Below are 115,343 nucleotides of genomic sequence, written 5' to 3' on the forward strand. Positions count from 1 at the left end.
CGGCGGCCGGGCGGCCCGGCGTGAGGGTGCGTGTCATACGGAGATTCTTCGTCACCGCCGAGGGGCGGCACATCGGAGCACGGGTGGAATGGCCCGTGCCCTGTCATGCCACGGGTTGAGCCGGAGGACCGGAGGCTGGTGTGACGACCCGTGAACGGCCCGTTCCTAGCCTCGGATCCATGGCCACGACGACCCCTCTCATCCCTCCTGACCAGCACCGAAAGCCGCCCCCGCCTCCTTTTGCCGTCCTCTGGTGGGCGCTGTGCGCGGCGGCCGCCCTGGGGCTCGCCGTCTGCTCCTCGCTCGGCCCGCACCGCGTCTGGGGAACGGCCGCCGCGCTCGGCTACCTGGCCGCCGCGCTTCTCGCCCTACGCGGGCGGAGCCCCCGGACGGCCGGTGCGGTCGCCGTCACCGGGGCGGTGCTGCTGCCGCTGCTCTGGCTTCTCGCCGTGGAACGGGCCCAGTTGGAGGTGCGCGTGGTCGCGCGGTCGGCGGGGATGCTGCTCGCCGACGGGACGCCGTACCTCCAACGGCCTCTGGTGCCGGAGGACTTCAACCCGTATCTGCCGGGCATGGCCGTCTTCGGACTGCCGGAGGCCGTGGCCGGGACCGGACCGCTCACCGACCCCCGGCTGTGGATGGGCGCGGCGTTCCTCAGCGCGTTCGCCCTCGCCCTCCCGGCCGGGTCCCGGGCCGCCCCGCTGCGGTGGATCGCCGCCTGCCCGCTGGTCGCGCTGCCGCTCGCGGTGGGGGGCGTCGATCTGCCGGTGGCCGGGCTGATGTGCCTCGGGCTCGCCCTCGCCGGACGGGGCCGAGCGGGCGCGGCGGGGCTGGCGCTCGGTGCGGCCGCCGCCCTCAAGTGGACGGCCTGGCCCGCGATTCCCGTGGCCCTGGCCCTGCTCGCGGCGGCTTCCCGGGGCGCGGACCGCCGGGCGGATCGTGCCGTCCCGCGCTGCGGGCTCGTCGCCCTGCTCACCGCAGCCGCCCTCGTCCTGCCCGCAGCCCTGCGCGACCCGGTAGCCTTCCGCGCCCATGTCGTCGACTTCCCGCTCGGGCTGACCGACGCGGTCTCGTCCGCGGCGAGCCCGCTCCCCGGCCATCTGCTGGCCACCCATGTCCCCGGCGGCCGCACCCCGGCCCTCCTGCTGCTCGGGATGAGCGCCCTCCTCCTCGCCCTCTCCCTCCTCGTCCGGCCCCCTGCGACGGCGGCGGACGCGGCGGTGAGGCTCGCGCTCGGGCTGCTCCTGGCCATCGCGTTCATGCCCGCGAGCCGGTTCGGCTATCTGGTGCACCCGCTGGTGCTCGCGGCGTGGGCGGCGGCCCGGCAGCCACCCGACCAGCACCCCCTTCTCGTACGCGTACGGAAGCTGGTGTCCCGATGACCGGCCGTCGCACGCTCGTGGTGACCAACGACTTCCCGCCGCGCCAGGGCGGTATCGAGACCTTCGTCCGGGCGATGACCGACCGGTTCCCCGTGGACTCCGTCGTCGTCTACACCTCGGCCGAACCCGGGGCGGCCGCCCATGACGCGGCCCTGCCCTACCCGGTGTTCCGGGATCCGGCCCGGACGCTGCTGCCCGTCCCGCGTGTCGCCGCCCGCGCCGCCGAACTCGCCCGCCGCCACGGCTGCGACAGCGTCTGGTTCGGGGCCGCCGCCCCGCTCGGGCTCATGGCGGACCGGCTGCGCCGGGAGAGCGGGGTGCGGCGGACCGTCGCCACGACGCACGGGCACGAGGTGTGGTGGGCCCGGACCCCGGGGGCCCGCTCGCTGCTCCGGCGGATCGGGGAGCGTACGGACACGGTCACCCACCTGGGCGCGGCGACCCGCGCGCCCATCGCCGCCGCGCTCGGCCCGGCCGCCGCCCGCCGCATGGCGCGGCTGGCACCGGGCGTGGACGCGAAGGCCTTCGCGGTACGGCCGGGAGCGCGCGACGCCGCACGCGAACCGGCACACGACGGCGTACGGGAAGGGCCGCTCGATCCGGTCTGCGGCATCCGCGAGCGGTACGGGCTCGGCGGGCGGCCGGTGATCCTGTGCGCGGCGCGGCTCGTCCCGCGCAAGGGGCAGGACACCCTGATCCGCGCCCTCCCCGCCGTCCTGCGCTCGGTGCCCGACGCCGTACTCCTGCTGACCGGCGACGGACCGTACGCCCGGACCCTGCGCCGGCTCGCCACCGGCACCGGGGTCGCGGACGCGGTGGTCCTCGCCGGCGGACGCCCGCACCCGGAGATGCCCGAGCACTACGCCGCCGCCGACGTCTTCGCCATGCCCTGCCGCACCCGCAGGGGCGGCCTGGAGGTGGAGGGACTCGGGATCGTCTTCCTGGAGGCGGCGGCGGCCGGGCTGCCGGTCCTCGTCGGCGATTCGGGCGGCGCGCCGGACACCGTACGGGACGGGGAGACGGGGTACCTGGTCGACGGACGGGACACGGCCGCCGTCGCGTACCGGCTCGTCACGCTGCTGCGGGACCGGGCGGCGGCCGCGGCGATGGGGGAGAAGGGCCGGGCCTGGGTCCGCGAGGCGTGGGGGTGGGACGGCGCGTACGAGACCCTGGCCGGGCTGCTGCGGCCCTGACCGTGGGGCCGCAGCGCGTGCCGTACGCCGCGACAGCGCGCTCCGGGCCCGGCAAGCTGGAGGTCCGGACCGTGTACCCGTACGCCGTACCTCGTACGCCGCACGGCGCCGACAGCGACAGCGACAGCGACGAAGGACCGTGACCATGACCGGTGGCACCCGCGAGGGCATCGACCTCACCCGCGTCCTCGACGCCCCGCAGCAGCGGGTCTTCGCGGCCTGGACGTCACCGGAGGACTTCGCCGCCTGGTACGGAGGTGAGGCGGACGTCCCGCTGGACCGGGTGGCGATGGACGTACGGCCCGGGGGCTCGTGGAGCCTGGTCATCGTGATGCCGGGCGTCGAGATGCCCTTCCACGGGGTCTACCGCGAGGTCAGTGAACCCGACGGGCTCGTCCTCACGCTGAAGGACGGCTCCGCCCCCGAGGACACCGAAGGCGAGACCGTGACCGTCACCTTCAGCGACCTCGGGGGCGGCCGGACCGAACTGGCCTTCCAGCAGCGCGGCGGGAACCTCACCCCCGAGCAGTACGCGGCGGCCGAGGACGGCTGGGAGGCCTTCTTCGACGCCCTCGCCGCCCGACTCGCCGCCCGCCCCTGACGCGGTTCCCCTACGCCAGCGGAAGCGCCGCGAGCTGCGCGATCACCCAGGTCAGCGGGGCGAACAGGGCCAGCAGCGCGCCCGCCCGCAGCAGCGTCGCCCGGCGCAGCGTGGCCGCGGGGGCGCCCATCCTGAGCAGCGCCTGCGCCGTATGGGCCCGGGCGTGCTTGGCCTCCAGCGCCGAGGTCAGCAGCGTCGCCGTCGTGCAGCCGAGGACCAGCACCGCGCCGAGTGCGGTGAGCGGACCGTACGGGCGCTCATCGCCCCCGTACAGCGCCGAAGCGGCGACCGCGGCGGACACCACCGCGCAGACGATGCCGAGCGGGCGGCCGATCCGGCGCGCCTCGTCCATCAGGACCCGGCCCGCCAGCAGCCGTACGGCCCCGGGGCGCACCGCCTGCAAGGCCCGGCCGCACAGATACGTCAGGCTCGGTCCGGCCATCGCCAGCCCGACCGCGGTCAGCGTCCACCCGACCAGCACCGCCACCGGGGTGGAGTCGTACCGTCCGGGCAGCGGGAACGCGTTCCCCGACGCACCCCGTGAGGCGATCGCCTCGACCGCGAGTCCGGCCGCCGTCAGCGCCACGCCCCAGGGGAGCCCGGCCGGGGCCGGTGCGGGCTCCGGCAGCTCCTCGGAGCCGAAGGTGTCGCGCGCCGGGTCGGGCCGTGACCGCAGCGCCAGCGCGCTCGCCGTCGACGCGGCCACCGGCACGAGCGCCAGCAGCATCAGGGCGGCGGCCGGCGGCAGCGGGGTGCCCGCGCCGAGGAACTCCGCCGCGCCCCCGTCGAACGGCATCCCGGTCAGGTCGCCGCGCAGATGGAGGAAGAAGAGCAGCGCCACGACGGAGCCGAGCGTGGTCGACACGGCCGTGGAGACCGCGGCCAGGGCGGACAGCCGGACCGGGCCGAGGCCCAGCGAGGAGAGGCCCGGCCGGGGCCGGGTGCTCGGGTCGGTCCGGGCCACCGCCACGGCGAACTGCACGGTGGCGGCCAGCGGCACGAAGCACCACAGCAGCCGCAGCACCGAACCGGCGGACGCCGGGTGCGCGGCGGCGTACCCGAGGGCGCACAGGAGGAGGAATCCGACACCGGCCGACGCGGCGGCCACGAGCAGCCGCCGGACCTGGACGAGGGGATGGGAACCGCGGGCTAGACGGAGAGCGAGCACGCCGCGCGGCCCTCCGCTTCCGGTTTCGAAGGCAGGGTGACGGTGGCGACGCAGCGGCCGTCCAGCAGGGGCACGGTCCGGTCGGCGAGCGCCGCGACCTCCGCGTCATGGGTGGCCAGCACGACGGTGATGCCGTGCGAGCGGGCCGCCGTGGTGAAGGTGCGCAGCACCTGCGCGCGGTCCGCCCGGTGCAGGGTCGCGGTGGGCTCGTCCGCGAAGATCACGGTCGGGGCGCCGCACAGGGCGCGGGCCACGGAGATCCGCTGGCGCTGCGCCTGGAGCAGGGCGTGCGGCCGCTTCTTGGCGAACGGGGCGATGTCCAGGCGCTCCAGCCACTCCGTGGCGGCCTTCCTGGCGGCCCGGTGCGACACGCCGCGCAGCAGCAGGGGCAACGCGGTGTTCTCCCAGACGGTCAGCTCCGGGACCAGCTCGGGATCGGCGGAGATCCAGCCGAAACGCTCCCGGCGCAGCTGTTCGCGGACCCGGGGGGCCATGGTGTGGACGGGGACGCTGTTGAACCAGACCTCGCCCTCCTGGGGCACGAGCCGGCCCGAGAGGCAGTGCAGCAGCGTCGTCTTGCCGCTGCCGCGCGGGCCGGTGACGGCGAGGATCTCCGCGTCCCGGACGCCGATGGAGACACCGCCGAGACCGGGCGATCCATTGTGGGAGTGGTGCAGTGAACGCGCCCAGATCACGTCGTTGTCCGGCGGGGCCACCATGGCGTACACCTCGGTTCAGGTCAGATTTCCCGTCCCCCGTACGGGGGAACGAAGACGCGGCCGATCGGTCACTGGGCACCGTAGATAGTCGGACCGGTCCGGGAGCACAGCACGCGGCCCGGATGCGCCCCTTGTCACTCGAAGGGGCGCATCCGGGCCGCGTGGACCGATGAAATGACCGCTGGGCGGCTATCGGCCGGGGCACCTGGTGGCGGTCAGAGCTTCGTCCAGGCCTCCGTGAGGACGGTCCGCAGGATGCCCTCGATCTCGTCGAACGTGGACTGGTCGGAGATCAGCGGCGGGGCGAGCTGGATGACCGGGTCGCCTCGGTCGTCGGCCCGGCAGTAGAGACCGTTCTCGAACAGCGCCTTGGAGAGGAAGCCGTACAGGACGCGCTCGGTCTCCTCGTCGGTGAACGTCTCCTTGGTCGCCTTGTCCTTCACCAGCTCGATGCCGTAGAAGTACCCGTTGCCGCGGACGTCGCCGACGATCGGCAGGTCGTGCAGCTTCTGGAGCGTGGTGAGGAAGGCGTTCTCGTTGTCGAGGACGTGCTGGTTGAGGTTCTCGCGCTCGAAGATGTCGAGGTTGGCGAGGCCCACCGCGGCGGAGACCGGGTGGCCGCCGAAGGTGTAGCCGTGCAGGAAGGTGTTGCCGCCCTCGTAGAACGGCTCCGCGATCCGGTCCGAGACGATGCAGGCGCCGATCGGGGAGTAGCCCGAGGTCATGCCCTTCGCGCAGGTGATCATGTCCGGCACGTAGCCGAACTTGTCGCAGGCGAAGATCGTGCCGAGCCGGCCGAAGGCGCAGATGACCTCGTCGGAGACGAGCAGCACGTCGTACTTGTCGCAGATCTCGCGGACCCGCTGGAAGTAGCCGGGCGGCGGCGGGAAGCAGCCGCCCGCGTTCTGCACGGGCTCCAGGAAGACGGCCGCGACGGTCTCGGGGCCCTCGAAGAGGATCTCCTGCTCGATCTGGTCGGCGGCCCAGCGGCCGAAGGCCTCCGGGTCGTCGCCGAAGAGCGGGGCGCGGTAGATGTTGGTGTTCGGCACCTTGTGAGCGCCGGGGACCAGCGGCTCGAAGGGGGCCTTCAGAGCCGGGAGGCCGGTGATGGACAGCGCGCCCTGCGGGGTGCCGTGGTAGGCGACGGCCCGCGAGATCACCTTGTACTTGGTCGGCTGGCCCTTGAGCTTGAAGTACTGCTTGGCCAGCTTCCAGGCGGTCTCGACGGCCTCGCCGCCACCGGTGGTGAAGAAGACCTTGTTGAGGTCGCCCGGGGCGTAGTCGGCGAGCCGCTCGGCCAGCTCGACCGCCTTCGGGTGGGCGTAGGACCACACCGGGAAGAAGGCGAGCTCCTGGCCCTGCTTGTACGCCGTCTCGGCGAGCTCGTGACGACCGTGACCCGCGTTGACCACGAACAGGCCGGAGAGGCCGTCCAGGTAGCGCTTGCCCTTGTCGTCGAAGATGTACGTTCCCTCGCCACGCACGATGGTGGGAACGGGCGCGTTCTCGTAGTCCGACATGCGGGTGAAGTGCATCCACAGGTGGTCGTACGCGGTTCGGCTGAGGTCCTTGCTCACGGCTATCGGGTTCCCCACATATAGGTCTGCTTCTTGAGCTTCAGGTAAACGAAGCTCTCGGTGGAGCGCACGCCGGGAAGGGTCCGGATGCGTTTGTTGATCGTCTCCAGCAGGTGGTCGTCGTCCTCGCAGACGATCTCCACCATCAGGTCGAAGGAGCCCGCGGTCATGACCACGTACTCGCACTCGGCCATGGCCGACAGGGCTTCGGCCACCGGATCGAGGTCGCCCTCGACATTGATGCCGACCATCGCCTGGCGCCGGAGTCCCACGGTGAGGGGGTCCGTGACGGCGACGATCTGCATCACGCCCTGGTCGAGCAGCTTCTGGACGCGCTGGCGCACAGCCGCTTCGGAGAGGCCCACGGCCTTGCCGATCGCGGCGTACGGACGCCGTCCGTCCTCCTGGAGCTGCTCGATGATTGCGAGGGAGACGGCATCGACCGCCGACGGCGATCCGTTCCCTGTCCTGGAGTCTGCGCTGCGACTGGCCACGCACCCACCATGCACCGCTCCTCGTCTGTCTCGCAACCCCAGATCGATGAAATTCGTTGAGAGAGTGCTCGGAGTCGACTGAATCCGAAGTTGGAGGCGGTTGGGTATGTCGAAAGCGTCGCCGAAGCGATTAAGGTGGATGTCTCACCCATCGGACAGCCGACAGGAGGGGTGGTTGTGACCACCGAGGTGCGCCGTCTGCGCAACTACATCAACGGAGAGTTCCGGGACGCCGCGGACGGGCGGACCATCGATGTGGTCAGCCCGGTGACGGAAGAGGTCTACGCAACCTCGCCGCTCTCGGGCCAGGCCGACGTCGATGCCGCCATGGAGGCCGCAGCGGCGGCCTTCCCCGCCTGGCGCGACACCACGCCCGCCGAGCGCCAGAAGGCCCTGCTGAAGATCGCCGACGCCTTCGAGGAGCGGGCCGAGGACCTCATCGCCGCCGAGTCGGAGAACACCGGCAAGCCGATCGGCCTCACCCGCAGCGAAGAGATCCCGCCGATGGTGGACCAGATCCGCTTCTTCGCGGGGGCCGCCCGCCTCCTGGAGGGCCGCTCGGCCGGCGAGTACATGGAGGGCCTGACCTCCATCATCCGCCGTGAGCCGGTCGGCGTCTGCGCCCAGGTCGCGCCGTGGAACTACCCGATGATGATGGCCGTGTGGAAGTTCGCCCCGGCGCTCGCCGCGGGCAACACGGTCGTCATCAAGCCGTCCGACACCACCCCGGCGTCGACGGTCCTCATGGCCGAGATCATCGGGCAGATCCTGCCCAAGGGCGTCTTCAACGTCCTGTGCGGCGACCGGGACACCGGCCGCGCCATGGTCGAGCACCCGGTCCCGGCGATGGCCTCCATCACCGGCTCGGTACGGGCCGGCATGCAGGTCGCCGAGTCCGCCGCCAAGGACGTCAAGCGCGTCCACCTGGAGCTCGGCGGCAAGGCGCCCGTCGTGGTCTTCGAGGACGCCGACATCGCCAAGACGGTCTCGGGCGTCTCCGAGGCGGGCTTCTTCAACGCGGGCCAGGACTGCACGGCCGCCACCCGCGTCCTGGTCCACGAGTCGATCCACGACGAGTTCGTCAGCGCGCTCGCCAAGGCCGCCGCCGACACGAAGACCGGGCAGCCGGACGACGAGGACGTGGCGTACGGCCCGCTGAACAACGCCAACCAGCTGAAGCAGGTCAGCGGCTTCATCGAGCGGCTTCCCGCCCACGCCAAAGTCGAGGCGGGCGGCCACCGGGTCGGCGACAAGGGCTACTTCTACGCCCCGACCGTCGTCTCCGGCCTCAAGCAGGACGACGAGATCATCCAGAACGAGGTCTTCGGCCCCGTCATCACCGTCCAGTCCTTCACCGACGAGGACCAGGCCGTCACGTACGCCAACGGCGTCGAGTACGCGCTCGCCTCCTCGGTCTGGACGCAGAACCACGCCCGCGCCATGCGCATGTCCAAGAACCTCGACTTCGGCTGCGTGTGGATCAACACCCACATCCCGCTGGTCGCCGAGATGCCGCACGGCGGGTTCAAGAAGTCCGGCTACGGCAAGGACCTCTCCGCGTACGGCTTCGAGGACTACACCCGCATCAAGCACGTCATGACGTCCATCGAGGACTGATCCGCGAATCGTCGTCGCGGTCGTACGGCCCCGGGCTCAGGCCCGGGGCCGTACGCGTGTCTGGACAGGGTGTTCGGGGCGGACCGGCTCGGCTGGACGCTTGGTCCATTGTCCGCGCGGGCGCCGACCGGCATTCTGCGCGGGTGCGAGCGATCAGGAAGAACCCCATGTCCCGCCGTTCCCTGCTGCGCGCCTTCGGGGCGGGAGCGGCCGGCGCCACCCTGGCCGGCTGCGGGGTGCCCGCGGCGTTCGTCGAGCCGGGGGACCGCGCCGGGCACGACAGTTCGGCCACCGACCACACCCTGCACTTCGCCAACTGGCCGCTCTACATCGACACCGACGACGAGGACGAGTCCAGGCGCCCCACCCTGGACGCCTTCTCGCAGCGGACCGGGATCTCCGTGACGTACACCGAGGAGATCAATGACAACGACGAGTTCTTCGGGAAGATCAGCCCCGCGCTGATGAACCGCCAGCAGACCGGCCGGGACCTGATCGTCATCAGCGACTGGATGGCCGCCCGCTTCGTCCGGCTCGGCTGGGTCCAGGAGATGGACCGGGCGAAACAGCCCAACGTCGCCAAGTACCTCGACCCCCAACTGCGCACCCCCGCCTTCGACGAGGGGCGCCGTCACAGCGTCCCCTGGCAGTCCGGCATCACCGGCATCGCGTACAACCGCAAGAAGCTCGGCCGCGAGATCCGCTCCACGGGCGACCTCTGGGCGGACGACCTGCGCGGCCGGGTCACCCTGCTCTCCGGGCTCGACGAGTCGTTCGCGCTGCTGATGCAGGGCAACGGCGTCGACATCACCCGGTGGACGGCCGACGACTTCCACGAGATCTGCGAGCAGACCGAGAAGCGGGTCCGCGCGAGGCACATCCGGCGCTTCACCGGCAACGACTACATCAAGGACCTCGCCACCGGCGATGTGCTCGCCTGTCAGGCCTACTCCGGCGACGTCATCCAACTCCAGGCCGACAACCCGGACATCGAGTTCGTCGTGCCCGAGGAGGGCGCCGAACTGTGGGCGGAATCCCTGATGATCCCCAACCTCGCCCGCCACAAGCGCAACGCGGAGAGGCTGGTGGACCACTACTACGAACCCGAGGTCGCCGCCGAACTCGCCGCCTGGGTCAACTACGTCTGTCCGGTCCCCGCCGCCCGCGATGTCCTCGCCTCCTCCAAGGACGAGGAGACGGCCGCACTCGCCGAGGATCCCCTGATCTTCCCCGACGACGCGATGCGCGAACGGCTCGCCATCGCCCGCGACATCACCTCCGAGGAACGGATGGACTTCGCCAAGAAGTGGAACGGCATCGTCGGCTTGTGAAGCGGTAACAGGGGTGCCGTAAAGGGGCGGTAAACCCGGGCGTACGCTGCGCATATGAGCGAAAGACAGGCCCTCACACGGGGGATACGCAGGTGGCTGGTCTTCTTCATCGTCTGTCTGGTGCTGAGCGGGCTCACGGCCTTCCCGCTCGTCACCGAACTCCGCTGGACGGAGGAGCTGCTGAGCGCCTCCGCCTCCCCGGTCCCCGAGCACTTCCCCGGTCTGATGGAGTGGATCACCCGGGTCAGCGAAGGGCTCGACACCATCGACCGCGAGCAGCCCTTCATGCTGTACGGCACCGACTGGCTGGCCTTCGCCCACCTGGTCATCGCGGTCGCCTTCTACGGCCCCTACCGCGACCCGGTCCGCAACATCTGGGTCATCGAGTTCGGCATGATCGCCTGCGCCGGGATCATCCCGCTCGCCCTGATCTGCGGCCCGATCCGCGGCATCCCGTTCTGGTGGAGCCTCATCGACATGTCCTTCGGGGTCTTCGGCGTCATCCCGCTGCTGATCGTCCGCCGCATGATCAAGCGGCTGGAGGTGCTGGAGCGGACGGCCGCCGCGAACCCGGCGCCCGTTCCCGCGGGCGCCTGAGGTTCTCCCGATGACCGCCTGAGCCCCACGCCCCTCCCGGTGACGGCTCGGGTCAGGCCGCGGGCGGCGGGCCGAAGGCGGCCACCACGATACCCATCGCCGTGGCGTTGATGTCCCTCCCCTTCGCGTCCGTCGCGCCGACGCTGTAGACCAGCGTCCGGGAGAGGTCACGCGTGGCCGCCACGGCGGTGTTGTACCCCCAGCGGCCGCCGGTCTTGCCCCAGACCTGGCGGCCGCCCAGGGTGAGCACCGAAAGACCGGCGCTGAACTGCGCCGGTTTCCCGGATCCGTAGGTCCGTACCGAGGCATCGGGCAGCGTGAACATCTCCTCCAGCAGCGGCCCGCGCACCACCCGCCCGCCGAACAGGGCGGTGGTGAAGCGCTCCAGATCAGCGGTGGTGGAGATGATGTCCCCCGCTGCCCACCCGTCGGTCGGCCCCCAGACCGTGACATCCCGCAACTCCACATCCCCGTCCGGCGCCGCGAAGATCTGGTAGCCGCGGTTGTGTGGGCCGCGAATCCGGGGGTCGGAGCCGGGGAAGTACGTGGACCGCAGGCCGAGCGGGCGCAGGATGCGGTCCGCGACCTCCCGCTCGTAGGTGCGCCCGGTCACCCGCTCGATCAGCAGACCCAGCACCGTGTAGTTGATGTTGAGGTAGTGCTGGCTGGAGCCCGGCGCGAACTCCCGCATCTTCGCCGTAGCGGAGGCCACCATGGAGTGCGGTGTGTGGACGTCGAAGCGGTGCGCGTACCACTCCTCCAGGTTCGCGCCCGGCAGGTCCGCCGCGGGGATGCCGCTGGTGTGGTTGAGCAACTGGCGTACGGTCACCTGCCCGTACGAGGCCGGGATCAGGTCCGGCAAGTAGTGCCGGGCGCTGCGGTCCAGGGACAGCCTCCGCTCGCCCGCCAGTTGCAGTACCGCGGCTGCCGTGAACACCTTGGTCACCGAGCCCGCGCGGAAGCGGGCCGCAGGGTCCGCCGGCCGGCCCGAGGGCAGATCGTGCAGCCCGGCGCTGCCGCGCCACGCCCCGGAGGTACCGCCGACCCGGACGAGCGCCGCGACGGCGTCCTGGCGCGGCAGCCCGTCGATCGCGGCGCGCAGGGCCCGGGCGTCCGGAGCGTCCTGGGAGCAGGGTGCCCCGGACGCCGCCGGACGGGAGCCCGGAGCGCGGTCGGCGGGGGCGTCGGCGGAAACGGTGCCGGCGGTCCCGCCGGCGATGCCGAGGACCAGAGCGGTTGCCAGGAGCGTGCGGACAGATCTGCTCACCGGGTGCCTCCGAGAAAGAGAAGTCGTCAACGGCGTGTCGACTTCATCCTGTTGGAGTGGCCGCCCCGGCGGATCACCCGCCCGGGCGGTCCTGGGCGGGGGTGCGGCTCCCGCGTCCGGGGGAGGGCGCGACGGTGGCTCCCCCGTCCGAGGGAGCCACCAACCCGGTCTCGTAGGCGCAGATGACGGCCTGGATGCGGTCGCGCAGCCCCAGCTTGGCCAGCACATGGCCCACATGGGTTTTCACCGTGTGCTCGCTGACCACGAGGGCTGCCGCGATCTCCGCGTTGGACAGGCCCCGCGCCAGGTGCAGCAGGGTCTCCCGCTCCCGGGCGGTCAGGACCTCCAGCCGGCCGGCCGACGGCGCGGGCCTGCCCGCCGGGCGCGCGGTGTACTCGGCAATCAGCCGCCGGGCCACCGACGGGGCGACCAGCGACTCCCCGGCGGCCACCACCCTCACCGCGTGCACCAGATCGTCCCGCCGCACATCCTTGAGCAGAAAGCCGCTGGCGCCCGCGTGCAGCGCCTCGTACACGTACTCGTCCGCGTCGAACGTGGTCAGCATGATCGTCCGGCAGGCCCCCGAGGCGGCGATCTCCCGGCACGCCGCGATGCCGTCCAGTACCGGCATCCGGATGTCCAGCAACGCGATGTCCGCCCCGAACCGGCCCACCGCCGCCACGGCCTGCGCGCCGTCCCCCGCCTCCGCCACCACCTCGATGCCGGGCTGGGCGTCCAGGATCATCGCGAAGCCGCTGCGCACCAGCTCCTGGTCGTCGGCGACCACCACCCGGATCGTCATGCCCGCACCCCTTCCGGTCCGGGGGCGAGCGGTAGTCCGACGAGCAGCTCGAAGCCCCGGCCGCCGGGGCCGCCACCGGTCCGCACGGTGCCGCCGTGCGCGGCGGCCCGCTCCCGGATCCCGATCAGCCCGAGCCCCTGGGTGGCCCCGGGCCCCTGCCCGTCGTCCCGCACCGTGATCGTCAACTCTCGCTCCCCGTACTCCATTTCCACGTCCACGCGATCGGCCCGCGCATGCTTGACGACGTTCGTCAGCGCCTCCTGCACGATCCGGTACACCGTCGCCCCGGTGTCCTGCGGCAGCGCCCGGACCGTCCCGGTCGTCGTGAGGGCGACCTCCGGGCCGCCGCCGCTTACCCGCGCCAGCAGGGCCGGCAGCTCCGCGGGCCCCGGCTGCGGCGAACGGGGCGCGGCCACCTGCCCGGGGCCGTCCTCGCGCAGCACCCCGAGCATCCGGCGCAACTGCACCATCGCGTCCCGGCCCGTCTCCGAGATCGCGTCGAACGCGGCCTCCGCACGCTCGGGGGCGGTGCGGACCGCCACCGGACCGGCCTCCGCCTGCACGATCATCAGGCTCACCGCGTGCGAGAGTATGTCGTGCATCTCCCGCGCGATCCGGGCCCGTTCCCGCGCCGCGGCCCCCTCCGCTTCGATCCGCCGGCCCAGCTCCGCCTGGAGCGCCCGGTCCTCCACCGCCGCCACATAGGCCTTACGGGTGTGGCTCAGCCGCCCGAAGGCGTAGGCGGCGCCGAACACGAAGAGCGAGAACAGCAGCTCCCGGGCCTCGCCCGTGTTCCACGCCACCGACGGGAACACCGCCGCGCCGACCAGCACAGCGACGGCCAACCGGGCGCGTGGCGGCGACAGTTCGGCCACCGTGTAGAAGGTCACGAGACCGGCGTACGGCAGCGGCTGCCCCGGACCGTCGACAGCCAGCGTGTACAGCGCGCCGGCCGCGAGCGTCGCCAGCAGCACGGCGACCGGCGCGTGCCGCCGCGCGACCAGCGGCAGCACGGTCAGGGTCGTCAGACCGTACGCGCCCCAGGTGGCCTCCGGCAGCTCTGGTGCGCGCGGCACGACGAACGGCATGGTCACCGCCGCCTGCACCGCGAGGGTGATCCACAGATCGACGGCCCACGGCCCGCGCAGCCGAGCCGGCAGGCCCGCGCAGCGCATCACGGCTTCCGGGCCACCACACCGAACTGCGCGACCTCCGGCTCCCGCGGGTTCGTCCGCCAGCGGGAGCAGGAGACGATCCCCGGCTCCAGGATCTCCAGGCCGACCAGGAACGAGGCGAACTCCTCGCGGCTGCGGGCGGTGATCGGCGGAGTGGCGTTCTCGTTCCAGAAGCGCATCGCCGCCTCGTTGCCCTCGCCGCCCAGCTCCAGCGTCGGGTGGGTCAGCACCAGGTGGCTGCCCGACGGCACGGCCGCCATCAGCGTCCGCACGATGGACCGGGCCTCGTCCGTGTCCAGCACGAAGTTCAGGATGCCGAGCATCATCACCGCGACCGGTCGGCCCAGGTCCAGGGTGGGTTCGGCGGCCCGCAGGATCTGCGCCGGGCGGTGCGCGTCCGCGTCGATGTACTCGGTCGCGCCCTCCAGTGAACTGGTCAGCAGCGCGCGGGCATGGGCCAGCACGATCGGATCGTTGTCGACATAGACGATGCGGGCGTGCGGCGCGGTGTGCTGGGCGATCTCATGGGTGTTGTTCCCGGTCGGCAGCCCGGTGCCGATGTCGAGGAACTGGTCGACGCCCGCGTCGCCCGCCAGATGGCGCACCGCCCGGCCGAGGAACGCCCGGTCCGCGCGAGCCACTTCACCGATGCTCGGGTACATCCCGGTGACCCGGTCGCCCACCGCCCGGTCCACCGGGTAGTTGTCCTTGCCGCCCAGCCAGTAGTTCCACACCCGCGCGTTGTGCGCGACGTCGGAACGTATCCGGGCGGGGGCTGTCTGCGGGCGGGGGTCCATGAGGTCAACTCCTCGGTGACGGAGGGTTCCGCGTGCCGCGTGGGGTGGGTGCGGCGGCGGGCAGTGCGGGCTCTCGCGAGGCCCTGCGGGCCCTCCCATCATGCCGGACCGATCAAGAGCCCCCGCGCCCGGGTGAGTTGGCGAGGAGCCGATGGAGGGTGTCGATCCGGTTGGTGGTGATCGAGTCGACGCCCCGGTCGATCAGCCGGCGCATCGTGCGCTTCGTGTCGGCCGTCCACGCGGAGACGAGCAGCCCGTCCCGGTGCGCCCGGTCCGTCAGCTCCCGGCTGACCAGCCCGAAGCGGTAGTTCAGCCAGCGCGGCCTCACCGCGGCCAGCAGCTCCGGGCGCGGCGGGGCCAGGGTGTTCCAGGTCAGGGCGATCTCGGCGGACGGGTCGGCGGCGCGCACCCGCAACATCGCGTCCGAGTTCGCGCAGTAGTAGGCCCGCTCGCCCGCTCCGCACTCGCGGACCGTCCCCACGATCTTCCTCACCGAAGCGTCCGTGGAGCCGGGCAGGTCCACCATCACCCGGTGCGCCCCGGCGGCGAGCAGCGCCTCGCGGAGCGTGGGCACCCCGCCGCCGGTCAGCTCCGTCAGCTCCGCGTGGTCCAGCCGGTCCACGCGCCGGTCATGGCCCCACAGCCGCTCCAGCGTCGCGTCGTGCAGCAGGACCGGCACCCCGTCGCGGGTCACCCGTACGTCGATCTCGACCGCGTCCGCCCCCCGTTCGAAGGCGGAGCGGATCGAGGGCAGGGTGTTCTCGCGGGCGAGATACGGATCGCCGCGGTGGGCCACGGCGGTGACGCGGGTTACGGTGTCGGCCATGAGGCCATTGTGACGACCGGGGTCAGCGGCCGGGGGCCCGGAGCCAGTTCGCCGTGTACGTGTCGATCTCCTCGGCCAGCTTCCGCTTGCCCGCCGGGTCCAGGAACGAGGCCTCCACGGCGTTCTTCGCGAGGCCCGCGATACCGCGCTCGTCCAGCTCCAGCAACCGCGCGGCCACCGCGTACTCGTTGTTGAGATCCGTGCCGAACATCGGCGGGTCGTCGCTGTTGACCGTCACCAGCACGCCCGCCTGGACCATCTCGCGGATCGGGTGGCGCTCGATGTCGGTGACCGCGCGCGTGGCGATGTTCGACGTCGGGCAGACCTCCAGGGCGATCCGGTGCTCGGCCAGGTGCTCCAGCAGCTTCGGGTCCCGCACGGAGCTGGTGCCGTGGCCGATGCGCTCGGCGCGCAGCGCGGTCAGCGCGTCCCAGATCGTCTGCGGCCCGGTGGTCTCCCCGGCGTGCGGCACGGAGTGCAGGCCCTCGGCGATGGCCCGGTCGAAGTAGGGCTTGAACTGCGGGCGGTCCACCCCGATCTCGGGCCCGCCGAGCCCGAAGGAGACGAGCCCCTCGGGCCGGTGCTCCACCGCGAGCCGGACGGTCTCCTCGGCCGACTGGAGCCCGGCCTCGCCCGGGATGTCGAAGCACCAGCGCAGGACCACGCCCAGCTCGGCCTCCGCGGCCTTGCGGGCGTCCTCGATGGCCTCCATGAAACCGACCTCGGGGATACCCCGGCGGGTCGAGCTGAACGGGGTCACGGTCAGCTCCGCGTACCGGATGTTCTGCCGGGCCATGTCCCGCGCCACCTCGAAGGTGAGCAGCCGGACGTCCTCGGGGGTGCGGACCAGGTCCACCACCGACAGGTAGACCTCGATGAAGTGCGCGAAGTCGGTGAAGGTGAAGTAGTCGGCCAGCGCCTCCGGGTCCGTGGGGACCTTGGAGTCCGGGTGGCGGGCGGCCAGCTCCGCGACGATCCGGGGCGAGGCCGACCCGACGTGGTGGACATGGAGCTCGGCCTTGGGCAGCCCGGCGATGAAGGGGTGCGGATCGGTCATCGGAATTCTCCCGGTTCGGCGTGACATCGGCCGGGCGGGCCGGCCGCACCGATCATCGCAGGCGGGGTCCGGGCCCGTCAGGCCTGGCCGTAGCATGACGGGACCACGATGGGGGAGGCCCATGTCAGACAACAGAGAGCAGCCCGGGGCGGGGCCGCGCCGCGCGATCCGTGGGCACCGCCGGACAGCACCAGGGTGGATCTGGGCAAGCAGGGCGGACAGACGCCGCCGCCCGCCGCGCACACGCCGCCCGCGGTCCACGACCAGCCGACCGTGACGTCGATGCCGAGCGCCGGACCGGGGGACGGCACCGGCCCGACACCCCAGGCCGGCGGCTTCGGGCCGGCGTCGGACGTACCGCCGCCGCCGATCGGCCCGAACGGCCCCGGCCACGCGGCTCCACCGCCCGCCGCGCACTACGGCTACCCGGCCCCGCCCGCGCAGCCGTACGGCGGATACCCCGGCTACGGCGCCTACGGCGTCGGACCGGCCGCCTGGGGCCCGGCGCCCAACAACGGTCTGGGCACGGCCGCCATGGTGATCGGCATCGTCTCCGTGGTCGGCTTCTGCCTCTACGGCCTCAACATCATCCTCGGTATCCTCGCGCTGATCTTCGGCATCATCGGCCTCGGCCGTGCCAAGCGCGGCGAGGCCACCAACCGGGGCATGGCGCTGGCCGGAGTCATCCTCGGCTCCGTCGGCATCGTCGTCGGCGCCGCGATCCTCGGCCTGATCATCTGGGCCGCCACGAACGCGGACAGTGACGGCGACAGCGAATACGGCGGCACCTACGACGACCCGTTCGCCACGTCGCTGGTCGTGGAGAACCGCCGCTAGAGCGGACACCCAGGGACGTCGTGTCGATCCCGGCCGGGCAGGGAAGCACTCCCGGCCCGGCCGGACGTCGTAGCGGCGGCCCGTACGAGAGGCGTCGTGAGCGGCGCCCGTACGCAAGGGGCTCGGCCCCGCGCCGCACCGCAGAGGGCTCAGCCCGCCCGCAACCTCTCCCGGGCTTCCATCAGCGCGAAGCCCAGCAGATTCAGCCCCCGCCACTCCTGCGGCCGCTTCGCCCGCTCGTCGTCCGCCGCGAGCCCGATGCCCCAGATCCGGTCCAGCGGAGACGCCTCCACCAGCACCCGGTCCCCGGTGCCCAGCAGATAGCCGGCCAGCTCCGGGTCCTGCCCGAACCTGTGCACGCTGCCCGCCACCACCAGGGCGAACCGCTCCCGTATCCACACGTCCTCGTCGAAGCCGCGCACCAGCCGCCCGGCCTTCTTCGCCGCAGCCGGGCTCGTCGCGCTCACCGCCGCCGCCTCGGCCTCCGGATCGCCGAAGAGCCGCGCCTTGCCCGCCATCATCCAGTGCTCGGCGCTCGCATACGTCACCCCGTCCACCGTGAACGGCGACGGCCACCACTGGCTCAGGCAACTGGCTCCCAGCCGTCCGTCCGGGCGCGGGCGGTGCCCCCAGAACGGCAGATACTTCACCCGCCTGCCCCGCGCCACGTCCGCCAGAAGCTCATCGATCGGTCCCATGCATGTGAGTGTGGCATCCGCCACTGACACTCCGTACGGGGATTTCCGCACCGACACGACACATGGTCGACAGATTCCGTCGCGTAACCAAAAGGCAACAACGGAATCACTTGTTGGGGGCGGACCCCTCTGTCAGGATCGGCACTCAATTCACGAAGGAGCTACGCCGACCCCGCCCAGCGGGTACAGCGGCGGAGGAGAGCGTCATGAGCAACGGCTTCCAGGTTCAGGACCGCTTCGCGGAAGGTGCGCAGTACATCGGCGGCAAGCTGCTCCCCGGCACGTCCGGCCGCCACCACGACATCGTGAACCCCGCGACCGGCGAGAGCGTGCTCCGCTACGAGCTGGCGGGCACCGAGGACGTGGACGCGGCCGTCGCCGCCGCCCGCGCCGCCTTCCCCGGCTGGTCCGGCGCCACCCCCGGCGAACGCTCCGACGTCCTGCACCGCTTCGCCGCCGTCCTCGCCGAGCAGGCCGACGACTTCGCGTACGCCGAGTCCCTCCAGTGCGGCAAGCCGATCAAGCTCTCCACCGAGTTCGACGTCCCCGGCACCGTCGACAACGCCGCCTTCTTCGCGGGTGCGGCCCGCCATCTGGAGGGCAAGGCCGCCGCCGAGTACGACGGCGACCACACCTCCTACGTACGGCGCGAGGCGATCGGCGTCGTCGGCTCCATCGCCCCCTGGAACTACCCGCTCCAGATGGCCGCCTGGAAGATCCTCCCGGCCGTCGCGGCGGGCAACACCATCGTCCTCAAGCCCGCCGAACTCACCCCGCTCACCTCGCTGATGTTCGCCCAGGCCGCCACGGAGGCCGGCATCCCCGACGGGGTCATCAACATCGTCACCGGCGCGGGCAAGGAGGCGGGCGAGCACCTCGTCGGCCACCCCGACGTCGTGATGACCTCCTTCACCGGCTCCACCGCCGTCGGCAAGCGGGTCGCCGAGATCGCCACCGCCACCGTCAAGCGCCTCCACCTGGAGCTCGGCGGCAAGGCCCCCTTCGTGGTCTTCGACGACGCCGACCTGGAGGCCGCCGTCCACGGCGCGGTCGCCGGATCGCTCATCAACACCGGCCAGGACTGCACCGCCGCCACCCGCGCCTACGTCCAGCGCCCCCTCTACGACGCCTTCGTGCGGGACGTCGCCTCCCTCATGGAGACCGTCCGGCTCGGCTCACCCTTTGACGCGGCCACCGATCTCGGCCCCCTCATCAGCCACGCCCAGCGCGACCGCGTCGCCGCCTTCGTCGACCGGGCCCGCGGCTACGCCCGCGTCGTCACCGGCGGCGAAGCCCCGGGCGGCGACCTCGCCGACGGCGCGTACTACCGGCCGACCCTCATCGCGGACGCCGCCCAGGACAGCGAGGTCGTCCAGTCGGAGATCTTCGGCCCGGTCCTGGTCGTCCTCCCCTTCGACACCGACGACGAGGGCATCGCGCTCGCCAACGACACCCCGTACGGACTGGCCGCCTCCGCCTGGACCCGCGACCTGTACCGCGCGAACCGCGCCACCCGCGAGATCCAGGCGGGCTGTGTGTGGGTGAACGACCACATCCCGATCCTCTCCGAGATGCCGCACGGCGGATACAAGGCCAGCGGCTTCGGCAAGGACATGTCGGCGTACTCCTTCGAGGAGTACACGCAGGTCAAGCACGTCATGTACGACAACACGGCGGTCGCCCGCAAGGACTGGCACCGCACGATCTTCGGGGACCGATAGCAGCTGCCGCACCAGCGGGCCCCGTCCACGGCGACGGGCCCCGGCGGCCTCCCACCCGAAAGGGCACACAGCGTATGGAGAGTTACGAGCCCGAGCGCCTCACGCCGGCCCAACTGGCGGCCATGAGGCGATCCCTGACCAGCGGACGCGGCGCCCTCACGCGCCGCTCCCTGCTGCGCGCCTCCGGCATGGGGGCGCTGGCCGTCGGCGGCATAGCAACCCTCGGCGCGTGCGGCATCCCGCCCGCCAAGCGCGCCGAGACCGGTACGGCCTTTGACGACCACTCGGACAAGGAGAAGGAGGTCGCCTTCTCCAACTGGACCGAGTACATGGACGTCAGTGAGGACGAGAAGAGCCGTCCCACCCTCCAGGCGTTCACCAAGCGCACCGGGATCAGGGTCAAGTACACCGAGGACATCAACGACAACGTCGAGTTCTTCGGGAAGATCAAACCGCAGCTCGCGGCCGGCCAGAACACCGGGCGCGACCTCATATGCGTCACCGACTGGCTCGCCGCCCGCATCATCCGGCTCGGCTGGGCACAGAAGCTCGACCCCTCGAACCTCCCGCACGCCTTCGCCAACGTCTCCGCCCAGTTCCGCACCCCCGACTGGGACCCGGGCCGCGCCTACTCCTATCCCTGGACCGGCATCCCGACCGTCATCGCGTACAACGTGAAGGCGACCGGCGGCCGCAAGGTCGACTCCGTCACCCAGCTCCTCGACGACCCGAAGCTCAAGGGCCGCGTCTCCTTCCTCTCCGAGATGCGCGACTCCGTCGGGATGACCCTGCTCGACCAGGGCAAGGACCCGGGCAAGTTCACCGACGCCGACTTCGACGGCGCGATCGGCCGGCTCCAGAAGGCCGTCGACAAGAAGCAGATCCGCCGCTTCACCGGCAACGACTACACCGCCGACCTCAGCAAGGGCGACATCGCCGCCTGCGTCGGCTGGGCCGGTGACATCATCCAGCTCCAGGCCGACAACCCGGACATCAGGTTCGCGATCCCGGCCGCCGGTTACATCACCTCCAGCGACAACCTCCTGGTCCCCGCGCAGGCCCGGCACAAGACCAACGCCGAGAAGCTCATCGACTACTACTACGAGCCGCCGGTCGCCGCCCAGCTCGCCGCGTACATCAACTACGTCTGCCCGGTCGACGGCGTACGCGAGGAACTGGCGAAGATCGACGAGTCGATGGCCTCCAACACGCTGATCCTCCCCGACAGGGAGATGGCGGCGAAGTCCCGCTCCTTCCGCTCCCTGAGCACGGAGGAAGAGACGGCGTACGAGGAGAAGTTCGCCAAGCTCATCGGCGCCTGACCCGGCGGCCACCGGAACGCCACCGGCCCCGCCCACTCCGAACTCCCCCGAACACACTGGGACTGCGACCCATGACACAGCAGCAGCAGACCGCGGGCGGCGATGTCCGCCTCGCCGGGATCGGCAAGACCTACGGTTCCTTCACCGCCGTGCACCCGCTCGACCTGACCGTGCCCCAGGGCTCCTTCTTCGCCCTGCTCGGCGCGTCCGGCTGCGGCAAGACCACCACCCTGCGGATGATCGCTGGCCTGGAGGAGGCCACCACCGGCACGGTCTTCCTCGGCGACCGGGACATCACCGACCTGCCCCCGTACAAGCGGCCCGTCAACACCGTCTTCCAGAGCTACGCGCTCTTCCCGCACCTGGACATCACCGAGAACGTGGCCTTCGGGCTGCGCCGGCGCGGCATCAAGTCGGTCAAGAAGCAGGTCGACGAGATGCTGGAGCTCGTCCAGCTCGGCGACTTCGCCCGCCGCAAGCCGCACCAGCTCTCCGGCGGCCAGCAGCAGCGCGTCGCCGTCGCCCGCGCCCTCATCAACCACCCGCAGGTCCTGCTGCTCGACGAACCCCTCGGCGCCCTCGACCTCAAGCTCCGCCGCCAGATGCAGCTGGAGCTGAAGCGCATCCAGACCGAGGTCGGCATCACCTTCGTGCACGTCACCCACGACCAGGAGGAGGCCATGACCATGGCCGACACCGTCGCGGTGATGAACGGCGGCCGCGTCGAGCAGCTCGGCGCCCCCGCCGACCTCTACGAGAACCCGCGCACCACCTTCGTCGCCAACTTCCTCGGCACCTCCAACCTCATCGAGGGCGAGATCGTCTCCACCGCCGACGACCTGGTCGTGGCCGCGGGCGGCGGAAAGCTCACGCTGCCCCGCGAACGGTGTTCGGCCTCCTCCACCAGCAACGGCGCCCGTCTCCTGCTGGGCATCCGGCCCGAGAAGATATCGCTCGCCCACACGGACGACGCCGACACCATCGCCGCGGGCCGCAACCGCGTCACCGGCCGTATCACCGACTCCAGCTTCATCGGCGTCTCCACCCAGTACGTGGTCGAGAGCCCGGCCGGCACCGCCCTCCAGGTGTACGAGCAGAACATCGAACGCGACACCCGCCTGGTCCCCGGCGCCGAGGTCGTCCTGCACTGGAACCCCGCCCACACCTTCGGCCTCGACGCCGCCCAGGACATCGACGCGGGCGCCACCGGCGTGGAGGACGCGGAGTGAGCGCCACCGAGGCGCCGCCCGCGCCGACCCCGGACCCCGAGGCGCCCCGGGAGCTGACGCTCCGCAAGCCCTCCACCCGCAAACGGCTCGTCCCCTACTGGCTGCTGCTGCCCGGCATCCTCTGGCTGCTCGTCTTCTTCGCCCTGCCGCTCGTCTACCAGGCCTCCACCTCCGTACAGACCGGCTCGCTGGAGCAGGGCTTCGAGGTGACCTGGCACTTCCAGACGTACGTGGACGCGCTGCGCGAGTACTACCCGCAGTTCATCCGGTCCCTGCTCTACGCGGGCACCGCCACGATCCTGTGCCTGCTGCTGGGCTACCCGCTCGCCTACCTCATCGCGTTCAAGGCGGGCCGCTGGCGCAACCTCGTCCTGGTGCTGGTCATCGCCCCGTTCTTCACCAGCTTCCTCATCCGTACGCTGGCGTGGAAGACGATCCTCGCCGACGGCGGCGCGGTCGTGGACGTGCTCAACACCCTGCACGTCCTGGACGTCACCAGCTGGCTCGGCTGGACCGAGTCCAACCGGGTCCTGGCCACCCCGATGGCCGTCGTCTGCGGTCTGACGTACAACTTCCTGCCGTTCATGATCCTCCCGCTCTACACCTCGCTGGAGCGGATCGACGGCCGGTTGCACGAGGCGGCGGGCGACCTCTACGCCACCCCCGCCACCACCTTCCGCAAGGTGACGTTCCCGCTCTCCATGCCCGGCGTGGTCTCCGGAACCCTGTTGACGTTCATTCCGGCCAGCGGCGACTACGTCAACGCCGAACTGCTCGGATCCACCGACACCAAGATGGTCGGCAGCGTCATCCAGAGCCAGTTCCTGCGGGTCCTGGACTATCCGACGGCCGCCGCGCTCTCGTTCATCCTCATGGCGATCGTCCTGCTGATGGTCACCTTCTACATCCGCCGCTCCGGGACGGAGGACCTGGTCTGATGCCCGTACTGCGCTGGATACGCCGGAACCTGGTCGTCATCGCGGGTCTGCTGACCCTCGCGTACATGATCCTGCCGAACATCGTCGTGATGGTGTTCTCCTTCAACAAGCCCAAGGGGCGCTTCAACTACGCCTGGCAGCAGTTCTCACTGGACGCCTGGAAGGACCCCTGCGGCGTCGCCGACCTCTGCGGCTCGCTCTCCCTCTCGCTCCAGATCGCCTTCTGGGCGACGCTGGGGGCCACCGCGCTCGGCACCGCGGTCGCCTTCGCGCTCGTCCGCTACCGCTTCCGGGCGCGCGGCGCGATCAGCTCGCTGATCTTCCTGCCGATGGCGATGCCCGAGGTCGTCATGGCCGCTTCCCTGCTCACCCTCTTCCTGAACATGGGCGCCGAGCTCGGCTTCTGGACGGTCCTGATCGCCCACATCATGTTCTGCCTCAGCTTCGTGGTGACCGCCGTCAAGGCGCGCGTCATGTCGATGGACCCGAGACTGGAGGAAGCCGCCCGCGACCTGTACGCGGGCCCTGTGCAGACCTTCGTACGGGTGACCCTCCCCATCGCCGCCCCCGGCATCGCGGCGGGAGCGCTGCTCGCTTTCGCGCTCTCGTTCGACGATTTCATCATCACGAATTTCAACGCGGGCTCCACGGTCACGTTCCCCATGTTCGTCTGGGGATCGGCCCAGCGCGGCACGCCCGTGCAGATCAATGTCATCGGCACCGCCATGTTCGTGATTGCGGTACTGATGGTTCTTGTCGGTCAGCTCATCGCGAGCCGCCGCAAGAGCAGCGCTCAGAACTGAAATTCCTGAAGGAGTTGGAAACCATGGCCCCAGCTGCCATGCGTACTGCTGCACAATCGATCGCCGGCGCCAAGCCGGTCTCCTACTGGCTCGACGACCCGGCCAAACCCGACGCGCTCCCCGCCCTCACCGGCGACGAGCACACCGACCTCCTGGTCGTCGGCGGCGGCTACAGCGGACTGTGGACCGCGCTCATCGCCAAGGAGCGCGATCCGGAGCGGGACGTCGTCCTCATCGAGGGGCACGAGGTGGGCTGGGCCGCCTCGGGCCGCAACGGCGGCTTCTGCGCCGCCTCCCTCACCCACGGGCTGGCCAACGGCGTCGAGCGCTGGCCCGACGAGATCGCGAAGCTGGAGGAGCTGGGGGAGCGGAACCTCGACGCCATCGAGGCCGCCGTCGCCCGCTACGGCATCGACTGCGAGTTCGAGCGGACCGGTGAGATCGACGTCGCCACCGAGCCCCACCAGCTCGATGAGCTGCGGGAATGGCACGAGGAGATCGTCAAGCTCGGTATCACCGGCGTCGACTTCCTGGACCGGGACGCCCTGCGCGCCGAGGTCGACTCGCCCACCTTCCTCGGCGGGCTCTGGGACCGCCGCGGCGTCGCCATGCTGCACCCGGCGAAGCTCGCCTGGGGCCTGAAGCGGGCCTGTCAGGGACGGGGCGTCCGGATCTACGAGCACACGCGCGGCCTCGACCTCGTCCGCTCCGGTACGGGGATGGCGGTCCGCACCCCGTACGGCCGTGTCTTCGCCCGCCGGGTCGCGCTCGGGACCAATGTCTTCCCCTCGCTCGTCAAGCGCGTCCGGCCCTACACCGTGCCGGTCTACGACTACGCGCTGATGACCGAACCGCTCACCCCCGAGCAGCTCGCGTCCATCGGCTGGAAGGGCCGCCAGGGACTCGGCGACAGCGCCAACCAGTTCCATTACTTCCGGCTCTCCGCGGACAACCGGATCCTCTGGGGCGGATACGACGCCATCTATCCGTACGGGGGCCGGCTCAGCTCCGATCTCGACCAGCGTCCGGAGACGTTCCTGAAATTGGCGGAGCAGTTCTTCACCTGCTTCCCGCAGCTTTCCGGGCTGAATTTCACGCATGCCTGGGGCGGTGCGATCGACACCTGTTCCCGCTTCACGGCATTCTTCGGAACGGCCTATCAGGGGCGGGTCGCCTACGCCGCCGGATTCACCGGTCTCGGCGTCGGATCCACTCGCTTCGGGGCCGACGTGATGCTCGATCTGCTCTCCGGCGAAGAGACGGAACGGACCCGGCTGGAGATGGTCCGCTCCAAGCCGATGCCCTTCCCGCCGGAGCCGTTCGCCTGGGCCGGGATCGAGATCACCAAGCGGTCCCTGGCCCGCGCCGACAGCAACGGCGGCCACCGCAACCTGTGGCTGAGGGCCATGGACAAGCTGGGTCTCGGCTTCGACAGCTGACACCCCGCCCGGCATGTGACCCACTTCACTGCCGACTGGTAGCCCGAACCCGCGTCACAGTCGGGGCCGAGCGCTCTCTCGCACGTGTACGCACCGGCGGAACCCCGCCGGTGTTCACGTCAACGGGAGGCTGATCATGACGGGACCGGAAACGAAAGCCGCGATCGAGTGGCTCACATCGGTGGCACCGGATCCGGGCGCCTGCCGGTGGGAATGGGAACGCAACCCGCAGGGGATCGCGCTCCTTCCCGCCGGCAGGCGCTGGGACGTGCTGATCCTCCCCGGTGAGCTGGGCTGTCCCACGCTCGACGTCCTCACCCGCCTCGTCGACCGCCCGGGTCCTGTTCTGGCGGACTTCGGGGAGGCCCGTATGGGCTTCTTCGTCCCGCCGGGCACCGTCTCCCGCTGGATCGGCACGGGGGTCAGGGGCTGCGGCCAGGGCACCTGGATCGTCGTGCCGTATCCGGGGCGTGCCGCCGGGGGAGTGCGCTGGCTCATCCCGCCGGACGGCTCGGGAACCCTCACCGACGCCGCGCTCCTCGAACTCGCCATGCACGAGGCGGCGGGCGCCGCCGCCCGGGACGCCCGGGGTGCCCATGGAGGCTGGGACCCCCGTGAAGGGCGCCCGGAGGGCTGAGCGGGTTGCCAGAGGTCTTGACAACCCTATTGGTCTGGACCATGTTGTGCGCACGCCACACCCCGAATTCCCCCCTGCGCGGAGGCTGTTGTGGAACGCACCGGACCCATCGTCAGATTCTCCAGACTTCTGGCCGCCTGCTCGGCCGGCCTGCTCGCCGTCGGAGCCCTGGTCACCTCGGCTCCGGTGGCGGGCGCCGCCGACGTGGACCTGGTGCGCAACGGCGGCTTCGAGGCGGGCCTGGACGGCTGGAGCTGCGCGAACTCCAGCGGGGCTGCCGTCACCGCACCCAAGCGCACCGGCGCCCTCGCGCTCAAGGCGACGCCGGCCGGCAGCGACCACGCCAAGTGCTCCCAGACCATCACGGTCAAGCCCAACTCCTCGTACACCCTGAGCGCCTGGGTGCAGGGCAGTCACGTCTACCTCGGCGCCTCCGGCACCGGCACCACGGACGTCTCCACCTGGACCCAGTCCTCCGGAGCCTGGAAGCAGCTCACCACCACGTTCACCACCGGCCCGAACACCACGGCGGTGAGCGTCTACACCCACGGCTGGTACGGCACCCCCGCCCACTACGTCGACGACCTCACCCTCGTCGGCCCGGGCGGCGACCCCGTCGTGGTCCCGGCCGTCCCCGGCGGCCTGAAGACCACCGCGCTCACGTCCACCTCCGTGGCGCTCTCCTGGAACCCCGTGTCCGGCGCGAGCGGCTACCACGTCTACCGCGGTGGTACGAAGGTGGCCACGGCCACCGGCCCCTCCGCCACCGTGACGGGCCTGACGCCCTCGACCGCGTACAGCTTCCAGGTCACCGCCACCAACGCGGCCGGGGAATCCGCGAAGTCGGCGGCGATCACGGCGACCACCACGGCAGGCGGAGGCGGGGGCGGCGACACCAAGCTCCCCGCCCGCGCGCTCGTCGGCTATCTGCACTCCAGCTTCGCCAACGGCTCCGGCTACACGCGGATGGCGGACGTGCCCGACTCCTGGGACGTCATCAACCTCGCCTTCGGCGAGCCCACCTCCGTCACCTCCGGCGACATCCGCTTCTCGCTCTGCCCGGCCGCCGAGTGCCCGAACGTCGAGTCCGAGGCGGAGTTCAAGGCCGCGATCAAGGCCAAGCAGGCCGCGGGCAAGAAGGTGCTGATCTCGATCGGCGGCCAGAACGGACAGGTGCGGCTCGGCTCCACCGCCGCCCGGGACGCCTTCGTCACCTCGGTCTCGAAGATCATCGACACCTACGGTCTCGACGGCCTCGACATCGACTTCGAAGGCCACTCGCTCTCCCTGGACACCGGGGACACCGACTTCCGCAACCCGACATCACCGGTGATCGTCAACCTGATCGCCGCGGTGAAGTCCCTCAAGGCGAGGTACGGCTCCGACTTCGTCCTCACGATGGCGCCGGAGACCTTCTTCGTCCAGCTCGGCTACCAGTTCTACGGCTCGGGCCCCTGGGGCGGCCAGGACCCGCGCGCCGGCGCCTACCTGCCGGTCATCCACGCGCTGCGCGACGACCTGACCCTGCTGCACGTCCAGGACTACAACTCGGGCCCGATCATGGGCCTGGACAACCAGTACCACACCATGGGCGGCGCGGACTTCCACATCGCGATGACCGACATGCTGCTCGCGGGCTTCCCGGTGGCGGGCGACACCACCAAGGTCTTCCCCGGCCTGCGCCCCGGCCAGGTCGCCATCGGGCTTCCGGCCTCCACCCACGCGGGCAACGGCCACACCACCCCGGCCGAGGTCAACAAGGCGCTCAACTGCCTGATCAAGAAGACCGACTGCGGCTCCTACCAGACCCGCGGAACCTGGTCCGACCTGCGCGGCCTGATGACCTGGTCGATCAACTGGGACCGCTTCAACAGCTGGGAGTTCAGCCGGAACTTCGACGGATACTTCGGCAGCTGACCCACCCGAGGGGCGCCAGCACCAACGGCCCCAGGCACCAACTGGCCAGCACGTCCAGCGGCCAGTGGTAGCCGTGCAGCACCAGACCGATGCCCGTCGCCGTGGTCAGCAGGATCGCGGCGACGGGCATCATCCACGCCCGGGGCCAGGAAGCCTCCCGCAGCCACGCCGGTCGCCCCAGAGCCAGCAGCACCAGGGCCGAGGCCCCGTACGCCACGGCGGCCGTCGCCGTATGACCGGACGGGTAGTAGTTGACGGCCTCCGTCAGGGGCCCCTGCCGGGCGGTGGCCACCTTCAGCGGGATCACCAGCGCGGGCACCGCCGCCATGGTGAGGGCCGCGGACACGGCGAGCCGCAGGGCACGGCGCCCCAGGGCGTACGCGATCGCGCAGCTCAGCACCGGAAGCGCCACGGGCATCCCGCCGAGGTCGGACAGAACCTGGGTCAGCGGGGCCGGGCCCTGCCCGAAGAGTTCTCCGCCCACCCGCTCGTCGAGCCGGAACAGCGGACCCTCGACGACGACCTGCCAGGTGATCAGCGCGAAGAGAACCGCGAGCAGACCGAGAACACCCCAGACGTATCCGGAAACGAGGGGGGCCGGCCACCCGGGAACAGGGGGGGTTGTTCCGGGATGGCCGGCGGGATCGGTTCGCCGCGCGCCCCGGGGGGTGTGGGGCGGGCGGCCGTCCGATCGGTGAGGAGTCCCGGAGCCATCGGCTCCGGCGTGCGCGAACGCACGCTCCGGACGGTGCTGGGGGAGCCCCGGCCCGGAGTCGGCCGCGGTTTCCCGGGGCCGAGGTGTTTCTCTCATCTGCAGAAACCGTACGGCAGTGGAAGGGCGACCGACAGTCGGCACCGCCTCCCGCCATCGCCCCCGCACACCTTCTTCACAGGCCCTCACCCGGACGCCGTACGGCAGCGGCGCGGGACCGCCGCCGTACGCACCCGGGTTCGAGAGATTCAGAGCGTGCCGAACGCCCGCTCGATGATGTCGAGGCCCTCGTTGAGCAGGTCCTCGCCGATCACCAGCGGCGGCAGGAAGCGCAGGACGTTGCCGTACGTGCCGCAGGTCAGGACGAGCAGGCCCTCGGCGTGACAGGCCTTCGCGAGCGCGCCCGCCGCCTCCGGGTTCGGGTCCTTCGTGCCCGACTTCACCAGCTCGATCGCGATCATCGCGCCGCGGCCGCGGATGTCACCGATGATGTCGCCGTTCGGGAGCTTCGCCCGCATCTCGGCGAGGCGGCCCTTCATGACCTCCTCGATCCGCTTGGCCTTCCCGTTCAGGTCCAGCTCGCGCATCGTCTCGATGGCGCCGAGCGCACCCGCGCAGGCCACCGGGTTTCCGCCGTAGGTACCGCCCAGGCCACCCGCGTGCGCGGCGTCCATGATCTCGGCGCGGCCGGTCACGGCGGAGAGCGGCAGGCCGCCCGCGATGCCCTTGGCGGTGGTGATCAGGTCCGGGACGACGCCCTCGTCCTCGCAGGCGAACCACTGGCCGGTACGGCAGAAGCCGGACTGGATCTCGTCCGCGACGAACACGATGCCGTTGTCCTTGGCGAACTGCGCGATCGCCGGGAGGAAGCCCTTGGCCGGCTCGATGAAGCCGCCCTCGCCGAGCACCGGCTCGATGATGATCGCGGCGACGTTGTCGGCGCCGATCTGCTTGGTGATCGCGTCGATGGCCTGCGCGGACGCCTCGGCCCCGGCGTTCTCGGCCCCGGTCGGCCAGCGGTAGCCGTAGGCGACCGGGACGCGGTAGACCTCGGGCGCGAACGGGCCGAAGCCCTGCTTGTACGGCATGTTCTTCGCCGTCATGCCCATGGTGAGGTTGGTGCGGCCGTGGTAGCCGTGGTCGAAGACGACGACGGCGGTGCGCTTGGTGTAGGCGCGGGCGATCTTCACCGCGTTCTCGACGGCCTCGGCGCCCGAGTTGAACAGCGCGGACTTCTTCGCGTGGTCGCCCGGCGTCAGCTCGGCGAGCTGCTCGCAGACCTCGACGTACCCCTCGTACGGCGTGACCATGAAACAGGTGTGGGTGAAGTCCGCGAGCTGCGCGGAGGCCCGCCGCACGACGGCCTCGGCGGACGCGCCCACGGAGGTCACGGCGATCCCGGACCCGAAGTCGATCAGCCGGTTCCCGTCCACGTCCTCGATGATCCCGCCGCCGGCCCGGGCGGTGAACACCGGCAGGGTGGAGCCCACACCCGCGGCGACGGCCGCGGTACGACGAGCCTGCAGCTCGACGGATTTCGGGCCGGGGATGGCAGTGACGACGCGGCGCTCCTGCGGGATTGCGGTCATGCGGGGCTCCTGGGGGTGTTTCGGACGCTCTTCTTTTCTGCAGGCTAGGGGTGGGGGAGGGGTGCGGGCATGCTCCGATCGGGAGTGGTGGGGGGTGTGTCCTTGTCCTTGGCGGACAGGTGGGGGAGCTGCTGGCCGTGCGGGTGCGGGCCGGGTCCGCGGGGGGCCCGACGGTCACTATCCGGGCGCGTTGCTGAACTCACCGTGGGGGCGCACTAGATTGACCGGGGCAGCGGACGGACCGGCAGGTCAAGGGGGCAGTGGTTCATGGACGACGACGGCACGCGGGGTGTACGGGGACCGAGCGCGGACAAGGCCCCCGGACCGGCCGTTCCGCCACCGCCCGCGCACCCGCCGCGGGTACCGAACCCCGCCACCGGCGCGCATCCGGCCGACCGCCACCCGGGCGACCGGAACGAGGGCCTCCGGTACCCGGCAGACCGGCACCCGGGCCCGTCGGCGGAGCAGCGGCGCTCGGGGGCCGCGTCCGCCCCGTCGATGGAGCACCGCCCGGCCGGTCCCGCCCCGGCGGTCCCGCCCACCGCGCCCCCGCCCCCCGGATCCCCGGTCGACGCCTGGCTGCGCACACCCCGCCCCCAGCAGGAACCGGGTGTCTGGCGGTACGGATACACCCCGCCCCCGCCCGAGGAGTCCGAGCGGGTCTCCGACCGGTCGCTGCTCGTCGGCGCACTCATCGCCCTGCTCTCCGCGCTGCTGCTGTGGTCGCTGTGGCGCAACGGTTACCTCCCCTACCGCCTCGTCCCGCTGAAGCTCTTCACCCCGGGGGAGTGGTGGAACCCGGGCACGTCCGGCGGCCCCCGCACCATCGAGGGCAGCGACGCCCTCACGGTGTACGAGGCGATCCTCTTCGGCCTGCTGGCCTACGGCTGCGGCCGGATCGGCAACTTCTCCGAACTCTTCCGCCGCCATGTCGTGGAGCGCGGCCAGCCCTTCCTCGCCCTTGCTGCGGCCGCCGCGGCTGGCCTCACCCAGCTGCTCGTCTGGAAGGAGACGCTCCCGGTCGTCCGCCCGGTCCTGGTCCTCGTCGCCTCCGTGGCGGGCGGCGAGATCTACCAGAGCCAGACCGTCGTCAACGTGATCTACGGGCTGATCGCCGCCGCCGTCCTCTGGCCCTTCGCCCGGCTCGGCCGCTGGCACGATCTGATCGCCACCCGCTGGGGCAGCGGCTCCGCCCCCGCGCCGGCCGACACCTCGGCCCCCGCCACCACGACCTCCGCCGACCAGTGGCCCGAACTGCGCGCCGCGGGCTGGACCGACGCGGCGGAGACCCTCACCGCCGAGGTCCGCACCGGCCGCATGAACGACGTGGACGTGGCCCGGCTGCGCCACGCCTGGGCGCTTGCCACCCGGCGGCCCGACCGGCTCGGCCCCCTCGCGGAGTCCGTCCTGCGGACCGGCGGGGCCGCTGCCCTGCACCCCTCAGGCCACCGTGACCTCCCCCGGCGGACCGCCCGCCACGACGTGCTCACCGGCCAGGTCAGGATCGGCCGGTGCGCCGACGACCCGCACAACCCCTACATCCGCCGGGGTACGGGCCTCGCCCTGGACCCCGCGCTGCTCGGCACCTCCCTGCTCGCTGTCGGGCCACCCGGCGCCGGGAAGTCCGCTCGGCTGATCCGGCCGGTCGTCGAAGCGCTCGCCCTGCGTGCGCTGGCCGGACAGGCGGCGGTCCTCGCCGTCGGCGGGGCGGGTGAGCCGCTCGGCCCGGACGATGCCTTCGACGTCGTCGTCCGCGTCGGCCACCCCGGCTCCGCCCACGACATCGATCTGTACGGCGGCACCACCGACCCCGACGAGGCGGCAGCCATCCTCGCGGAAGGACTCGTCGGCGATGTCGGCAGCCTCGACAGCCGCCGCGCCGCCACCGTCCTCGCCCAACTGCTCGGCCCGTACCGTACCGCCTACGGCCACTTTCCCTCCGTGCCCGAACTTCGCGAACTCCTCGACGGCACACCGGCCGCGTTCGCCGGACTCCGCGCCTCCCTGGAATCCGCCGGGCACCACGCGATGCTCCGGGAGCTGGACGCGCGAGCCCGGCAGGCGGGCGGCCCCGGTGACCCGGCGCCCGCCCTCGCCGACCGGGTGGCCCTGCTCGACCGGTCCACGTTCGCCGGGTTCTTCGCCACCGGCCCGGACGCCCGCCCCTTCGAGCTGCGCGCGCTCGGCCAGTACCCGCTGCGGGTCCGCGTCGACCTGCCGGAGCGCGGCCACGCGGAGGCGTCCCGGCTGCTGACCAGGCTGCTCCTCGCCCAGTTCACGGCGATCACCGCCGCCCGCACCGACACCTCGCTCTTCGTCTGCCTCGTCCTGGACGACGCCACCCACGCCGTCACCGCCGAGACCGTCCGCGGTATCCGCCGGCTGCGCTCGGTCAACGCCGGTGCGGTGCTCGCCCTGCGTACCGTCGACGACGTCCCCGAGGCCCTGCACACCCCGCTGCTCGGCGCGGTCGGCTGCACGGCGGCCTTCTCCGGCATCACCACCTGGGACGGCAAACGCTTCGCCGAGGCCTGGGGCAAGGAGTGGGTGGAGACCCGCGAGGTCGCCCAGCACACCGTCTTCGCCGACCAGCCCTTCACCCGCGCCCTGCACGCCCTGCGCAAGCTCGTCACCGGCAAGGCCGTGACCACGGACGCCGTGACCGTACGGCAGGTCGAGCGGGAACGCTGGTCGGCGTCCGAGCTGGCGTACGGGGTGCCCGCCGGTCACGCGGTGCTCTCCCTCACCACTGTCCAGGGCGAACACGCACCGCCTCTCCTGGTCCACCTCGACGGCTGAGACGGCTCGACCGGCTACCCGGAAGTAACGCAAAGGTCGACGGAGAGCGGTTACCGGCACCCTGCCAGCCTGGCAGAATCGGAGGGAGCCGTTCATACGGGACGGCGAAATACGGGGCCACCGTCACGGCCGGGGGACCGGTCGTCCGTGCGGCGGCGCCCGCGACATCGTCCCCGACCCCGAGGGTTCCCCGCCCATGCCCCCCACGCTCGCCTCGCTCGTCCAGCACTCGGCGCTCAAGCTCACCGTGCGGGCGGGCGCGGACCGGCTCGGCACCCCCGTGCGCTGGGCCCACGCCAGCGAGCTCGCCGACCCCGTCCCGTACATGGACGGCGGCGAACTCCTCCTCGTGACCGCCACCAACCTCGACGCCGAGAACGCCGACTCCATGCGCCGGTACGTGCGGCGGCTGGCCGGAGCCGGAGTCGCCGGGGTCGGCTTCGCGGTCGGGGTCAACTACGACGACATCCCCGAGGCGCTCGTCGACGCCGCCGAGGAAGCGGGTCTGCCGCTCCTCGAAGTCCCCCGCCGCACCCCGTTCCTCGCCATCAGCAAGGCCGTCTCCGCCGCCATCGCCGCCGACCAGTACCGCGCGGTCACCGCGGGCTTCGAGGCCCAGCGCGAGCTGACGAAGGCCGCGCTCGCCGGGGACGGGCCCGCCGGCCTCCTCGCCCGGCTCGCCGCTCACATCGACGGCTGGGCCGCCCTGTACGACACCTCCGGCGTGGTCCTCGCCGCCGCCCCCGACTGGGCCGCCCGCCGCGCCGCCGCCCTCACCCCCGACGTCGAACGCCTCCGGGACAGACCCGCCCCCGCCAGCATCGTCGTCGCCGACAGCGAGGACCGGGTGGAGCTCCAGTCGCTGGGCACCGGCCGCCGTGCCCGCGGCGCACTGGCCGTCGGCACGGGCGCGGCGCTCGGGACCGCCGAGCGGTACGCCGTGCACTCCGCCGTCGCCCTCCTCACCCTCACCACCGCCCGCTCGCGCTCCCTCCAGGGCGCGGAGCAACGCCTTGGCGCCGCCGTCCTGCGGATGCTCCTCGCCGGCGAGCCCGACCATGCCCGGGCCGTCGCCGGAGACCTCTACGGCGGGCTGCTCGACGCCCCGTTCCGGCTGCTGATCGCCGAGGCAGCCGCGCCCGCCGGACCCGAACTGCTCACCGAGACCATGGAGGCCGCCGCCGCCCGTACCGGCGAGGCGCTCCTCCTGGTCCCCGAGGGCGAACGCGTCGTCGTGCTCGCCGCCGACGGTGGAGCCGCCGTCGCCGCCTGCGCCGCCTACGCCGAGGCCCAGGACGACCGCGCCCCGCGCGAGGGCGGCGCCGAGGACAGCGACGTCGTGGTGGGGCTCTCCGCCCCCGCCGGCCCGATCGCTGTCTCCGCCGCGTACAAGCAGGCCGAACAGGCCCTCTCCGTCGCCCGCCGCCGGGGCCGGGCCCTCGTCGAGCACGAGGAGCTGGCCGCCGGTTCGGTTCTCCCGCTGCTCGCCGACGACGCGGTACGGGCCTTCGCCGACGGCATGCTCCGCGCCCTGCACGAGCACGACGCCAAGGGCCGCGGCGATCTCGTGGCCTCCCTGCGCGCCTGGCTCTCCCGCCACGGCCAGTGGGACGCCGCCGCCGCCGACCTGGGCGTGCACCGGCACACCCTGCGCTACCGGATGCGCCGGGTGGAGGAGATCCTCGGCCGCTCTCTGGACGACCCGGACGTCCGCATGGAGCTGTGGCTCGCCCTCAAGGCGACGGCGGCGACCACGCCCGCCGAGGACTCCAGAGGCTGAACGCCGCCCGTCGGGCGGGCGATCCGCGCTCCACCCACACTCCTTCCGCCAATTCGGCGCACCCGGCCCCCGCTCCGCTCCACGCCGGACAAACGCCCTGAGCGCCTGTCCGCCCTACCGTGGGACCACAGAGGGGAGCCTTCCGGGCGCCCACGACGAGACACATCCCCATCTCCTCACGACCTCCGAAGGGCCGGAACCTCCATGACTTCGCCCCACGCCTTCTGGGTGGCCGGCCGCCGGGCCACCGGTGCCGACAGCTTCGACGTCACCAACCCGTACGACGGGCGCCTCGTCGGCACCGTCAGCGTGCCGACCGACGCCCAGGTCGAGGAGGCCGTCGCCGCCGCCCACGCCGTACGGGACGAGTTCGCCGCCACCCCGGCGCACGTGAGGGCCGCGGCGCTCGACCACGTCGTACGGCGGCTGACGGAGCGCACCGAGGAGATCGCCCAGCTGATCTCGGCGGAGAACGGCAAGCCGATCAAGTGGGCCCGCGGCGAGGTCGGCCGGGCCGTGTCCGTGTTCCGGTTCGCCGCCGAGGAGGCCCGCCGCTTCAACGGCGGTGAGGCCCAGCGGCTCGACACCGACCTCGGCGGCACCGGCCGCCTCGGGCTGACCCGGCGCTTCCCGCGCGGGGCCGTCCTCGGCATCGCGCCCTTCAACTTCCCGTTGAACCTCAGCGCCCACAAGGTCGCCCCGGCCATCGCCGTCGGCGCCCCGATCATCCTGAAGCCGGCCCCGGCGACGCCGATCTCCTCGCTCATCCTCGGCGAGCTGCTGGCCGAGACCGACCTCCCGGCCGGCTCCTGGTCCGTCCTGACGGTCCCGAACGACAAGATGCCCGCCCTGGTCCAGGACGAGCGGCTGCCGGTCATCTCCTTCACCGGCTCGGGCCCGGTCGGCTACGCGATCATGGAGTCGGTGCCCCGCAAGCACTGCACCCTGGAGCTCGGCGGCAACGGCGCGGCGGTCGTCCTCGGCGACTACGCCTCCGACGAGGACCTGGACTGGGCGGCCGGCCGGATCGCCACCTTCTCCAACTACCAGGGCGGCCAGTCCTGCATCTCCGTGCAGCGCGTCATCGCCGACGCCTCGGTCTACGACCGCCTCGTCCCGAAGATCGTCGCCGCCGTCGAGGCCCTCGTCACCGGCGACCCGGCCGACGCCGCCACCGACGTCGGCCCCCTGGTCAGCGAGGACGCGGCCAAGCGCGTCGAGTCCTGGGTCGACGAGGCCGTCCAGGGCGGCGCGGAGCTGCTCACCGGCGGCAAGCGCGACGGCGCCACCTATGCCCCGACCGTCCTCGCCTCCCTCCCCGACGACGTCACGCTCTCCTGCGAAGAGGTCTTCGGCCCGGTCATGTCGATCCAGAAGGCCGACGGCGAGGCCGAGGCGTTCGCCGCCGTCAACTCCTCCAAGTACGGCCTCCAGGCAGGCGTCTTCACCCATGACCTCCAGACCGCCTTCCGCGCCCACCGGGCCCTGGAGGTCGGCGGCGTGATCATCGGCGACGTCCCCTCGTACCGCGCCGACCAGATGCCGTACGGCGGCGCCAAGCAGTCCGGCGTCGGCCGCGAGGGCGTCCGCTACGCCATGGACGACTACACCTACGAGCGCGTCCTGGTCCTCACCGGCCTCGCCCTGTAACACCCGGACCACCCCCGCCCGGACAGCGCATCCGGACGGGGGCGCGGGCGGACGGCCCGAACCCACTGTGCGGGGGTTCGGGCCGTCCGCGTGTCCGTGCGCGGGGGCTGGTGCGGGTGCCGAACCACGGGTACACGGGTTACATACGGACCAGTAAGCAGCGACTAGCAGTCCGTGCGTCCCGGACGGCCCATCCCTCCTGGTCACGCGCGGCGAGGTGAGGTCCCTCATGTCCGCACCACACAACACCCCCCAGGTCCCCGGAGCCCCCAAGGTCACCGAACGGGAAGCGCGCCGGGTCGCCGAGGCCGCCCGGGAGCAGGACTGGCGCAAGCCCAGCTTCGCCAAGGAGCTGTTCCTGGGGCGCTTCCGGCTCGACCTGATCCATCCGCACCCCCTGCCGCCGCCCGACGACATACGGCGCGGCGAGGAGTTCCTGGCGCGGCTGGGGGCGTTCTGCGAGGCCCACATCGACAGCGCCCGGATCGAGCGCGAGGCGCGGATCCCGGACGAGGTGATCAGCGGGCTGAAGGAGCTCGGCGCCCTCGGGATGAAGATCGAGACCAAGTACGGCGGGCTCGGACTCACCCAGGTGTACTACAACAAGGCGCTCGCTCTCGTCGGCTCCGCCAGCCCCGCCATCGGCGCGCTGCTCTCCGCGCATCAGTCGATCGGCGTACCGCAGCCCCTGAAGATCTTCGGCACCCAGGAGCAGAAGGACGTCTACCTGCCCCGGCTGGCCACCACCGACATCTCCGCCTTCCTGCTGACCGAGCCGGACGTCGGCTCCGACCCGGCCCGCCTCGCCACCACCGCCGTGCCCGACGGTCCGGACTACGTCCTCGACGGGGTGAAGCTCTGGACCACCAACGGGGTCGTCGCCGATCTCCTCGTGGTCATGGCCCGGGTGCCCGCCTCCGAAGGACATCCCGGCGGCATCACCGCGTTCGTCGTCGAGGCCGACGCCCCCGGCGTGACCGTGGAGCACCGCAACGCCTTCATGGGCCTGCGCGGCATCGAGAACGGCGTCACCCGCTTCCATGGCGTCCGGGTCCCCGGGGCCTGCCGGATCGGACCCGAGGGGGCCGGGCTGAAGATCGCCCTGACCACCCTCAACACCGGCCGCCTCTCGCTGCCCGCGATGTGCGTCGGCGTCGGCAAGTGGTCGCTGAAGATCGCCCGTGAATGGTCCGCCGTACGCGAGCAGTGGGGTCGGCCCGTCGCCCGGCACGAGGCGGTCGCCTCGAAGATCTCCTTCATCGCGGCCACCACCTTCGCCCTGGAGGCCGTTGTCGACCTCTCCTCGCAGATGGCCGACGAGGATCGCAACGACATCCGCATCGAGGCCGCCCTCGCCAAGCTGTACGGCTCCGAGATGGGCTGGCTGATCGCCGACGAGCTGGTGCAGATCCGCGGCGGGCGCGGATTCGAGACCGCCGAATCGCTGGCCGCCCGCGGGGAGCGGGCCGTCGCGGCCGAGCAGATGCTCCGCGACATGCGGATCAACCGGATCTTCGAGGGCTCCACCGAGATCATGCACCTGCTGATCGCCCGCGAGGCCGTCGACGCCCACCTCAAGGTCGCGGGCGACATCATCGACCCCGACAAGCCGCTCTCCGCCAAGGCGAAGGCGGGCGCCAACGCCGCCGGGTTCTACGCCCGCTGGCTGCCCAAGCTCGTCGCGGGACCGGGGCAGCTGCCGCGTACGTACGCGGAGTTCCACCCGGTCGGGCACCGCGACCTCTCCGGCCACCTCCGGTACGTCGAGCGGAGCTCGCGCAAGCTCGCCCGGTCCACCTTCTACGCCATGTCCCGCTGGCAGGGCCGGATGGAGACCAAACAGGGCTTCCTCGGCCGGATCGTCGACATCGGCGCCGAACTCTTCGCCATGAGCGCCGCCTGCGTCCGCGCCGAGCACCTGCGCGGGGCGGGGGAGCACGGGCGTGAGGCGTACCAGCTCGCCGACGCCTTCTGCGAGCAGGCCCGCATCCGGGTCGAGGAACTGTTCACCCGTCTGTGGTCCAACACCGACGACCTCGACCGGCGCGTGGTCGACGGCGTCCTGTCGGGGACGTACACCTGGCTGGAGGAAGGCGTCATCGACCCCAGCGGCGAAGGCCCCTGGATCGCGGACGCCACCCCGGGCCCCTCCGTCCAGGAGAACCAGCACCGGCCGCTGCGCTAGCGACCCGCCGTACGGGGTGTGCCGGGTGCGCCCACCGCGTCCACGCACCGGACACACCCCGCCAGGCCCGCCCGCCCCGGGGCAGGATGAGCGCCGTGACCGTCATCGACATCCCCGGCTCCAAGTCCGTCACCGCCCGCGCCCTCTTCCTGGCCGCAGCGGCCGACGGCGCCACCACCCTGCTGCGGCCACTGCGCTCGGACGACACCGAGGGCTTCGCGGAAGGCCTGAAGAACCTCGGTTACACGGTCGAGCAGGAGGCCGACCGCTGGCGCGTCCAGGGGCGTCCGGCCGGGCCCGCCGCCACCGAAGCCGACGTCTACTGCCGCGACGGCGCGACCACCGCCCGCTTCCTGCCCACCCTCGTCGCGGCCGCCGCCTCCGGCACGTACCGCTTCGACGCCTCCGCCCAGATGCGCCGCCGCCCGCTCGCCCCGCTCACCCGGGCCCTCACCGCCCTCGGCGTCGACCTGTGCCACGGGGGAGCGGAAGGGCACCACCCGCTGACCGTCCGCGCCGCCGGGATCGAGGGCGGCGAACTCACCCTGGACGCGGGGGAGTCGTCCCAGTACCTCACCGCACTGCTGATGCTCGGGCCGCTCACCGCGAAGGGCCTGCGCATCGAGGTCACCGAGCTGGTCTCCGCGCCGTACGTCGAGATCACCCTCGCGATGATGCGCGACTTCGGCGTGGAGGTGGAGCGGGAGGGGAACACCTTCACCGTCCCTCCCGGCGGCTACCGGGCCACCTCCTACGCCGTCGAGCCCGACGCCTCCACCGCCAGTTACTTCTTCGCCGCCGCCGCCCTCACCGGCCGCGAAGTCACCGTCCCCGGTCTCGGCACCGGCGCGCTCCAGGGCGACCTGCGCTTCGTCGACGTCCTGCGGGACATGGGCGCCGAGGTCGTCGTCGGCCCCGACGCCACCACCGTCCGCTCCACCGGCCGGCTGCGCGGGATCACCGTCAACATGCGCGACATCTCCGACACCATGCCGACCCTCGCCGCCATCGCCCCCTACGCGGACGGACCCGTCGTCATCGAGGACGTCGCCAACACCCGGGTCAAGGAGTGCGACCGACTGGAGGCGTGCGCCGGGAACCTGCGCGCCATGGGCATCACCGTTCACACCGGCCCGGACCGGATCGAGATCCACCCCGGCACGCCGAAGCCCACCGAGATCGCCACCCACGGCGACCACCGGATCGTGATGTCCTTCGCCGTCGCCGGACTGCGCACACCCGGCCTGACGTACGACGATCCCGGCTGCGTACGCAAGACGTTCCCGCGCTTCCACGAGGCGTTCGCGGACTTCGCGCACGGCCTCCAGGGGCGCTGAACGAGGGCGCGGGCGCCGCCCACCGGGACGCGCTGTCCCCGCACACAGCCGGAGCGGCAACAATGGGGGCATGAGCGACAGCCCCGCCCCCCTCGCCGATCCGCATCTCCTCTTCGACGCCGCGGACGGCCGCCGGGATCTCGTGATCCTCGGCTCCACCGGGTCCATCGGCACTCAGGCCATCGACCTGGTCCTGCGCAACCCCGACCGCTTCCGGGTCACGGCGCTCTCGGCCGCCGGCGGCCGGGTCGCCCTGCTGGCCGAGCAGGCCCGCCGGCTGCGCGTGAACACGGTGGCCGTCGCCGCCGAGGACGCGGTCCCCGCCCTGCGCGAGGCGCTGCGGGACCAGTACGGGGCCGGCGAGCCGCTCCCCGAGATCCTCGCCGGACCCGACGCGGCCACCACCCTCGCCGCGAGTGACTGCCACACCGTGCTCAACGGCATCACCGGCTCCATCGGGCTCGCCCCGACCCTCGCCGCGCTGAAGGCGGGCCGCACGCTCGCCCTCGCCAACAAGGAGTCGCTGATCGTCGGCGGCCCGCTGGTGAAGGAGCTCGCCGCCCCCGGCCAGATCATCCCGGTCGACTCCGAGCACGCCGCGCTCTTCCAGGCGCTGGCCGCCGGCACCCGCGCCGACGTCCGCAAACTCGTCGTCACCGCCTCCGGCGGACCCTTCCGGGGCCGTACGCGCGAGGAGCTGGCCGACGTCACCCGCGAGCAGGCGCTCGCCCACCCGACCTGGGCCATGGGACCGGTCATCACCATCAACTCCGCGACCCTGGTCAACAAGGGACTTGAGGTCATCGAGGCGCATCTCCTCTACGACATCCCGTTCGACCGGATCGAGGTCGTGGTCCACCCGCAGTCCTACGTGCACTCGATGGTGGAATTCAGCGACGGCTCCACGCTCGCCCAGGCCACCCCGCCGGACATGGGCGGCCCCATCGCCATCGGCCTCGGCTGGCCCCAACGGGTTCCGGACGCGGCCCCCGCCTTCGACTGGTCCAAGGCCTCCACCTGGGAGTTCTTCCCGCTCGACACCGAGGCCTTCCCGTCCGTCGGTCTCGCCCGGCACGTCGGCGGGCTCGGCGGCACCGCGCCCGCCGTGTTCAACGCGGCCAACGAGGAATGCGTCGACGCGTTCCTCGCCGGACAGCTGCCCTTCAACGGAATCATGGATACGGTCACGGCTGTGGTGTCCGAACACGGCACCCCCGCCCCGGGAACCTCGCTCAGCGTCGCGGACGTCCTCGAAGCGGAAACCTGGGCCCGCGCACGGGCCCGGGAACTCTCGGCGAAAGCGACAGCGGAGGCGCACGCATGAGTCTGACCTCGATCCTGCTGACGGTCCTGGGCATCGCCGTCTTCGTCGTGGGCCTGCTCTTCTCGATCGCCTGGCACGAGCTGGGCCACCTCTCCACGGCCAAGATGTTCGGCATCCGGGTCCCGCAGTACATGGTCGGCTTCGGCCCGACGCTCTGGTCGAGGAAGAGGGGCGACACCGAGTACGGCATCAAGGCCATCCCGGCCGGCGGCTACATCCGCATGATCGGGATGTTCCCGCCGGGCCCCGACGGCCGCCTCGAAGCCCGCTCCACCTCACCGTGGCGCGGCATGATCGAGGACGCCCGCTCCGCCGCCTTCGAGGAACTGGAGCCGGGCGACGAGAAGCGCCTCTTCTACACGCGCAAGCCGTGGAAGCGCGTCATCGTGATGTTCGCCGGCCCTTTCATGAACCTGGTCCTCGCGGTCGCCATCTTCATGGGCGTCGCGATGACCTTCGGCTTCCAGACCCAGACCACCGAGGTCGGCGGCGTCCAGAAGTGCGTGATCGCGCAGAGCGAGAACCGCCAGAAGTGCGAGCCGAAGGACCGCGTCTCGCCGGCCAAGAAGGCCGGGCTCCGCGAGGGGGACAAGATCGTCGCCTTCGCCGGCACGAAGGTCGACGACTGGGCGACGCTCTCGGACCGCATCCGCGAGACGATCGGCCCGGCCACCATCGTCGTCGAACGCGATGGCGAGGAAGTCACGCTCAACGCCGTCCTGCTCAAGAACGACGTCGCCAAGAAGGACGGCAACGGCGAGGTCATCCCGAAGAAGTTCGTCGAGGCGGGCTACCTCGGCTTCGCCGCGAAGACCGAGATCGTGCCGCTCTCCTTCGGCGACTCCGTCGTCCGTATGGGCGACATGATCGAGAACGGCGTCGACTCCATCATCGCCCTGCCCTCCAAGATCCCCGCCCTCTGGGACGCCGCCTTCAGCGACGGCGAACGGGCCGACGACTCGCCGGTCGGCGTGGTGGGCGCGGCCCGGATCGGCGGCGAGGTGATGAACCTCGACATCCCGGCGCAGAACCAGGTCGCGATGATGCTGTTCCTGCTCGCGGGCTTCAACCTCTCGCTGTTCCTGTTCAACATGCTTCCGCTGCTCCCGCTGGACGGCGGGCACATCGCGGGCGCGCTGTGGGAGTCCCTGCGGCGCAATCTGGCCAAGGTCTTCCGGCGCCCCGACCCGGGCCCGTTCGACGTGGCGCGGCTGATGCCGGTCGCCTATGTGGTCGCCGGACTCTTCATCTGCTTCACGCTGTTGGTCCTGGTGGCCGACATCGTGAACCCGGTGAAGATCAGCTGACCGTCCCCCGGGGGGTGTCTCGCACCCCGTCCACCCCCGCTGTCCCCCAGGTGCCGGCCGGGCACACGCGTTGTGTCCGGCCGGTCACCGAGGGGTGGACATGTCGACACGGGTGCGTCCTCCGGGGCTCCGGTGCCGTAACCTCGAAGCCTGGAGCCCGCCGATCTCGGGACCTTGATCCACACCTTGGGGATGCACAGCGCATGACTGCGATTTCTCTCGGAATGCCGGCCGTTCCGACCAAGCTCGCCGACCGCAGGGTCAGCCGACAGATCCAGGTCGGCACGGTCGCGGTCGGCGGCGACGCACCCGTTTCCGTGCAGTCGATGACGACGACCCGTACGTCGGACATCGGCGCCACGCTCCAGCAGATCGCCGAGCTGACGGCGTCCGGCTGCCAGATCGTCCGGGTCGCCTGCCCGACGCAGGACGACGCCGACGCGCTCGCCACCATCGCGAAGAAGTCGCAGATCCCGGTGATCGCCGACATCCACTTCCAGCCGAAGTACGTCTTCGCCGCGATCGACGCCGGCTGCGCGGCCGTCCGGGTCAACCCGGGCAACATCAAGCAGTTCGACGACAAGGTCAAGGAGATCGCCAAGGCGGCCTCCGAGACCCGCACCCCGATCCGTATCGGCGTCAACGCCGGCTCCCTGGACGCGCGGCTCCTGAAGAAGTACGGCAAGGCCACCCCTGAGGCCCTCGTCGAGTCGGCCCTGTGGGAGGCGTCCCTCTTCGAGGAGCACGGCTTCGGCGACATCAAGATCTCGGTCAAGCACAACGACCCGGTCGTCATGGTCAACGCCTACCGTCAGCTCGCCGCCCAGAGCGACTACCCGCTGCACCTCGGCGTCACCGAGGCCGGACCGGCGTTCCAGGGCACCATCAAGTCGGCCGTCGCGTTCGGCGCCCTGCTCTCGGAGGGCATCGGCGACACCATCCGCGTCTCCCTCTCGGCCCCGCCGGCCGAGGAGGTCAAGGTCGGCCTGCAGATCCTGGAGGCGCTGAACCTCAAGCAGCGCCGTCTGGAGATCGTCTCCTGCCCGTCCTGCGGCCGCGCCCAGGTCGACGTGTACAAGCTCGCCGACCAGGTCAGCGCCGGCCTGGAGGGCATGGAGGTCCCGCTGCGCGTGGCGGTCATGGGCTGCGTCGTCAACGGCCCCGGCGAGGCCCGCGAGGCCGACCTCGGCGTCGCCTCCGGCAACGGCAAGGGCCAGATCTTCGTGAAGGGCGAGGTCATCAAGACCGTCCCCGAGTCGAAGATCGTCGAGACCCTCATCGAAGAGGCCATGAAGATCGCCGAGCAGATGGAGCAGGACGGCATCGCGTCCGGCGAACCCCAGGTCTCCATCGGCGTCTGACCCGCGGCTTTCCGCATGATCACCGCCCCGCCGGGCTTCGTGCCCGGCGGGGCGGCTGCGTCCGCCGAGACCGTCTCCCGGACTCGAGCGGTGTTCGACGGGTTTGTCGGTTACAGTGCGGAAATCAGCAGACCGTATGGTGAGGCCCCCTCGTGTTGACGCAGACCACCACCCGGGTCCTCGAACCCAGCGACCTCGGCGCCGCACTCGCCATTCTCGAGAGCGAGCCCGTCGCCAACGCCTTCGTGACCTCCCGCGTGCAGGTCGCGGGGCTCGACCCCTGGCGCCTCGGCGGCGAGATGTGGGGCTGGTACGCCGACGGAATGCTCCGCTCCCTGTGCTACTCCGGAGCCAACCTCGTCCCCATCTGCGCCGGACCCGAAGCCGTCCGCGCCTTCGCCGACCGGGCCCGCAGAGCCGGCCGCCGCTGCTCCTCCATCGTCGGCCCCGCCGAACCCACCACCCAGCTGTGGCGGCTCCTCGAACCCAGCTGGGGACCCGCCCGCGAGGTCCGCGCCAACCAGCCCCTCATGGTCACCGAGAGCGCGGCCGCCGACGTCACCCCCGACCCGCTCGTCCGCCGCATCCGCAAGGACGAGATGGAGGTCCTGATGCCGGCCTGCGTCGCCATGTTCACCGAGGAGGTCGGCATCTCCCCGCTCGCCGGCGACGGCGGCCTCCTCTACCAGGCCCGGGTCGCCGAACTCATCAGCACCGGCCGCTCCTTCGCCCGCATCGACGACGGCAAGGTCGTCTTCAAGGCGGAGATCGGCGCGGCCACCCCCCAGGCCTGCCAGATCCAGGGCGTCTGGGTCGCCCCCGAACACCGGGGGAAGGGCCTCTCCGAAACGGGCATGGCCGCCGTCCTGCGCTACGCCCTGGCCGACGTCGCCCCCGTCGTCAGCCTGTACGTGAACGACTACAACACCCCCGCCCGCAAGGCCTACCAGCGCGTCGGCTTCCGCGAGGTCGGCGCGTTCATGAGCGTCCTGTTCTGAACCGCCGCGCTTTCCCGGGCGCCCGCCCCGGCCAGTAGGGTTCCCGCATGGCAGCAGCCCCCGCGGAAGGCCCCGCAGCACCCGACGCCGAGATCGGCCCCGTCGACCTCGCCGCCCGCGTCGACGAAGCCCTGCACGTCCAGGCGGCGGCCTTCGGGCTCAGCCAGGACGAGATCGACGTACGCCGCCACATCGTCCTCAGGCACCTGGAACACCCCCGTGCCCGGGCGCTCGGCGCCACCACCCCCGACGGACGGCTCGTCGGATTCGTCTACGGGCTGCCCAACGACCGCGCCCAGTGGTGGTCCACCGTCGTCGAGCCCTATCTGCGGGCCACCGGAACCGACGGCTGGCTCGACGACTCCTTCGTCATCATCGAACTCCACGTCCACCCCGACCACCAGCAGCGCGGTATCGGCCGCACCCTGATCACCGCCATCACCGACGCCGTCGACCACCCCCGGTCGATCCTCTCGGCGATCGACAAGGACAGCCCGGCCCGCGCCCTGTACCGCTCCCTCGGCTACCGCGACCTGGCCCGCCAGGTCGTCTTCCCGAGCGCTCCGCAGCCGTACGCCGTCATGGGAGCGCCCCTTCCGCTGCTGCGCTAGGCCTTATGGATTTCCGCCCGCCCGCGCCGCCCGGTTAACCTCGGGCTCACCACTTTCGCGAGCAGGAGTTCACCATGGCCCAGGTCCAGCGCATGTCCCGATTGATGATCAAGACACTGCGCGACGACCCGGCGGACGCCGAGACGCTCAGCCACAAGCTGCTGGTCCGCGCCGGATACGTACGCCGCAACGCGGCCGGCATCTGGACCTGGCTGCCGCTCGGCAAGAAGGTCCTGGACAACATCTCAGGCGTCGTCCGCGAGGAGATGGACGCCATCGGCGCCCAGGAGGTCCTGCTCCCCGCCCTGCTGCCCAAGGAGCCCTACGAGGCGTCCGGGCGCTGGGAGGAGTACGGCGACCTGCTCTTCCGCCTCAAGGACCGCAAGGGCGGCGACTACCTCCTCGGCCCGACCCACGAGGAGATCTTCACCCAGACCGTCAAGGACCAGTGCACGTCCTACAAGGACCTGCCGGTGATGCTCTACCAGATCCAGACGAAGTACCGCGACGAGGCGCGCCCCCGCTCGGGTGTGCTCCGCGGCCGCGAGTTCCAGATGAAGGACTCGTACAGCTTCGACACCACCGACGAGGGCCTCGCGCACTCCTACGCCCTGCACCGGGCCGCGTACATCAAGATCTTCGAGCGGCTCGGCCTGGACCACCGCATCGTCTCCGCCGTCTCCGGCGCGATGGGCGGCTCCGCCTCCGAGGAGTTCCTCGCTCCCGCCGCCGCCGGTGAGGACACCTTCGCCGACTGCCCGAACTGCGACTACGCCGCCAACACCGAGGCCGTGACCTTCGCGCTCGCCCCGGTCGACGGCTCGGCGCACGGCGCGGTCGAGGAGCTGGACACCCCCGACACCCCGACCATCGAGACCCTCGCCGAGCACCTGGGCGTCCCCGCCTCCGCCACCCTGAAGAACCTGCTGGTCAAGGTGGACGGCGAGATCGTCGCCGTCGGCGTCCCCGGACACCGCGAGGTCGACCTCGGCAAGCTGGGAGAGCACCTGGCCCCCGCCGTCGTCGAGCTGGTCACCGCCGAGGACTTCGTCGGCCGTGACGACCTCGTACGCGGTTACGTCGGCCCCCAGGGCCTGGAGAAGGTCCGCTACCTCGCCGACCCCCGCGTCGCCCCCGGCACCTCCTGGATCACCGGCGCCAACAAGGAGGGCAAGCACGCGAGGAACGTCGTCGCGGGCCGTGACTTCGAGGTCGACCAGTACCTCGACGTCGTCGTGGTCGAGGAGGGCGACCCCTGCCCGAAGTGCGGCACCGGACTCACCCTGGACCGCGCCATCGAGATCGGCCACATCTTCCAGCTCGGCCGCAAGTACGCCGACACCTTCCAGCTCGACGTCCTCGGCCAGCAGGGCAAGCCCGTCCGCGTCACGATGGGCTCGTACGGCATCGGCGTCTCCCGCGCCGTGGCCGCCCTCACCGAGCAGACCGCCGACGACAAGGGCCTGTGCTGGCCCCGCGAGATCGCCCCGGCCGACGTCCACGTCGTCGCCGCGGGCAAGGCCCTCCAGACCGAGCTCGCCCTCGACGTCTCGGAGAAGCTCAACGCGGCGGGCCTGCGCGTCCTCGTCGACGACCGCCCCGGCGTCTCGCCCGGCGTGAAGTTCACCGACTCCGAGCTGATCGGCGTGCCGAAGATCCTGGTCGCGGGGCGTCGCTCCGCCGACGGCGTCCTGGAGCTGAAGGACCGCCGCACCGGCGAGCGTGAGGAACTGACCGTCGACGAGGCGATCGCCCGCCTGACGGCGGACCTGGCCTGATCCCGCACACCGCCCACGAGGAGGGCCCCCGCGCAGCCTGCGCGGGGGCCCTCCTCGTACGTCCACGGCTCACAGCCAGCCCGCGAACTCCAGGTTCACCTCGCCCATCTGACGCCGCCCCTCGGCCAGCGCACGGGTCCCCGACTCGACCGCCCGGAACAGCGTCCAGCCGTGCAGCCGCGTCTGGTCCACCTCCAGCGACTCCGCCAGCTTCTTGACCCGCCGCCGCGCCGTCGCAGGGCCGCCGGGGGAGGCGACCAAATCCTCCGCCCGGTCCCGCACCAGCCGCGCCAGGTCATAGGCGCGCTCGCCCACCAGCGGCTCGGGGCCCACGGTCAGCCACGGCGCCCGCTCCCCGGACAGCACCTTGCTCTGCCGGAAGTTGCCGTGCAGCAGAAGGAGTTCGGGCTCCCCCTCGACCAGCTCCGCCCGGGCCGCGAGCGCGGCCTCCACCAGGGGCGCCGACTCCGGGTCGGCCTCGGCGGCGGCCCGCATCCCGGCGCTCTGCCGTTCGGTCCGCCCGGCCACCGTCTCGAAGACGTGCCCGGCGGGCGGCTCCACCCACAGCCGGCGCAGCGTGCCCGCCGCCTCCAGCAGGGCCTTCGCCTCGGGCAGCGAGCGCAGGGAGACCTCGGGGTGCAGCCGTTCCAGCAGCACCGCCCCGGACGCGTCGAGCACTTCCCCGGCCGGCCCCGGGACGTTCAGCGGCTTCACCGCGCCCCAGCCGTTCCAGTGCTCCAGCGCCACCCGTTCCAGCTCCGGCGCGGCGACCGGCGGGGCGATCTTCAGGGCGGCCGGGGTCCCGTCGGCCCGCCGCACCAGGACCACCAGGGAGCTGCGCCCACCGGGGGCGGCCACCCGCTCCACGGTCAGGCCGTCCCCGGCGGTGAGCGCCCGTTCGGTCAGCGCGGGGAGCCCGGCCAGCCAGTCGGCCGCCGCGGCGTCCCCGTACATCTCACCGAGCGCGCGCACCAGGCGCTGCGGCGGTTCGCAACCCATACGTCGTGTGTTCCCTTTCCGGAGCCTTCGGTTCAGCGCGTTTTGTCCGCGCCCGCGGCCTTCACCGGGCCCGTCGCGGCCGGATCCGCACCGGCGGCCCGCTCGGCGAGCCCCGGAAAGGCTACGTTGCCGCCCCGCCACCGGGCCGACCGCACCGCGGCCTCCCGCAGCGCGCCCGCGGCGTCCTTGCGCCGCGCGCCCTCGGTGGCCCGGACGAGATCGGCGTAGGCGCCCGCGATCCGGTCCTCCAGGACCGCGGCGAGCCGCACCGCGGCCCGCCCGTCCGGCACGGCGAACGGCAGGGCGTACGCCGCGTTCGCGGCCACCGGACGCCCGCCCAGGTCCCGCGCCGTGCGCGCCAGCGCGTCCCGGCGGGCCCGGTGCGCGTCGTGCGCCGCCCGGGCCTCGGCGCCCTGCTTGCCGTCGAGACGGCCGCCCAGCACGCCGTACCCGTACACCGCGGCGTGCTCGGCGGCCAGGGCGGCCTGGACGGCGGCCAGCTCGGGGGAGCCGGCGTCGGAGTCGTCATCGGACCGCCGGGTCGAACGGATGCTCATACGGCTGTCTCCTCGGCCAGTTCGGTCAGCAGATACGCGTGCGCCGCCGCGGCCGCCGCCACCGAGGCCAGCAGCCGGGCCAGCTCGGGTCCGGCGCTCAGCAGGGCCTCGCCGTACCCGTCGGCCCGGCGCCGCTCGGCGACGGCCAGCTCCCGCACCGCGGCCTTCGGGTCGGCCGAGACCGGCCCGGGGGGCGCCGGCGGAGCCTCGTCGCCCTGCGGCGCGCTCTTCCCCGGCTCGCCCTCCACGCGCGGCGGCGCCAATGCCTTCCCGTGCTCGGCCACGGCCGCCCGCAGAGGTACGAGCCCCGCCGCCGTGGCCGGATGCGCCTCGGCCACCAGGTCGTACTGGGCGAGCAGGACGGCGCCGTCGCGCACCGCCTTCTCGCGCAGCGCCTTCTCGGCCTTCGCGGTGGAGGGCCGCGCACCGGAGTGCGCGGGCTTCTTCCCCCGGCTCCTTCGTCGTCGCCCCCGCAGCCGGTCAGCACCGCACCCAGGGCGAGGGCTCCCGTCGCGATGAGCGCCCCCCTGCGCGTCGTCCCCGTGCGCCGCACGTTTCTCCTTCGGGCCTGGACCGGTCCTGACAGGATCTGTCCTGATGTGATCACCGCAGGCGAGCGTACCCGCGGCCGAGCGGCAGGCGGACGGCAACACCCCTGACGACCGGATACCCTTTGACCTGACGCACGACGATCCCCACAACAGCACACGCGGCCGAGGAGTCACCCGGATGAGCACCACCCAGAGCGAGAGGCTGCGCGGGCTGCTGGAACCGCTCGTCAGCGCGCAGCAGCTGGACCTCGAGGAGATCGAGGTGTCCCGGGCCGGCCGCCGAGGAGTGCTGCGGGTCATCGTGGACTCCGAGGAAGGCGTCGAGCTGGACGCCTGTGCGGAGCTGAGCCGCGCGATCTCGCAGAAGCTGGACGAGACCGACGTGATGGGCGAGGGCGAGTACGTCCTCGAAGTCAGCTCCCCCGGCGCGGACCGCCCGCTGACCGAGCACCGCCACTACGTACGCGCCATCGGCCGGCTGGCCAGGTTCCACCTGACCGGCGACGGCTCCGGCGAGCTGGTCGCCCGCATCCTCGCCGTCGACGAGGACGGGCTCGACCTCGAAGTGCCCGGAGTCAAGGGCCGCAAGCCCACCGCCCGCCGCCTCGCCTTCGACGAGATCGCCAAGGCGCGCGTGGAGATCGAATTCAACCGCAAGGACAAGAAGGAAGAGGAGGCGTAGCCGTGGACATCGATGTGAAGCTTCTGAAGGGCTTGGCGCAGGACAAGGAGATCCCCTTCGACGTGCTCGTCGGGGCGATCGAGTCGGCCCTCCTCATCGCGTACCACCGCACCGACGGCAGCTATCGCCGCGCGCGCGTGAAGCTCGACGAGAACGGCCACGTCACCGTGTGGGCCAAGGAGGACCCGGCCGACCTCGAAGAGGGCCAGGAGCCCAAGGAGTTCGACGACACCCCCTCCGGATTCGGCCGTATCGCCGCGACCACCGCCAAGCAGGTCATCCTGCAGCGGCTGCGCGACGCCGAGGACGACAAGACCTTCGGCGAGTACGCCGGACACGAGGGCGATGTCGTCACGGGCGTCGTCCAGCAGGGCAAGGACCCCAAGAACGTCCTGGTCGACATCGGGAAGCTGGAAGCCATCCTTCCGGTGCAGGAGCAGGTGCCGGGCGAGGAGTACACCCACGGCCTGCGCCTGCGTACGTACGTCGTCCGGGTCGCCAAGGGCGTCCGCGGCCCGTCGGTGACGCTCTCGCGCACCCACCCCAACCTGGTGAAGAAGCTCTTCGCGCTGGAGGTCCCGGAGATCGCGGACGGCTCGGTGGTCATCGAGGCCATCGCCCGCGAGGCCGGTCACCGCACCAAGATCGCCGTACGCTCCACCCGGGCCGGCCTGAACCCCAAGGGCGCCTGCATCGGCCCGATGGGCAGCCGGGTGCGCAATGTCATGGCCGAGCTGCACGGCGAGAAGATCGACATCGTGGACTGGTCCGACGACCCGGCCGAGATGGTCGCCAACGCGCTCTCGCCCGCCCGCGTGAGCAAGGTCGAGGTCGTCGACCTCGGCGCCCGGTCCGCCCGGGTCACCGTGCCGGACTACCAGCTGTCGCTGGCGATCGGCAAGGAGGGGCAGAACGCCCGCCTCGCCGCCCGCCTCACCGGCTGGCGGATCGACATCCGGCCGGACACCGAGACGGACGAGGAGCGGGAGAACGCCGACCGCGAGCGGGCCGAGCGGGCCCGGGAGCGCTCGGAAAGGCGTTGACCCGGAGCCGCTCCAGGGAATAGATCTTGGACGCACGCCGCTGAGATCACGACAACATCCGTTCGATTTTTGCCCCCAAGGGGTGAGGTCGGTACGGGGAGGTAGACTTAACCGTGTCTGGCCGGACGCAAGCCCGCGCTTGCCCCGAGCGAACCTGTGTGGGATGCCGGGAGCGAGTGACCAAGAGCGAGCTGCTGCGCATCGTGGTGGACGAGGGCGCCTGCGCCCCTGATCCACGCGGTACGCTGCCCGGCCGGGGTGCTTATGTGCACCCCACCTCTGTCTGTCTCGACCTGGCGGTTCGCCGCCGGGCGTTCCCCCGGGCCTTCAAGGCCAAGGGGCCGTTCGACACCGCGGCACTCACGCGGTTCGTCGAACGGGTGACACCGTAAGAAAGTGAACGGCACGGGACCCCGTGCGGTCAGGTACCTCGCGAGTTGGAAGTAGGTCGAGATTGCGATGAGCACTCGATGAGTACGCGATGAGTACGCCCATGAAGTAGCGACGGTCCGGCGGTAACCCGGACCTAAAAGGAGCGAAGTGGCTAAGGTCCGGGTATACGAACTCGCCAAGGAGTTCGGCGTCGAGAGCAAGGTCGTCATGGCCAAGCTCCAAGAACTCGGTGAATTCGTCCGTTCGGCGTCCTCGACGATCGAGGCGCCGGTTGTGCGCAAATTGACCGACGCACTGCAGGGGCCCGGCGGCAACGCCGGCAAGCCCGCTGCCAAGCCTGGCGTGCCCCGTAAGGCGACGCCCGCGAAGCCCGCAGCGCCCTCCCCGGCCGCTGCGGCACGTCCCGCTGCCCCGAAGCCCGGCGCCCCGGCCCCCAAGCCGGCCGCCGCCGAGGCCCCCAGCAGCACCCCGGCAGCGCCCTCCGCGCCGTCGGCGGGCCCCCGTCCGGGCCCGAAGCCCGCGCCGAAGGCGGCCCCGGTGACCCCGGTCCCGGCCGCTGAGTTCTCGGCTCCGGCGCCCGAGCGCCCGGCTGCCCCGCAGGCCCCGCGCCCCACCGGCGCCACGCCGGGCCCCCGTCCCACGCCCGCCCGTCCGGCTCCGGCCGGCGGTCAGCGCGACGGTGGCCAGCGTGACGGCGGCCGTGGCGGCGAGCGTGGCGGCGACCGCCCCGCTCGTCCCGCCGGCCAGGGCGCCCCGCGCCCCGGCGGCGCTCGTCCGGCCGGTCCCCGTCCGGGCAACAACCCCTTCACCTCCGGCGGCTCCACCGGCATGGCGCGCCCCTCGGCGCCCCGTCCCGGCGGTGCCCCGCGCCCCGGCGGCGGTCAGGAGCGCCCCGGCGCCCCGCGTCCGCAGGGCGGCCCCGGCGGCGCCCCGCGCCCCCAGGGCGGTCAGGGTCAGGGCGGTGCCCGTCCCACTCCGGGCGGCATGCCCCGTCCGCAGGCTCCGCGTCCCGGCGGCGGTCCCGCCGGTAACCGCCCCAACCCGGGCATGATGCCGCAGCGTCCCGCTGCCGGCCCGCGCCCCGGTCCCGGCGGCGGTGGCCGTGGTCCCGGCGGTGGCGGTCGTCCCGGTGGCGGTGGCGGTCGTCCCGGTGGCGGCGGCTTCGCCGGTCGTCCCGGTGGCGGCGGCGGTGGCGGCTTCGCCGGCCGTCCGGCCGGTCCCGGTGGCGGCGGCGGTGCCGGTCGTCCCGGTGGTGGCGGCGGCTTCGGCGGTCGTCCCGGCTTCGGTGGCCGTCCGGGTGGTCCCGGTGGCCGCGGTGGCACGCAGGGTGCGTTCGGCCGTCCCGGCGGTCCCGCGCGTCGTGGCCGTAAGTCGAAGCGGCAGAGGCGCCAGGAGTACGAGGCCATGCAGGCCCCGTCGGTCGGCGGCGTCATGCTGCCCCGCGGCAACGGACAGGCCGTCCGGCTGTCGCGCGGCGCCTCGCTCACCGACTTCGCGGAGAAGATCAACGCCAACCCGGCGTCGCTCGTCGCCGTGATGATGAACCTCGGCGAGATGGTCACCGCCACGCAGTCCGTTTCCGACGAGACGCTCCGGCTTCTCGCCGAGGAGATGAACTACGTCCTGGAGATCGTCAGCCCCGAGGAGGAGGACCGCGAGCTGCTCGAGTCCTTCGACATCGAGTTCGGCGAGGACGAGGGCGGCGAAGAGGCCCTGGTCTCCCGTCCGCCGGTCGTGACCGTCATGGGTCACGTCGACCACGGTAAGACCCGACTCCTCGACGCGATCCGCAAGACCAACGTGGTCGCGGGCGAGGCCGGTGGCATCACCCAGCACATCGGTGCCTACCAGGTCACGACCGACGTCAACGACGAAGAGCGCAAGATCACCTTCATCGACACCCCGGGTCACGAGGCGTTCACCGCCATGCGTGCCCGTGGTGCGAAGTCGACCGACATCGCGATCCTCGTGGTGGCGGCCAACGACGGTGTGATGCCCCAGACGATCGAGGCGCTGAACCACGCCAAGGCGGCCGAGGTGCCGATCGTGGTCGCGGTCAACAAGATCGACGTCGAGGGCGCCGACCCGACCAAGGTGCGCGGTCAGCTCACCGAGTTCGGTCTGGTGGCCGAGGAGTACGGCGGCGACACCATGTTCGTCGACATCTCCGCCAAGCAGGGCCTCAACATCGAGGCGCTCCTGGAGGCCGTCGTCCTCACCGCCGACGCCTCGCTCGACCTGCGGGCCAACCCGAACCAGGACGCGCAGGGTATTGCGATCGAGTCCCACCTCGACCGCGGTCGCGGTGCCGTCTCGACCGTCCTGGTCCAGCGCGGAACGCTGCGCATCGGCGACACGATGGTCGTGGGCGACGCCTACGGCCGGGTCCGCGCCATGCTCGACGACAACGGTCAGAACGTGCAGGAAGCGGGTCCCTCGACCCCCGTCCTGGTGCTCGGTCTCACCAACGTCCCGGGCGCCGGCGACAACTTCCTGGTCGTCGACGAGGACCGTACGGCCCGTCAGATCGCCGAGAAGCGTGCCGCCCGCGAGCGCAACGCCAACTTCGCCCGCAAGGGCGTCCGGTTCTCCCTGGAGAACCTGGACGAGGCGCTCAAGGCCGGTCTGGTCCAGGAACTCAACCTCATCATCAAGGGCGACGCGTCCGGTTCGGTGGAGGCTCTCGAGTCCTCGCTGCTCCAGCTCGACGTCGGTGAAGAGGTCGACATCCGGGTCCTGCACCGCGGTGTGGGTGCGGTCACCGAGTCGGACATCAACCTGGCGACGGGTTCCGACGCCATCGTGATCGGCTTCAACGTGCGCGCCGCGGGGCGTGCCGAGCAGATGGCCGAGCGCGAAGGCGTGGACGTCCGGTACTACTCGGTCATCTACCAGGCGATCGAAGAGATCGAAGCGGCCCTCAAGGGCATGCTCAAGCCGGAGTACGAAGAGGTCGAGCTCGGCACGGCGGAGATCCGCGAGATCTTCCGCTCGTCCAAGCTGGGCAACATCGCCGGTGTGCTGGTCCGCTCCGGCGAGGTCAAGCGCAACACCAAGGCGCGCCTGCTGCGCGATGGCAAGGTCATCGCGGAGAACCTCAACATCTCCGGTCTGCGCCGCTTCAAGGACGACGTCACCGAGATCCGCGAAGGCTTCGAGGGCGGTATCAACCTCGGAAACTTCAACGACATCAAGATCGACGACGTCATCGCGACGTACGAGATGCGCGAGAAGCCGCGAGGCTGATCCGCACGTAGTCGGTGAGGTTCCGCGAGTCGACTCGCGGAACCTCACCACCAGGTCGGGGCCGGTCGACGGGTCGTATTTCCGTCGATCGGCTCCGGCCGTTCCGGTACGGTTCTGATGTCCCCGGCAAGCTCTGGCGGGGCACGAACCCGAACCGGCGGGACATCCGGACACACATGTATGTGGGGACCCTGTCCTTCGATCTGCTCCTCGGCGACGTACGGTCGTTGAAGGAGAAGCGTTCCGTCGTCCGCCCGATCGTCGCCGAACTCCAACGGAAGTTCGCGGTGAGCGTGGCCGAGACCGGCGGGCAGAATCTCCACCGCAGGGCCGAGATCGGCCTTGCCGTGGTCTCCGGTGACACCGGACACCTCACGGACGTGCTGGACCGCTGCGAGCGGCTGGTCGCGGGACGCCCCGAGGTGGAGCTGCTGTCGGTCAGACGGCGGCTGCACAGTGACGAAGACTGACAGTCGAGCGAAATCAGAAGGAAGAGTGACGGACCGGTGACCGACAACGCGCGGGCCCGCAAGCTGGCCGATCGCATCCAGGTCGTGGTCGCGGAGACCCTGGACCGGCGAATCAAGGATCCGCGGCTGGGATTCGTGACGATCACGGACGCCCGGGTCACCGGCGACCTGCGGGAGGCCACGGTCTTCTACACGGTCTACGGCGACGACGAGGAGCGCGCGGCCTCCGCGGCCGCGCTGGAGAGTGCCAAGGGCGTGCTGCGCTCCGAGGTGGGCCGGCAGACCGGGGTCCGGTTCACGCCGACCCTGGCCTTCGTGCCGGACGCCCTCCCGGACAACGCCCGCACCATCGAGGACCTCCTCGACAAGGCGCGGGCCAAGGACGCGGAGGTGCGCCAGGTCTCCACCGGAGCGACGTACGCCGGTGAGGCCGACCCGTACCGCAAGCCCGAGGACGAGGACGACGAGGCGGACACCCCCGGCTCGACCGACAAGAACGAGGGCCCCGCCTCCGCATGACCGAGCAGACCATCACGCCGGACGGCCTTGTCATCGTCGACAAGCCGTCCGGCTTCACTTCGCACGACGTCGTCGCCAAGATGCGCGGCATCGCCCGTACGCGACGCGTCGGCCACGCCGGCACGCTGGACCCGATGGCGACCGGGGTCCTGGTGCTCGGCGTCCAGCGGGCCACCAAGCTCCTGGGCCACCTCGCCCTGACCGAGAAGGAGTATCTCGGCACGATCCGGCTCGGCCAGGACACGATCACCGACGACGCCGAGGGTGAGATCACCTCGTCCACCGACGCTTCCGGGGTGACCCGGGAGGGCATCGACGCCGGGGTCGCCGCGCTGACCGGCGCGATCATGCAGGTGCCGTCCAAGGTCAGCGCCATCAAGATCGACGGCAAGCGGTCCTACGCGCGGGTGCGCGGCGGCGAGGAGTTCGAGATCCCGGCCCGCCCCGTGACCGTCTCCTCCTTCCGCGTCTACGACGTCCGCGAGGCCGTCGCCGAGGACGGCACCCCCGTCCTCGACCTGGTCGTCTCCGTCGTCTGCTCCTCGGGGACCTACATCCGGGCGCTGGCCCGCGACCTCGGCGCCGGGCTCGGCGTCGGCGGCCACCTGACCGCGCTGCGCCGCACCCGGGTCGGCCCGTACGGCCTGGACGCGGCCCGCACCCTGGACCAGCACCAGGAAGAGCTGACCGTGATGCCGGTCGCCGACGCGGCGAACGTGGCCTTCCCGCGCTGGGACGTCGACGAGAGGCGCGCCAAACTGCTCCTCAACGGCGTACGGCTGGACATGCCGGCCTACCCGCCGGGGCCGGTCGCGGTCTTCGGGCCCGACGGCGCGTTCCTCGTCCTCGTCGAGGAGGAGAAGGGCAAGGCCAAGAGCCTCGCCGTCTTCGCCTGAGCGGGAGCGTGTCCGCCGGGCGCACCGACTGCTTCCTGCGAACGAGCCGAACCGCTTGTCGTGGAGCGGGCACCACCCCCCATCGGTGCCCGCTCCACCCTTTTCCCCTCCCCGGCACCATCCCTGCTCTCCGCAGGACACGCTTATTCACCCCATTGGACGGGCGCTCGGAGTGAACAGCGGGGGCGCGGGGGGCGCTTTCCTCGTCCGCGCGATCCGGGCGATCACCGGCGGCCTACCGTCGGACCATGGGCAGTGGGGACCGGTCGAAGCTGGTAAAAATCTGCGATCAGGCCGGCCGGCCGCGAGGGACGGGATTCGTCGCGGACGAGCGCGGCACGGTCGTCACCGCCCATCAGGCCGCCGCCTCCCCGGGGCCGCTCCTCCTGCACGGCACCGACGGCCGCACCTGCTCCGTCGCCCCGGACGACATCACCGCCCTGCCCGCCCTCGGCCTCGCCCTCCTGCGCACCGGCGGCTCCGACGCCCTCGACGCCGAACCGCTGCCCATCGCCGGACGCGACCGCGCCGAGCCCGGCGGCTATGTGGACATCGCCGCCCACGGACGGCGCGAGGCACGCGTGCTCGGCACCACCCCCGCCACCTACACCGCACCGGACGGCGTCGGCCACCCGGTCCCCGCCGCCCTGGAGCTGGCCCTCGGCACCGACGGGCGCGACGCCCTGCGCTCCGGCGGCGCGGCCATCGGCGGACCGGTCACGGACCCGGCCACCGGTGCGGTCCTCGGCATCCTGTGCACCACCCTCACGGCCCCGCACGAGGCGGCCGGCCTCGCCCTCCCGATCACCCGGGGCACGGACGACACCCTGGACGCCCTGCTGCGCCGCAACGCCGCCGTCGCCCCCGCCTACGGCCCTCACCTCAACCTCGCCGGGGCCCTCCAGCTCACCGCCACCTCCGTCGGCTCCGCGGACGGCCCCAAGGCCGGTACCGCACCGGTCGAGCGCGCGGACGTCCACGCCGAGCTGGCCGCCTTCGCCGCCGGTACGGGACTGGTCCTCGGCCTCGTCGGCGCACCCGGCACCGGCCGCACCACCGAGCTGGCCGCCCTCGCCGCCCGCCGCGCCGACGGCGGCGCGCCCGCCCCCACGCTCTGGCTGCGGGGCGCGGACCTGCTGGCCGAGGACGTCTCGATCGCGGACGCCGCGAGCCGTACCCTCACCCGCTCCGCCCGGATCGTCACCGCGGCGGGCGCCCACGGCGACATGAGCACGGCCACCCCGGAGCGCGTCGCCAAGCTCGCCGCCGACGCCGGACACCCGCTCCTGGTGGTCCTCGACGGCCCCGAGGAGATGCCGCCGCTGCTCGCCCACCGGCTGGCCGACTGGACGCGCGGCACCCTCGGCTGGCTCCGCGGCAACACCGTCCGGCTCGTCGTCGCCTGCCGCCCCGAGCACTGGGAGACCGCGGGCGCCCTCTGGCCCAGGGACGCCCTGCACCGACCGCGCCGCCCCGCCCGACGGCTGCCGCCCGCCCTCCGGCTGGCCGACCTCACCCCCGAGCAGGCAGAGAGCGCCAAGGAGGCGTACGGCATCCCGCCCACCGCGCTCGCCCCCGGCCACGACCGGCACCCGCTGACCCTGCGGCTCCTCGCCGAGGTCCGCGCCGCCCTGCCGCCCGGTGTGCCGGGTCGCCCCGACACCGAGGACGTCTTCGGCGCCCACCTCGACCTGCTGTGCGTGCGCGCCGCCGTCCGGATCGCGGCCGCCGCCGACGAGCAGCCCCGCGGTGCGGCCGTCCGCCGGCTGGCCGCCCGGGTGGCGGGCCAGGTCCACGAGGCGGCCCGCCGCTGTCTGGGCCCGGGCCAGGGCGAGCTGGACCGGGCGGCGTTCGAGGAGATCTTCCCCTGGCGCACCGGCTGGGCCTCCGCCGTGCTCACCGAGGGCATCCTCGTCCCCGCCGGGGCGGGCTACCGCTTCGCCCACGAGGAGCTCGGCGACTGGGTGCAGGGCGCCCACCTCGACCTGGACGCGGCCCTGCGCTCCCTCGTACACCGCTGGCACCGGGGGAGCGGCACCCCGGACCGCACCCCCCACCCTCACGACTCCGGCGAACCCCGCAGCCTGCCCGTGCCCCGGCACCGCATCGGGCCGGTGATCCAGGCGATGGTGCTCCTCGGCCGCCGCCAGGGCACCGCCGCCCTCGCGCACCGGATGGCCGACCTCATCGAGGCGCTGGACCGGCTCTGGACCGACGAGGGCCCGCGCGACGAGGACGCCGCCTGGTGGGCGGCCCACCTGCTGTGCGGCAGCCTGCTGCGGGTGCCCGACGCCCGCCCGTACCTCGGCGTCCTGCGGGTCCTCGCCGGGCGCATCACCCGCCGCTCCGCCGCCCCCGGAGGACCCGGGGACCTCGGGGCGTACGGTGAGTTCGGGCCCTGGTTCTGGCGGCGGCTCCGGCTGCCCGAGGAGGACCGGATCGACCTGCTCCGCCGGCTGGTGCCCGCCGACGGGCTGCCCCGCACCGACGGCGACGAACGCTATCTGGACGCGGTCGCCCGCCGCCTCGCCCTCGACGCCCCGGCCGTCCAGCCGCTGCTCTGCCGCTGGTTCACCGACGAACGGCCGCTGATCGTGGGCCCCGACGCCCCGGACGTACCCCTGCGCCCCACCGTCGCCACCGCCGCACAGGCCCTGCTGTACGCCCGCCGCGATCTGGACCTCGACGGCCTCACCGACGCGCTGATCGCCACCCCGCACACCCGGGCCGGGGAGCTGCTCGCCGCCCTCGCGGAGGACGAGCCCACCGCGCTCTGCCGGGCCGTCGAGCGCTGGGCCCGCGATGAGGACCGCCCGGCCCGCCGCTCCGCCGCCGCCCGCTACGCCGGACTCCTCCAGCAGCGCGTCACCGCCGAGGGCGACCGGGCCCTGCTGCGCTCCGCCGCCGAGATCCTGCTGGAGCGCCCCGAGGACGCCGACCTGCACGCCGCCGCCCACACCCTCCTGGTCCGCGACCCGAAGGCCCGGGGCCGCCATCTCCCGGCCGCCCTGCGCGCCTTCGCAGCCGGAGACCCCCGGCTGCCCGTCGAGCTGCTCGCCGAGGTGTTCCCGTCCCACCAGGAGCCGGTCCTCGCCGCCCTCCGCGCCCGCCTCGCCCACCCCGGCGACGGTGGGGGAGCGGTGCTGCGGGCCCTGGCCGGCCTCGACACGCCCGCGCTCGCGCTGCACGTCGCCGGACTCGTACGGGAGTACATCGACGCCCACCCCGACGACGGCACGCACGCCGCCGAGTACGTCGACCTCCGCCTGGAGCACGGTCCGGCCGCCCGCGCCCTGCTGCTGCCCCTGGTCACCGGGCTGCTGAGGGACCGCCCCGCGCCGCCCCCGGTCCGTGCCGCGCTCGCCGCCGTCCTCGCCGGGCCCGGCAGCGCGGACTCCCGTCCGCTCCGCGCCGAGCTGCTGGAGGTCCTGCTGGAGTTCGAGCAGACCACCGGCCGTGACCCGGACGTCCTGGAAGCCCTGCTCCGGGCCGCGGCCCAGGGCTCGGAGCGCCGCCCCGAGATCCGCACCCGCGCCCTCGTCCACCGCACCGGCATGCTGCTGGTCCGCACCCCCGAAGGCGCCGCCCGCTTCGACCGGGGCCTCGTCGAGTGCGCCCGCGACGTGCCCGGCTTCGCCGCCCTCGTCACCCGCTGGCTGGCCGACGCCCCCGAGGAGTGGGCCGCGGTCGTCGGCCCGAGCGCCCGGCGCACGGTGGAGGCGTTGGAGACATCACGCCCGCCGATGCCGATGCCGATGCAGGCGGCGGGACGTGAGCATGGCAGTCTTAGACCTGCGTAATCGACATACACACGTACACAGGTTCGGGCGAGGAGCGGTCACAGTGCAGCGCTGGCGTGGCTTGGAGGACATCCCCCAGGACTGGGGACGCAGCGTCGTCACCATCGGCTCCTACGACGGCGTGCACCGCGGACACCAGCTGATCATCGGCCGGGCCGTCGAGCGCGCCCGTGAGCTGGGCCTTCCCTCGGTCGTCGTCACCTTCGACCCGCACCCCAGCGAGGTCGTCCGCCCCGGCAGCCACCCGCCGCTGCTCGCCCCGCACCACCGCCGCGCGGAGCTGATGGCGGAGCTGGGCGTGGACGCGGTGCTGATCCTCCCGTTCACCACCGAGTTCTCGAAGCTGTCGCCCGCCGACTTCATCGCGAAGGTCCTCGTCGACCGCCTTCACGCCAAGGCCGTCATCGAGGGCCCCAACTTCCGCTTCGGCCACAAGGCCGCGGGCGACGTCGCGCTGCTGACCGAGCTGGGCGCCACCTACGACTACACCGTCGAAGTCATCGACCTGTACGTCACCGGCGAGGCGGGCGGCGGACAGCCGTTCTCCTCCACGCTCACCCGACGCCTGATCGCCGAGGGCGATGTCGCCGGGGCCGCCGAGATCCTGGGCCGCCCGCACCGGGTCGAGGGCATCGTGGTGCGCGGCGCGCAGCGCGGCCGGGAGCTGGGCTTCCCGACGGCCAACGTCGAGACCCTGCCGCACACCGCGATCCCCGCCGACGGCGTGTACGCCGGCTGGCTGGAGGTGGACGGCGAGTCGATGCCCGCCGCGATCTCGGTCGGCACGAACCCGCAGTTCGACGGCACCGAGCGGACGGTGGAGGCGTACGCCATCGACCGCGTCGACCTCGATCTGTACGGGCTGCACGTGGCCGTCGACTTCCTGGCGTACGTCCGCGGCATGCTGAAGTTCGACTCGATCGACGAGCTCCTGGTCGCCATGGCCGCCGATGTGAAGCGCTCCAGCGAGCTGACCGCCGCGTACGACCGCACTCACTGACGCACGGGTCGGCCGTGCGTTCCGCCCCGGGACGGCGGATGCTGGCAGGGTGCGCGACATCCTGCCCGACCTCCGTGCCCGGTGTGCCGACGGCGTCCCCCTCGCCCTGGCGACCGTCGTCGCCGTGCACGGCAGCGCGCCCCGCGACCCCGGCGCCGTCATGGCCGTCGACGCGGCGGGCGCGGTGGTCGGCAGCGTCTCCGGGGGCTGCGTCGAGGGCGATCTGTTCGAGGTCGGCCGCGAGGTCCTCGCCGGGTCGGGGCCGCGCGTGGTGGCGTACGGGATCAGCGACGACGAGGCGTTCGGCGTCGGGCTGACGTGCGGCGGCACGATCGAGGTCCTGGTACGCGGTTACGTCTCCGCGGCCGAGCTGGCGGATCTCGGCGCCCTGCTGGACCTGATCGCCGCGGACCGGCCGGTGGCCGAGGCGACCGTCCTCTCCGGCGCGGCCGAGACCGGGAACCGCCTGGTGGTCCGCCCCTCCGGCGCCGGGCCCACCACCGGCACGCTCGGCTCCGAAGGGCTCGACGCGGCCGTCACCGACGACGCCCGCGGGCTGCTGGCCCAGGGCCATACCGCGATCCAGTGGTACGGGGCGCACGGCCAGCGCCGGATGCAGGAGGTGTCCGTCTTCATCCGGACGTACGCCCCGCCGCCCCGCATGCTCGTCTTCGGCGCGATCGACCACGCGGCCGCCACCGCCCGCATCGGCTCGTTCCTCGGCTACCGGGTCACCGTCTGCGACGCCCGCCCCGCCTTCGCCACCCGGGAACGCTTCCCCACGGCCGACGAGGTGGTCCGCGCCTGGCCGCACACCTACCTGGAGTCCACCGAGGTCGACGCCCGCACGGTGATCTGCGTCCTCACCCACGACCCGAAGTTCGACGTACCCCTGCTCCTCGCGGCCCTGCGCACGCCCGCCGCGTACATCGGTGTGATGGGCAGCCGCCGCACCCACCACGACCGGCTCGACCGGCTGCGCGAGGCCGGGGCGGACGAGGCGGCGCTCGCCCGCCTCGCCTCCCCCGTGGGCCTCGACCTCGGAGCCCGTACGCCGGAGGAGACGGCCGTCTCCATCGCCGCCGAGATCATCCAGCACCGCTGGGGCGGCACGGGGCGGCCGCTCGGTGAACTGACGGGGGCGATCCACCACCCGGGCGGGCCCGCCGGGGCCCGGTGATCAGGGCACCGCCTTCGCACCGTCCTGCGTCTCCTCCTCCTGCGGTACGCCGTCCTCGCGGGGGCGGTCCATGGCCCGCCACTCCGGCCGCAGTCCGGCCAGGGTCGTGGTGAGGAAGTACGCGGCCCCGCAGACGAGCAGCACCGGCGCCAGCCCGGCGGCCGTCACCGCCGCCCCGGCGAGCAGCCCGCCGAGTGGGATGCCGGACCAGGACAGCGAGTCCCCGAGGGCATTGACCCGGCCCAGCATCCGGCGCGGCACCCGCTCGACGAGGACGGCGCCCAGCACGGGGTTGATGAACCCGGCCCCGAACCCGCTGACGGCGAAGACGGCCAGCACCACGGCCAAGGGGGCGTCCACCGCTAGGACCAGGAACCTCGGGGCCCCGGCCAGGAGGAACCCGACGAGGAACACCGCTCTGCGTGGCAGCCGGTGGGCGGCCATCGCCGCGATGAGGCTCCCGCCCGCCGCGGCCGCTCCCATCACCGTGCTGATCAGGCCGATCGCCGCCGGGCCCTTCCCGGACTCCCCGGCCCAGACGGGGATCATCAGGGTGGACAGCGCCGCGTCCAGCAGGTTGGTGATCCCGACCACGACGATGACGGCGAGCAGCAACGGATCGCCGCGCAAGAACGTGAAGCCCTCGCCGAACCGCCGCCAGTAGCCCGGTTCCTGGGCGTCGGCCGGTGCTGCGGGGTCCACGGCCGGCCGCCCCGTGCCGCGCGGCAGCGCGACGGCGACGATCGCCGAACCGAGGACGAAGCAGCCCGCGTTGACGACCAGAGCCGTCATCGGGCCGAGCAGCGCCACCAGGGCGCCGCCCGCCGCCGGTCCGATGGTGGAGGCGAGCCGCTCGATCACGCCGGACAGGCCCATGGCCCGCTCCAGGGGTGTTCCGGCTCGCTCGGCGGCCTCGGGGACCATGACCTCTTTCGCCAGGTCACCCGGACCGCGCGCGGCTCCGATCACCGCGACCAGGCCCAGCAGGACGGGGAAGGAGAGCAGGTCCAGGGTGTGCAGCAGCGGGATCGCCGCGGCGGCGGCCGCGCTCGCCAGGTCCGTGGTCCAGGAGACGGTCCGCGGGCCCATGCGGTCCACCAGCGGGCCGGACAACGCCTTGACCAGGACGTACGGCGCCATCTCGCAGAAGGCGACCAGACCGGTCCGGGTGGCGCTGCCCGTGGTGACGAGGACGAACCAGGGGAGGGCGATCAGGGAGATCCGGGTGCCGGTCACGGAAGCGGCGACGGCGGCCAGCACCCCGGCCAGCGGCCGTAAGGACCGCTCGCCCGCTATGGCAGGCCCTTCCTGCGTCACGGTGCCTCCCCTTCGGGGGCGGGCGTGTTCAGCTCGGGCAGCACGTGGGTGATGACGCCGACGCGCTCCGCGCCCGCCGGGGCGGTCGCCGCGTTCTCCGGGGTGTCCCGGCGGTAGCGGCCGATGACGTCCCCCAACTCCTGGTAGAGCGCGGTGGTTTCCTCGGGCGTGAGTCGCAGCGCCCAGTCGCTCAGGTCGAACCTGTCCCGCCAGACGCGGGGCATCGTCTGTAGCTCGTTGAGCGTCTGCTGGGTGCGCAGGGCGTAGATGGAGGCGACGGACTGCTGGTAGGCGAGAGCGGCCTCCGGCTCCTGCTCGGCCAGCTCCGGGTCGTTGAACCAGGTCGTCCGGTGCACCGAACGCCACCAGCGCTCGCGGGCGTTGCCGCGTTGCGTGTCCTCCTCGACGAAGCCCGCGGCGCCGAGCTGACGCAGGTGGTAGCTGGCCGTTCCGGAGTTCACCCCCAGCCGCTCCGCGAGCCGGGTGGCGGTGGACGGGCCGTGCTTCCGCAGCAGCCCGACCAGCCGCACACGGACCGGATGCGCCATGGCGCGCAGCCCCTTGGCGTCGAGGACGACCGATCCCTCGTCCAGCGACGGGTCGTCGGAAGGGTGGGGGGTGTTGTCTGTCATGCGGCAGACTCTAGACCGCGAAGAGTTCTTCGCAAAGAGTTCTTCGCGAAGAATTCTTTGCGGTTCGTGGTGGCGGGGTGCCGACAACCGCCGGCCGATGAGTTCCGCTGGGAGCGGCGGTCATCATGGGTGGGACCGCCGGAGGTGTGTGTCCGTAGGGAAGGAGACGCCGTGGCCAAGCTCATCTACTCCATGATCACCTCGCTCGACGGCTATGCCGAGGCGGCGGAGGGCGGCCTCGGGACCGGGGCCGAGGATCCGGAGGTCCACACCTTTGTCAACGATCTCTTCCGGCCGGTCGGCACCTACCTCTACGGCCGGCGGATGTACGAGACGATGGTCTACTGGGAGACCGCGCTCGACGAGCCCGGTCAGCCGCCGCACATCGCGCAGTACGCCCGCGACTGGCAGGCCGCGGAGAAGGTGGTGTACTCCACGACGCTCGACGCGGTGTCCAGTGCGAGGACCCGGATCGAGCGGTCCTTCGACCCGGGCGCGGTGCGCCGGCTCAAGGAGGAGGCGGACGCCGACCTCACCGTCGACGGCCCGAACCTCGCGGCTCAGGCCATCGCGGCAGGTCTGGTGGACGAGTACCACCTGTTCATCACCACGAGCGTGGTCGGCGGCGGCAAGCGGTTCTTCCCCGACGGCGTGCGCCTCGACCTCGAACTGGTCGAGGAGCGCGCCTTCGCCGCGAGTGGGCTGATCTACGCCCGCTACCGGACCCGCTGAGGGCCGGCGGCTCTCAGGCCGTCGGTACGTCCGCGGACCCGCCCCCGCTCTCCCCGGCGCACGCCGCCGCCCAGTGGCACGCCACCTGGGCGCCCCCGCCCCCGTTCAGTACCGGCAGATCCACCGTGCGGCAGGCTTCCGCCACCCCCGCCCGCTCCGCCTCGCCGGAGCCCAGGACCTGGCAGCGGACGTGGAACCGGCAGCCGGAAGGCACCTTCGAGGGGTCCGGCGGCTCGCCGGCCAGCACCACCGGTTCGCCCTCCGCCTCGGGGAGCACGGACAGCAGGGCCCGGGTGTACGGGTGCTGAGGGGCCGTGAGCAGCTGCTCGACCGGGCCCGTCTCGACGATCCGGCCCAGATACATCACCGCCACCCGGTCCGCGATATTCCAGGCGAGCCCCAGGTCATGGGTGACGACGAGCGCCGAGAGGCCCAGTTCGTCCCGGAGGCGGAGCAGGAGGGCCAGGATCTCGCCCCGTACCGACGCGTCCAGCGACGCCACCGGCTCGTCGGCCACGATCAGCTCCGGCTCCAGCACCAGGGCCCCGGCGATCACGACGCGCTGGCGCTGACCGCCCGACAGCTCGTGCGGGAAGCGCAGGAAGAACCGCTCCGGCGGGCGCAGGCCGGCCCGGGAGAGGGCATCCGACACGGCGGCCCGCTCGTCGCCCGCGTACCCGTGGATGCGCAGCCCCTCCGCCACCGCGTCGTACACCGTGTGCCGGGGGTTGAGCGAGCCGCTGGGGTCCTGGAGGACCAGCTGCACGCGTCTGCGGTACGCCTTCAGCGCCCGGCCCGTGTAGTCGAGCGGGGCGCCGCCGAAGGTGACCCGCCCGGAGGTGGGCGGGACCAGGCCGAGGAGGGACCGGGCCAGCGTGGTCTTGCCGCAGCCGGACTCGCCGACCAGCGCGACGATCTCGCCGGGCCGGATGTCCAGGTCGACGCCGTCGACGGCCCGGGCGGTGGCGGCCCCGCGCCGGCCGGGGAACGCGACCTTCAGCGTTTCGGCGCTGAGGAGGGGCGCGGTGCCGACCGGAGGGACGGTGCTCATGTCGTGCTCCTCATGTCGTCGGCCCCCGGGGAGGCCGGTTCGTCCACCAGGACGCAGGCCGCCCGGCGCTCGGCCCCCGCCTCCCGCAGCTCCTGGTCCTCGGTGCCGCAGATGTCCAGCGCCACCGTGCACCGCGGATGGAACGTACAGCCGCCCGGCAGCGCCGCCGGATCCGGCGGGTCGCCCGGCAGCCCGCGCGGGGCGTGCCGCGAGGACAGGTCCCCGATCCTCGGGAACGCGGCGGACAGTGCCCTGCCGTACGGGTGACGGGCGTCCGTGTACACCTGGCGGGCCGGGCCCTCCTCCACGACCCGCCCCGCGTACATCACCGAGAGCCGGTCGCAGGTGTCGGCGAGCACCGCCAGGTCATGGCTGATCATGATCAGGCCGACGTTCTGGTCGGACACCAACTGCTCGATCAGGCGCAGGATCTGCGCCTGGATCATCACGTCCAGCGCGGTCGTCGGTTCGTCCGCCACGATCAGGCGCGGATCGCAGGCGAGCGCCATCGCGATCATCACCCGCTGGCGCTGCCCGCCGGACAGCTCGTGCGGATACGCCTGCGCGCGGGCGGCGGGCAGGCCGACCTGTTCCAGCAGCTCACCGGCGCGCTTGCGGGCGGCGGCCGGGGTGGCCTTGCTGTGCAGCAGGATCGGCTCGGCGATCTGGTCCCCGACCCGGTGCACCGCGTTCAGCGAGTGCATCGCGCCCTGGAAGACGATCGACGCGCCCGCCCACCGGACCGCCCGCAGACGACCCCACTTCATGGTGAGGACGTCCTCGCCGTCGAGCAGGATCTCACCCGTCAGCCTCGCCGTCGCGGGCAGGAGGCGGAGCAGGGCGAGCGCCAGGGTGGATTTTCCGCAGCCGGACTCCCCGGCGATGCCGAGCTTCTGTCCGGCCTCGACCCGCAGATCGACCCCCCGTACGGCGGGGACGGCGTCGGCCCCGCCGCCGTAGGTGACGGTCAGATTCCGCACCTCCAGGAGCGGGGGCTCGCCGACCGGCTCCGACAGGCCGGGCGAGCCGGACGGATCCGGGTTCGGCGTGGTGGTCGTGGTCGTGGCGGTCAACGGGACACCCCCAGCTTGGGGTTGAGCACGGACTCGATGGTGCGGCCGCACAGCGTGAAGGCGAGGGCGACCACGGCGATGGCGAGTCCGGGCGGAGCGAGATACCACCAGTTGCCGGAGCTGACCGCGCCGGCCTCACGGGCGTCCTGGAGCAGACCGCCCCAGGAGACGACCGTGGGGTCGCTGAGCCCGAGGAAGGCGAGGGTCGCCTCGGTGAGGATGGCGGTGGAGATCACCAGCGTGGTCTGCGCCAGCACCAGCGGCATGACATTGGGCAGGACGTGGCGCGACATGATGTGCCCGTGCCCCCCGCCGAGCGCCCGCGAGCGCTCGATGTACGGGCGGGACTCGACTGACAGCGTCTGGGCGCGGACCAGACGGGCGGTCGTCGGCCAGGTCGTCACGCCGATCGCCAGGATCGTCGTCCAGATCGACCGGGACAGGACCGTCGCCAGGGCGATCGCCAGAACGAGGGTCGGCATCACCAGGAACCAGTCCGTCACCCGCATGATGACGGTGGCGTACCAGCCCTTGAAGTGGCCCGCGGTGATCCCGATCAGGGTGCCGATCGCCACCGACAGGAAGGCGGCGAGCAGCCCGACCGTCAGCGACACCCGCGTGCCCCACAGCATCAGGGCCAGCAGGCTGCGCCCGAACTGGTCGGTCCCGAGCGGGAAGTCACCGCTCGGCTCCTCCAGCGGGCCGCCCGGGGCGTTCGTCACGCTCTGTGAGTCGGCCCCGGCCAGGAGCGGGGCGGTCAGCGCCAGCAGGGCGATCACCGCGAGCACGGCGAGCCCGACGAGGCCGGCGCGGTGCGTGCGGTACTGCCGCCAGAAGCGGGCCACCGCCTGCCGCCGCCGCGCCCGGGTCAGGGCGCGCGGGCTCTGTGCCCGTACGCCCCCGGGGGGCTGCGAGGGTGTGCGGGCGTTCGGCTCCTGCGGTTCGGAGGGCTTCTCCATCGACGTCGTCATCGGCCCACCCGGGGATCGAGCAGCGGATAGATCACATCGGCGAGGGTGTTCATCAGGATCACCGCGGCGGCGAAGACGAAGAACAGCGCCTGCACCAACGGCAGGTCGGGCACGCTCAGCGCCTGGTAGAAGAGGCCGCCGAGGCCCGGCCAGGAGAACACCGTCTCCACCAGGATCGCCCCCGCCACCGTCGTACCGAGGTTGACGAAGAGCAGGGTGACGGTGGGCAGCATCGCGTTCGGCACGGCGTGCTTCCGGCGGACGAGGTCGTCACGCAGCCCCTTGGCGCGGGCCGTCGTCAGATAGTCGCTGCCCATCTCGTCCAGCAGCGAGGAGCGCATCACGAGCAGGGTGCGCGCGTACTCCACGGCGACCAGCGTGACGACGGGCAGCACCAGGTGGTGGGCGATGTCCAGCACCCGGTCGAAACCCTCCGTGTCGCCGGACTCCATACCGCCGGTCGGGAACAGCCCGGGGATCGGGCCGATACCCACCGACAGGGTGATGATGAGGAGCAGACCGAGCCAGAACGAGGGCACCGAGTACAGCGTCAGCGCGAACGCCGTGTTGGCCCGGTCCCCGGCACTGCCGTTGCGCCACGCGGAGCGCGCGCCCAGCCAGATGCCGAGCAGCGTGTAGATGACGAAGGCGGTACCGGTCAGCAGCAGGGTGGCGGGCAGTGCCTCGGTGATCTTGTCGATGACCGGGGCGCGGAACTGGTACGACGTACCGAAGTCGCCGGTGAGCGCCTTGCCGCAGTACTGCGTGAACTGCTGCCACAGCGGCAGGTCGAGTCCGAACTCACGGCGCATCGCCGCGATCTGTTCGGTCGACACCTGGCGGCCGCCGGTCATCTGCTTGACCGGGTCGCCGGGGATCAGGCGGAAGAGGAAGAAGCTGGTGACGAGGACGGCGAAGAGGGAGACGGCCGCCCCGCCGAGCTTGCCCGCCGCGTAGCGGGCGTAGGCGGCCGTACTGCGTGAGCGTGGGGAGCGGGCCGACGGCCCGGCCGGAGCCGGGCCGTCGGATTCGGTGCTCTCCACGCCCGCCGCGCCCTGTCGCAGGGCGGGAGTGATTTCTGAGCTCATGGACTATTCACGGTCTTCCGCGGTGGAGCGGCGACGCATGGCGAACAGGAGTCCGCCACCGGCGAGGACGACGACGGCGATCCCGACCCCGACGAGCACCCCGGTGGAGGAGCCACCGGAGTCGGAGGAACCGGACGAGGAGGCCCCGGCGGCCGGGACCGCCGACCACCAGCTCCAGTAGCCGTCCTGGCCGTAGATGTTGCCCGCGGCCGACGGCATGGTGGTGATGGACTCGATGTGGTCGGTGCGGTAGGCCTCGACGGCATTCGGGTACGCCATGACGTTCATGTACCCGGTGTCGTACAGCCGCGACTCCAGTTGCTTGACCAGATCCGCCCGCTTGGCGGGGTCGTACTCCGCCAGTTGCTTCTTGTAGAGCTCGTCGTACTGCTTGTCGCAGATGAAGTTGTCGGTGGCGGCCGACTCCTTCGCCTTGGTCGGCAGGGCGGCGCAGGTGTGGATGGAGAGGACGAAGTCGGGGTCGGGGTTGACGGACCAGCCGTCGAAGGCGAGGTCGTACTCACCGGCGTACCAGGGGTCGGAGACGTTGTCGAGGCAGTCGACCTTCAGCCCGATGCCCTGCTCGCCCCACCACTCCTGGAGGTACTTGCCGATCGCCTTGTCGTTGGGGTCGGTGGCGTGGCAGAGGATACGGAAGTCCAGCGGCTTGCCGTCCTTGCCGACGCGCTTGCCCTGACCGTTCTTCTTGTACCCGGCCTCGTCGAGGAGGGAGGCCGCCTTCGCCGGGTCGTAGGCGAGCTTCTGCCCGTCCGCCGGCTTCCAGAAGTAGTCGCCGAAGCGCGGCGGGATGTAACCCTCGCCCTCGACGGCGTGGCCCTGGAAGACCTTGTCGATGATGGTCTTGCGGTCGACCGCCATGAACAGCGCGTGCCGCACCTTCTGGTCCAGCAGCGCCGGGTGCCCGTCGCCGAACTTCTGCCCGTCCTTCGTCCGCGCCCCGGGGTTGACGGCGAGCGCGAAGAAGCGGCGGCCCGGGGCGTCGTTCACCTTGATGTCCGGGGCGTTCTTCAGCGAGGCGGACTGCGCGGGCGTCAGGCTCGGGCTTCCCGCGACGAAGGAGACCTCACCCTTGCGCAGGGCGGCCACGGCCGCGTCCTGGTCCTTGTAGTAGCGGAAGACCAGCTCGTCGAACTTGGGCGACCCGCGCCAGAAGTCCTTGTTCGCCTTCAGCTTCACATAGCTGTCGACCTTGTAGTCCGTCAGGATGAACGGACCGTTCCCCACGACGGGGAAGTCCTTGTCGTTGTTGAACTTCGAGAAGTCGCCGACCTTCTCCCACACATGCTTGGGGACGATCGGGACGTCGAGCGCGGCCATCGTGGCCTGCGGCTCCTTGAGCGTGATGACCAGCTTGTCCTTGCTTGGCGCGGTCACCTTCTCGAAGTTGCCGACGAAGCTGCCGTTGGAGGTGGCCGCGCCCTCGTCGGTCATCATCTTGTTGAACGTCCAGGCCGCGTCCTCGGCGGTGGCCTGCTGCCCGTCGGACCACTTCGAGTCCGAGCGGATCGTGTACGTCCACGTCAGCTTGTCCTCGGAGGGTTCCCAGGCGGTGGCCAGACCCGGGATCGCCTTGTTGTCCTTGGGGTCGTAGTTGGTGAGGTAGTCGTACATCAGCCGGTGGATGCTCGTGCTGAGGAGCCGCTGGGCCAGGAACGGGCTGAGGGAGTCGACGCTCTGCGCGACGGCGACCGTGAGCGTCGTCTTCCCGTCGTCGGCGTGGGCCTCGGAGGGCGTGGGCGCGAGCGGGTTGCCCGGGACGACCGACCCGGCGGCGAGCGCCAGGGCGGCCGCTCCGGAGGCCAGCAGGAGGCGTAGGCGTCGGCGTGGCCGGACGGAGTGGTGGGGAACTCTTGTGACCATGGACGGTGACCTCACGTCATCACTCGCTGAACAAGGTGGGTGGATCTCAGGTTCGTCAGGTGGTGAAGCGAAGGTCTATCAGCGGTGGTCGAGGCTCGTCAACGGTGTGTCAAACCGCGTGTGGGCTGCGGGAATGCGGAAGGGCTCGCACCGCGTGAGCGATGCGAGCCCTCATTGGTCTCAACCACTTTGGCCGTTCCGGCGACCCTGTCGCCGGCCTACTGCCGAGGTGCCGACGGCGGCTGCTGCGGAGGCGTCTGCTGCCAGCCGGCCGGCGGGACGGGACCCTGCGGATCGGGTTGACCTGCCGGGTTGGCCGCTCCACCCTGCTGCTCCGACTGCCCCTGCTGCGGCACACCGGCGCCGGGCGTACCGGGCCCGGCCTGCGGGGGAGGCGACTGCTGCCACCCGTTTTGCGGTCCGCCCGGCGCAGCCTGCGGCGGGTAAGGGGCCTGGGGTGCGCCCGGCTGCCCGGCCGCCTGATATCCCCCGTACGGCGGCTGCCCGCCGTAGGGCTGACCGCTGTAGGGCTGCTGCCCGGGCTGGCCGGGGTGCTGCGGCTGGTGGCCCTGCTGGGGCTGCCCGGGCTGCTGGGGCTGTGGGGCGTAGGGCTGGCCGGGGCCGGGCTGCTGGGGAGCGTACGGCTGCTGGCCGGGGATGTGCTGACCCGGCATCGGCTGTGCTGCTGCGGGTTGGCCGGGACCGCCCGGCTGACCCGGCATCGGCCGGCCCTGGCCCGGGTAGCCCTGCTGGCCGGGCAGGGGCGGGGCGTACTGCGGCGGCGGGTTCTGGCCGTCCGCCGTCCACAGCCCCTGCTGCTGCTGGGCGCGCGCGAAGTCCTCGGCCACCAGCGCCGAGAGATGGAAGTACGCCTCACGGGTCTTGGGCCGCATCATGTCGAGGTCGACCTCGGCGCCCGCCGCCAGGTGCTCGTCGAACGGTACGACGACGACGCCGCGGCAGCGCGTCTCGAAGTGCTGCACGATGTCGTCCACCTTGATCATCTTGCCGGTCTCGCGGACACCGGAGATGACGGTGAGCGAACGCTGCACCAGGTCCGCGTACCCGTGCGCCGAGAGCCAGTCCAGGGTCGTGGAGGCACTGGAGGCGCCGTCGACCGAGGGGGTCGAGATGATGATCAGCTGGTCGGCGAGGTCAAGGACGCCGCGCATCGCGCTGTAGAGCAGCCCGGTGCCCGAGTCGGTGAGGATGATCGGGTACTGCTTCCCGAGCACCTCGATCGCGCGCCGGTAGTCCTCGTCGTTGAACGTCGTCGAGACGGCCGGGTCCACGTCGTTGGCGATGATCTCCAGACCGGAGGGCGCCTGCGAGGTGAACCGGCGGATGTCCATGTAGGAGTTGAGGTACGGGATCGCCTGGACCAGGTCCCGGATGGTCGCCCCGGTCTCGCGGCGCACGCGGCGGCCCAGCGTACCGGCGTCCGGGTTGGCGTCGATGGCGAGGATCTTGTCCTGCCGCTCGGTGGCCAGCGTCGAACCGAGGGCGGTGGTCGTGGTGGTCTTGCCCACGCCGCCCTTGAGGCTGATGACGGCGATGCGGTAGCAGGACAGCACCGGCGTACGGATCAGGTCCAGCTTGCGCTGCCGCTCGGCCTCCTCCTTCTTGCCGCCGAGCTTGAACCGGGAGGCGGCGGAGGGGTTACGGCTGCTCTTGGCCTTCTGCTTGCCCCGCACCAGCCGGTCGGAGGAGAGCTCGACGGCCGCGGTGTACCCGAGCGGAGCGCCCGGAACCGACCGCTCGCGCTGGTCGTGCGCGACCGGGGTGGGCCAGGCGCCGCCCGCACGCGGGTCGACGGGCTGCTGCGGCGGCTGGGGCTGGGCCTGTGCCGGGGGCTGGCCTTGAGCGGAGGGCTGGGCCTGGGGCTGTTGGCCGTACGCCTCCGGCTGCTGCGGGGCGACGGGTGCGGGGAGGTTCGGGGTGCCCTGGGCGGGGAAGGGCGCGGGGGGCTGCTGGCCCGGCTGCTGCCCTGGCTGACCCGGCTGCGGGAAGCCGTAGCCGCCCTGCGGCGGGAAGCCGTAACCGCCCGCGCCCTGGGGGGCCTGGGGGTGCGCCTGCGGCGGCAGCGGTGCGTTCGGGCCGGCCCCCGGGTGCCCGGGCTGACCGGGGAACGGCTGCGGCTGGTACGCCGGCTGGGGTGCCTGGGGTGCTTGGGGTGCCTGCGGCGGCTGGCCAGGCCGGCCCGCCGGGCCCGCCTGGGGGAAGCCGTAGCCGCCGGGCGCCTGGTCCGCCGGGGCGGCACCGGGCCACTGCGCCGCGGGCTGCGGTGCGGAGGGAGCCGGGGCGGCCGGCTGGAAGGCGGGCGGCAGGGGCGGCAGTGCGCCGCCCTGCGCGGGCGGTGACCACGGCACCGGTGCGGCGGCGGCCTGCGGGGCGTCGGCGGCGGGCGGCGGCGCGTCCTGGGGCGGCGCGTCCTGAGGCACGACGTCCTGCGTACCCGCGTCCGTAACGGCGGCGTCGGGGGGGACGGGCGCGTCATCGCCGCCCGGAGCCCCGTGCGTGCCGGTCCCGGCCCCGTCACCGCCGTCCTCGGTGTCTGCGGAACTCACGTCCGTACGGGAGTCGGCGTCCGTGAGCGAGGCGGGAGAGGCCGAGGGCTCGGAGGACGTACCGGACGAGGACGCACCGGACACGGAAGCGTCCTCGGAACCCGTACCGGACGAGGCCGGGGCGTCGCCCTCCTCAGTCTTCTCATCCGTCCTGTCGCTCTGCGCCCCGGCAGCGGACGCCGCGTCGGCCTCGGCCTCGCGCTCAGCGATTTCCCTCTTGAGCGCGGCGGGCGAGAACCGCATCGTCGCGCCGCTCTCCACATCGCCACCGCCGAACGGACCGGCATCCGCGCTCTCGGCGGCCGGAGCGGCCGGAGCGACAGGAGTCGGGGCGGCCGGAGCCGGCGTCTGCGGTGTCTCCGGAGCGGCGGGCGCGGCCAGGGCCTCCTCGGCCGAGGAGGCGACCGGCTCGGCGGGCGCCGAAGGAGTGGCGGGCGCCGGCGGTGCGGGCGCCCAGTCGGGCTCGAAGCCACCGGGCGCCGCCGACAGGCCGGGCGAGGACACGGGCGCCCCGACCGGCGGCGGAGGGGGAGCCAGATGCGAGCCCGCTCCTCCCGACGAGTCCCCCGCCGCGTTCTGCGTGTACCAGGCGGGAGGGGTGTAGTCGATGGTGAACTCACCCGTCATCTCGGCGGGATCCGCGTCGGACGACTCGTCGACGGGCAGGTCCCATCCGCCGCGGATCTCGTCCCGATCGCCGTTCACTTTGCCTCCTGGTGTGGTCGAGCACCCTTGTGCCGTGGTGGGTGGGGGCGACCGTTCCCGATGTGCCGGTCCGCCCGGCTCTCCCCCTTGCGACGCGCATCACCTGCTCGCAGGTTTCTTCTGCCGCGCCCCACCCACCCTAATCGCCATCCGGTGAACTCAGGCAGGGCGTAGGGCACGGCAAAACCCGCCCCGCGGGCCCCGTGTCACGGCCCGGTGAACCAGGTGTGAGGGAAGGGCGGTCGCGAGACGGGCATACCCGGCCATACGCGTACAGGGGTGAAGGGGGAAAGGCCACTTCGGCGGCCGTCCACCACCGCGCCCCGCGCCCCCGAGTCGAGGAAACCGCCCGACGCCGGACCTACGTGAGGTCGAACTCACCGTCGCGAGCGCCCAGGACGAACGCCGTCCACTCCGCCTCCGTGTACCGCAGGACGGTGTCCGGGTCCAGCGAGGAGCGCATGGCGACACCGCCGCCCGGCAGATGCGCGATCTCGACGCGCTCCTCGGCCTCCTCGGTGCCCGGGGCGCTGAGCCAGGTCACGTCGGAGATGTCGAGAGCGTAGAGCTCGTCCTTTTCCTGCTGGGTGCCCATGACTGGCGTCCCTTCGATCGAGCGGATTCGGTGCGTGATCCATGTTCCCCGGTGACAGGGGCGTCCGTGGGCCGAACGGGACAGGAGAACGGCGGCGGGAATCAGTCCATCCGGCGAGCTGTGCCCAGCAGACCGGTCTCGGCGTCGGTCGGGTTCGTCATCACCCAATGGTGTTCCCGCCCCGCGACCCACAGGGTGACCCCGTCCGCCAGCGTGGGCAGCGCCTCGTACTCGGCGCGCGCGAGCCCCAGGATCCGGCCGATCTGCTCGGCCTCGCCGGGGGAGACCCGCTGGACGCCCACCAGCGCCGAGGACCGCATCAACCGCGGTGCGACGGGGCTCAGATAGGGGAGCAGCGTCAGCACGGACTGCCACGGCGAGGACACCACCCGGCCCCGCGGCGGCCGCATGCCGCAGTCCCGTACGACGACCACGGGGCTGCCCACGGTCGCACCCGTCGGCGGAACGCGGCCCACGTCGTACAGGGACACGCACTCCAGCCCGGCGCCGGCCGCCTGGGCGAGCGTGGTCCAGGCCTGGACGCGACCGGTCTCGACCGCCACGCGGGCGCCGGTGCCCGCCGCCCGCAGCGCCAGGACCTGCGCCGTCCACAGGCCGCCGATCAGCGTGACGTCGTACGGCACCGGGCGGTGGAACCCGATCAGCTGCGGCTTGTTGTTCGCGTCGTTCCCGATGATCACGCCGTCGTCGCCGACCGGCAGCGACAACGCGCCCAGATGGTCCGCGGGCACGGTGTGCCCCGCGTGACGGGGGCCGCGCAGCCCGCGCCGGGGTTCGGTCCGGTTGCTCACTGTGCGCCTCCCAGCGGGAGCGTGGCCAGGACACCCGGCAACTGCTCGCGGTCCAGCCGTACGAGACCCACCTTGGCGTGCCGGGCGGCCTGCTCCAACGTCCTTCTCACTCCGATGAGTTCGGTGTCCGAACCGCCGGTGACCCGCACATGGCCGACCACACTCGTCGAGCCCTGGCGTGCGCCTCGGCGCACCGTCAGGCTGAACGTCGTCGCGTACGCGGGAACCGACGTCAGCAGCGCGACCAGTTGCGGCAGCGGCGTCGCGCCCCGCCCCAGCTCGGGCCAGCGGTCCACCGCGTACGTCGTGTGCCAGCGGTCGTCGCACCGCCACACCCGCGACGTCTCCATCGTGCGCCGCTGCGGTGCGGCATCCGGGCGGCCCGCACGCCCCGACAGGATGGGATTGGCACACGCGGAGGTGGCCACCGCGGAGTTCAGCTCGTCCTGGTCCAGCACCGCGGCCTGGAAGCCGGCGCCCGTGATCCGGCTCGCGACATGGTCGGCGACCCGCACCAGGCAGCGCTGCGCGCCCTCGATACCGCCGCCGCGCGCCTCGATGGCCTCACGGCACAGCTCCGGATCCAGCTTCACCGCCACCCAGGTCATCCGCAGGGCGGGCGCACCGGTCTGGTCCTGCAACGGCGCGTACGAGAGCCGGGCCACCGACTGCTGCGGCAGATGAGGGGCAGGTGCGCACCGCACCTGCTGCACCAACTGCGCAGACTCCACCTCGATGTCGTCGACCGTGAGGGCGTCGCCCAGCAGCGACAACGGGAGCGACCGGGCGCCGAACGCGGGCCGCAGGGACTCGCCGCTCGCCTGCACCCGTACCACGGCGGTCAGGAACGTACCGTCGCCGAGCATCCCCACGGTCCGGTGGTTCCGGTCGACATGGACGTGCGGGGCGAAGCCGGGCACGTTCTCGGCGACCGGGGCCAGCATCGGCTCCGCGTCCGCGGACGGCGCGCCGGCGGCGGCCCGGCGCCGGGCCCGCAGCCCCAGAGCGCTCGACACCCAGTCCTGGAGCGCACGGCCCCGGCGGCGTACCACCGCGAGCGCGACCAGCAGACAGAGCAGCACGAGAGAGGGGATCAGCCACGCGCCGCCCAGCGCCGCGCCCACGGCGGCGATCACGAGACCCAGCTCGACGATCACGAGCTGACGCAGCACCGGGCGCACCCGGTCGGTCCGCGAGATCGAACGCAGGGTCGTCGCGGCCGGTGCGGCCGGCCCGGGGGAGGCGGGGCGCGAGGACGGATCGGAGGCCGGTGCGGGCGGCTGGTTGCTGCGTTGCCTCCGGGAAGTCCCGGCGGCCCGACGGCCGGCCCGCCCGGTACGCTCGCGCGTAGCTGCACCCATCGCCGCGTTGCCCCCTCGTGTCCGTATTCACCGCTTTTTGCACGGGTGTTGATCGGGTCGTCACCCTACCTGAGCACGGGGAGCGGGACCCCAGCAGGCATAGTAGGGGCGCGGTACGGCAGCGGGGGCCGACGGTGCGTGTGGGACCCTGCTCCGATCGCTTTCGATCACCGGGGACGAAGGGTCAGCGGACACATGGCATCACGGCGGGACGAGCTCAACGCCTATACCTTTGCGAAGCGGAGGTTGATCGCACAGTTCCTGCAGCCCAACCCCACCGGTTCCGAGGAAGGCGCCCCCCGGCCGCTGCGCGCGGTGCTGCCCGGGGCCATCATCGCCATCGTGGTTCTCGCCGTGTTCGGCGCCTGGGGCATGTTCAAGCCGGTGGCTCCCCAGAAATGGGACACCCCCAAGGAACACGTCATCATCGCGAGCAAGTCCACCACCCGGTACGTGGTGTTGACGACCGACGGCAAGAAGCAGCTGCACCCCGTTCTGAACATGGCCTCCGCCAAGCTCCTGCTCGCCCCGGACAAGGGAACCGTCGTCAACGTCAATGAGTCCGTCCTGGACAACGGCAAGATCCCGCACGGCGCCACCCTCGGTATCCCGTACGCGCCCGACCGGCTGCCCGATGCCAAGGAAGCGGGCGCGGCAAAGCGCTGGGCGGTCTGCGAACGCCCCGGGGAGGGCGGCCGGGCGATCCAGAAGGCGACCTTCATCTTCGCCGAGCGCGAGGAGAAGAAGACCGAGGGGAAGAACGCCCTGCGGGGTGGCGAGCTGATGTACGTCGAGGGCCCGGACCGGACCCGCTACATCGTCGACGCCTCCGGCAAGGCGTACCCCGTCCAGAAGGACGAACTGCTCCTGCGCACCCTGGTCGACCAGAACTCCAAGCCCCAGCGGGTCTCCGCCGCCTGGCTGGCCACGCTGCACACCGGCGACCCCATCACCTTCCCGACCGTGGACGGCACCCCCGGCGCCCCCGCCGGCGCCCCCGGCACCCTGGACGCGCAGACGAACCGCGTCGGCATGGTCCTGACCGCGACGGCGGGAACCAAGACCCAGAGCTACGTCGTCCTGCCGGGCAGGGTCGCCCCCGTCTCGGACTTCACCGCCAAGCTCCTGCTCAGCAGCCGGCAGCTGGTGCCCCTCAAGCAGGCGGGCACAGCGAAGCCGGTGAGCGCCGCCGAACTCGAACCGGGGGCCCCGTTCGGCCAGGAACGGAACTGGCCGGTCGACAGGCCCGAGCCCGTCAACTCCCCTGACGTCAAGAAGGGCAGCCGGAACACCGTGTGCAACGTTCTGCGGGGCGTGGACGCCGACAGCGGCGACACCACCCTGAGCACCTGGGTGGGTACGAGCTTCCCCGCGACGCTCCCCACCGGCTCCAGCAGCGCCTACGTCACGCCCGGATCGGGTGAGTTCTTCCGCCAGTTCAAGGGATCCACCACCAGCGCGGGCTTCCTCTTCCTGGTCACCGACACCGGCCTGCGCTACGCGATGCAGTCCAACAGCGACAGCGGCCAGGACGACTCCGGCATCGGCGAATCCGGCAGCAAGAAGGAGCGGGAGAGTCAGCGGCTGGAGGAGCAGCAGGCGCAGAACCGGCTGGGCTACAAGGACGTCGACCCCAACCCCGTACCCGCGACCTGGTCCTCACTTCTGCCGACCGGCCCCCGGCTCTCCACCGGTGCGGCCCGCCAGCCGCAGGGATCGTGACGATGGCAGACACCTGTGCCGTCGGCCGCACGACCCGCCGCCTCCTGACGGCCGCGGCGGCAACGGCCGTCCTCCTGGTCACCCTGCCGGTGGCCCCCGCGGCGGCCGAGGACTCGACCCAGTGCACGTTCCCGTCCAAGAAGTACCCGGGGCGTCCCTGGGCGTTGCAGCGCGTCCTGCTGGACGAGCTCTGGAAGCAGTCCACCGGAAAGGGCGTACGCGTCGCCGTCATCGACACCGGCGTCGACATCAGGAACGACCAGCTCAGGCCGGCGGTCGACGTCAAGGCGGGGCGCAACTACCTGCCGAAGGGCCTCAAGACCGACGACGGCATGAAGATCGAGCGCGGCAAGGAGAACGGCACCACGGACACCGTGGGCCACGGCACCAAGGTCGCCGGCATCATCGCCGCCCGCGAGGCCAAGGGCACCGGCTTCAGCGGCCTCGCCCCGGACGCGACGATCATCCCGATCCAGCAGAACGACGCCGAGGGCCACGGCAACACGGCGACCCTCGCCAGGGCGATCACCTACGCCGCCACCGAGGCGAAGGCCGACATCATCAACATCTCCCAGGACACCGCCGACGCCGTGAAGCCGTCCGCCGCCCTGAAACAAGCCGTCGACGCTGCCCTCGCCCGGAACGTCGTGGTCGTCGCCTCGGCGGGCAACGACGGACTCGGCGGAAACGTCAAGGAGACCTACCCGGCCTCCTTCGAGGGCGTCCTGGCCGTCGCCTCCTCCGACCGCAACAACGAACGAGCGCCCTTCTCCCAGTCCGGAGACTTCGTCGGCATCGCCGCCCCCGGGGTGGACATGATCTCCACGGTCCCCGGCGGCGGACACTGCTCCGACAACGGAACCAGCTTCTCCGCCCCGTACGTGGCCGGGGTCGCCGCCCTGATCAAGGCCAAGCACCCCGACTGGACGCAGGCGCAGATCGTCGCGCAGATCCAGCAGACGGCGGAACGCTCCATCGCCGGCCACGACAGCGCCGTCGGCTGGGGCGTCGTCGACCCGGTACGCGCCCTCACCGAGGACGACAAGCCGATCGACCGCCCGATCGCGAGCGAGGGCATGAGCAAGGGCAAAGCCCCGACCCCCGCCGAACTTCACCTGGGCGAAACGGCCGACGAGCGGAACGCCCGCCTGGCGACGTACGTGATGGTCGGCGGCGGCGTCCTGGTGGCGGCCATCGCGGGCACGGCAGTGGCCGTACGGGACAGCCGACGACGCAGGGAACAGGCGGCCGGGTGAGGGGGAGCGGAGAAACGGTGAAGGTTCGTCAAGAGCCCGGCCATGAGACAAGTCACGTGGCCACCAAGTCGATTGGCGCTGTCGTAGCCAGTGACTAGAGTTGTCACGATGAGATCGGATCGGACCGTGTCAGTGCGATAGCAACGCGGAACGAGCCGAGCAAACGGGGATGCAGAACAACGGGGAGGACATAACGGTGTCCGAAGGTACGGGTGACCTCAAGCGCGGGGTCGGCGCGCTGGAGAAGTTCAAGAAGAGCGTCGACGCCCTGCTGGCGGACTTCGAGGGCTCGGCGGCCAGCAAGACGAAGGTGGCCGACCAGAAGATCACGCGAGCGTCGCTGAGCGGCCAGAACGCCTGCTTCGCCGAGGCGGACGGCCTGTACACCCAGTACAACCGGGTCCACACCTCCCTCGTCTCGCTCTCCAAGTCCCTGGGCGATCAGATCGAGTACCTGAGCTTGGGGGTGCACGCGGCGGCGGTGGGTTTCGACAATGTCGAGGACGATGTCAGGCGGCGCTTTCACGAGATCCAGGCTCGTTTGTACGAAGAGAACGAGAAGCACGCCAAGGCTGAAAAGGGTCCTGAAAAGACCAGCGACGACAAGCAGGTCGAATCCGGGTGGGGGGCGGAATGAGCGACGACAAGCAGGAGAACCTGACGCCTGCCGAGCAGCGGGTGCAGGATCAGGCGCAGGTCAAGATTCAGATGGCGCAGACGGACATCTCCGAGGCCATCGGTCGGATGCCCTTCGTCGGAGGGCCCGTCGGCCGTACCTCCTTCGAGGGATTCCAGCTCAACTCCATGATCGACCTGGTGGAGAACACCAAGCCGGAAGACCTGGAGAACGCGGGCAAGTCACTCTGGGACGCCAGGGACGCCATCAAGAAAGCGGCCCAGGAGCTGGAAGACAACATGAAGGGGGTCGACTGGCACGGCGAGTCCGGCACGGCCTTCCGCGCCTTCGGCAAGGGCCTGGTCGCCCACGCCCGGAAGCTGGGCGACTTCGCGGACGTGGCCGGCACGCAGATCACGGTCGCCGGCACCGGCCTGGCCTCCGTACGCAGCGCCATGCCGCCCCGCGACACCCGCCAGGTCCGCAAGAGCCCGGACGACATCGAACTGCCGGGCCGGGTCGCGGACAACCCGGAGTACCAGGCGGCCCTCAAGGTGGAGAAAGACCGCCAGGAGGCCATCAACCAGATCAACCGTTTGGCCTCGTACTACTCGGTCTCGGGGGAGCGGCTGGAGGGGCAGGAGCCGCCGCGGTTCGATAAGCCTCTGGATATTGATATGCCGCCGCCGGGTGAGGGCTGGCGCCCTCCGGCTTCTGGTACGTCCGGCGAGCGCTCCGAGAGTTTTGGCAACAGCCCAGTGCTCGATGCTACGGGACGTTTGAGCTCAGGGTCCTCTGGTGCGGCAGCCGCAACGAACCGGTCACCGGCCGAGGTTCTCGGCTCGGCACCTCTGCCGGACAGGGCTGTTGGCACAGAGATCAACACCGTTGCGCCTCCGCAAGCCACGGCGCCGATTACTGCCACGCCACCGCAACCGTCACCGACGCCCACGACGGGGCCGCCCGGAACTCCGCCGACGCTCATGCCGCCTACCCTCACCAACCCTGTGCAGGGCGGTACAAAGCGTTCGACGGGGCCGACAGGCATGGGGCGAACGGTCAGTCAGGCCGGCCAGGGACTGGGCAAGGCTCAGTCCACCGGCATGGGTCCCGTCGCCAAGGGGCAAGGGGGTCCCTCGATCGGTCGTCCCGGCCCGATGGGGGGCGGAGGAACGTTCAACGGTCGTCCGCCGGCCGGACCGCAGTCACAGGTGCCGACTGCCGGTCGATCCGGTGTGACGGGTGGTCGGCCCCCCGTTGGCCCCGGTGGTACGTCCACCGGTGCCGGTCCCCGTGCCGGAGGCAGGAACGGCATTGTCGGTGGAACCCCCCAGCAGACGCCGGCTCAGGGCCGAGCCGCTGCCGGAGGTACCGGTCAGCGCGGAGTGATCGGGGGACGTGGAGCAGCTGCTGCTCCCTCTCGTTCCGGAGGCCGAGCCACTCCCGCTTCCGGCGCCAACGGAGTCGTCGGAGCACCCCGCAAGGCTGCGGGTACCGGCTCGAACACCAAGGGCTTCACCGCCGGTGGCGCGGGCCTCGTACGGGGGCCCGCAGGTCGCCGGAACAACGGCCGGGAGGACGAGGCCCATGGGTCGACCCGTCCCGACTACCTGACAGAAGACGAAGAGACGTGGAATGCCGGACGGCGCGGGGCCGTGCCGCCGGTGGTCGAGTAGCAGTCCCAGGGAAGGTTCGGAAGTCGGGATGACAGCAGGAATGAGCCGAGCTCGGAGGCGCGTGCGGGTGCTCGGCACGCTGGCTGTGGCCGCTTCGTGGAGTGTGCTATTCGTTGGCGTGGCGCAGCCTGCCGCAGCCGACACACAGTCGAAGCAGTGGTACCTCAGCGCGATGCAGACCGAGGACATGTGGAAGGTCACGACCGGCGAAGGCATCAAGATTGCTGTCATCGACTCGGGCGTGAATTCGTCCACGCCGTCACTGCAGGGACAGGTTCTCAAGGGGGTCGACGCAACCGAGGCGCCGGGAGACGAAACCGACGACTACAGCGGTCACGGTACGACGGTGGCGGAGATGATCGCCGGAACAGGCAAGGGAGGCGGTCTGAAGGGACTCGCCCCAGGAGCCAAGATCCTCCCCATGCGCATTGCCCTGGGTGAATTTGAGAAGGAGAAGCCTTCCATCACGATCCAGGACACTGCGAATGCCATCCGCGCTGCGGCCGACAGTGATGCTCGAATCATTAACATGTCCTTCGGTAGTTTTTACACCTCGCCTCAGCAGCATGAAGCGATCAAGTATGCCGAAAGCAAAGGGAAGCTGCTCTTCGCGGCTGTAGGCAACGAAGGACATAAGCAAAATAAGAGGGGGTATCCAGCCGCATACCCTGAGGTAGTAGGTGTTGCCTCAGCAGACCGCGCTGGGAAGGTCTCGTACTATTCGCAGCACGCGGGCACGGTTGATCTCGCGTCTCCCGGAAGTGACGTTCCCGGCTGGTGCGACAGTTCCTTCAAGAGCTACTGCGACGGCGACGGCGGCACCAGCGCCGCCACCGCCATCGCCTCCGCCTCCGCAGCCCTCGTCTGGTCCCTCCACCCCGACTGGACGGCCAACCAGGTCCTGAACGTACTTCTCGACACAGCCGGGCGCGACTGGGAAGACGGCGTGCGCAGCAAGTACCTCGGCCACGGCCTCATCCGCCCCTCGATGAACGTCCTCAAGGGCAAGGGCGACCCCGGCCCCCCGGACATCAGCCCGCTCACCAAGGAGAAGACGACCGGCGCCGCCAAGTCGTCCGAGCCTTCGGCCTCCACCTCGGCCTCCCCGCAGCCCGCCAAGAACGGCGCAGAAGGCGACAAGGCCGTGGCGGTGAAGGAGTCCAACTCCTCCGACGACGGAAACCAGCTGGGCCTCATCCTCGGAGTGGCCGCAGCCGTGGCCGTGCTCGGAGGGGTCGCTTACGCCGTGGTCCGCAGGCGCAAGGCCGCTTGACCACACGTTCCGCATGCACCGGCCGGCGCCTCACGCCGGCCTTGCAGAACCAACCGAAAGGGAAAGAGAACCATGGCAGACCAGAAGGTCTCAGATGCCGCCCTCCTGAAGCTGGAGGGTGACCTCACCATCAAGTTCGAAGCGGTCAAGGGGCAGGTCAAGCAGCTCCACGCGACGATCGACAACCTCGAGGGCAAGTGGCAGGGCATCGGCGCCAACCACTTCAACCTGAAGCAGACCGAGATCAACAACCGCATGGTCGATCTGGCCAAGCAGCTCGCCGGCTTCCAGGAGTCCATCAAGGCTGCCCGCACCATCTCGGGCGACAACGAGGACGAGATCCGCGCGGCTCTCACCAGTGTGGACGTTCAGGGGCCCACCAGCGGTGCGAAGAGCAGCCTGAACGGCTACTGAGCCTTATCCCGTAACCAGAACTCAGCGGAGGATCACATGGGAAAGAACGACGGTACGACGGTCGTCACGTACGCGAGCCTGGATCTCGCGGCCGGCGAGATCAAGAAGCAGGCCGCGCAACTCGCGAGGGACCTCGACGAGATCAGGACCATGATCGCGAACGTTTCGGAGCTGTGGGAGGGTGAGGCCAAGCAGGCCTACACCACCGCGCAGAACAGGTGGAAGGCGGATGCCAACGCGATCCGCGCCAACCTTGACGACATCGCCAAGAAGGTCCTGGAGGCCTCGCCCACCTACCGCGCCGGTGACAAGCGCGCGGCGGCGAACTTCTGACCGGGTTCGCACAGCACAGCAGCACATCAGGGTGGGCATGCGCGGGAGATGTCCACCCTGAGCTGTTGCAGGACGCGACGTGAGCTGTCGCTCACGAAACGAGGAAGGTGCGGAGCCCCAACGGCTCCGCACCTTCCTCGTTTGACGATCCGGACCGGTTCGCCTACCGCTCCCCGCCCATCAACCCCGCCTGCACCAGCGGGTTCCCCCGCCGACGCGTCACGAAGATGCCTCGGCCCGGCGGCATCGGCCGCGGCCGTACGTTGCCCATGATGTCGCCCTCGCCCGGGTCGCCCGACAGCATCAGACCCTGGGCGCCCAGCTCGATCATGCGCTGGAGGAAGGGTTCGTACAGGGCGCGGCTGGCCCCCGCCGAACTGCGGGCGATGATGAAGCGGACACCCACGTCACGGGCGAACGGCAGCATCTCCGTGATCGGCGCCAGCGGGTTGCCGCTCGACGTGGCCACCAGGTCGAAGTCGTCGATGACGACGTACACCGTGGGGCCCTGCCACCAGCTCTGGTCGCGCAGCTCCTGCGCCGTGACGTCGGCGGACGGCGTGCGGCGCTTCATCAGGTCGTACAGCGCCGTCATGTGATGTTCCATGTTGTTGGACATCGGGATGTACTCCGCCAGGTGCGAGCGCGGAGTCACGTCCAGCAGCGAACGCCGGTTGTCGATGACGAAGAGCTTGCAGGAATCACCGTCGTACCGCTCGGTCAGCTGCTTGATGATCAACCGCAGCAGGTTGGACTTCCCGGACTCGCTCTCGCCGAACGCCAGGAAGAACGGGTCCTGCTCGAAGTTCAGGTACACCGGCTCCAGGTTGTTCTCGTCGATACCGAAGGCGATACCGCGCTCCGGAACCGCGTAACCGGCCGGGAGTTCGCTCGCCGGAAGCTCGCGCGGCAGCAGACGTACCGCAGGAGCGGGCGGCGCCGTCCAGTGGCGGGTGACCTCCTGGTTCATCGCGGCGGTGGCCTCGGAGAGGTCGCTGTCGGAGTTGATGCCGTCGATCCGCGGCACCGCCGCCATGAAGTGCAGCTTCTCCGGCGTCTGGCCGCGACCCGGCACCCCGGCGGGCACGTTGGCGGCCACCTTGCGGTCCAGCTCGGAGTCCATGGGGTCGCCGAGCCGCAGCTCCAGGCGGTTCATGAGCTGGTCCTTCAGGCTGGCCCGCACCTCCATGGAACGCGACGCCGTGACGATCAGGTGGATGCCGTAACCCAGTCCGCGGGCGGCGATGTCCGTGACGGCGTCCTCAAGACCTTCGTAGTCCGTGCGGAAGTTGCCCCACCCGTCGATGACCAGGAAGACGTCCCCCCACGGCTGGTCCGTCACCGAGATGTCACCGCGCGCCCGCAGCCGGCGGAACGTGGCGATGGAGTCGATCCCGGCGCTGCGGAAGTACTCCTCGCGCCGCGCCATGATGCCGTACACCTCGGCGACCGTACGGCGGACCCGCTCCGGGTCGAGGCGGGACGCCACCCCACCGACATGCGGCAGACCGGCGATCGAGGACATGCCGCCACCACCGAAGTCGAGCCCGTAGAACTGGACCTCCGCCGGTGTGTGCGTGAGCGCGAAACCGGCGATGATCGTCCGCAGCAGCGTCGACTTCCCCGACTGCGGACCGCCGGTGATCTGCATATGGCCGGCCGCGCCGGAGAAGTCCCGATAGAGGGTGTCGCGCCGCTGCTCGAACGGCTTGTCGATGACGCCGATCGGCGCGACCAGCCGGCCCGCCCCCTCGAAACCGGGCTGCGTCAGGCCCCGTCCCTGCACCGGGGAGAGCCCCGGCAGCAGTTCGTCCATCGACGGCGGATTGTCCAGCGGCGGCAGCCACACCTGGTGGGCGGAGGCCCCGCGGCCCTCCAGCCGGCGCACGATCACATCGAGCACCGTGTCCGCCAGCGCGTCGTCCTCCGCCGACCGCTGCTCCGGTACGCCACCGGCCGGCGTCGCCGACTGGACGTACTGCACCGGAACCGGCGCGGCCGTGAACGGAACCGGCCTGCGGTCCACCGGCAGCGGAGCACCCGGCGCCGCCGCCCGGTGCCCGCCGGAGCGGTACACCCCGGAGACGTACGCGGCCTTGAACCGGACCATCTCCTCCGTACCGAACTTGAGCAGCCCGGAACCGGGAACGTTCGGCAGGTGGTACGCGTCCGGCACCCCGATCGCGGCCCGCGACTCCGCAGCCGAGAACGTCCGCAGACCCACCCGGTACGACAGATACGTCTCCAGACCGCGCAGCCGCCCCTCCTCCAGCCGCTGCGACGCCAGCAGCAGATGCACGCCCAGCGAACGGCCGATACGCCCGATCTGGACGAACATCTCGATGAAGTCGGGCTTCGCGGTGAGGAGTTCGCTGAACTCGTCGATGACCAGCACGAGCGAGGGAATCGGCTGCAGCGGCGCACCGGCCGCCCGCGCCTTCTCGTAGTCGTGGATGTTGGCGTAATTGCCCGCGTCGCGCAGCATCTCCTGCCGGCGGTTGAGCTCTCCGCGGATGGAGTCACCCATGCGGTCGACCAGCGTCAGGTCGTCCGCGAGGTTGGTGATCACAGCCGCGACGTGCGGCATCTGCGCCATACCGGCGAAGGTCGCACCGCCCTTGAAGTCGGCCAGGACGAAGTTCAGCGTCTCCGAGGTGTGGGTGACGGCCAGACCGAGCACCAGGGTGCGCAGCAGCTCGGACTTACCGGAACCGGTGGCGCCCACGCAGAGACCGTGCGGGCCCATGCCCTCCTGCGCCGCCTCCTTGAGGTCCAGCATCACGGGCGAACCGTCCTCGCCCACACCGATCGGCACCCGCAGCCGCTCCGCCTGCGACCGCGGCCGCCAGGTCCTGCTGACCTCGATCGAGGCGGCGTCCCCCAGGTTCAGCAGATCGGTGAACTCCAGGTTGGCCAGCAGGGGTTCGTCGTCGTCCCCGCCCGATGCCATGTGCAGCGGGGCCAGCTGCCGGGCGAGCGCCTCGGCCGCCTCGTAACTGAGCAGGTCCGGAACCCCGTCGTAGACCAGCCCCTGGCCCGACTCCAGCCGCAACGTCTTCGGCTGCACCACGATGGAGAGGCCCCCGCGGGCCCCCGTCACCTCACCCGGCACCACCTCGATGACGGTCACACCCTGGAGGCCCTCCGCCGACGCCAGCACCGACATCGGTGCCACCGACTCACCGTCCAGGACCACGACGACATGCGGCTGCTCCACGAGCGGCTGCCCCCCGGGCTGGAAACGCGGCCTGCCCTCCAGCCGGCCGGCCAGCAGCTCCTCCAGGGCCGGCAGGCCGGTGGTGATCAGCCGCCTGGTCCCCGCCCCGTCCGCGGGACCCGAAGCCTGCGCGTGCGGCAGCCACTTCGCCCACTCCCACTGCGGCGCCGCCTCCGTACCCGTCGCGACCGCGATCACCAGGTCCTCGGGGGAGTGCAGGGAGGCCAGACCGCCGACCATCGCCCGCGCCGCGGAGCGCGCGGACTCCGCGTGACCGCTGATCGTCAGGTGGTAGAACGCCCGCAACGAGACGGCCATGGGCAGACCGTCCAGCGTGGAGTGCGTCGCCAGGAACTGCTGCATCGCCCCGGCGGCCAGCGGCTCCAGCTCGTCCACGGGCGCCGTCTCGGGCGCGATGAGCGGCGTCGCCAGCTCCTGACTGCCGAGCCCGATGCGCACCTGCGCGAAGTCCGCGTCACCCGCGCGCCGCTCCCACACCCGGCTGCCCTCGGCGACGAGGGCCCACAGCTGATCGGGAGAGGGGTGAAGGTAGAACTGCGCGTCGCGCTGTTTGCGGGCCGTCTTCAACACCGTGCGCCGGGTCTGCGTCAGGTACTTCAGGTAGTCGCGGCGCAGATCCGCCAGCTCGCCCTGGGTGCCCCGCCGGTACCGTACGAGCATCGCGACGGCCATGCCGAGCGTCGAGGCGATCATGATCATGCCCATGATGCGCATGATCGGATTCGGCGTCATGAAGAAGAAGACGACGGAACCACCCATGCCCAGCATCGGCAGGAGCTGCATCAGCGCCCCCTCCTGCTGGCCTCGGGGGAGCTCCGGCGGAGGTTGCAACTGCACCTGCTCGACCGGAACTTCGGTGGGCAGGGCCCGCGGTGGGCGCTTGACGACGATCTGGCTCACAGCTCACCAATTCCCTTGCCGGACGGAAGTGTTCCTATCGGCGCCCCCGTGGCGACGGGCTCCATCCGCGGGAAGGATCCTACTGGCGTGACGCCACCCCCATGGCGGTAGGGTGTCGCGACGCGTGTACGCATCCGCTAACTGTCGCGCGAAGGCGGTCATTCAGGACGAACGCGGAAGCCGAAGCGCGGAACTGCTCGGAATCACGCTCGGCAGCGGCACGGGCCGGCAGGCAGGCAGTACACGTCAGCAGCAGGCAGTACACGTCAGTGTCAGCAGTAGATCAGTAGCAGGGGGAGCACCAGGTGACCATGACGGCCCAAGCGGCAGCCACCGGATCCGGTCGGCCGAGTCACGGGACCCCGTCCGGCAGCGGCACCGGATTCTGCCGGGTCACGGTCGTCGCGCCCGACGGACGGGTCGATGTGGCCCTGCCCGAGGACATCCCCGTCGCCGACCTGTATCCGGAGATCCTCCGGCTGTCCGGACAGAGCCCCGCCCCCGGCGCACCGGTCGGCTATCACCTGGTCCGCCGCGACGGCACCGTCCTGGACAGCGCCCGTACGCTCGCCGGCCACCGCATCCTCGACGGTGAGCTGCTGTCGATGCGGCCCTTCTCCGAATCGCTGCCCCCCGCGGTCTTCGACGACGTCTCGGACGCCGTCGCCACCGCCGTGGCCAAGGACCGCACGCTCTGGGGCGACGCGCTCATGCGCGGCGCCGGCCTCTTCGGCGGTTCCGTCCTGCTGTCCCTGCTCGGCTTCGTCCTGTGGACGGCCGACCCGCGCCACGACATGAACGGGCTGCCCGGCATCCTGGCGGCCGTCGTCGCCGTGCTCCTCCTCGCGTTCGCCTGCGTACGCGCACGGATCTACGAGGACCGGGCCTCGTCGATCGCGCTCGGCATCGGCGCCCTGGTCAACGCGGCCGTCGCCGGCTCCGGCCTGCTGCCCCTGAGCACCGGGCAGGGCATCGGACGGCTGCAGTTCCTGCTCGCCTGCGCGGCGGTCCTCGTCTTCGCGGTCATCCTGATGATCGTCGCGCCCGGCGGGGACGGCCCGTTCGTCGCGTTCGTCTTCGCGAGCGCCGTCGGCCTCCTGGTCACCTTCACCGCGATCATGACCGGCATGCGGCCGATCGAGGCGGCCGCCGTGTGCTCCCCGCTCGCCGTCGGGGCCCTCGCCTTCCTGCCGGGACTCTCCACCCGCTTCGCCCGGATCCCCATCGGATTCGAGCCGCCCCGCACCACCGTCGGCGACTACGGGACCTCCGAGCCCGCGTCCACCGGCCCGGTCGACGCCGTCCGCCTCGCCGCCCAGGCGCGGCGCGGCCACGAACTGCTCCTCGGCCTGGTCGGCGGCTGCGCCCTGGTCGCCGTGGCGGCCGCCGCCGTCCTGGGCTTCTCGGACAGCGTCTGGGGCCAGCTGCTCGCCCTGGCCACCGGTGTCGCCATGCTCATGCGCGCCCACCTGTTCCGCTACACCGCCCAGGTCGGCTGTGCGCTCGCCGCGGGCCTCGCCTCCCTGGTGCTCCTCGGCCTCGGGCTCTCGCTGAACCCGCCGGTCGCCATCGTGCGCGACGCGCTGCGGGGCGACGGGACCGCGCTCGACATCCGTACGGTGTGGCTCGCCGCGGCCGTCGCGGGCGTCGCCGTCCTGATCACCGCCATCGGCCTGATCGTGCCGAGCAAGGGCGTCACCCCGTTCTGGGGACGCTTCCTGGAGATCGCCGAGACGGTCGTCCTGCTGACGCTCCTCCCGCTCTGCCTCGCGGTCTTCGACGTCTACCACTCGATCCGGGCCCTGACCAGCTGATCCATTCCGATCGCCGACTGATCAACTCCCGATCCCCAGATCACCGGACCACCAGCTGATCCGCTCCCGATCAACCGGGTCACGCCCCGCCGCCGGACCGCAGCCGACCGGCGGCGGAGTGTGACCCGAACGGCTGGTAGTCTGTGCGGTGGCCGTTTGTGTACGCGCCCTCGGATCATCCTGGGGGCTGCGCTCATCGGACCTTCGCCTCCGAGTCACGGAAGCTCCCCTGAGACCAAGACCAGGGGCACTCGTGGGCGCTTCGAACATCAATGAGGAGTACGCGTGCCGCTCGACGCCGCTACGAAGAAGCAGATCATGGCCGAGTTCGCCCAGAAGGAGGGTGACACCGGATCCCCCGAGGTCCAGGTCGCCATGCTCTCCCGCCGGATCTCGGACCTGACCGAGCACCTCCGGACGCACAAGCACGACCACCACTCCCGTCGTGGTCTGCTGATCCTGGTCGGCCAGCGTCGCCGCCTCCTGCAGTACCTGGCCAAGAAGGACATCCAGCGCTTCCGTGCGCTCGTCGACCGCCTCGGCATCCGCCGTGGCGCGGCCGGCGGCGCCAAGTAAGGACGCTGTGGAGAGGGAGCGGTTCCCGCGTTTGAGGGGACCGCTCCCTTTGCCGTACGTGCAGGACCGGTGCCAAGCTCAGTAACCTGGGTACAGCGACACCTGTAGGACGCAGCACCCGCACGACCCGCAAGACCCGCGCGACGAACACGCGCGACCCGCAAGAACGAGGGAGAGGCGCTACGACGCCGCCGCCGGTCCTCGGTAGTGGCCCCCGGGAACATGCCCGGGAGCTTCGATCGAAGACCGGCCCGCATCCACGGTGCGCCTCTCCCGCACCGTCCCGCGCCACACGGGCGCGCGGACGAAAGACGACGAGTATGGAGAATCCACTAGTGGAGAACGAGACCCACTACGCCGAGGCCGTCATCGACAACGGCACCTTCGGCACCCGCACCATCCGCTTCGAGACGGGCCGCCTGGCCAAGCAGGCCGCCGGCTCCGCCGTCGCGTACCTGGACGACGACACCATGGTGCTGTCGGCCACCACCGCTTCCAAGCGGCCCAAGGACAACCTCGACTTCTTCCCCCTCACGGTGGACGTCGAGGAGCGGCAGTACGCGGCCGGCAAGATCCCCGGCTCCTTCTTCCGCCGCGAGGGCCGCCCCTCCGAGGACGCGATCCTCACCTGCCGTCTGATCGACCGCCCGCTGCGCCCGTCCTTCAAGAAGGGCCTGCGCAACGAGATCCAGATCGTCGAGACGATCATGGCGCTCAACCCCGACCACCTGTACGACGTGGTCGCGATCAACGCCGCCTCCTGCTCCACCCAGCTCGCGGGCCTGCCCTTCTCCGGCCCGATCGGCGCCACCCGCGTCGCCCTGATCAAGGGCCAGTGGGTCGCCTTCCCGACGCACACCGAGCTCGAGGACGCCGTCTTCGACATGGTCGTCGCCGGTCGCGCCCTCGAGGACGGCGACGTCGCGATCATGATGGTCGAGGCCGAGGCCACCGAGAAGACCATCCAGCTCGTCAAGGACGGCGCCGAGGCTCCCACCGAGGAGATCGTCGCCGCCGGTCTGGAGGCGGCGAAGCCCTTCATCAAGACCCTCTGCAAGGCGCAGGCGGACCTGGCGTCCAAGGCCGCCAAGCCCGAGGGCGACTTCCCGGTCTTCCTGGACTACCAGGACGACGTCCTGGACGCCCTGGCCAAGGCCGTCACGCCCGAGCTGAAGCAGGCGCTCACCATCGCCGGCAAGCAGGAGCGCGAGACCGAGCTGGACCGCGTCAAGGAGATCGCCGCCGAGAAGCTCCTCCCGGAGTTCGAGGGCCGCGAGAAGGAGATCTCCGCCGCGTACCGCGCGCTGACCAAGAAGCTGGTCCGCGAGCGCGTCATCAAGGACAAGGTCCGCATCGACGGCCGCGGCGTCACGGACATCCGTACGCTCGCCGCCGAGGTCGAGGCCATCCCGCGCGTGCACGGCTCGGCGCTGTTCGAGCGTGGCGAGACCCAGATCCTGGGCGTCACCACCCTGAACATGCTCCGCATGGAGCAGCAGCTGGACACCCTCTCCCCGGTGACCCGCAAGCGCTACATGCACAACTACAACTTCCCGCCGTACTCCGTCGGCGAGACCGGCCGCGTGGGCTCGCCCAAGCGCCGCGAGATCGGCCACGGTGCGCTCGCCGAGCGTGCCATCGTGCCGGTCCTGCCGACCCGCGAGGAGTTCCCCTACGCGATCCGCCAGGTCTCCGAGGCGCTGGGCTCCAACGGCTCGACGTCCATGGGCTCGGTCTGCGCCTCCACCATGTCGCTGCTGAACGCCGGTGTGCCCCTCAAGGCCGCCGTCGCCGGTATCGCCATGGGCCTGATCTCGCAGGAGATCGACGGCAAGACCCACTACGTCGCCCTCACCGACATCCTCGGTGCGGAGGACGCCTTCGGCGACATGGACTTCAAGGTCGCCGGTACGAAGCAGTTCGTGACCGCGCTCCAGCTCGACACCAAGCTCGACGGCATCCCCGCCTCGGTCCTGGCCGCCGCGCTGAAGCAGGCCCGTGACGCGCGTCTGCACATCCTGGACGTCATGAACGAGGCCATCGACGTCCCGGACGAGATGTCCCCGAACGCCCCGCGGATCATCACCGTCAAGATCCCGGTGGACAAGATCGGTGAGGTCATCGGCCCCAAGGGCAAGATGATCAACCAGATCCAGGAGGACACCGGCGCCGACATCACGATCGAGGACGACGGCACCATCTACATCGGTGCCCAGCAGGGCTCGCAGGCCGAGGCCGCCCGCGCCACGATCAACGCGATCGCCAACCCGACCATGCCGGAGGTCGGCGAGCGCTACCTGGGTACGGTCGTCAAGACCACCACCTTCGGTGCGTTCGTGTCGCTCATGCCGGGCAAGGACGGTCTGCTGCACATCTCGCAGATCCGCAAGCTCGCCGGTGGCAAGCGCGTGGAGAACGTCGAGGACGTGCTCGGCGTCGGCGCAAAGGTCCAGGTCGAGATCGCCGAGATCGACTCCCGCGGCAAGCTCTCCCTCATCCCCGTCACCGAGGGTGAAGAAGACGAGAAGAAGGACGACACCGACAAGTGACGTCCCGTAGTTCCGCGACGACGGCCCGCACCTCCTCGGAGGGGCGGGCCGTCGCCCGTACCCAAACGCTTCTCAAGGGCAGCAACGGCATCGGAACGGTCCGCCGGACCGTCCTCCCCGGCGGTCTGCGGATCGTCACCGAGACCCTGCCCTCCGTCCGGTCCGCCACCTTCGGCATCTGGGCGAACGTCGGCTCCCGCGACGAGACGCCCACCCTGAACGGCGCGACCCACTACCTCGAACACCTCCTCTTCAAGGGCACCGCCAAGCGCACCGCCCTCGACATCTCCTCCGCGATCGACGCGGTCGGCGGCGAGATGAACGCCTTCACGGCGAAGGAGTACACCTGCTACTACGCGCGGGTCCTCGACACCGACCTGCCGCTGGCCATCGACGTCGTCTGCGACATGCTGACCGGCTCGCTGATCGCCTCCGAGGACGTCGACGCCGAGCGCGGAGTCATCCTCGAAGAGATCGCGATGACCGAGGACGACCCGGGCGACTGCGTGCACGACCTGTTCGCGCACACCATGCTCGGCGACACCCCCCTCGGCCGCCCCGTCCTCGGCACCGTCGACACGATCAACGCCCTGAACCGCGGCCAGATCGCCCGCTTCTACAAGAAGCACTACGACCCCACGCATCTGGTCGTCGCCGCCGCGGGCAACGTCGACCACGCCACGGTCGTGACCCAGGTCCGCCGCGCCTTCGAGAAGGCCGGCGCCCTCTCACGCACGGACGCGGTGCCCATGGCGCCCCGCGAGGGCTCCCGTACCCTGCGCGCCGCCGGCAAGGTCGAGCTGCTGAACCGCAAGACCGAACAGGCCCACGTGGTCCTCGGCATGCCCGGCTTCGCCCGTACCGACGACCGCCGCTGGGCCCTCGGGGTCCTCAACACGGCCCTCGGCGGTGGCATGAGCTCGCGCCTCTTCCAGGAGGTACGAGAAAAGCGTGGCCTGGCCTACAGCGTGTACTCGTACACCTCGGGCTTCGCCGACTGCGGCCTCTTCGGCGTCTACGCCGGCTGCCGGCCCAACCAGGTCCACGACGTCCTGAAGATCTGCCGCGACGAACTGGACCGGGTCGCCACGCACGGCCTGGACGACGACGAGATCACCCGCGCCATCGGCCAGCTCTCCGGCTCCACCGTCCTCGGCCTGGAGGACACCGGCGCGCTGATGAACCGTATCGGCAAGAGCGAGCTGTGCTGGGGCGAGCAGATGTCGGTCGACGACATGCTGGCCCGTATCGCGGAGGTCACCCCCGACGACGTACGGGACGTGGCGGGCGAACTCCTCTCCCGTCGCCCCTCGCTCTCGGTCATCGGCCCGCTCAAGGACAAGCAGGCGGACCGCCTCCACGAAGCGGTCTCCTAACTCCAAGCGCTCGCACCCCTAAGGAAACACAATGACCAAGCTGCGCGTAGCCGTTCTCGGTGCTCAGGGCCGTATCGGCTCCGAGGCCGTCCGGGCGATCGAGGCCGCCGACGACCTGGAGCTGGTGGCGGCCCTGGGCCGGGGCGACAAGCTGGAGACCCTCGCCGAGGCGGGCGCCCAGGCCGTCGTCGAGCTGACCACCCCCGCATCGGTGATGGGCAACCTCGACTTCTGTGTCCGGCACGGCATCCACGCCGTCGTCGGCACCACCGGCTGGACCGACGAACGGCTCGCGCAGCTGACCACCTGGCTGGACAACTCCCCGGAGACCGGGGTCCTGATCGCCCCGAACTTCTCCATCGGTGCGGTCCTGACCATGAAGTTCGCGGAGCAGGCCGCACGCTACTTCGAGTCCGTCGAGGTCGTCGAGCTCCACCACCCCAACAAGGTCGACGCCCCCTCCGGCACCGCGACCCGCACCGCCCAGCTCATCGCGGCGGCCCGCGCCAAGGCCGGCAGCGCCCCCCAGCCGGACGCCACCACCACCGCCCTGGACGGCGCGCGCGGCGCGGACGTCGACGGCGTCCCGGTCCACGCGATCCGGCTCCGCGGGCTGCTGGCCCACCAGGAAGTGCTGCTCGGCGGCGAGGGCGAGACCCTCACCATCCGCCACGACTCCCTCCACCACAGCAGCTTCATGCCGGGCATCCTGCTCGGCGTCCGCCGCGTGGTGACCACTCCCGGCCTCACGTTCGGCCTGGAACACTTCCTCGACCTGAACTGACTGAGCCCACCATGCGCGCAAAGATCACCTACATCGTCACGGCCGCCGTCCTGGTCTTCTACTTCTTCCTGGTCGGCAGCCGCGGCGTGATGCTCATCCGGCACGGCACGCCGGTCACGGTCGCGTTCGGCGTCGCCGTGCTGATCCTGCCGGTGATCGGCGTCTGGTTCCTGTGGAAGAACACCCAGTTCGTCCGCCGCGCCAACGCCCTCGCCGCCGAGCTGGACGCCGAGGGCGGCCTCCCGGTCGACGACCTGCCCCGTGCCCCGTCCGGCCGTATCGACCGGGACGCCGCCGACGCGGTCTTCACCAGGCGCCGTGAGGAGACCGAGGACGCCCCGGACGACTGGCGCACCTGGTTCAGGCTGGCGGTCGCCTACCAGGACGCGAGGGACACTCCCAGGGCCCGCAAGGCCATGCAGAGAGCGATCGCTCTGCACCAATCGCCCCTGAAGGCCGCACCTTCCAGCCCGCCCGGCGCTTGAGGACATCTCTCAGCCCGTACGCCAGTGAGCCCGGCACCCACGAGGGGCCCGGGCTCACTCACGTACAGACGGCGACAGCGACAGCCAAGCGCTCACCCGAGCCGATACTCATCCGCCCAGGCCTCCACCGCATCCGTGGCCCGCTCGAACGCCTCCTCGCGCCCGAGGAAATCCGCGTTGTGGTCGGTGGCCAGCGGCGACAGCGTCTCACCGCTCCGCCGGACCACGACAAGCGCCTGGCCCTGGACCGTACGGGGAAGGCCCATCCACTTCACGGGCTGCTGGACCGTACGAACCGCCGAGGCGTCGTCCCAGGCCACCGTGACGGTCCGGAAGAAGCCGACGCGCCGCACACCGTGGCGGCTGACCCACGCACCGGCCCGCAGCAGCCGCAGGGCGGCAGCGATCACGACGCCGGCCAGCGCCAGACACACCGTGGCGCCCGAAGGCGCTCCGGCCACACCGATGATCATGGCCGCGAGCAGAACGAACGAGGCCAGCAACAACAGGGTGGCCGCCGCCGCGACCCGCCACGGCCCGGGACGGTAGGGCCGCCGCCAGCTGTCGTGGTCGTCGAACGGCAGCGCGACGTCCTCCGCGCTCGCGTCGAATGCGCGGTCGGCCGTCAGGAAGGGCAGGGGCACGACTGATCCTCACTCACAAGCACGCTTGATTGCTGTGCCCGGTGAGGCTACCGAGGCAGCCCCCGGCCCGACCACCCCAGGGGGTCCGTACGAGTCAGCGGCCCACGGCTCAACGCCCCTGAGACGCGGTGGACTGCTTGTCGTGCCCTGCGGACTGCCCGGAGTCGAGCGCCGGGAGGCCCACCAGCACGGAACCCACCAGACCGGCGACCACGGTCAGCCCGACGAGGGCCCGCCCCAGCAGCTCGGGAACGGTGGCACGGGCGGCGGGAGGGGGAGTGACATTACTGCGGAACCGCTCGGACTCGGCGACGAACGAGAACGGGACGGCTTCACGCCGGCGGAACATGAGGAAACTCTCCTTGATCTGCTTGACGGGTGCTGCTAATGAGTCAGACGTACGACAGCCCGAATCGGTGCCCGAATCGCCGTACTTGTTGGGGGAACTCCACGAACGGCTGCCCGAGACCGCCGCCTACATGCACGGTCCGCCGCCCCGTAAAGTGGTCGCCGCCCGAGCGAAGCCCCTGGAAGGACCCCCGTCGGTGACCGACACCCCCGAACCCGCAAAGCCCCACTTCCGCAGTGACGTCACCGTCGAGCTGGTGAAGAGCGACGCGCGCGACGCGGACGTGCTGTTCGCCGCCCGGGTCTCCACCGCGGGCGAGCAGTCGCTCGAAGAGGTCACCAAGGACCCCGAGCGCTCCAAGGGGCTCATCAACTACCTCATGCGGGACCGGCACGGCAGCCCGTTCGAGCACAACTCGATGACGTTCTTCGTCAGCGCCCCGATCTTCGTGTTCCGCGAGTTCATGCGGCACCGCGTCGGCTGGTCGTACAACGAGGAATCGGGCCGCTACAGGGAGCTGGAGCCGGTCTTCTACGTCCCCGGAACCTCCCGCAAGCTCGTCCAGCAGGGCCGCCCCGGCAAGTACGAGTTCGTCCAGGGCACCGAGGAGCAGTACGACGTCACGACCCGCGCCATGGAGGAGTCCTACCGGGCCTCCTACGAGGCCTACCAGGAGATGCTGGCGAAGGGCGTGGCCCGCGAGGTCGCCCGCGCGGTCCTCCCCGTCGGCCTCTTCTCCTCGATGTACGCCACCTGCAACGCGCGCTCGCTGATGCACTTCCTCGGCCTGCGCACCCAGCACGAGCTGGCGAAGGTGCCGTCCTTCCCGCAGCGCGAGATCGAGATGGTCGGCGAGCAGATGGAAACCCACTGGCAGCAGCTCATGCCGCTCACCCATGCCGCCTTCAACAAAAATGGACGGGTCGCCCCATAGGCGGTGTCCGTATTGCGGCGTTTCGAGAAGTTCATCTAGGCTGATCAAACGGACCCGGCACTGCTTGAACCCCCGAGCAGGCAGTGCCGGGCTCCTCTTCCCCGTCCCCCCGAGGGGACCCCGTGCGCTGAGCAGCGAGTAGCGTGTTACCCATGGCTCCGATCTCCACTCCGCAGACCCCCTTCGGGCGGGTCCTCACCGCTATGGTCACGCCCTTCACGGCGGACGGCGCTCTCGACCTCGACGGCGCCCAGCGGCTCGCCGCCCACCTGGTGGACGCAGGCAACGACGGCCTGATCGTCAACGGCACCACCGGTGAGTCCCCGACCACCAGTGACTCGGAGAAAGACCAGCTCGTACGAGCGGTCCTCGAGGCCGTAGGAGACCGGGCCCACGTCGTCGCCGGCATCGGCACCAACGACACCCGCCACAGCGTCGAGCTCGCCCGGACGGCCGAGCGCACCGGCGCCCACGGCCTGCTCGCCGTGACGCCGTACTACAACAAGCCGCCGCAGGAGGGCCTCCTCCGCCACTTCACGGCCATCGCCGACTCCACCGGCCTGCCCGTGATGCTGTACGACATCCCCGGCCGCAGCGGGGTGCCGATCGATACGGAGACTCTCGTCCGGCTGGCCGACCATCCGCGGATCGTCGCCAACAAGGACGCCAAGGGAGACCTGGGCCGCGCCAGCTGGGCCATCGCCGAATCCGGCCTCGCCTGGTATTCCGGTGACGACATGCTCAACCTGCCGCTCCTCTCGGTCGGCGCGGTCGGCTTCGTCTCCGTCGTCGGCCACGTGGTCGCCCCCGACCTGCGAGCCCTGATCGAGGCGCACCTGAGCGGCGACGTCCAGAAGGCCACCGAGATCCACCAGAAGCTGCTCCCGGTCTTCACCGGCATGTTCCGCACCCAGGGCGTCATCACCACGAAGGCCGCCCTGACCCTCCAGGGCCTCCCGGCGGGCCCTCTGCGCCTGCCCCTCGTCGAGCTCACGGCCCAGGAGACGGCTCAGCTCAAGATCGATCTCGCCGCCGGCGGGGTAGAGCTCTGATCACAGACTTCACAACTGAACAGCCGAACAGGCGAGGCGACTCGCCAGGGCACCACCCAAGACAACAGCAAGTGCACGAATGACATGCGCGCCACGTGCCTCAGCGGTACGTGGCGTGCGTGGTAAGGAGAGTCTTTTGAGTCATCCGCACCCTGAACTCGGTACCCCGCCGAAGCTCCCGAAGGGCGCCCTGCGGGTCACCCCGCTCGGCGGCCTGGGCGAGATCGGCCGCAACATGACGGTCTTCGAGTACGGCGGCCGCCTGCTCATCGTCGACTGCGGCGTCCTCTTCCCCGAGGAGGAGCAGCCGGGCATCGATCTGATCCTGCCGGACTTCACCACGATCCGGGACCGCCTGGACGACATCGAGGGCATCGTCCTCACGCACGGTCACGAGGACCACATCGGTGGTGTCCCGTACCTGCTGCGTCTGAAGCCGGACATCCCCCTCATCGGCTCGAAGCTGACCCTCGCACTCATCGAGGCGAAGCTCCAGGAACACCGCATCCGCCCCTACACCCTCGAGGTGCAGGAAGGGCAGCGGGAGCGCATCGGCGTCTTCGACTGCGAGTTCATCGCGGTCAACCACTCGATCCCGGACGCGCTGGCCCTCGCCATCCGCACCCCCGCGGGTCTGGCCGTGGCCACCGGTGACTTCAAGATGGACCAGCTTCCGCTGGACGGCCGTCTCACCGACCTGCACGCGTTCGCACGTCTCAGTGAGGAGGGCATCGACCTCCTTCTCTCCGACTCCACGAACGCCGAGGTCCCCGGCTTCGTGCCGCCGGAGCGGGACATCTCCAACGTCCTGCGCACGGTGTTCGCGAACGCCCAGAAGCGCATCATCGTGGCGAGCTTCGCCAGCCATGTGCACCGGATCCAGCAGATCCTGGACGCCGCCCACGAGTACGGCCGCCGCGTCGCCTTCGTCGGCCGCTCGATGGTCCGCAACATGGGCATCGCCCGTGACCTGGGCTATCTGAACGTCCCCGGCGGCCTGGTCGTCGACGTCAAGACCCTCGACGACCTCCCGGACGACGAGGTCGTGCTGGTCTGCACGGGTTCGCAGGGCGAGCCGATGGCGGCTCTCTCCCGGATGGCCAACCGCGACCACCAGATCCGGATCGTTCCCGGCGACACGGTGATCCTGGCGTCGTCCCTCATCCCCGGCAACGAGAACGCGGTCTACCGCGTGATCAACGGCCTGACCCGCTGGGGCGCCAACGTCGTCCACAAGGGCAACGCCAAGGTCCACGTCTCGGGCCACGCCTCGGCCGGCGAGCTGCTGTACTTCTACAACATCTGCAAGCCGAAGAACCTGATGCCGGTCCACGGCGAATGGCGCCACCTGCGGGCCAACGCCGAGCTGGGAGCCCTCACCGGCGTACCCAAGGACCACATCGTCATCGCCGAGGACGGCGTAGTCGTCGACCTCATCGACGGCAAGGCCAAGATCGTCGGCAAGGTCCAGGCCGGTTACGTCTACGTCGACGGCCTCTCCGTCGGCGACGTCACCGAGACCTCCCTCAAGGACCGCCGTATCCTCGGCGACGAGGGCATCATCTCGGTGTTCATCGTGGTCGACAGCTCCTCGGGCAAGATCGTGGGCGGCCCCCACATCCAGGCCCGTGGTTCCGGCATCGACGACAACGCGTTCGTCGGTGTCACCCCGAAGATCCAGGAAGCCCTGGACAAGTCGGCGCAGGACGGCGTGATGGAGCCCCACCAGCTCCAGCAGATGGTCCGCCGGGTCGTCGGTAAGTGGGTGTCCGACACCTACCGCCGCCGCCCGATGATCCTTCCGGTCGTCGTCGAGGTCTGACCCTCACGACCGTCTGACCTGGAGCGGGGCCCTCGATTTGCATCGGGGAGCCCCGCTCCAGTACGTTTACGTCTCCGCCTGAACGGGAAGCACCGCGCGCACTCATGCGTCGGGAGCACCCTGCACGGGGTGGGAATTCCGACTCAGAATCTCTGATAAAGTCGGGTCCGCCGAAAGGCAAGGCCACTCCACAGGCCACCGGAAATCGAATTCGGACCGGAAACGGAACGAAAAAGAGTCTGGTAAAGTTGGAACCGCCGGAAAGGGAAAACGCGAAAGCGAAGGACCTGGAAAGCGAAACTGCACGGCCCGCTTCGACCGGGAATCGGACACGAAAGAGTCTGATAGAGTCGGAAACGCAAGACAGCAGGACAAAGAAGTAAACGAAGGGAAGCGCCCGGAGGGCCCCGGTGATACGGGACCGAAGGAAGCGTCCGTTCCTTGAGAACTCAACAGCGTGCCAAAAGTCAACGCCATATATGTTGATACCCCGGCCTGCTTCGGCAGGTTGGTGGTTCCTTTGAAAGTCCTACGGTCGCCATGTGCGGCGGTAGGCAATACACAGCGAGGACGCTGTGAACAACGGGTCTTATTCCGACCGGTTGTTCCGCTCTCGTGTGTGTGCACCCGATTACGGGTAAACATTCACGGAGAGTTTGATCCTGGCTCAGGACGAACGCTGGCGGCGTGCTTAACACATGCAAGTCGAACGATGAAGCCGCTTCGGTGGTGGATTAGTGGCGAACGGGTGAGTAACACGTGGGCAATCTGCCCTTCACTCTGGGACAAGCCCTGGAAACGGGGTCTAATACCGGATAACACTCTGTCCCGCATGGGACGGGGTTGAAAGCTCCGGCGGTGAAGGATGAGCCCGCGGCCTATCAGCTTGTTGGTGGGGTAATGGCCTACCAAGGCGACGACGGGTAGCCGGCCTGAGAGGGCGACCGGCCACACTGGGACTGAGACACGGCCCAGACTCCTACGGGAGGCAGCAGTGGGGAATATTGCACAATGGGCGAAAGCCTGATGCAGCGACGCCGCGTGAGGGATGACGGCCTTCGGGTTGTAAACCTCTTTCAGCAGGGAAGAAGCGAAAGTGACGGTACCTGCAGAAGAAGCGCCGGCTAACTACGTGCCAGCAGCCGCGGTAATACGTAGGGCGCAAGCGTTGTCCGGAATTATTGGGCGTAAAGAGCTCGTAGGCGGCTTGTCACGTCGGATGTGAAAGCCCGGGGCTTAACCCCGGGTCTGCATTCGATACGGGCTAGCTAGAGTGTGGTAGGGGAGATCGGAATTCCTGGTGTAGCGGTGAAATGCGCAGATATCAGGAGGAACACCGGTGGCGAAGGCGGATCTCTGGGCCATTACTGACGCTGAGGAGCGAAAGCGTGGGGAGCGAACAGGATTAGATACCCTGGTAGTCCACGCCGTAAACGTTGGGAACTAGGTGTTGGCGACATTCCACGTCGTCGGTGCCGCAGCTAACGCATTAAGTTCCCCGCCTGGGGAGTACGGCCGCAAGGCTAAAACTCAAAGGAATTGACGGGGGCCCGCACAAGCAGCGGAGCATGTGGCTTAATTCGACGCAACGCGAAGAACCTTACCAAGGCTTGACATATACCGGAAAGCATCAGAGATGGTGCCCCCCTTGTGGTCGGTATACAGGTGGTGCATGGCTGTCGTCAGCTCGTGTCGTGAGATGTTGGGTTAAGTCCCGCAACGAGCGCAACCCTTGTTCTGTGTTGCCAGCATGCCCTTCGGGGTGATGGGGACTCACAGGAGACTGCCGGGGTCAACTCGGAGGAAGGTGGGGACGACGTCAAGTCATCATGCCCCTTATGTCTTGGGCTGCACACGTGCTACAATGGCCGGTACAATGAGCTGCGATGCCGCGAGGCGGAGCGAATCTCAAAAAGCCGGTCTCAGTTCGGATTGGGGTCTGCAACTCGACCCCATGAAGTCGGAGTTGCTAGTAATCGCAGATCAGCATTGCTGCGGTGAATACGTTCCCGGGCCTTGTACACACCGCCCGTCACGTCACGAAAGTCGGTAACACCCGAAGCCGGTGGCCCAACCCCTTGTGGGAGGGAGCTGTCGAAGGTGGGACTGGCGATTGGGACGAAGTCGTAACAAGGTAGCCGTACCGGAAGGTGCGGCTGGATCACCTCCTTTCTAAGGAGCATCTAGATTCCGTAAGGAATCCAGAGCCACTACGTCGGCAAATGTTCGACGGTGGTCAGCTCATGGGTGGAACGTTGACTATTCGGCACGACAGGTTCATTACTGCTAGTACTGCTTCGGCGTGGAACGTGGTGAGGGATCGGTTGTGTCGGGCACGTTGTTGGGTGTCTGAAGGTACGGCCGAGTGTGGCTGCCTTCTGATCCGGTCCCAGTGAACTCACCTTTGCGGGTGGGGTGATGGGTGGCTGGTCGTTGTTTGAGAACTGCACAGTGGACGCGAGCATCTGTGGCCAAGTTTTTAAGGGCGCACGGTGGATGCCTTGGCACCAGGAACCGATGAAGGACGTGGGAGGCCACGATAGTCCCCGGGGAGCTGTCAACCAAGCTTTGATCCGGGGGTTTCCGAATGGGGAAACCCGGCAGTCGTCATGGGCTGTCACCCGCTGCTGAACACATAGGCAGTGTGGAGGGAACGAGGGGAAGTGAAACATCTCAGTACCCTCAGGAAGAGAAAACAACCGTGATTCCGGGAGTAGTGGCGAGCGAAACTGGATGAGGCCAAACCGTATGCGTGTGATACCCGGCAGGGGTTGCGCATGCGGGGTTGTGGGATCTCTCTTTCACGGTCTGCCGGCTGTGAGACGAGTCAGAAACCGTTGATGTAGGCGAAGGACATGCGAAAGGTCCGGCGTAGAGGGTAAGACCCCCGTAGCTGAAACATCAGCGGCTTGTTTGAGAGACACCCAAGTAGCACGGGGCCCGAGAAATCCCGTGTGAATCTGGCGGGACCACCCGCTAAGCCTAAATATTCCCTGGTGACCGATAGCGGATAGTACCGTGAGGGAATGGTGAAAAGTACCGCGGGAGCGGAGTGAAATAGTACCTGAAACCGTGTGCCTACAAGCCGTGGGAGCGTCGCGCATCGAGCTTGCTCGGTGCGTCGTGACTGCGTGCCTTTTGAAGAATGAGCCTGCGAGTTAGCGGTGTGTAGCGAGGTTAACCCGTGTGGGGAAGCCGTAGCGAAAGCGAGTCCGAACAGGGCGTTTGAGTTGCACGCTCTAGACCCGAAGCGGAGTGATCTAGCCATGGGCAGGTTGAAGCGGAGGTAAGACTTCGTGGAGGACCGAACCCACCAGGGTTGAAAACCTGGGGGATGACCTGTGGTTAGGGGTGAAAGGCCAATCAAACTCCGTGATAGCTGGTTCTCCCCGAAATGCATTTAGGTGCAGCGTCGTGTGTTTCTTGCCGGAGGTAGAGCACTGGATAGGCGATGGGCCCTACCGGGTTACTGACCTTAGCCAAACTCCGAATGCCGGTAAGTGAGAGCGCGGCAGTGAGACTGTGGGGGATAAGCTCCATGGTCGAGAGGGAAACAGCCCAGAGCATCGACTAAGGCCCCTAAGCGTACGCTAAGTGGGAAAGGATGTGGAGTCGCAGAGACAACCAGGAGGTTGGCTTAGAAGCAGCCACCCTTGAAAGAGTGCGTAATAGCTCACTGGTCAAGTGATTCCGCGCCGACAATGTAGCGGGGCTCAAGCGTACCGCCGAAGTCGTGTCATTCATACACATAGGGCCAACGCCTGTATGGATGGGTAGGGGAGCGTCGTGTGCCGGGTGAAGCAGCCGCGGAAGCGAGTTGTGGACGGTTCACGAGTGAGAATGCAGGCATGAGTAGCGATACACACGTGAGAAACGTGTGCGCCGATTGACTAAGGGTTCCTGGGTCAAGCTGATCTGCCCAGGGTAAGTCGGGACCTAAGGCGAGGCCGACAGGCGTAGTCGATGGACAACCGGTTGATATTCCGGTACCCGCTTTGAAACGCCCAGTACTGAATCAGGCGATGCTAAGTCCGTGAAGCCGGCCCGATCTCTTCGGAGTTGAGGGTAGTGGTGGAGCCGATGAACCAGACTTGTAGTAGGTAAGCGATGGGGTGACGCAGGAAGGTAGTCCAGCCCGGGCGGTGGTTGTCCCGGGGTAAGGGTGTAGGACGCACGGTAGGCAAATCCGTCGTGCATAAGTCTGAGACCTGATGCCGAGCCGATTGTGGTGAAGTGGATGATCCTATGCTGTCGAGAAAAGCCTCTAGCGAGTTTCATGGCGGCCCGTACCCTAAACCGACTCAGGTGGTCAGGTAGAGAATACCGAGGCGTTCGGGTGAACTATGGTTAAGGAACTCGGCAAAATGCCCCCGTAACTTCGGGAGAAGGGGGGCCATCACTGGTGATCCGATTTACTCGGTGAGCTGGGGGTGGCCGCAGAGACCAGCGAGAAGCGACTGTTTACTAAAAACACAGGTCCGTGCGAAGCCGTAAGGCGATGTATACGGACTGACGCCTGCCCGGTGCTGGAACGTTAAGGGGACCGGTTAGCTGCTCTTCGGGGTGGCGAAGCTGAGAACTTAAGCGCCAGTAAACGGCGGTGGTAACTATAACCATCCTAAGGTAGCGAAATTCCTTGTCGGGTAAGTTCCGACCTGCACGAATGGCGTAACGACTTCTCGACTGTCTCAACCATAGGCCCGGTGAAATTGCACTACGAGTAAAGATGCTCGTTTCGCGCAGCAGGACGGAAAGACCCCGGGACCTTTACTATAGTTTGATATTGGTGTTCGGTTCGGCTTGTGTAGGATAGGTGGGAGACTGTGAAGCGGCCACGCCAGTGGTTGTGGAGTCGTCGTTGAAATACCACTCTGGTCGTGCTGGATGTCTAACCTGGGTCCGTGATCCGGATCAGGGACAGTGTCTGATGGGTAGTTTAACTGGGGCGGTTGCCTCCTAAAGAGTAACGGAGGCGCCCAAAGGTTCCCTCAGCCTGGTTGGTAATCAGGTGTTGAGTGTAAGTGCACAAGGGAGCTTGACTGTGAGACCGACGGGTCGAGCAGGGACGAAAGTCGGGACTAGTGATCCGGCAGTGGCTTGTGGAAGCGCTGTCGCTCAACGGATAAAAGGTACCCCGGGGATAACAGGCTGATCTTCCCCAAGAGTCCATATCGACGGGATGGTTTGGCACCTCGATGTCGGCTCGTCGCATCCTGGGGCTGGAGTCGGTCCCAAGGGTTGGGCTGTTCGCCCATTAAAGCGGTACGCGAGCTGGGTTTAGAACGTCGTGAGACAGTTCGGTCCCTATCCGCTGTGCGCGTAGGAATATTGAGAAGGGCTGTCCCTAGTACGAGAGGACCGGGACGGACGAACCTCTGGTGTGCCAGTTGTCCTGCCAAGGGCATGGCTGGTTGGCTACGTTCGGAAAGGATAACCGCTGAAAGCATCTAAGCGGGAAGCCTGCTTCGAGATGAGTATTCCCACCCTCTTGAGGGGTTAAGGCTCCCAGTAGACGACTGGGTTGATAGGCCAGATGTGGAAGCCCGGTAACGGGTGGAGCTGACTGGTACTAATAGGCCGAGGGCTTGTCCTCAGTTGCTCGCGTCCACTGTGTTAGTTCTGAAATAACGAACAGCTGTGTTGTTGCCCGGTGTTCATAGTTTCATAGTGTTTCGGTGGTCATTGCGTTAGGGAAACGCCCGGTTACATTCCGAACCCGGAAGCTAAGCCTTTCAGCGCCGATGGTACTGCAGGGGGGACCCTGTGGGAGAGTAGGACGCCGCCGAACAATCTTTCCGGGAAAGCCCCGCACCTTCTGGTGCGGGGCTCTTCTGCTTTCCGGGACCGGAGCACCAGGCCCGAACCTGCGGCTCCTACCGTCCCTCTACCGCCCCTCCGAGCCACCGATCGCGATTATGCATATCCCTTGATCCCGTGTATGGTTTACCTCGTTGCCGCAGCGCAACGAGGCCCCAATAGCTCAGTCGGTAGAGCGTCTCCATGGTAAGGAGAAGGTCTGCGGTTCGATTCCGCATTGGGGCTCTGAACAACGAAAGGCCCCCGCCACATGGCGGGGGCCTTTCGCGTTGCCGAGGAGCGCCGAGCGGAGTCAGGTCAGCGGAGGCTCCGGGACGCGCATGGCCAGGATCGCCATGTCGTCCGAGGCCGGCTCGGCGGCGAAGCGCTCCACGGCCCGCAGGATGCGAGAGGCGACCGCTCCGGCCGTCAGGCCCGTACACGTCGACAGGACGTCCGCGAGGCCGTCGTCGCCCAGCATGCGGGTTCCCTCGCGGCGTTCGGTGACACCGTCCGTGACGCACAGCAGGACGTCGCCCGGGTCGAGGACGACCTCCTGCTCGTACAGGTCGAGGTCGTCGAGCACGCCCAGCAGGGGCTGCGGTTCCGCGGCGGCCTCCACGGAGCCGTCCTGGCGCAGGCGCAGCGGCAGCGGGTGGCCGGCGCAGACCACCTTCAGGAGGGCGCTGCCGTCCTCCTGGGGCCACAGCTCGCCGTACAGGAGGGTCAGGAAGCGGCTACGGGCGCCCTCGTCGAGGATCGCGGCGTTGAGGCGCTCCAGGACCGCCGGGCCGCCGAAGCCCTCGCGGGCCAGCAGGCGCAGCGCGTGGCGGGCCAGGCCCGTGACGGCGGCCGCCTCGGGGCCCGTACCGCAGACGTCGCCGATGGCGAAGCCGTACGCGCCGTCGCAGATCGGGAAGACGTCGTAGAAGTCGCCGCCGACCTCGTTGCCCTCGCCCGCGGCACGGTAGATGACCTCGATCTCGACGTTCGGTACGTCGGGGAGGCCCGGGGGCAGCAGGCTGCGCTGGAGGGACTGGCTGATCGCCATGCGCTCCGAGTACAGGCGGGCGTTGTCCAGGGCCAGGGCGGCCCTGCGGGACAGGTCCTCGGCCAGTTCCAGGATCTCCTGGCGGAAGTGGTCGTCCGAGGGCTTCCCGAGCGTCAGCATGCCGATCACACGGTTGCGGGCGACCAGCGGAAGGACCACCGTCTCCCCGCCGACCGCCTGGGCCGTGGCGAGCGTCGTGCGGGTGGCCGTGCTCATGCTCAGCGGGGCGTCGTGGGCCAGGCTGCGGGTCGACGTGGACAGGGCCGCACGGTGGCCCGCCTCCGCCGGGGCGGCCCAGACGCGGGCGCCCGGCGTCGGGACCGGATCCGGTGGGGCGATCTTCGAGAGCAGGGCCTTGAGGCCGTCGATGAGGTCCTCGTCCTCGTGGAGCACGTACGAGAGGTACGGATCGGAGGACTGGTCCGCGATCGTGTAGACCGCGCACCAGGTGGCCAGGGTCGGGACCGTCATCTGGGCCATCAGCGCCAGGGTCTGGTCCCGGTCCAGCGTGCCGGCCAGCAGGTCGGAGGCCTCGACGAGGAAGGACAGGGAGCCGCGGCGCAGCCGCTCCAGCTCGCCGAGGCGGGCGGACTCCACGGCCAGCGCGATGCGGTCGGCAGCGAACTGGAGGCGCAGGGCCTCCTCGTTCGAGTAGCGGCCCGCGCCCTCCGCCGCGACGCCGAGAGAGCCGGTGAGTCGCCCCTCGACCTTCAGCGGGACCGTGACGACCGACCGCATCCCGGTGTCGGTGAGGAGCGGGACGGCGCCGGGAACGGCGGTCAGGTCCTCGTGGACGGCCGGCATGCGGGCGGAGCCGTAGCGTCCCGTTCCGGCTTCCACGGGGACCCGGGCGAAGCGCTGGCGGGCCGAGGGGAGGCCCGTCGTCGCGCGGACCTCCAGCTCCGTCTCGTCGTCCGTGGCGAGGAGGAGGAACGCGGCGTCGGCGTCGAGCATGTCGCGGGCCCGCTCGACCGTTCGTTGAAGCAGGCCGTCGAGGTCGTCGGGGGCGGGCGAGCCGATGAAGACCTCGAACGGGTCCGTGGTGCGGCTGTCGGAGGAGGCGTCGGAGACCGGGGCGCGGACCGGGCTCTGGAGCACGGCGCGTTCGTCGTCGCGGACGAGGAGGCAGACCGTGGACGGGTCGCCGTCGGTGTCGCGGACCCGCAGGTGCGAGGCGTAGACGGCGATGGTCCGGCCGTCCGCGCCGCGGATGCCGTAGCTGCCCTCCCAGCGGGAGAGCTGGAGGGCGTCGGCGATGCCGGTGTTGGTGCCCGGGGTGTGCGGCCAGGCCACGAAGTCGGTGAACTGCTTCCCGGTGACCTGCTCCGTGGTGTGCCCGAAGACATACGCGGCGTCGTCGTTCCACGCGCTGATCGCGCCGGCGCTGTCGATCTGGACGACGGCGACCCGGATCCGCTGGTCGGTGACCGGGAGGAGCGAGGTGGGCAGGACGGGGCCGGCGGAGCGGATGCCCACGGGCCGGTCGGGCAGGTCCAGCTGGAACCACACGTGCTTGCGGGTGGGGGAGTACTCGACGCCCCAGCGGGAGGCCAGGGCGGCGCAGAGCAGCAGACCGCGGCCGTTCTCGCGGTCCGGGCTGCCGAAGTCGAGGCCGCTGCTCTGGAGCGGGACCTCGCGTTCCGGGTAGTGGTCGGAGACCTCGACGCGGACGCCGTCCTCGGTGCGCAGGCACAGGACGTCGGCCGCCGTCCCCGCGTGAATGACGGCATTGGTCACGAGCTCACTGGTGAGGACGACGGCGTCGTCCACGACATCGTTGTAGCCCCACCCCTGGAGCGTGTCCCGGACGAAGGCGCGGGCGGTCGCGACCGAGCGCCCGACCGGTTCGAAGGTGGCGGCCGCGCGCGCGGTGATCACAGCACTCCCCATATTGGTGTCTCGTCGCTTCCCCGAGTCCTGTGCCCGTTTATCGCCGCTTCGATTCGCTTGCCAGGCTAGACGTATCTCAAGGCTGCCGGGTACACGAGGGCCGAGTTCGGGACAAGTCGCCCCGGTGGTGCGCGGGCGCACAAGTATGGACTCCCGGTGCACGGGATGGGGAGCAACCGGTGCAGTTTTCCCGCCGACCCGTTCCGGCCTGGTACGTTGCAACGATTTGACGTCCGTCCGGCCGCCCGTTGACGGTGTGCTGTGGCGGTGAGCCAAAGTGGAACTGGGCAAGCTTCCGGATAGGCCCGAGTGAACGGTCAACCCCTGCGGGAGGGACACGGTGGAGTCTGGCGTGGCGGCGCAGGGTTCGAAGGCGCGTACAAAAGGCGGACAGTCCGTGAAAAAGCAGCGCAATGGCACCGTCGAAGTGGACGCGGCCGCTCTGAACAGAGTGCTCGCGGGCCTCGTGGCGATGCGCGACGGCAATTTCCGCAGGCGGCTCACCGTCTCGGGCGACGGTGTGATGACGGAGATCGCGGCGGTCTTCAACGAGGTCGCCGACCGCAATCTCCATCTCACCGGTGAGCTGGCGCGCGTACGGCGGGTGGTCGGGCGCGAGGGCAAGCTCACGGAGCGGCTGGAGACGGGCGCCTGTGAGGGTTCCTGGGCCGCCGCCATCGACGCCTCCAACGAGCTCGTCGACGATCTCGCGCGACCGGTTTCCGAAGTGGGCCGGGTTCTGTCGGCGGTCGCCGACGGTGATCTGGAACAGCGGATGGAGCTGCGCTCGCACACGCAGGACGAGACGGTACGGCCGCTGCGCGGCGAGTTCCTGAAGGTTGCCCGTACGGTCAACAACCTGGTCGACCAGCTGTCGGTCTTCACCGAGCAGGTGACCCGGGTCGCCGTCGAGGTGGGCACCGAGGGCAAGCTCGGCGGCCAGGCTCAGGTGCGGGGGATGTCCGGGTCCTGGAAGGACCTCACGGACTCCGTGAACACCATGGCGTACCGGCTCACCGCCCAGGTGCGCGACATCGCGCTGGTGACGACGGCGGTCGCCAAGGGCGATCTTTCGCGGAAGGTCACCGTCCATGTGGCCGGTGAGATGCTCCAGCTGAAGAACACCGTCAACACGATGGTCGACCAGCTGTCCTCGTTCTCCTCCGAGGTGACCCGTGTCGCCCGTGAGGTGGGTACGGAGGGTGAGCTGGGCGGTCAGGCGACCGTGCCGGGTGTGGCAGGGGTGTGGAAGGACCTCACCGACTCCGTCAACACGATGGCGGGCAACCTCACCTCCCAGGTGCGCGGGATCGCGGAGGTGACGACGGCGGTCGCCAGTGGTGACCTGACGCAGAAGGTCACGGTGAGCGCGCGCGGCGAGGTCGCCCAGCTCGCCGAGACGATCAACCAGATGACCGAGACGCTGCGGACCTTCGCGGACGAAGTGACCCGGGTGGCGAGCGAGGTCGGTGGCGAGGGGCTCCTCGGCGGTCAGGCGCAGGTGCCCGGTGCCGCCGGGACCTGGAAGGACCTCACCGACTCGGTGAACACGGTCTTCCGGAACCTCACCACGCAGGTGCGCGACATCGCGCAGGTGACGACCGCGGTGGCCAGCGGCGACATGTCGCAGAAGGTCACGGTCGACGTGGCCGGCGAGATGCTGGAGCTGAAGAACACCGTCAACACGATGGTGGACCAGCTCCAGTCGTTCGGTTCCGAGGTGACCCGGGTGGCTCGGGAGGTCGGCGTCGAGGGCCGCCTCGGCGGGCAGGCGGAGGTACCGGGGGCGGCGGGGACGTGGAAGGACCTCACCGACTCGGTGAACACCGCGTTCCGTAACCTGACCGGTCAGGTCCGGGACATCGCGCAGGTCACCACGGCGGTCGCCAACGGTGACCTGTCGCAGAAGGTCACCGTGGACGTGGCCGGCGAGATGCTGGAGCTGAAGAACACCGTCAACACGATGGTGGCGCAGCTCTCCAGCTTCGCCGATCAGGTGACGCGGATGGCCCGGGACGTGGGCACCGAGGGCCGCCTCGGCGGTCAGGCGCGGGTGGACGGCGTCTCGGGTACGTGGAAGGAGCTGACGGACTCCGTCAACTTCATGGCCGGGAACCTCACCTCCCAGGTGAGGCAGATCGCGCAGGTGACGACTGCCGTGGCGCGGGGCGACCTGTCGCAGAAGATCGACGTGGACGCCCGGGGCGAGATCCTGGAGCTCAAGAACACCATCAACACCATGGTCGACCAGCTGTCCGCCTTCGCCGACCAGGTCACCAGGGTGGCCCGGGAAGTGGGTACGGACGGCCGGCTCGGCGGTCAGGCGCAGGTGCCCGGCGTCGCCGGAGTGTGGCGCGATCTGACCGATTCGGTGAACGGCATGGCGGGGAACCTCACCGCTCAGGTCCGTAACATCGCGCAGGTCGCCACGGCGGTCGCGCGCGGTGACCTGTCGCAGAAGATCGACGTGGACGCCCGGGGCGAGATCCTGGAGCTGAAGAACACCCTCAACACGATGGTGGACCAGCTGTCCAACTTCGCGGAGCAGGTGACGCGGGTCGCCCGTGAGGTGGGTACGGAAGGCATCCTCGGCGGTCAGGCCGAGGTGCAGGGCGTGTCCGGTACGTGGAAGGACCTCACTCAGTCCGTCAACGGCATGGCGAACAACCTGACCCTCCAGGTCCGGAACATCGCCGAGGTCACCACCGCGGTCGCCAAGGGCGATCTCTCGAAGAAGATCACCGTTGACGCCAAGGGCGAGATCCTCGAACTGGTCACGACCGTCAACACGATGGTCGACCAGCTGCTGAACTTCGCCGACGAGGTGTCCCGGGTGGCCCGCGAGGTGGGCACCGAGGGGATTCTCGGCGGTCAGGCGCGGGTGCGCGGGGCGACCGGCATCTGGAAGGACCTCAGCGAGAACGTCAACCTGATGGCCAACAACCTGACCAGCCAGGTGCGCAACATCTCCCGGGTCTCCTCCGCGGTCGCCAACGGCGATCTCACCAAGAAGGTCACCGTGGAGGCGCGCGGCGAGGTCGCGGAGCTGGCCGACACGGTCAACACGATGGTGACGACGCTGTCCTCGTTCGCCGACGAGGTCACGCGGGTGGCCCGTGAGGTGGGTACGGAGGGCGAACTGGGCGGCCAGGCCCGGGTGCCGGGGGTCGCCGGTACGTGGAAGGACCTCACCGAGTCCGTGAACTCGATGGCCTCCAACCTGACCGGCCAGGTGCGGCAGATCGCCACGGTCACCACCGCCATCGCCAAGGGTGATCTGACCAAGAAGATCGACATCGACGCGCGCGGTGAGATCCAGGAGCTCAAGAACACCATCAACACGATGGTCGACCAGCTGTCCTCGTTCGCCGAGCAGGTGACCCGGGTCGCCCGCGAGGTGGGCACCGAGGGGCAGTTGGGCGGTCAGGCGCGGGTGCGGGACGTGGACGGCACCTGGCGCGACCTCACCGAGTCGGTGAACGAGATGGCCGGGAACCTGACCCGTCAGGTGCGCGCCATCGCGGCCGTCGCCACCGCGGTGACCCGCGGCGATCTGAACCTCAAGATCGATGTGGACGCGGCCGGGGAGATCCAGGTCCTCCAGGACAACATCAACACGATGATCGCGAACCTCCGCGACACGACCCTCGCCAACAAGGAGCAGGACTGGCTGAAGGGCAACCTCGCCCGGATCTCCGGTCTGATGCAGGGCCGCCGCGATCTGGACGACGTGGCCTCGCTGATCATGAGCGAGCTGACGCCGGTGGTCTCGGCGCAGCACGGCGCGTTCTTCCTGGCCATGTCCCCGGGCGACTCGGACGAGGTCGGTCCCGACAACGGCGACGACGGTGCGTACGAGCTGCGGATGCGGGGGAGTTACGGCTACTCGGCGGGTTCGATGCCGACCTCGTTCCGGCCCGGTGAGACGCTCATCGGGACGGCGGCCGAGGAGAAGCGGACGATCCAGGTGGACAATGTGCCGCCGGGATATCTGAAGATCTCCTCCGGTCTCGGGGAGGCGCCGCCCGCGCATGTGATCGTGCTGCCGGTGCTGTTCGAGGGCAAGGTCCTCGGGGTGATCGAGCTGGCCTCCTTCCAGCCGTTCACGCACATCCAGCGGGACTTCCTCAACCAGCTCGCCGAGATGATCGCGACGAGCGTCAACACGATCAGCGTCAACACCAAGACCGAGAAGCTGCTGGAGCAGTCGCAGGAGCTGACCGAGCAGCTGCGTGACCGCTCGCAGGAGTTGGAGAACCGGCAGAAGGCCCTCCAGGCGTCCAACGCCGAACTGGAGGAGAAGGCCGAGCTGCTGGCCCAGCAGAACCGCGACATCGAGGTGAAGAACACCGAGATCGAGGAGGCACGCCAGGTCCTGGAGGAGCGCGCCGAGCAGCTCGCGGTCTCGATGCGCTACAAGTCCGAGTTCCTGGCGAACATGTCGCACGAGCTGCGCACCCCGCTCAACTCGCTGCTGATCCTGGCCAAGTTGCTGGCGGACAACGCCGAGGGCAATCTCTCGCCGAAGCAGGTGGAGTTCGCCGAGACGATCCACGGGGCCGGATCCGATCTGCTCCAGCTGATCAACGACATCCTCGACCTCTCCAAGGTCGAGGCGGGCAAGATGGACGTCAGCCCGACCCGGATCGCCCTGGTCCAGCTGGTCGACTACGTGGAGGCGACCTTCCGCCCGCTCACCGCGGAGAAGGGGCTCGACTTCTCCGTACGGGTGTCGCCGGAGCTGCCGGCGACGCTGCACACCGACGAGCAGCGGCTGCTCCAGGTGCTGCGCAACCTGCTGTCCAACGCGGTGAAGTTCACCGACACCGGCGCGGTGGAGCTGGTGATCCGGCCGGCCGGCGCCGATGTGCCGAACGCGATCCGGGAGCATCTGCTGGAGGCGGGTTCGCTGAGGGACGCCGAAGCCGATCTGATCGCGTTCTCGGTCACCGACACCGGGATCGGGATCGCGTCCAGCAAGATGCTGGTGATCTTCGAGGCGTTCAAGCAGGCGGACGGCACGACGAGCCGGAAGTACGGCGGCACCGGTCTCGGTCTCTCCATCAGCCGGGAGATCGCCCGGCTGCTCGGTGGCGA

86 protein-coding genes, 1 tRNA gene, 3 rRNA genes and 1 pseudogene (2 of these 91 running past the window's edge) are annotated in these 115,343 nt (G+C 70.6%); 59 read left to right on the forward strand and 32 right to left on the reverse strand.

Going from position 1 to position 115,343, the window contains the following annotated elements:
• Positions 1 to 37, reverse strand: the 5' portion of a protein-coding gene (locus CCZ36_RS26595; protein WP_128818716.1) for a sensor histidine kinase. 1,220 nt of this gene lie to the left of the window's left edge; the window shows 37 of its 1,257 coding nt (coding positions 1-37); its start codon is at positions 35 to 37; the stop codon falls past the left edge of the window.
• A gap of 142 nt (positions 38 to 179) precedes the next feature.
• Here CCZ36_RS26595 and CCZ36_RS26600 point away from each other — a divergent pair, with 142 nt between their 5' ends.
• The 4 genes from CCZ36_RS26600 to CCZ36_RS26610 are packed head-to-tail and all read left to right on the forward strand — an operon-like array spanning position 180 to position 3,176.
• Positions 180 to 1,382 (forward strand): hypothetical protein, encoded by a 1,203-nt coding sequence (locus CCZ36_RS26600; RefSeq protein WP_128818717.1) that lies wholly within the window; start codon positions 180 to 182, stop codon positions 1,380 to 1,382.
• On the forward strand, positions 1,379 to 2,575 hold the full coding sequence (locus CCZ36_RS26605) for a glycosyltransferase family 4 protein (RefSeq protein ID WP_069739316.1): 1,197 nt from the start codon (positions 1,379 to 1,381) through the stop codon (positions 2,573 to 2,575). The genes CCZ36_RS26600 and CCZ36_RS26605 overlap by 4 nt, the downstream gene beginning before the upstream one ends.
• A 2-nt stretch (positions 2,576 to 2,577) precedes the next feature.
• On the forward strand, positions 2,578 to 2,718 hold the full coding sequence (locus CCZ36_RS34915; protein WP_164873551.1) for a hypothetical protein: 141 nt from the start codon (positions 2,578 to 2,580) through the stop codon (positions 2,716 to 2,718).
• A 2-nt stretch (positions 2,719 to 2,720) separates the two neighbouring features.
• Positions 2,721 to 3,176: an SRPBCC family protein gene (locus CCZ36_RS26610; protein WP_069739315.1), complete on the forward strand. Its 456-nt coding sequence runs from the start codon at positions 2,721 to 2,723 to the stop codon at positions 3,174 to 3,176.
• 10 nt (positions 3,177 to 3,186) lie between these two features.
• Here the strand turns inward: CCZ36_RS26610 and CCZ36_RS26615 are convergent, their stop codons facing one another.
• The 4 genes from CCZ36_RS26615 to CCZ36_RS26630 all read right to left on the reverse strand — a co-directional run bounded on the left by CCZ36_RS26615 (position 3,187) and on the right by CCZ36_RS26630 (position 7,134).
• A complete protein-coding gene (locus CCZ36_RS26615) occupies positions 3,187 to 4,344 on the reverse strand; it encodes a hypothetical protein (RefSeq protein ID WP_069739314.1) in 1,158 nt (385 codons plus the stop codon).
• Positions 4,326 to 5,063 (reverse strand): ABC transporter ATP-binding protein, encoded by a 738-nt coding sequence (locus CCZ36_RS26620; RefSeq protein WP_069739313.1) that lies wholly within the window; start codon positions 5,061 to 5,063, stop codon positions 4,326 to 4,328. Before CCZ36_RS26620 ends, CCZ36_RS26615 begins: the two co-directional genes overlap by 19 nt.
• 215 nt (positions 5,064 to 5,278) lie before the next feature.
• Complete coding sequence (locus tag CCZ36_RS26625) at positions 5,279 to 6,658, reverse strand: aspartate aminotransferase family protein (RefSeq protein ID WP_079134285.1); 1,380 nt, start codon at positions 6,656 to 6,658, stop codon at positions 5,279 to 5,281.
• Complete coding sequence (locus CCZ36_RS26630) at positions 6,643 to 7,134, reverse strand: Lrp/AsnC family transcriptional regulator (RefSeq protein ID WP_069739311.1); 492 nt, start codon at positions 7,132 to 7,134, stop codon at positions 6,643 to 6,645. Before CCZ36_RS26630 ends, CCZ36_RS26625 begins: the two co-directional genes overlap by 16 nt.
• A 177-nt stretch (positions 7,135 to 7,311) precedes the next feature.
• Here CCZ36_RS26630 and CCZ36_RS26635 point away from each other — a divergent pair, with 177 nt between their 5' ends.
• The 3 genes from CCZ36_RS26635 (at position 7,312) to CCZ36_RS26645 (ending at position 10,679) form a co-directional block, all read left to right on the forward strand.
• Positions 7,312 to 8,751 (forward strand): gamma-aminobutyraldehyde dehydrogenase, encoded by a 1,440-nt coding sequence (locus CCZ36_RS26635; protein WP_128818718.1) that lies wholly within the window; start codon positions 7,312 to 7,314, stop codon positions 8,749 to 8,751.
• Between the two features lie 167 nt (positions 8,752 to 8,918).
• Complete coding sequence (locus CCZ36_RS26640; protein ID WP_128818719.1) at positions 8,919 to 10,082, forward strand: polyamine ABC transporter substrate-binding protein; 1,164 nt, start codon at positions 8,919 to 8,921, stop codon at positions 10,080 to 10,082.
• A 54-nt stretch (positions 10,083 to 10,136) separates the two neighbouring features.
• Positions 10,137 to 10,679, forward strand: a complete 543-nt coding sequence (locus CCZ36_RS26645; RefSeq protein ID WP_128818720.1) for a hypothetical protein — start codon at positions 10,137 to 10,139, stop codon at positions 10,677 to 10,679.
• Between the two features lie 52 nt (positions 10,680 to 10,731).
• Here CCZ36_RS26645 and CCZ36_RS26650 read toward each other — a convergent pair whose 3' ends face one another.
• The 6 genes from CCZ36_RS26650 to CCZ36_RS26675 all read right to left on the reverse strand — a co-directional run bounded on the left by CCZ36_RS26650 (position 10,732) and on the right by CCZ36_RS26675 (position 16,603).
• Positions 10,732 to 11,946, reverse strand: coding sequence for a serine hydrolase domain-containing protein (locus CCZ36_RS26650; RefSeq protein WP_128818721.1), 1,215 nt, complete (start codon positions 11,944 to 11,946; stop codon positions 10,732 to 10,734).
• A gap of 73 nt (positions 11,947 to 12,019) precedes the next feature.
• Positions 12,020 to 12,748: a response regulator gene (locus CCZ36_RS26655; protein WP_128818722.1), complete on the reverse strand. Its 729-nt coding sequence runs from the start codon at positions 12,746 to 12,748 to the stop codon at positions 12,020 to 12,022.
• On the reverse strand, positions 12,745 to 13,923 hold the full coding sequence (locus tag CCZ36_RS26660; RefSeq protein ID WP_164873552.1) for a sensor histidine kinase: 1,179 nt from the start codon (positions 13,921 to 13,923) through the stop codon (positions 12,745 to 12,747). Before CCZ36_RS26660 ends, CCZ36_RS26655 begins: the two co-directional genes overlap by 4 nt.
• Positions 13,923 to 14,720, reverse strand: coding sequence for an SAM-dependent methyltransferase (locus CCZ36_RS26665; RefSeq protein WP_128818723.1), 798 nt, complete (start codon positions 14,718 to 14,720; stop codon positions 13,923 to 13,925). Before CCZ36_RS26665 ends, CCZ36_RS26660 begins: the two co-directional genes overlap by 1 nt.
• Positions 14,721 to 14,832: 112 nt before the next feature.
• Positions 14,833 to 15,546, reverse strand: coding sequence for a glycerophosphodiester phosphodiesterase (locus tag CCZ36_RS26670; protein WP_069739303.1), 714 nt, complete (start codon positions 15,544 to 15,546; stop codon positions 14,833 to 14,835).
• A gap of 22 nt (positions 15,547 to 15,568) precedes the next feature.
• The gene (locus tag CCZ36_RS26675) at positions 15,569 to 16,603 is read right to left on the reverse strand and encodes an adenosine deaminase (protein WP_069739302.1); all 1,035 of its coding nucleotides are present in this window, start codon (positions 16,601 to 16,603) and stop codon (positions 15,569 to 15,571) included.
• Positions 16,604 to 16,798: 195 nt separating this feature from the next.
• On the opposite strand from CCZ36_RS26675, the gene CCZ36_RS26680 reads away from it, so the two are divergent.
• Positions 16,799 to 17,440, forward strand: coding sequence for a DUF4190 domain-containing protein (locus CCZ36_RS26680; protein WP_128818724.1), 642 nt, complete (start codon positions 16,799 to 16,801; stop codon positions 17,438 to 17,440).
• Between the two features lie 149 nt (positions 17,441 to 17,589).
• Here the strand turns inward: CCZ36_RS26680 and CCZ36_RS26685 are convergent, their stop codons facing one another.
• Entirely contained in the window at positions 17,590 to 18,138 is a 549-nt protein-coding gene (locus CCZ36_RS26685; RefSeq protein ID WP_128818725.1) for an NADAR family protein, read from the reverse strand.
• 206 nt (positions 18,139 to 18,344) lie between these two features.
• Between CCZ36_RS26685 and CCZ36_RS26690 the strand changes: the two genes are divergently transcribed.
• The 8 genes from CCZ36_RS26690 (at position 18,345) to CCZ36_RS26725 (ending at position 28,144) form a co-directional block, all read left to right on the forward strand.
• Positions 18,345 to 19,859, forward strand: coding sequence for a gamma-aminobutyraldehyde dehydrogenase (locus CCZ36_RS26690; protein WP_128818726.1), 1,515 nt, complete (start codon positions 18,345 to 18,347; stop codon positions 19,857 to 19,859).
• 74 nt (positions 19,860 to 19,933) lie between these two features.
• On the forward strand, positions 19,934 to 21,181 hold the full coding sequence (locus CCZ36_RS26695; protein WP_069743969.1) for an ABC transporter substrate-binding protein: 1,248 nt from the start codon (positions 19,934 to 19,936) through the stop codon (positions 21,179 to 21,181).
• 71 nt (positions 21,182 to 21,252) lie between these two features.
• Positions 21,253 to 22,410, forward strand: a complete 1,158-nt coding sequence (locus CCZ36_RS26700) for an ABC transporter ATP-binding protein (RefSeq protein WP_069739297.1) — start codon at positions 21,253 to 21,255, stop codon at positions 22,408 to 22,410.
• On the forward strand, positions 22,407 to 23,348 hold the full coding sequence (locus CCZ36_RS26705; protein ID WP_069739296.1) for an ABC transporter permease: 942 nt from the start codon (positions 22,407 to 22,409) through the stop codon (positions 23,346 to 23,348). The genes CCZ36_RS26700 and CCZ36_RS26705 overlap by 4 nt, the downstream gene beginning before the upstream one ends.
• Positions 23,348 to 24,151: an ABC transporter permease gene (locus CCZ36_RS26710; RefSeq protein WP_069739295.1), complete on the forward strand. Its 804-nt coding sequence runs from the start codon at positions 23,348 to 23,350 to the stop codon at positions 24,149 to 24,151. The genes CCZ36_RS26705 and CCZ36_RS26710 overlap by 1 nt, the downstream gene beginning before the upstream one ends.
• A 23-nt stretch (positions 24,152 to 24,174) precedes the next feature.
• Complete coding sequence (locus tag CCZ36_RS26715; protein ID WP_128818727.1) at positions 24,175 to 25,590, forward strand: NAD(P)/FAD-dependent oxidoreductase; 1,416 nt, start codon at positions 24,175 to 24,177, stop codon at positions 25,588 to 25,590.
• A gap of 136 nt (positions 25,591 to 25,726) precedes the next feature.
• Positions 25,727 to 26,227 (forward strand): hypothetical protein, encoded by a 501-nt coding sequence (locus CCZ36_RS26720; RefSeq protein ID WP_128818728.1) that lies wholly within the window; start codon positions 25,727 to 25,729, stop codon positions 26,225 to 26,227.
• Positions 26,228 to 26,317: 90 nt separating this feature from the next.
• Complete coding sequence (locus CCZ36_RS26725; protein ID WP_128818729.1) at positions 26,318 to 28,144, forward strand: chitinase; 1,827 nt, start codon at positions 26,318 to 26,320, stop codon at positions 28,142 to 28,144.
• On the opposite strand, the gene CCZ36_RS26730 is transcribed toward CCZ36_RS26725, so the two are convergent.
• Positions 28,110 to 28,955 (reverse strand): phosphatase PAP2 family protein, encoded by an 846-nt coding sequence (locus CCZ36_RS26730; protein WP_128818730.1) that lies wholly within the window; start codon positions 28,953 to 28,955, stop codon positions 28,110 to 28,112. The genes CCZ36_RS26725 and CCZ36_RS26730 overlap by 35 nt on opposite strands.
• Before the next feature lie 149 nt (positions 28,956 to 29,104).
• Positions 29,105 to 30,445 (reverse strand): 4-aminobutyrate--2-oxoglutarate transaminase, encoded by a 1,341-nt coding sequence (gene gabT, locus CCZ36_RS26735; RefSeq protein WP_069739290.1) that lies wholly within the window; start codon positions 30,443 to 30,445, stop codon positions 29,105 to 29,107.
• Between the two features lie 267 nt (positions 30,446 to 30,712).
• On the opposite strand from gabT, the gene CCZ36_RS26740 reads away from it, so the two are divergent.
• From CCZ36_RS26740 to CCZ36_RS26790, 11 genes are all read left to right on the forward strand, one after another.
• Positions 30,713 to 33,244, forward strand: coding sequence for an ATP/GTP-binding protein (locus CCZ36_RS26740; protein ID WP_128818731.1), 2,532 nt, complete (start codon positions 30,713 to 30,715; stop codon positions 33,242 to 33,244).
• Between the two features lie 196 nt (positions 33,245 to 33,440).
• Positions 33,441 to 35,024 carry a PucR family transcriptional regulator gene (locus tag CCZ36_RS26745; RefSeq protein WP_128818732.1) on the forward strand — a complete coding sequence of 528 codons (1,584 nt, stop codon included), beginning with the start codon at positions 33,441 to 33,443 and terminating at the stop codon, positions 35,022 to 35,024.
• A 204-nt stretch (positions 35,025 to 35,228) separates the two neighbouring features.
• On the forward strand, positions 35,229 to 36,674 hold the full coding sequence (locus CCZ36_RS26750) for an aldehyde dehydrogenase family protein (protein ID WP_069739288.1): 1,446 nt from the start codon (positions 35,229 to 35,231) through the stop codon (positions 36,672 to 36,674).
• A gap of 229 nt (positions 36,675 to 36,903) precedes the next feature.
• On the forward strand, positions 36,904 to 38,859 hold the full coding sequence (locus tag CCZ36_RS26755; RefSeq protein ID WP_128818733.1) for an acyl-CoA dehydrogenase family protein: 1,956 nt from the start codon (positions 36,904 to 36,906) through the stop codon (positions 38,857 to 38,859).
• 95 nt (positions 38,860 to 38,954) lie between these two features.
• Entirely contained in the window at positions 38,955 to 40,196 is a 1,242-nt protein-coding gene (gene aroA / locus CCZ36_RS26760) for a 3-phosphoshikimate 1-carboxyvinyltransferase (protein WP_069739286.1), read from the forward strand.
• Positions 40,197 to 40,266: 70 nt separating this feature from the next.
• Positions 40,267 to 41,520: a 1-deoxy-D-xylulose-5-phosphate reductoisomerase gene (gene dxr / locus CCZ36_RS26765; protein ID WP_069739285.1), complete on the forward strand. Its 1,254-nt coding sequence runs from the start codon at positions 40,267 to 40,269 to the stop codon at positions 41,518 to 41,520.
• A complete protein-coding gene (locus CCZ36_RS26770; RefSeq protein ID WP_128818734.1) occupies positions 41,517 to 42,827 on the forward strand; it encodes a M50 family metallopeptidase in 1,311 nt (436 codons plus the stop codon). Before dxr ends, CCZ36_RS26770 begins: the two co-directional genes overlap by 4 nt.
• A gap of 203 nt (positions 42,828 to 43,030) precedes the next feature.
• Positions 43,031 to 44,188 (forward strand): flavodoxin-dependent (E)-4-hydroxy-3-methylbut-2-enyl-diphosphate synthase, encoded by a 1,158-nt coding sequence (ispG, locus tag CCZ36_RS26775; protein ID WP_069739283.1) that lies wholly within the window; start codon positions 43,031 to 43,033, stop codon positions 44,186 to 44,188.
• Positions 44,189 to 44,340: 152 nt separating this feature from the next.
• Positions 44,341 to 45,186 (forward strand): GNAT family N-acetyltransferase, encoded by an 846-nt coding sequence (locus CCZ36_RS26780; RefSeq protein WP_206515770.1) that lies wholly within the window; start codon positions 44,341 to 44,343, stop codon positions 45,184 to 45,186.
• Positions 45,187 to 45,233: 47 nt separating this feature from the next.
• Positions 45,234 to 45,797: a GNAT family N-acetyltransferase gene (locus tag CCZ36_RS26785; RefSeq protein ID WP_128818735.1), complete on the forward strand. Its 564-nt coding sequence runs from the start codon at positions 45,234 to 45,236 to the stop codon at positions 45,795 to 45,797.
• A gap of 74 nt (positions 45,798 to 45,871) precedes the next feature.
• Positions 45,872 to 47,575 carry a proline--tRNA ligase gene (locus CCZ36_RS26790; protein ID WP_069739280.1) on the forward strand — a complete coding sequence of 568 codons (1,704 nt, stop codon included), beginning with the start codon at positions 45,872 to 45,874 and terminating at the stop codon, positions 47,573 to 47,575.
• A 69-nt stretch (positions 47,576 to 47,644) separates the two neighbouring features.
• Here CCZ36_RS26790 and CCZ36_RS26795 read toward each other — a convergent pair whose 3' ends face one another.
• The 3 genes and pseudogenes from CCZ36_RS26795 to CCZ36_RS26805 all read right to left on the reverse strand — a co-directional run bounded on the left by CCZ36_RS26795 (position 47,645) and on the right by CCZ36_RS26805 (position 49,684).
• The gene (locus CCZ36_RS26795; RefSeq protein ID WP_128818736.1) at positions 47,645 to 48,574 is read right to left on the reverse strand and encodes an aminoglycoside phosphotransferase family protein; all 930 of its coding nucleotides are present in this window, start codon (positions 48,572 to 48,574) and stop codon (positions 47,645 to 47,647) included.
• Positions 48,575 to 48,606: 32 nt separating this feature from the next.
• A complete protein-coding gene (locus CCZ36_RS26800; protein ID WP_128818737.1) occupies positions 48,607 to 49,131 on the reverse strand; it encodes a ferritin-like domain-containing protein in 525 nt (174 codons plus the stop codon).
• Positions 49,128 to 49,684, reverse strand: a pseudogene (locus CCZ36_RS26805) (hypothetical protein). The gene CCZ36_RS26800 and the pseudogene CCZ36_RS26805 overlap by 4 nt, the downstream one beginning before the upstream one ends.
• A gap of 176 nt (positions 49,685 to 49,860) precedes the next feature.
• Here CCZ36_RS26805 and rimP point away from each other — a divergent pair.
• From rimP to CCZ36_RS26855, 10 genes are all read left to right on the forward strand, one after another.
• Positions 49,861 to 50,364: a ribosome maturation factor RimP gene (gene rimP / locus CCZ36_RS26810; RefSeq protein WP_069739277.1), complete on the forward strand. Its 504-nt coding sequence runs from the start codon at positions 49,861 to 49,863 to the stop codon at positions 50,362 to 50,364.
• Positions 50,365 to 50,366: 2 nt separating this feature from the next.
• Positions 50,367 to 51,407 carry a transcription termination factor NusA gene (gene nusA, locus CCZ36_RS26815; RefSeq protein WP_006127966.1) on the forward strand — a complete coding sequence of 347 codons (1,041 nt, stop codon included), beginning with the start codon at positions 50,367 to 50,369 and terminating at the stop codon, positions 51,405 to 51,407.
• Positions 51,408 to 51,520: 113 nt separating this feature from the next.
• Positions 51,521 to 51,799, forward strand: a complete 279-nt coding sequence (locus tag CCZ36_RS26820) for a YlxR family protein (RefSeq protein ID WP_006127967.1) — start codon at positions 51,521 to 51,523, stop codon at positions 51,797 to 51,799.
• A gap of 148 nt (positions 51,800 to 51,947) precedes the next feature.
• Positions 51,948 to 55,046, forward strand: coding sequence for a translation initiation factor IF-2 (gene infB, locus CCZ36_RS26825; protein WP_128818738.1), 3,099 nt, complete (start codon positions 51,948 to 51,950; stop codon positions 55,044 to 55,046).
• A gap of 176 nt (positions 55,047 to 55,222) precedes the next feature.
• Entirely contained in the window at positions 55,223 to 55,516 is a 294-nt protein-coding gene (locus CCZ36_RS26830; RefSeq protein WP_003965881.1) for a DUF503 domain-containing protein, read from the forward strand.
• Between the two features lie 36 nt (positions 55,517 to 55,552).
• The gene (gene rbfA / locus CCZ36_RS26835) at positions 55,553 to 56,035 is read left to right on the forward strand and encodes a 30S ribosome-binding factor RbfA (RefSeq protein WP_010061881.1); all 483 of its coding nucleotides are present in this window, start codon (positions 55,553 to 55,555) and stop codon (positions 56,033 to 56,035) included.
• Positions 56,032 to 56,931: a tRNA pseudouridine(55) synthase TruB gene (truB, locus tag CCZ36_RS26840; protein WP_069739584.1), complete on the forward strand. Its 900-nt coding sequence runs from the start codon at positions 56,032 to 56,034 to the stop codon at positions 56,929 to 56,931. The genes rbfA and truB overlap by 4 nt, the downstream gene beginning before the upstream one ends.
• A gap of 248 nt (positions 56,932 to 57,179) precedes the next feature.
• Positions 57,180 to 60,731, forward strand: coding sequence for a trypsin-like peptidase domain-containing protein (locus CCZ36_RS26845; protein WP_128818739.1), 3,552 nt, complete (start codon positions 57,180 to 57,182; stop codon positions 60,729 to 60,731).
• A gap of 43 nt (positions 60,732 to 60,774) precedes the next feature.
• Positions 60,775 to 61,731, forward strand: coding sequence for a bifunctional riboflavin kinase/FAD synthetase (locus CCZ36_RS26850; protein ID WP_079134362.1), 957 nt, complete (start codon positions 60,775 to 60,777; stop codon positions 61,729 to 61,731).
• A gap of 49 nt (positions 61,732 to 61,780) precedes the next feature.
• Positions 61,781 to 62,911: an XdhC family protein gene (locus CCZ36_RS26855; protein ID WP_128818740.1), complete on the forward strand. Its 1,131-nt coding sequence runs from the start codon at positions 61,781 to 61,783 to the stop codon at positions 62,909 to 62,911.
• Here CCZ36_RS26855 and CCZ36_RS26860 read toward each other — a convergent pair whose 3' ends face one another.
• Entirely contained in the window at positions 62,912 to 64,228 is a 1,317-nt protein-coding gene (locus CCZ36_RS26860) for an MFS transporter (RefSeq protein ID WP_128818741.1), read from the reverse strand.
• On the reverse strand, positions 64,225 to 64,860 hold the full coding sequence (locus CCZ36_RS26865; protein ID WP_069739589.1) for an ArsR/SmtB family transcription factor: 636 nt from the start codon (positions 64,858 to 64,860) through the stop codon (positions 64,225 to 64,227). Before CCZ36_RS26865 ends, CCZ36_RS26860 begins: the two co-directional genes overlap by 4 nt.
• A 171-nt stretch (positions 64,861 to 65,031) precedes the next feature.
• Between CCZ36_RS26865 and CCZ36_RS26870 the strand changes: the two genes are divergently transcribed.
• Entirely contained in the window at positions 65,032 to 65,592 is a 561-nt protein-coding gene (locus tag CCZ36_RS26870) for a dihydrofolate reductase family protein (protein ID WP_069739590.1), read from the forward strand.
• A 13-nt stretch (positions 65,593 to 65,605) separates the two neighbouring features.
• Here CCZ36_RS26870 and CCZ36_RS26875 read toward each other — a convergent pair whose 3' ends face one another.
• From CCZ36_RS26875 to eccE, 9 genes are all read right to left on the reverse strand, one after another.
• On the reverse strand, positions 65,606 to 66,643 hold the full coding sequence (locus tag CCZ36_RS26875) for an oligopeptide/dipeptide ABC transporter ATP-binding protein (protein ID WP_128818742.1): 1,038 nt from the start codon (positions 66,641 to 66,643) through the stop codon (positions 65,606 to 65,608).
• Positions 66,640 to 67,767, reverse strand: coding sequence for an ABC transporter ATP-binding protein (locus CCZ36_RS26880; protein WP_443069821.1), 1,128 nt, complete (start codon positions 67,765 to 67,767; stop codon positions 66,640 to 66,642). Before CCZ36_RS26880 ends, CCZ36_RS26875 begins: the two co-directional genes overlap by 4 nt.
• Complete coding sequence (locus CCZ36_RS26885) at positions 67,713 to 68,687, reverse strand: ABC transporter permease (protein WP_237302747.1); 975 nt, start codon at positions 68,685 to 68,687, stop codon at positions 67,713 to 67,715. Before CCZ36_RS26885 ends, CCZ36_RS26880 begins: the two co-directional genes overlap by 55 nt.
• Complete coding sequence (locus tag CCZ36_RS26890) at positions 68,684 to 69,775, reverse strand: ABC transporter permease (RefSeq protein ID WP_069744680.1); 1,092 nt, start codon at positions 69,773 to 69,775, stop codon at positions 68,684 to 68,686. The genes CCZ36_RS26885 and CCZ36_RS26890 overlap by 4 nt, the downstream gene beginning before the upstream one ends.
• Before the next feature lie 3 nt (positions 69,776 to 69,778).
• Positions 69,779 to 71,656 carry an ABC transporter substrate-binding protein gene (locus CCZ36_RS26895; RefSeq protein ID WP_069744681.1) on the reverse strand — a complete coding sequence of 626 codons (1,878 nt, stop codon included), beginning with the start codon at positions 71,654 to 71,656 and terminating at the stop codon, positions 69,779 to 69,781.
• Positions 71,657 to 71,874: 218 nt separating this feature from the next.
• Positions 71,875 to 74,928 carry an SCO5717 family growth-regulating ATPase gene (locus CCZ36_RS26900; protein WP_128818744.1) on the reverse strand — a complete coding sequence of 1,018 codons (3,054 nt, stop codon included), beginning with the start codon at positions 74,926 to 74,928 and terminating at the stop codon, positions 71,875 to 71,877.
• Between the two features lie 361 nt (positions 74,929 to 75,289).
• Positions 75,290 to 75,523 carry a DUF397 domain-containing protein gene (locus CCZ36_RS26905; RefSeq protein ID WP_010061864.1) on the reverse strand — a complete coding sequence of 78 codons (234 nt, stop codon included), beginning with the start codon at positions 75,521 to 75,523 and terminating at the stop codon, positions 75,290 to 75,292.
• Positions 75,524 to 75,624: 101 nt separating this feature from the next.
• Positions 75,625 to 76,335 (reverse strand): hypothetical protein, encoded by a 711-nt coding sequence (locus CCZ36_RS26910; protein ID WP_032770050.1) that lies wholly within the window; start codon positions 76,333 to 76,335, stop codon positions 75,625 to 75,627.
• Positions 76,332 to 77,696 (reverse strand): type VII secretion protein EccE, encoded by a 1,365-nt coding sequence (gene eccE / locus CCZ36_RS26915; protein ID WP_069739597.1) that lies wholly within the window; start codon positions 77,694 to 77,696, stop codon positions 76,332 to 76,334. Before eccE ends, CCZ36_RS26910 begins: the two co-directional genes overlap by 4 nt.
• A 195-nt stretch (positions 77,697 to 77,891) precedes the next feature.
• Between eccE and eccB the strand changes: the two genes are divergently transcribed.
• The 7 genes from eccB (at position 77,892) to CCZ36_RS26950 (ending at position 84,986) form a co-directional block, all read left to right on the forward strand.
• Positions 77,892 to 79,418 carry a type VII secretion protein EccB gene (gene eccB / locus CCZ36_RS26920; RefSeq protein WP_128818745.1) on the forward strand — a complete coding sequence of 509 codons (1,527 nt, stop codon included), beginning with the start codon at positions 77,892 to 77,894 and terminating at the stop codon, positions 79,416 to 79,418.
• A gap of 2 nt (positions 79,419 to 79,420) precedes the next feature.
• Entirely contained in the window at positions 79,421 to 80,674 is a 1,254-nt protein-coding gene (gene mycP, locus CCZ36_RS26925; RefSeq protein ID WP_069739599.1) for a type VII secretion-associated serine protease mycosin, read from the forward strand.
• A gap of 169 nt (positions 80,675 to 80,843) precedes the next feature.
• A complete protein-coding gene (locus tag CCZ36_RS26930; protein ID WP_069739600.1) occupies positions 80,844 to 81,311 on the forward strand; it encodes a hypothetical protein in 468 nt (155 codons plus the stop codon).
• The gene (locus tag CCZ36_RS26935; protein WP_128818746.1) at positions 81,308 to 82,966 is read left to right on the forward strand and encodes a hypothetical protein; all 1,659 of its coding nucleotides are present in this window, start codon (positions 81,308 to 81,310) and stop codon (positions 82,964 to 82,966) included. Before CCZ36_RS26930 ends, CCZ36_RS26935 begins: the two co-directional genes overlap by 4 nt.
• A gap of 28 nt (positions 82,967 to 82,994) precedes the next feature.
• A complete protein-coding gene (locus CCZ36_RS26940; RefSeq protein WP_128818747.1) occupies positions 82,995 to 84,239 on the forward strand; it encodes a S8 family serine peptidase in 1,245 nt (414 codons plus the stop codon).
• A 72-nt stretch (positions 84,240 to 84,311) separates the two neighbouring features.
• On the forward strand, positions 84,312 to 84,653 hold the full coding sequence (locus CCZ36_RS26945; RefSeq protein WP_069739603.1) for a WXG100 family type VII secretion target: 342 nt from the start codon (positions 84,312 to 84,314) through the stop codon (positions 84,651 to 84,653).
• Positions 84,654 to 84,689: 36 nt separating this feature from the next.
• Complete coding sequence (locus CCZ36_RS26950) at positions 84,690 to 84,986, forward strand: WXG100 family type VII secretion target (protein WP_069739604.1); 297 nt, start codon at positions 84,690 to 84,692, stop codon at positions 84,984 to 84,986.
• 163 nt (positions 84,987 to 85,149) lie between these two features.
• On the opposite strand, the gene eccCa is transcribed toward CCZ36_RS26950, so the two are convergent.
• Positions 85,150 to 89,124: a type VII secretion protein EccCa gene (gene eccCa / locus CCZ36_RS26955; RefSeq protein ID WP_128818748.1), complete on the reverse strand. Its 3,975-nt coding sequence runs from the start codon at positions 89,122 to 89,124 to the stop codon at positions 85,150 to 85,152.
• 311 nt (positions 89,125 to 89,435) lie between these two features.
• Between eccCa and eccD the strand changes: the two genes are divergently transcribed.
• From eccD to CCZ36_RS26985, 6 genes are all read left to right on the forward strand, one after another.
• Positions 89,436 to 90,938, forward strand: a complete 1,503-nt coding sequence (eccD, locus tag CCZ36_RS26960) for a type VII secretion integral membrane protein EccD (protein ID WP_128818749.1) — start codon at positions 89,436 to 89,438, stop codon at positions 90,936 to 90,938.
• A 285-nt stretch (positions 90,939 to 91,223) separates the two neighbouring features.
• On the forward strand, positions 91,224 to 91,514 hold the full coding sequence (gene rpsO, locus CCZ36_RS26965) for a 30S ribosomal protein S15 (RefSeq protein WP_006127995.1): 291 nt from the start codon (positions 91,224 to 91,226) through the stop codon (positions 91,512 to 91,514).
• A 335-nt stretch (positions 91,515 to 91,849) separates the two neighbouring features.
• Entirely contained in the window at positions 91,850 to 94,063 is a 2,214-nt protein-coding gene (locus CCZ36_RS26970; RefSeq protein WP_069739605.1) for a polyribonucleotide nucleotidyltransferase, read from the forward strand.
• Entirely contained in the window at positions 94,060 to 95,439 is a 1,380-nt protein-coding gene (locus CCZ36_RS26975; RefSeq protein ID WP_069739606.1) for a M16 family metallopeptidase, read from the forward strand. Before CCZ36_RS26970 ends, CCZ36_RS26975 begins: the two co-directional genes overlap by 4 nt.
• A 31-nt stretch (positions 95,440 to 95,470) precedes the next feature.
• A complete protein-coding gene (gene dapB / locus CCZ36_RS26980; RefSeq protein ID WP_069739607.1) occupies positions 95,471 to 96,223 on the forward strand; it encodes a 4-hydroxy-tetrahydrodipicolinate reductase in 753 nt (250 codons plus the stop codon).
• An 11-nt stretch (positions 96,224 to 96,234) separates the two neighbouring features.
• Positions 96,235 to 96,708, forward strand: coding sequence for a hypothetical protein (locus CCZ36_RS26985; RefSeq protein WP_128818750.1), 474 nt, complete (start codon positions 96,235 to 96,237; stop codon positions 96,706 to 96,708).
• 92 nt (positions 96,709 to 96,800) lie between these two features.
• On the opposite strand, the gene CCZ36_RS26990 is transcribed toward CCZ36_RS26985, so the two are convergent.
• Positions 96,801 to 97,352: a hypothetical protein gene (locus CCZ36_RS26990; protein ID WP_069739609.1), complete on the reverse strand. Its 552-nt coding sequence runs from the start codon at positions 97,350 to 97,352 to the stop codon at positions 96,801 to 96,803.
• 109 nt (positions 97,353 to 97,461) lie between these two features.
• Positions 97,462 to 97,701: a hypothetical protein gene (locus tag CCZ36_RS26995; RefSeq protein WP_010072341.1), complete on the reverse strand. Its 240-nt coding sequence runs from the start codon at positions 97,699 to 97,701 to the stop codon at positions 97,462 to 97,464.
• A gap of 196 nt (positions 97,702 to 97,897) precedes the next feature.
• On the opposite strand from CCZ36_RS26995, the gene thyX reads away from it, so the two are divergent.
• The 7 genes from thyX (at position 97,898) to CCZ36_RS27035 (ending at position 107,551) form a co-directional block, all read left to right on the forward strand.
• Complete coding sequence (gene thyX, locus CCZ36_RS27000) at positions 97,898 to 98,635, forward strand: FAD-dependent thymidylate synthase (RefSeq protein WP_069739610.1); 738 nt, start codon at positions 97,898 to 97,900, stop codon at positions 98,633 to 98,635.
• A 152-nt stretch (positions 98,636 to 98,787) separates the two neighbouring features.
• Positions 98,788 to 99,687 carry a 4-hydroxy-tetrahydrodipicolinate synthase gene (dapA, locus tag CCZ36_RS27005; protein ID WP_069739611.1) on the forward strand — a complete coding sequence of 300 codons (900 nt, stop codon included), beginning with the start codon at positions 98,788 to 98,790 and terminating at the stop codon, positions 99,685 to 99,687.
• Between the two features lie 136 nt (positions 99,688 to 99,823).
• On the forward strand, positions 99,824 to 101,509 hold the full coding sequence (locus tag CCZ36_RS27010) for a ribonuclease J (protein WP_128818751.1): 1,686 nt from the start codon (positions 99,824 to 99,826) through the stop codon (positions 101,507 to 101,509).
• 644 nt (positions 101,510 to 102,153) lie between these two features.
• Positions 102,154 to 103,681 (forward strand): 16S ribosomal RNA (locus tag CCZ36_RS27020).
• Positions 103,682 to 103,978: 297 nt separating this feature from the next.
• A 23S ribosomal RNA gene (locus CCZ36_RS27025) occupies positions 103,979 to 107,102 on the forward strand.
• A 78-nt stretch (positions 107,103 to 107,180) separates the two neighbouring features.
• Positions 107,181 to 107,297: ribosomal RNA gene (gene rrf, locus CCZ36_RS27030) — 5S ribosomal RNA — on the forward strand.
• Together the 16S, 23S and 5S rRNA genes with 1 tRNA gene alongside form the textbook arrangement of a ribosomal RNA operon.
• Before the next feature lie 181 nt (positions 107,298 to 107,478).
• Positions 107,479 to 107,551 (forward strand) — tRNA-Thr (locus CCZ36_RS27035).
• Between the two features lie 67 nt (positions 107,552 to 107,618).
• Here CCZ36_RS27035 and CCZ36_RS27040 read toward each other — a convergent pair.
• A complete protein-coding gene (locus CCZ36_RS27040; RefSeq protein ID WP_069738702.1) occupies positions 107,619 to 110,246 on the reverse strand; it encodes a SpoIIE family protein phosphatase in 2,628 nt (875 codons plus the stop codon).
• Positions 110,247 to 110,643: 397 nt separating this feature from the next.
• Between CCZ36_RS27040 and CCZ36_RS27045 the strand changes: the two genes are divergently transcribed.
• On the forward strand, positions 110,644 to 115,343 hold the 5' portion of the coding sequence (locus tag CCZ36_RS27045) for a HAMP domain-containing protein (protein ID WP_069738701.1). 760 nt of this gene lie beyond the right edge of the window; the window shows 4,700 of its 5,460 coding nt (coding positions 1-4,700); it begins with the start codon at positions 110,644 to 110,646; its stop codon lies off the right edge, out of view.

The organism is Streptomyces sp. S063, assembly GCF_002832675.1.
In the GTDB taxonomy this organism is placed as follows: Bacteria; Actinomycetota; Actinomycetes; order Streptomycetales; family Streptomycetaceae; genus Streptomyces; species Streptomyces sindenensis.

Bases quoted from the DNA above. Each gene is read 5' to 3' on its own strand.
- CCZ36_RS26845 (WP_128818739.1), top strand. From the start codon at position 57,180: ATGGGCAGTGGGGACCGGTCGAAGCTGGTAAAAATCTGCGATCAGGCC.
- CCZ36_RS26875 (WP_128818742.1), bottom strand. From the start codon at position 66,643: ATGAGCACCGTCCCTCCGGTCGGCACCGCGCCCCTCCTCAGCGCCGAA.
- CCZ36_RS26710 (WP_069739295.1), top strand. From the start codon at position 23,348: ATGCCCGTACTGCGCTGGATACGCCGGAACCTGGTCGTCATCGCGGGT.
- CCZ36_RS26675 (WP_069739302.1), bottom strand. From the start codon at position 16,603: ATGACCGATCCGCACCCCTTCATCGCCGGGCTGCCCAAGGCCGAGCTC.
- CCZ36_RS26645 (WP_128818720.1), top strand. From the start codon at position 10,137: ATGAGCGAAAGACAGGCCCTCACACGGGGGATACGCAGGTGGCTGGTC.
- CCZ36_RS26755 (WP_128818733.1), top strand. From the start codon at position 36,904: ATGTCCGCACCACACAACACCCCCCAGGTCCCCGGAGCCCCCAAGGTC.
- CCZ36_RS26745 (WP_128818732.1), top strand. From the start codon at position 33,441: ATGCCCCCCACGCTCGCCTCGCTCGTCCAGCACTCGGCGCTCAAGCTC.
- ispG (WP_069739283.1), top strand. From the start codon at position 43,031: ATGACTGCGATTTCTCTCGGAATGCCGGCCGTTCCGACCAAGCTCGCC.
- CCZ36_RS26930 (WP_069739600.1), top strand. From the start codon at position 80,844: ATGCAGAACAACGGGGAGGACATAACGGTGTCCGAAGGTACGGGTGAC.
- dxr (WP_069739285.1), top strand. From the start codon at position 40,267: ATGAGCGACAGCCCCGCCCCCCTCGCCGATCCGCATCTCCTCTTCGAC.
- truB (WP_069739584.1), top strand. From the start codon at position 56,032: ATGACCGAGCAGACCATCACGCCGGACGGCCTTGTCATCGTCGACAAG.
- eccE (WP_069739597.1), bottom strand. From the start codon at position 77,696: ATGGGTGCAGCTACGCGCGAGCGTACCGGGCGGGCCGGCCGTCGGGCC.
- CCZ36_RS26700 (WP_069739297.1), top strand. From the start codon at position 21,253: ATGACACAGCAGCAGCAGACCGCGGGCGGCGATGTCCGCCTCGCCGGG.
- CCZ36_RS26600 (WP_128818717.1), top strand. From the start codon at position 180: ATGGCCACGACGACCCCTCTCATCCCTCCTGACCAGCACCGAAAGCCG.
- rimP (WP_069739277.1), top strand. From the start codon at position 49,861: ATGAGCACCACCCAGAGCGAGAGGCTGCGCGGGCTGCTGGAACCGCTC.
- CCZ36_RS26885 (WP_237302747.1), bottom strand. From the start codon at position 68,687: ATGACGACGTCGATGGAGAAGCCCTCCGAACCGCAGGAGCCGAACGCC.
- CCZ36_RS26985 (WP_128818750.1), top strand. From the start codon at position 96,235: ATGCGCGCAAAGATCACCTACATCGTCACGGCCGCCGTCCTGGTCTTC.
- CCZ36_RS27040 (WP_069738702.1), bottom strand. From the start codon at position 110,246: ATGGGGAGTGCTGTGATCACCGCGCGCGCGGCCGCCACCTTCGAACCG.
- CCZ36_RS26895 (WP_069744681.1), bottom strand. From the start codon at position 71,656: ATGGTCACAAGAGTTCCCCACCACTCCGTCCGGCCACGCCGACGCCTA.
- CCZ36_RS26830 (WP_003965881.1), top strand. From the start codon at position 55,223: ATGTATGTGGGGACCCTGTCCTTCGATCTGCTCCTCGGCGACGTACGG.
- dapB (WP_069739607.1), top strand. From the start codon at position 95,471: ATGACCAAGCTGCGCGTAGCCGTTCTCGGTGCTCAGGGCCGTATCGGC.
- gabT (WP_069739290.1), bottom strand. From the start codon at position 30,445: ATGACCGCAATCCCGCAGGAGCGCCGCGTCGTCACTGCCATCCCCGGC.
- CCZ36_RS26770 (WP_128818734.1), top strand. From the start codon at position 41,517: ATGAGTCTGACCTCGATCCTGCTGACGGTCCTGGGCATCGCCGTCTTC.
- CCZ36_RS26715 (WP_128818727.1), top strand. From the start codon at position 24,175: ATGGCCCCAGCTGCCATGCGTACTGCTGCACAATCGATCGCCGGCGCC.
- dapA (WP_069739611.1), top strand. From the start codon at position 98,788: ATGGCTCCGATCTCCACTCCGCAGACCCCCTTCGGGCGGGTCCTCACC.
- CCZ36_RS26610 (WP_069739315.1), top strand. From the start codon at position 2,721: ATGACCGGTGGCACCCGCGAGGGCATCGACCTCACCCGCGTCCTCGAC.
- CCZ36_RS26640 (WP_128818719.1), top strand. From the start codon at position 8,919: ATGTCCCGCCGTTCCCTGCTGCGCGCCTTCGGGGCGGGAGCGGCCGGC.
- CCZ36_RS26695 (WP_069743969.1), top strand. From the start codon at position 19,934: ATGGAGAGTTACGAGCCCGAGCGCCTCACGCCGGCCCAACTGGCGGCC.
- mycP (WP_069739599.1), top strand. From the start codon at position 79,421: ATGGCAGACACCTGTGCCGTCGGCCGCACGACCCGCCGCCTCCTGACG.
- CCZ36_RS26685 (WP_128818725.1), bottom strand. From the start codon at position 18,138: ATGGGACCGATCGATGAGCTTCTGGCGGACGTGGCGCGGGGCAGGCGG.
- CCZ36_RS26865 (WP_069739589.1), bottom strand. From the start codon at position 64,860: ATGACAGACAACACCCCCCACCCTTCCGACGACCCGTCGCTGGACGAG.
- CCZ36_RS26660 (WP_164873552.1), bottom strand. From the start codon at position 13,923: ATGCGCTGCGCGGGCCTGCCGGCTCGGCTGCGCGGGCCGTGGGCCGTC.
- CCZ36_RS26795 (WP_128818736.1), bottom strand. From the start codon at position 48,574: ATGGGTTGCGAACCGCCGCAGCGCCTGGTGCGCGCGCTCGGTGAGATG.
- CCZ36_RS26670 (WP_069739303.1), bottom strand. From the start codon at position 15,546: ATGGCCGACACCGTAACCCGCGTCACCGCCGTGGCCCACCGCGGCGAT.
- CCZ36_RS26935 (WP_128818746.1), top strand. From the start codon at position 81,308: ATGAGCGACGACAAGCAGGAGAACCTGACGCCTGCCGAGCAGCGGGTG.
- CCZ36_RS26785 (WP_128818735.1), top strand. From the start codon at position 45,234: ATGGCAGCAGCCCCCGCGGAAGGCCCCGCAGCACCCGACGCCGAGATC.
- CCZ36_RS26690 (WP_128818726.1), top strand. From the start codon at position 18,345: ATGAGCAACGGCTTCCAGGTTCAGGACCGCTTCGCGGAAGGTGCGCAG.
- CCZ36_RS26950 (WP_069739604.1), top strand. From the start codon at position 84,690: ATGGGAAAGAACGACGGTACGACGGTCGTCACGTACGCGAGCCTGGAT.
- CCZ36_RS26800 (WP_128818737.1), bottom strand. From the start codon at position 49,131: ATGAGCATCCGTTCGACCCGGCGGTCCGATGACGACTCCGACGCCGGC.
- CCZ36_RS26995 (WP_010072341.1), bottom strand. From the start codon at position 97,701: ATGTTCCGCCGGCGTGAAGCCGTCCCGTTCTCGTTCGTCGCCGAGTCC.
- CCZ36_RS26940 (WP_128818747.1), top strand. From the start codon at position 82,995: ATGACAGCAGGAATGAGCCGAGCTCGGAGGCGCGTGCGGGTGCTCGGC.
- CCZ36_RS26655 (WP_128818722.1), bottom strand. From the start codon at position 12,748: ATGACGATCCGGGTGGTGGTCGCCGACGACCAGGAGCTGGTGCGCAGC.
- CCZ36_RS26750 (WP_069739288.1), top strand. From the start codon at position 35,229: ATGACTTCGCCCCACGCCTTCTGGGTGGCCGGCCGCCGGGCCACCGGT.
- CCZ36_RS26905 (WP_010061864.1), bottom strand. From the start codon at position 75,523: ATGGGCACCCAGCAGGAAAAGGACGAGCTCTACGCTCTCGACATCTCC.
- eccB (WP_128818745.1), top strand. From the start codon at position 77,892: ATGGCATCACGGCGGGACGAGCTCAACGCCTATACCTTTGCGAAGCGG.
- CCZ36_RS26890 (WP_069744680.1), bottom strand. From the start codon at position 69,775: ATGAGCTCAGAAATCACTCCCGCCCTGCGACAGGGCGCGGCGGGCGTG.
- CCZ36_RS26665 (WP_128818723.1), bottom strand. From the start codon at position 14,720: ATGGACCCCCGCCCGCAGACAGCCCCCGCCCGGATACGTTCCGACGTC.
- eccD (WP_128818749.1), top strand. From the start codon at position 89,436: ATGACGGCCCAAGCGGCAGCCACCGGATCCGGTCGGCCGAGTCACGGG.
- CCZ36_RS26605 (WP_069739316.1), top strand. From the start codon at position 1,379: ATGACCGGCCGTCGCACGCTCGTGGTGACCAACGACTTCCCGCCGCGC.
- CCZ36_RS26720 (WP_128818728.1), top strand. From the start codon at position 25,727: ATGACGGGACCGGAAACGAAAGCCGCGATCGAGTGGCTCACATCGGTG.
- CCZ36_RS26740 (WP_128818731.1), top strand. From the start codon at position 30,713: ATGGACGACGACGGCACGCGGGGTGTACGGGGACCGAGCGCGGACAAG.
- CCZ36_RS26945 (WP_069739603.1), top strand. From the start codon at position 84,312: ATGGCAGACCAGAAGGTCTCAGATGCCGCCCTCCTGAAGCTGGAGGGT.
- CCZ36_RS26620 (WP_069739313.1), bottom strand. From the start codon at position 5,063: ATGGTGGCCCCGCCGGACAACGACGTGATCTGGGCGCGTTCACTGCAC.
- CCZ36_RS26730 (WP_128818730.1), bottom strand. From the start codon at position 28,955: ATGAGAGAAACACCTCGGCCCCGGGAAACCGCGGCCGACTCCGGGCCG.
- CCZ36_RS26790 (WP_069739280.1), top strand. From the start codon at position 45,872: ATGGCCCAGGTCCAGCGCATGTCCCGATTGATGATCAAGACACTGCGC.